Origin of the sequence: Streptomyces sp. NPDC026092 (assembly GCF_040638605.1) — a bacterium.
Lineage (GTDB): Bacteria > Actinomycetota > Actinomycetes > Streptomycetales > Streptomycetaceae > Streptomyces.
This window is the reverse complement of the sequence record NZ_JBEZYN010000003.1, coordinates 111,972-223,806: the sequence shown is the minus strand read 5'-3', so window position 1 is coordinate 223,806 and position 111,835 is coordinate 111,972. Positions and strand designations below refer to the sequence as shown.

The 111,835-nt window shown below is 71.9% G+C and carries 99 protein-coding genes, 1 tRNA gene and 1 pseudogene (2 of these 101 only partly in view); 41 read left to right on the top strand and 60 right to left on the bottom strand.

Annotated elements, in window-relative coordinates; all coding sequences use genetic code 11:
• The 14 genes from AB0F56_RS05980 to AB0F56_RS05915 all read right to left on the bottom strand — a co-directional run.
• Positions 1-642, bottom strand: the 5' portion of a protein-coding gene (locus tag AB0F56_RS05980) for a winged helix DNA-binding domain-containing protein (protein WP_362004506.1). It extends 504 nt beyond the left edge of the window; only the first 642 of its 1,146 coding nucleotides appear in the window; it begins with the start codon at positions 640-642; its stop codon lies beyond the left edge, outside the window.
• A 19-nt stretch (positions 643-661) separates the two neighbouring features.
• Positions 662-2,050, bottom strand: coding sequence for a cytochrome P450 (locus tag AB0F56_RS05975; RefSeq protein ID WP_362004504.1), 1,389 nt, complete (start codon positions 2,048-2,050; stop codon positions 662-664).
• 212 nt (positions 2,051-2,262) lie between these two features.
• Positions 2,263-5,091, bottom strand: coding sequence for a DEAD/DEAH box helicase (locus AB0F56_RS05970; RefSeq protein WP_362004501.1), 2,829 nt, complete (start codon positions 5,089-5,091; stop codon positions 2,263-2,265).
• A gap of 82 nt (positions 5,092-5,173) precedes the next feature.
• Positions 5,174-6,064 (bottom strand): diacylglycerol kinase, encoded by an 891-nt coding sequence (locus tag AB0F56_RS05965; RefSeq protein ID WP_362004498.1) that lies wholly within the window; start codon positions 6,062-6,064, stop codon positions 5,174-5,176.
• 46 nt (positions 6,065-6,110) lie between these two features.
• Positions 6,111-7,070 (bottom strand): twin-arginine translocase subunit TatC, encoded by a 960-nt coding sequence (gene tatC / locus AB0F56_RS05960; protein ID WP_362004495.1) that lies wholly within the window; start codon positions 7,068-7,070, stop codon positions 6,111-6,113.
• A gap of 60 nt (positions 7,071-7,130) precedes the next feature.
• On the bottom strand, positions 7,131-7,412 hold the full coding sequence (gene tatA, locus AB0F56_RS05955) for a Sec-independent protein translocase subunit TatA (RefSeq protein WP_362004492.1): 282 nt from the start codon (positions 7,410-7,412) through the stop codon (positions 7,131-7,133).
• 229 nt (positions 7,413-7,641) lie between these two features.
• Entirely contained in the window at positions 7,642-7,839 is a 198-nt protein-coding gene (locus AB0F56_RS05950) for a hypothetical protein (protein ID WP_362004489.1), read from the bottom strand.
• Positions 7,840-7,874: 35 nt separating this feature from the next.
• Complete coding sequence (locus AB0F56_RS05945; RefSeq protein WP_362004487.1) at positions 7,875-8,138, bottom strand: hypothetical protein; 264 nt, start codon at positions 8,136-8,138, stop codon at positions 7,875-7,877.
• 73 nt (positions 8,139-8,211) lie between these two features.
• Positions 8,212-9,168 carry a WYL domain-containing protein gene (locus AB0F56_RS05940; protein ID WP_362004484.1) on the bottom strand — a complete coding sequence of 319 codons (957 nt, stop codon included), beginning with the start codon at positions 9,166-9,168 and terminating at the stop codon, positions 8,212-8,214.
• 17 nt (positions 9,169-9,185) lie between these two features.
• Positions 9,186-10,142, bottom strand: a complete 957-nt coding sequence (locus tag AB0F56_RS05935) for a WYL domain-containing protein (protein ID WP_362004482.1) — start codon at positions 10,140-10,142, stop codon at positions 9,186-9,188.
• Between the two features lie 176 nt (positions 10,143-10,318).
• On the bottom strand, positions 10,319-10,699 hold the full coding sequence (locus AB0F56_RS05930; RefSeq protein WP_362004480.1) for an FKBP-type peptidyl-prolyl cis-trans isomerase: 381 nt from the start codon (positions 10,697-10,699) through the stop codon (positions 10,319-10,321).
• 60 nt (positions 10,700-10,759) lie between these two features.
• Positions 10,760-11,698: an FKBP-type peptidyl-prolyl cis-trans isomerase gene (locus tag AB0F56_RS05925; RefSeq protein ID WP_362004478.1), complete on the bottom strand. Its 939-nt coding sequence runs from the start codon at positions 11,696-11,698 to the stop codon at positions 10,760-10,762.
• 118 nt (positions 11,699-11,816) lie between these two features.
• Positions 11,817-13,178 (bottom strand): Pup--protein ligase, encoded by a 1,362-nt coding sequence (gene pafA / locus AB0F56_RS05920; RefSeq protein ID WP_137990376.1) that lies wholly within the window; start codon positions 13,176-13,178, stop codon positions 11,817-11,819.
• A 9-nt stretch (positions 13,179-13,187) separates the two neighbouring features.
• Complete coding sequence (locus tag AB0F56_RS05915; protein ID WP_362004475.1) at positions 13,188-14,510, bottom strand: MFS transporter; 1,323 nt, start codon at positions 14,508-14,510, stop codon at positions 13,188-13,190.
• Between the two features lie 126 nt (positions 14,511-14,636).
• On the opposite strand from AB0F56_RS05915, the gene AB0F56_RS05910 reads away from it, so the two are divergent.
• Positions 14,637-15,653, top strand: coding sequence for a LacI family DNA-binding transcriptional regulator (locus AB0F56_RS05910; RefSeq protein ID WP_362004473.1), 1,017 nt, complete (start codon positions 14,637-14,639; stop codon positions 15,651-15,653).
• Positions 15,654-15,731: 78 nt separating this feature from the next.
• On the opposite strand, the gene prcA is transcribed toward AB0F56_RS05910, so the two are convergent.
• The 6 genes and pseudogenes from prcA to arc all read right to left on the bottom strand — a co-directional run bounded on the left by prcA (position 15,732) and on the right by arc (position 21,466).
• On the bottom strand, positions 15,732-16,493 hold the full coding sequence (gene prcA / locus AB0F56_RS05905; protein ID WP_362004470.1) for a proteasome subunit alpha: 762 nt from the start codon (positions 16,491-16,493) through the stop codon (positions 15,732-15,734).
• Between the two features lie 45 nt (positions 16,494-16,538).
• A complete protein-coding gene (gene prcB, locus AB0F56_RS05900; protein ID WP_362004468.1) occupies positions 16,539-17,378 on the bottom strand; it encodes a proteasome subunit beta in 840 nt (279 codons plus the stop codon).
• Positions 17,330-17,525: pseudogene (locus tag AB0F56_RS05895) on the bottom strand (endonuclease domain-containing protein); the annotation flags it as partial. The gene prcB and the pseudogene AB0F56_RS05895, both read right to left, overlap by 49 nt.
• Before the next feature lie 126 nt (positions 17,526-17,651).
• On the bottom strand, positions 17,652-17,864 hold the full coding sequence (locus AB0F56_RS05890) for a ubiquitin-like protein Pup (RefSeq protein WP_175439096.1): 213 nt from the start codon (positions 17,862-17,864) through the stop codon (positions 17,652-17,654).
• 146 nt (positions 17,865-18,010) lie between these two features.
• Complete coding sequence (gene dop, locus AB0F56_RS05885; RefSeq protein WP_362004465.1) at positions 18,011-19,522, bottom strand: depupylase/deamidase Dop; 1,512 nt, start codon at positions 19,520-19,522, stop codon at positions 18,011-18,013.
• A 177-nt stretch (positions 19,523-19,699) separates the two neighbouring features.
• Entirely contained in the window at positions 19,700-21,466 is a 1,767-nt protein-coding gene (arc, locus tag AB0F56_RS05880; protein ID WP_362004462.1) for a proteasome ATPase, read from the bottom strand.
• Positions 21,467-21,722: 256 nt separating this feature from the next.
• Between arc and AB0F56_RS05875 the strand changes: the two genes are divergently transcribed.
• Positions 21,723-22,034: a ferredoxin gene (locus AB0F56_RS05875; protein WP_362004460.1), complete on the top strand. Its 312-nt coding sequence runs from the start codon at positions 21,723-21,725 to the stop codon at positions 22,032-22,034.
• 4 nt (positions 22,035-22,038) lie between these two features.
• Here the strand turns inward: AB0F56_RS05875 and AB0F56_RS05870 are convergent, their stop codons facing one another.
• From AB0F56_RS05870 to AB0F56_RS05860, 3 genes are all read right to left on the bottom strand, one after another.
• Positions 22,039-22,611 carry a hypothetical protein gene (locus AB0F56_RS05870; RefSeq protein ID WP_362004457.1) on the bottom strand — a complete coding sequence of 191 codons (573 nt, stop codon included), beginning with the start codon at positions 22,609-22,611 and terminating at the stop codon, positions 22,039-22,041.
• Positions 22,612-22,793: 182 nt separating this feature from the next.
• On the bottom strand, positions 22,794-23,681 hold the full coding sequence (locus AB0F56_RS05865; protein WP_351792286.1) for a tRNA (adenine-N1)-methyltransferase: 888 nt from the start codon (positions 23,679-23,681) through the stop codon (positions 22,794-22,796).
• 18 nt (positions 23,682-23,699) lie between these two features.
• Positions 23,700-24,950, bottom strand: coding sequence for a site-2 protease family protein (locus AB0F56_RS05860; RefSeq protein WP_362004454.1), 1,251 nt, complete (start codon positions 24,948-24,950; stop codon positions 23,700-23,702).
• Positions 24,951-25,074: 124 nt separating this feature from the next.
• On the opposite strand from AB0F56_RS05860, the gene AB0F56_RS05855 reads away from it, so the two are divergent.
• Positions 25,075-26,061, top strand: coding sequence for a RecB family exonuclease (locus tag AB0F56_RS05855; protein ID WP_362004451.1), 987 nt, complete (start codon positions 25,075-25,077; stop codon positions 26,059-26,061).
• A 10-nt stretch (positions 26,062-26,071) separates the two neighbouring features.
• Entirely contained in the window at positions 26,072-26,743 is a 672-nt protein-coding gene (locus AB0F56_RS05850; protein WP_137990365.1) for a response regulator transcription factor, read from the top strand.
• A gap of 93 nt (positions 26,744-26,836) precedes the next feature.
• Here AB0F56_RS05850 and AB0F56_RS05845 read toward each other — a convergent pair whose 3' ends face one another.
• The 4 genes from AB0F56_RS05845 to metH form a co-directional block, all read right to left on the bottom strand.
• The gene (locus AB0F56_RS05845) at positions 26,837-28,417 is read right to left on the bottom strand and encodes an ABC transporter substrate-binding protein (protein ID WP_362004446.1); all 1,581 of its coding nucleotides are present in this window, start codon (positions 28,415-28,417) and stop codon (positions 26,837-26,839) included.
• 76 nt (positions 28,418-28,493) lie between these two features.
• A complete protein-coding gene (locus AB0F56_RS05840) occupies positions 28,494-30,083 on the bottom strand; it encodes an ABC transporter substrate-binding protein (RefSeq protein WP_362004444.1) in 1,590 nt (529 codons plus the stop codon).
• 433 nt (positions 30,084-30,516) lie between these two features.
• Positions 30,517-31,215: an HAD family phosphatase gene (locus AB0F56_RS05835; protein ID WP_362004441.1), complete on the bottom strand. Its 699-nt coding sequence runs from the start codon at positions 31,213-31,215 to the stop codon at positions 30,517-30,519.
• Positions 31,216-31,347: 132 nt separating this feature from the next.
• Positions 31,348-34,875 (bottom strand): methionine synthase, encoded by a 3,528-nt coding sequence (gene metH / locus AB0F56_RS05830; protein WP_362004438.1) that lies wholly within the window; start codon positions 34,873-34,875, stop codon positions 31,348-31,350.
• A 302-nt stretch (positions 34,876-35,177) separates the two neighbouring features.
• Here metH and AB0F56_RS05825 point away from each other — a divergent pair, with 302 nt between their 5' ends.
• The 5 genes from AB0F56_RS05825 to AB0F56_RS05805 all read left to right on the top strand — a co-directional run bounded on the left by AB0F56_RS05825 (position 35,178) and on the right by AB0F56_RS05805 (position 41,461).
• Positions 35,178-35,945 carry an IclR family transcriptional regulator gene (locus AB0F56_RS05825; protein WP_362005096.1) on the top strand — a complete coding sequence of 256 codons (768 nt, stop codon included), beginning with the start codon at positions 35,178-35,180 and terminating at the stop codon, positions 35,943-35,945.
• Positions 35,946-36,221: 276 nt separating this feature from the next.
• Positions 36,222-37,010: an MIP/aquaporin family protein gene (locus tag AB0F56_RS05820; RefSeq protein WP_362004436.1), complete on the top strand. Its 789-nt coding sequence runs from the start codon at positions 36,222-36,224 to the stop codon at positions 37,008-37,010.
• Positions 37,011-37,048: 38 nt separating this feature from the next.
• Complete coding sequence (gene glpK, locus AB0F56_RS05815; RefSeq protein WP_362004433.1) at positions 37,049-38,575, top strand: glycerol kinase GlpK; 1,527 nt, start codon at positions 37,049-37,051, stop codon at positions 38,573-38,575.
• Positions 38,576-38,581: 6 nt separating this feature from the next.
• Positions 38,582-40,186 (top strand): glycerol-3-phosphate dehydrogenase/oxidase, encoded by a 1,605-nt coding sequence (locus tag AB0F56_RS05810; protein ID WP_362004430.1) that lies wholly within the window; start codon positions 38,582-38,584, stop codon positions 40,184-40,186.
• A 222-nt stretch (positions 40,187-40,408) separates the two neighbouring features.
• Positions 40,409-41,461, top strand: a complete 1,053-nt coding sequence (locus tag AB0F56_RS05805; RefSeq protein WP_362004428.1) for a PAC2 family protein — start codon at positions 40,409-40,411, stop codon at positions 41,459-41,461.
• Positions 41,462-41,524: 63 nt separating this feature from the next.
• Here the strand turns inward: AB0F56_RS05805 and AB0F56_RS05800 are convergent, their stop codons facing one another.
• The 5 genes from AB0F56_RS05800 to AB0F56_RS05780 all read right to left on the bottom strand — a co-directional run bounded on the left by AB0F56_RS05800 (position 41,525) and on the right by AB0F56_RS05780 (position 48,275).
• Positions 41,525-44,596: an NPCBM/NEW2 domain-containing protein gene (locus AB0F56_RS05800; protein ID WP_362004425.1), complete on the bottom strand. Its 3,072-nt coding sequence runs from the start codon at positions 44,594-44,596 to the stop codon at positions 41,525-41,527.
• A 113-nt stretch (positions 44,597-44,709) separates the two neighbouring features.
• The gene (gene mshC, locus AB0F56_RS05795; RefSeq protein WP_362004422.1) at positions 44,710-45,939 is read right to left on the bottom strand and encodes a cysteine--1-D-myo-inosityl 2-amino-2-deoxy-alpha-D-glucopyranoside ligase; all 1,230 of its coding nucleotides are present in this window, start codon (positions 45,937-45,939) and stop codon (positions 44,710-44,712) included.
• A gap of 178 nt (positions 45,940-46,117) precedes the next feature.
• A complete protein-coding gene (locus AB0F56_RS05790) occupies positions 46,118-46,954 on the bottom strand; it encodes an SCO1664 family protein (RefSeq protein WP_362004420.1) in 837 nt (278 codons plus the stop codon).
• Positions 46,918-47,508 carry a DUF3090 domain-containing protein gene (locus AB0F56_RS05785; protein ID WP_362004417.1) on the bottom strand — a complete coding sequence of 197 codons (591 nt, stop codon included), beginning with the start codon at positions 47,506-47,508 and terminating at the stop codon, positions 46,918-46,920. The genes AB0F56_RS05790 and AB0F56_RS05785 overlap by 37 nt, the downstream gene beginning before the upstream one ends.
• Before the next feature lie 77 nt (positions 47,509-47,585).
• Positions 47,586-48,275, bottom strand: a complete 690-nt coding sequence (locus AB0F56_RS05780; protein ID WP_362004414.1) for a histidine phosphatase family protein — start codon at positions 48,273-48,275, stop codon at positions 47,586-47,588.
• Between the two features lie 114 nt (positions 48,276-48,389).
• Here AB0F56_RS05780 and AB0F56_RS05775 point away from each other — a divergent pair, with 114 nt between their 5' ends.
• On the top strand, positions 48,390-49,382 hold the full coding sequence (locus tag AB0F56_RS05775) for a magnesium and cobalt transport protein CorA (protein ID WP_362004411.1): 993 nt from the start codon (positions 48,390-48,392) through the stop codon (positions 49,380-49,382).
• Positions 49,383-49,418: 36 nt separating this feature from the next.
• Here the strand turns inward: AB0F56_RS05775 and AB0F56_RS05770 are convergent, their stop codons facing one another.
• Together AB0F56_RS05770 and AB0F56_RS05765 are read right to left on the bottom strand one after the other, a co-directional pair.
• Positions 49,419-50,204 (bottom strand): ferritin-like domain-containing protein, encoded by a 786-nt coding sequence (locus AB0F56_RS05770; RefSeq protein WP_362004408.1) that lies wholly within the window; start codon positions 50,202-50,204, stop codon positions 49,419-49,421.
• A 223-nt stretch (positions 50,205-50,427) separates the two neighbouring features.
• A complete protein-coding gene (locus AB0F56_RS05765) occupies positions 50,428-51,477 on the bottom strand; it encodes an LLM class F420-dependent oxidoreductase (protein WP_362004405.1) in 1,050 nt (349 codons plus the stop codon).
• Between the two features lie 129 nt (positions 51,478-51,606).
• Between AB0F56_RS05765 and AB0F56_RS05760 the strand changes: the two genes are divergently transcribed.
• The gene (locus AB0F56_RS05760) at positions 51,607-52,593 is read left to right on the top strand and encodes an aldo/keto reductase (protein ID WP_362004404.1); all 987 of its coding nucleotides are present in this window, start codon (positions 51,607-51,609) and stop codon (positions 52,591-52,593) included.
• On the top strand, positions 52,590-54,749 hold the full coding sequence (locus AB0F56_RS05755) for an ATP-dependent RecD-like DNA helicase (protein ID WP_362004401.1): 2,160 nt from the start codon (positions 52,590-52,592) through the stop codon (positions 54,747-54,749). Before AB0F56_RS05760 ends, AB0F56_RS05755 begins: the two co-directional genes overlap by 4 nt.
• Before the next feature lie 60 nt (positions 54,750-54,809).
• On the opposite strand, the gene AB0F56_RS05750 is transcribed toward AB0F56_RS05755, so the two are convergent.
• On the bottom strand, positions 54,810-55,457 hold the full coding sequence (locus AB0F56_RS05750) for a hypothetical protein (protein ID WP_362004398.1): 648 nt from the start codon (positions 55,455-55,457) through the stop codon (positions 54,810-54,812).
• Positions 55,458-55,504: 47 nt separating this feature from the next.
• Here AB0F56_RS05750 and AB0F56_RS05745 point away from each other — a divergent pair, with 47 nt between their 5' ends.
• Entirely contained in the window at positions 55,505-55,693 is a 189-nt protein-coding gene (locus AB0F56_RS05745; protein WP_362004395.1) for a DUF5703 family protein, read from the top strand.
• Between the two features lie 50 nt (positions 55,694-55,743).
• On the opposite strand, the gene AB0F56_RS05740 is transcribed toward AB0F56_RS05745, so the two are convergent.
• The 3 genes from AB0F56_RS05740 to AB0F56_RS05730 form a co-directional block, all read right to left on the bottom strand.
• Positions 55,744-56,577 carry a chaplin gene (locus tag AB0F56_RS05740; protein WP_362004392.1) on the bottom strand — a complete coding sequence of 278 codons (834 nt, stop codon included), beginning with the start codon at positions 56,575-56,577 and terminating at the stop codon, positions 55,744-55,746.
• A 155-nt stretch (positions 56,578-56,732) separates the two neighbouring features.
• Complete coding sequence (gene chpH, locus AB0F56_RS05735; protein ID WP_362004389.1) at positions 56,733-56,966, bottom strand: chaplin ChpH; 234 nt, start codon at positions 56,964-56,966, stop codon at positions 56,733-56,735.
• A 155-nt stretch (positions 56,967-57,121) separates the two neighbouring features.
• The gene (locus AB0F56_RS05730) at positions 57,122-58,447 is read right to left on the bottom strand and encodes a M20/M25/M40 family metallo-hydrolase (protein WP_362004387.1); all 1,326 of its coding nucleotides are present in this window, start codon (positions 58,445-58,447) and stop codon (positions 57,122-57,124) included.
• A gap of 209 nt (positions 58,448-58,656) precedes the next feature.
• Between AB0F56_RS05730 and AB0F56_RS05725 the strand changes: the two genes are divergently transcribed.
• Positions 58,657-58,744, top strand: a tRNA-Leu gene (locus tag AB0F56_RS05725).
• A 47-nt stretch (positions 58,745-58,791) separates the two neighbouring features.
• Positions 58,792-59,730: an RluA family pseudouridine synthase gene (locus AB0F56_RS05720; RefSeq protein ID WP_362004384.1), complete on the top strand. Its 939-nt coding sequence runs from the start codon at positions 58,792-58,794 to the stop codon at positions 59,728-59,730.
• Positions 59,731-59,986: 256 nt separating this feature from the next.
• On the opposite strand, the gene AB0F56_RS05715 is transcribed toward AB0F56_RS05720, so the two are convergent.
• Positions 59,987-61,459, bottom strand: a complete 1,473-nt coding sequence (locus AB0F56_RS05715; protein WP_362004381.1) for an amino acid permease — start codon at positions 61,457-61,459, stop codon at positions 59,987-59,989.
• Between the two features lie 196 nt (positions 61,460-61,655).
• Entirely contained in the window at positions 61,656-62,357 is a 702-nt protein-coding gene (locus tag AB0F56_RS05710) for an FCD domain-containing protein (protein ID WP_362004379.1), read from the bottom strand.
• A gap of 138 nt (positions 62,358-62,495) precedes the next feature.
• On the opposite strand from AB0F56_RS05710, the gene AB0F56_RS05705 reads away from it, so the two are divergent.
• Positions 62,496-63,020, top strand: a complete 525-nt coding sequence (locus AB0F56_RS05705; RefSeq protein WP_362004377.1) for a gluconokinase — start codon at positions 62,496-62,498, stop codon at positions 63,018-63,020.
• 142 nt (positions 63,021-63,162) lie between these two features.
• Positions 63,163-64,614, top strand: a complete 1,452-nt coding sequence (locus AB0F56_RS05700; protein WP_362004374.1) for a gluconate:H+ symporter — start codon at positions 63,163-63,165, stop codon at positions 64,612-64,614.
• A 39-nt stretch (positions 64,615-64,653) separates the two neighbouring features.
• Here AB0F56_RS05700 and AB0F56_RS05695 read toward each other — a convergent pair whose 3' ends face one another.
• Both AB0F56_RS05695 and AB0F56_RS05690 read right to left on the bottom strand, forming a co-directional pair.
• Complete coding sequence (locus tag AB0F56_RS05695) at positions 64,654-65,541, bottom strand: TIGR03619 family F420-dependent LLM class oxidoreductase (protein WP_362004371.1); 888 nt, start codon at positions 65,539-65,541, stop codon at positions 64,654-64,656.
• A 135-nt stretch (positions 65,542-65,676) separates the two neighbouring features.
• Positions 65,677-67,332 carry an FAD-binding dehydrogenase gene (locus tag AB0F56_RS05690; RefSeq protein WP_362004369.1) on the bottom strand — a complete coding sequence of 552 codons (1,656 nt, stop codon included), beginning with the start codon at positions 67,330-67,332 and terminating at the stop codon, positions 65,677-65,679.
• 105 nt (positions 67,333-67,437) lie between these two features.
• On the opposite strand from AB0F56_RS05690, the gene AB0F56_RS05685 reads away from it, so the two are divergent.
• From AB0F56_RS05685 to AB0F56_RS05665, 5 genes are all read left to right on the top strand, one after another.
• The gene (locus tag AB0F56_RS05685) at positions 67,438-68,085 is read left to right on the top strand and encodes a TetR family transcriptional regulator (protein ID WP_362004367.1); all 648 of its coding nucleotides are present in this window, start codon (positions 67,438-67,440) and stop codon (positions 68,083-68,085) included.
• Positions 68,082-68,864 carry a glucose 1-dehydrogenase gene (locus AB0F56_RS05680; RefSeq protein WP_362004364.1) on the top strand — a complete coding sequence of 261 codons (783 nt, stop codon included), beginning with the start codon at positions 68,082-68,084 and terminating at the stop codon, positions 68,862-68,864. Before AB0F56_RS05685 ends, AB0F56_RS05680 begins: the two co-directional genes overlap by 4 nt.
• Positions 68,865-68,933: 69 nt before the next feature.
• Positions 68,934-69,446 (top strand): NUDIX domain-containing protein, encoded by a 513-nt coding sequence (locus tag AB0F56_RS05675; RefSeq protein WP_362004362.1) that lies wholly within the window; start codon positions 68,934-68,936, stop codon positions 69,444-69,446.
• A 9-nt stretch (positions 69,447-69,455) separates the two neighbouring features.
• Positions 69,456-69,851: a DUF202 domain-containing protein gene (locus AB0F56_RS05670; RefSeq protein ID WP_362004361.1), complete on the top strand. Its 396-nt coding sequence runs from the start codon at positions 69,456-69,458 to the stop codon at positions 69,849-69,851.
• On the top strand, positions 69,848-70,168 hold the full coding sequence (locus tag AB0F56_RS05665; RefSeq protein ID WP_362004359.1) for a DUF202 domain-containing protein: 321 nt from the start codon (positions 69,848-69,850) through the stop codon (positions 70,166-70,168). Before AB0F56_RS05670 ends, AB0F56_RS05665 begins: the two co-directional genes overlap by 4 nt.
• 21 nt (positions 70,169-70,189) lie before the next feature.
• On the opposite strand, the gene AB0F56_RS05660 is transcribed toward AB0F56_RS05665, so the two are convergent.
• Together AB0F56_RS05660 and AB0F56_RS05655 are read right to left on the bottom strand one after the other, a co-directional pair.
• Entirely contained in the window at positions 70,190-71,128 is a 939-nt protein-coding gene (locus AB0F56_RS05660) for an NADP-dependent oxidoreductase (protein WP_362004357.1), read from the bottom strand.
• Between the two features lie 71 nt (positions 71,129-71,199).
• Entirely contained in the window at positions 71,200-71,829 is a 630-nt protein-coding gene (locus AB0F56_RS05655; RefSeq protein WP_362004355.1) for an NAD(P)-binding domain-containing protein, read from the bottom strand.
• 87 nt (positions 71,830-71,916) lie between these two features.
• On the opposite strand from AB0F56_RS05655, the gene AB0F56_RS05650 reads away from it, so the two are divergent.
• From AB0F56_RS05650 to AB0F56_RS05635, 4 genes are all read left to right on the top strand, one after another.
• Positions 71,917-72,282, top strand: coding sequence for a helix-turn-helix domain-containing protein (locus AB0F56_RS05650; RefSeq protein ID WP_362004353.1), 366 nt, complete (start codon positions 71,917-71,919; stop codon positions 72,280-72,282).
• 40 nt (positions 72,283-72,322) lie between these two features.
• Positions 72,323-72,619, top strand: coding sequence for a hypothetical protein (locus AB0F56_RS05645; RefSeq protein WP_362004350.1), 297 nt, complete (start codon positions 72,323-72,325; stop codon positions 72,617-72,619).
• Between the two features lie 75 nt (positions 72,620-72,694).
• Complete coding sequence (locus tag AB0F56_RS05640) at positions 72,695-73,648, top strand: MBL fold metallo-hydrolase (RefSeq protein WP_362004347.1); 954 nt, start codon at positions 72,695-72,697, stop codon at positions 73,646-73,648.
• A gap of 159 nt (positions 73,649-73,807) precedes the next feature.
• Positions 73,808-74,008, top strand: coding sequence for a hypothetical protein (locus AB0F56_RS05635; RefSeq protein ID WP_362004344.1), 201 nt, complete (start codon positions 73,808-73,810; stop codon positions 74,006-74,008).
• Here the strand turns inward: AB0F56_RS05635 and AB0F56_RS05630 are convergent.
• Positions 73,989-75,245, bottom strand: coding sequence for a glucarate dehydratase family protein (locus AB0F56_RS05630; protein WP_362004341.1), 1,257 nt, complete (start codon positions 75,243-75,245; stop codon positions 73,989-73,991). The two genes, AB0F56_RS05635 and AB0F56_RS05630, sit on opposite strands and share 20 nt — an antisense overlap.
• A 140-nt stretch (positions 75,246-75,385) precedes the next feature.
• On the opposite strand from AB0F56_RS05630, the gene AB0F56_RS05625 reads away from it, so the two are divergent.
• Both AB0F56_RS05625 and AB0F56_RS05620 read left to right on the top strand, forming a co-directional pair.
• The gene (locus tag AB0F56_RS05625; protein ID WP_362004339.1) at positions 75,386-76,408 is read left to right on the top strand and encodes a phosphotransferase family protein; all 1,023 of its coding nucleotides are present in this window, start codon (positions 75,386-75,388) and stop codon (positions 76,406-76,408) included.
• A gap of 6 nt (positions 76,409-76,414) precedes the next feature.
• On the top strand, positions 76,415-77,629 hold the full coding sequence (locus tag AB0F56_RS05620) for an acyl-CoA dehydrogenase family protein (protein WP_362004338.1): 1,215 nt from the start codon (positions 76,415-76,417) through the stop codon (positions 77,627-77,629).
• Positions 77,630-77,635: 6 nt separating this feature from the next.
• On the opposite strand, the gene AB0F56_RS05615 is transcribed toward AB0F56_RS05620, so the two are convergent.
• From AB0F56_RS05615 to AB0F56_RS05605, 3 genes are read right to left on the bottom strand one after another with little or no spacing between them, the layout of a single operon-like run.
• Entirely contained in the window at positions 77,636-78,229 is a 594-nt protein-coding gene (locus tag AB0F56_RS05615) for a TetR/AcrR family transcriptional regulator (RefSeq protein WP_362004335.1), read from the bottom strand.
• A gap of 53 nt (positions 78,230-78,282) precedes the next feature.
• Positions 78,283-79,977 carry an AMP-binding protein gene (locus tag AB0F56_RS05610; RefSeq protein WP_362004333.1) on the bottom strand — a complete coding sequence of 565 codons (1,695 nt, stop codon included), beginning with the start codon at positions 79,975-79,977 and terminating at the stop codon, positions 78,283-78,285.
• Entirely contained in the window at positions 79,974-80,738 is a 765-nt protein-coding gene (locus AB0F56_RS05605; RefSeq protein ID WP_362004330.1) for an SDR family oxidoreductase, read from the bottom strand. The genes AB0F56_RS05610 and AB0F56_RS05605 overlap by 4 nt, the downstream gene beginning before the upstream one ends.
• 161 nt (positions 80,739-80,899) lie before the next feature.
• Here AB0F56_RS05605 and AB0F56_RS05600 point away from each other — a divergent pair, with 161 nt between their 5' ends.
• From AB0F56_RS05600 to AB0F56_RS05590, 3 genes are all read left to right on the top strand, one after another.
• Positions 80,900-82,165 carry a DUF1343 domain-containing protein gene (locus AB0F56_RS05600; RefSeq protein ID WP_362004328.1) on the top strand — a complete coding sequence of 422 codons (1,266 nt, stop codon included), beginning with the start codon at positions 80,900-80,902 and terminating at the stop codon, positions 82,163-82,165.
• A gap of 124 nt (positions 82,166-82,289) precedes the next feature.
• Positions 82,290-83,624: an erythromycin esterase family protein gene (locus AB0F56_RS05595; RefSeq protein WP_362004325.1), complete on the top strand. Its 1,335-nt coding sequence runs from the start codon at positions 82,290-82,292 to the stop codon at positions 83,622-83,624.
• Between the two features lie 114 nt (positions 83,625-83,738).
• Positions 83,739-84,950 (top strand): serine-threonine protein kinase, encoded by a 1,212-nt coding sequence (locus AB0F56_RS05590; protein ID WP_362004323.1) that lies wholly within the window; start codon positions 83,739-83,741, stop codon positions 84,948-84,950.
• An 81-nt stretch (positions 84,951-85,031) separates the two neighbouring features.
• On the opposite strand, the gene AB0F56_RS05585 is transcribed toward AB0F56_RS05590, so the two are convergent.
• The gene (locus AB0F56_RS05585) at positions 85,032-86,477 is read right to left on the bottom strand and encodes a hypothetical protein (RefSeq protein WP_362004320.1); all 1,446 of its coding nucleotides are present in this window, start codon (positions 86,475-86,477) and stop codon (positions 85,032-85,034) included.
• A gap of 123 nt (positions 86,478-86,600) precedes the next feature.
• Here AB0F56_RS05585 and AB0F56_RS05580 point away from each other — a divergent pair, with 123 nt between their 5' ends.
• The 3 genes from AB0F56_RS05580 to AB0F56_RS05570 all read left to right on the top strand — a co-directional run bounded on the left by AB0F56_RS05580 (position 86,601) and on the right by AB0F56_RS05570 (position 89,182).
• The gene (locus AB0F56_RS05580; protein ID WP_362004317.1) at positions 86,601-87,218 is read left to right on the top strand and encodes a hypothetical protein; all 618 of its coding nucleotides are present in this window, start codon (positions 86,601-86,603) and stop codon (positions 87,216-87,218) included.
• Between the two features lie 78 nt (positions 87,219-87,296).
• Positions 87,297-88,016 carry a 3-keto-5-aminohexanoate cleavage protein gene (locus AB0F56_RS05575; protein WP_362004315.1) on the top strand — a complete coding sequence of 240 codons (720 nt, stop codon included), beginning with the start codon at positions 87,297-87,299 and terminating at the stop codon, positions 88,014-88,016.
• A gap of 95 nt (positions 88,017-88,111) precedes the next feature.
• The gene (locus tag AB0F56_RS05570) at positions 88,112-89,182 is read left to right on the top strand and encodes an RNA ligase (ATP) (RefSeq protein ID WP_362004312.1); all 1,071 of its coding nucleotides are present in this window, start codon (positions 88,112-88,114) and stop codon (positions 89,180-89,182) included.
• 155 nt (positions 89,183-89,337) lie between these two features.
• Here AB0F56_RS05570 and soxR read toward each other — a convergent pair whose 3' ends face one another.
• Complete coding sequence (gene soxR, locus AB0F56_RS05565) at positions 89,338-89,802, bottom strand: redox-sensitive transcriptional activator SoxR (RefSeq protein ID WP_362004310.1); 465 nt, start codon at positions 89,800-89,802, stop codon at positions 89,338-89,340.
• 101 nt (positions 89,803-89,903) lie between these two features.
• Here soxR and AB0F56_RS05560 point away from each other — a divergent pair, with 101 nt between their 5' ends.
• Positions 89,904-90,365: a MaoC family dehydratase gene (locus AB0F56_RS05560; RefSeq protein ID WP_362004307.1), complete on the top strand. Its 462-nt coding sequence runs from the start codon at positions 89,904-89,906 to the stop codon at positions 90,363-90,365.
• On the opposite strand, the gene AB0F56_RS05555 is transcribed toward AB0F56_RS05560, so the two are convergent.
• The 3 genes from AB0F56_RS05555 to AB0F56_RS05545 all read right to left on the bottom strand — a co-directional run bounded on the left by AB0F56_RS05555 (position 90,356) and on the right by AB0F56_RS05545 (position 92,556).
• Positions 90,356-90,982: a TetR/AcrR family transcriptional regulator gene (locus AB0F56_RS05555; RefSeq protein ID WP_362004304.1), complete on the bottom strand. Its 627-nt coding sequence runs from the start codon at positions 90,980-90,982 to the stop codon at positions 90,356-90,358. The two genes, AB0F56_RS05560 and AB0F56_RS05555, sit on opposite strands and share 10 nt — an antisense overlap.
• Positions 90,983-91,046: 64 nt before the next feature.
• The gene (locus AB0F56_RS05550; RefSeq protein WP_362004302.1) at positions 91,047-91,334 is read right to left on the bottom strand and encodes a YiaA/YiaB family inner membrane protein; all 288 of its coding nucleotides are present in this window, start codon (positions 91,332-91,334) and stop codon (positions 91,047-91,049) included.
• Between the two features lie 70 nt (positions 91,335-91,404).
• Positions 91,405-92,556 (bottom strand): acyl-CoA dehydrogenase family protein, encoded by a 1,152-nt coding sequence (locus tag AB0F56_RS05545; RefSeq protein WP_362004300.1) that lies wholly within the window; start codon positions 92,554-92,556, stop codon positions 91,405-91,407.
• A 73-nt stretch (positions 92,557-92,629) separates the two neighbouring features.
• On the opposite strand from AB0F56_RS05545, the gene AB0F56_RS05540 reads away from it, so the two are divergent.
• From AB0F56_RS05540 to AB0F56_RS05530, 3 genes are all read left to right on the top strand, one after another.
• Positions 92,630-93,304: a TetR/AcrR family transcriptional regulator C-terminal domain-containing protein gene (locus AB0F56_RS05540; protein ID WP_362004297.1), complete on the top strand. Its 675-nt coding sequence runs from the start codon at positions 92,630-92,632 to the stop codon at positions 93,302-93,304.
• Between the two features lie 102 nt (positions 93,305-93,406).
• Positions 93,407-94,102, top strand: a complete 696-nt coding sequence (locus tag AB0F56_RS05535) for a winged helix-turn-helix domain-containing protein (RefSeq protein ID WP_362004295.1) — start codon at positions 93,407-93,409, stop codon at positions 94,100-94,102.
• A gap of 32 nt (positions 94,103-94,134) precedes the next feature.
• Complete coding sequence (locus tag AB0F56_RS05530; RefSeq protein ID WP_362004294.1) at positions 94,135-95,091, top strand: DMT family transporter; 957 nt, start codon at positions 94,135-94,137, stop codon at positions 95,089-95,091.
• Between the two features lie 13 nt (positions 95,092-95,104).
• Here the strand turns inward: AB0F56_RS05530 and AB0F56_RS05525 are convergent, their stop codons facing one another.
• The 3 genes from AB0F56_RS05525 to AB0F56_RS05515 form a co-directional block, all read right to left on the bottom strand.
• Entirely contained in the window at positions 95,105-96,190 is a 1,086-nt protein-coding gene (locus AB0F56_RS05525) for a zinc-binding dehydrogenase (protein ID WP_362004291.1), read from the bottom strand.
• A gap of 79 nt (positions 96,191-96,269) precedes the next feature.
• The gene (locus AB0F56_RS05520; RefSeq protein WP_362004290.1) at positions 96,270-97,661 is read right to left on the bottom strand and encodes an aldehyde dehydrogenase family protein; all 1,392 of its coding nucleotides are present in this window, start codon (positions 97,659-97,661) and stop codon (positions 96,270-96,272) included.
• A gap of 117 nt (positions 97,662-97,778) precedes the next feature.
• On the bottom strand, positions 97,779-98,252 hold the full coding sequence (locus AB0F56_RS05515; protein WP_362004287.1) for a DUF3574 domain-containing protein: 474 nt from the start codon (positions 98,250-98,252) through the stop codon (positions 97,779-97,781).
• A gap of 269 nt (positions 98,253-98,521) precedes the next feature.
• On the opposite strand from AB0F56_RS05515, the gene AB0F56_RS05510 reads away from it, so the two are divergent.
• From AB0F56_RS05510 to AB0F56_RS05500, 3 genes are read left to right on the top strand one after another with little or no spacing between them, the layout of a single operon-like run.
• The gene (locus AB0F56_RS05510) at positions 98,522-101,059 is read left to right on the top strand and encodes a S8 family serine peptidase (RefSeq protein WP_362004285.1); all 2,538 of its coding nucleotides are present in this window, start codon (positions 98,522-98,524) and stop codon (positions 101,057-101,059) included.
• Positions 101,056-103,944: a VCBS repeat-containing protein gene (locus AB0F56_RS05505; protein WP_362004283.1), complete on the top strand. Its 2,889-nt coding sequence runs from the start codon at positions 101,056-101,058 to the stop codon at positions 103,942-103,944. Before AB0F56_RS05510 ends, AB0F56_RS05505 begins: the two co-directional genes overlap by 4 nt.
• 54 nt (positions 103,945-103,998) lie before the next feature.
• The gene (locus AB0F56_RS05500; protein ID WP_362004280.1) at positions 103,999-107,403 is read left to right on the top strand and encodes an AAA family ATPase; all 3,405 of its coding nucleotides are present in this window, start codon (positions 103,999-104,001) and stop codon (positions 107,401-107,403) included.
• Here the strand turns inward: AB0F56_RS05500 and AB0F56_RS05495 are convergent.
• From AB0F56_RS05495 to AB0F56_RS05480, 4 genes are all read right to left on the bottom strand, one after another.
• On the bottom strand, positions 107,378-108,169 hold the full coding sequence (locus tag AB0F56_RS05495) for a class F sortase (RefSeq protein ID WP_362004278.1): 792 nt from the start codon (positions 108,167-108,169) through the stop codon (positions 107,378-107,380). The two genes, AB0F56_RS05500 and AB0F56_RS05495, sit on opposite strands and share 26 nt — an antisense overlap.
• Positions 108,156-108,980, bottom strand: coding sequence for a hypothetical protein (locus AB0F56_RS05490; RefSeq protein ID WP_362004275.1), 825 nt, complete (start codon positions 108,978-108,980; stop codon positions 108,156-108,158). The genes AB0F56_RS05495 and AB0F56_RS05490 overlap by 14 nt, the downstream gene beginning before the upstream one ends.
• Positions 108,981-109,148: 168 nt before the next feature.
• Positions 109,149-110,564, bottom strand: coding sequence for a citrate:proton symporter (locus tag AB0F56_RS05485; protein ID WP_362004272.1), 1,416 nt, complete (start codon positions 110,562-110,564; stop codon positions 109,149-109,151).
• Between the two features lie 161 nt (positions 110,565-110,725).
• Positions 110,726-111,835: the 3' portion of a molybdopterin oxidoreductase family protein gene (locus tag AB0F56_RS05480; RefSeq protein ID WP_362004269.1), read on the bottom strand. Its footprint extends 1,098 nt past the window's final position; the window shows 1,110 of its 2,208 coding nt (coding positions 1,099-2,208); the start codon falls outside the window, past its right edge; it ends in the stop codon at positions 110,726-110,728.

The following is a 111,835-nucleotide window of genomic DNA, read 5'->3' as shown; positions in this document are numbered from 1 at the left end:
CGCGGGCCCGAACCCCTCCAGGTAGCGCACGAGCAGCGTCCGCAGGGCGGCGTCGGACGCCTCCTGTGCCGGCAGCTCGGGCGGGTCCGGGGGCGCCATGTACGAGGGGCGTTCGCCGAAGGACCACGGCGGTGCGGTGGGCGCGTGCACCAGGGGCGTGTAGTGCCGCAGCGCCCACCACGCGCCGGACTTCGGCGCGGCCCCCACCCGCTCCTGGATCCAGGCTTCGTACTCCGCGCCCGTCCTGGGCCTGTCGGCGAAGGCCAGCAGCTCCGGGACGAGCAGGTCCGCGTCCTCGGCGGTCAGGCCCGAGGCCGCGAACCGGGGATCGCCGATCCTGGCCCCCCTCAGCAGCGGATGCACGGCCTCCCGGAAGGTGCGGAAGTCGTCGGCGTGGACGGCGTGCAGGGTGACCCGCATCAGTGTCGACTTGACGACCGTCCCCCGGGCGAACGCCGCGTCCAGGTCGGCGGGGTCGAACCCGGCGGTCCGGTTCCACAGCGCGAGGTACGGGGAGGCCGGCTGCTGGGCCTGCAGCGCGACCACCTTCCGTACCGCCTCGGCGGCACCGAGCCGCTCGCGCCGCAGCAGCGACTGCCGGGCCAGAGTGGAACGGTTGAGCCCCCGCGCGCCGATCTTCATACCGGCATCCTCCCGCATCTCACGAGCGGGCGCGGACCGTCGCCAGGACGTCCCGGTCGGGCTGGAGGGTCAGGCTCGGCACGGGGCGTATCTCCCCGGCCCCGAGGTCCAGGTCGAGCCGGAACCGCCGGGCGAGGACGGCGAGGATCAGGACGGCCTCGACCATCGCGAACCGCGTCCCGAGACAGGCCCGGGGCCCGCCGCCGAAGGGGAACCACGCGTACTCCGGTATCTCCTCGGCTGGCTCGCCCTCCACCGCGCCCCAGCGCTCCGGGCGGAACTCCTCCGGGTCCGCGAACCAGCGCCCGTCCCGATGGGTGGCCCACTGGCTGGACCACACGCGCGTCCCCGCAGGGACCGCCCGCCCACCGAGGGTCGCCCCCTCCCGGGCGCGACCGGTGATGAGCCAGATCGTCGGGTAGAGCCGGAGCGTCTCCTTCACCACGGCCTGGGTGTACGGCAGCTGGGCGTAGTCGTCGAACCCCGGTTCACGGTCGCCCAGGACCCGGTCGAGCTCCTCGCCCAGGGCGTCCCGCACCCGCGGGTTGTGGGAGAGCAGCTGCCAGGCCCAGACGAGCGTGGAGCTGGTGGTCTCGTGCCCGCCGATGTACAGCGTGACGGTCTCGTCGCGGATCTCCCGGTCCGAGAGGTGCGCGCCGGTCTCGTCCTGGGCGGCGAGGAGCCGGCTGAGCAGATCGGGCCGCTCCGTGTCGCCGCCGCGATGGCGGGCGACGACGCAGCCGACCTCGGCGTCGATGACGGCGACGGCCCGCTTGATACGAGCCCGCCCCGGGGTGGGCACCCAGTCGGGCAACAGGGCGCCGATCCCGCTGAACTCGGCACCGATCTCCTTCTGCGCCACATCCATGGCCCGGCCGATGGCCTCGGCGTCGGCGGCGGTGTCGACGCCGAAGATGGTGCGCACGGCGATCAGCTGGGTCAGCGCGGCCATCTCCTTCTTGATGTCGACCCGCTCCCCGTCGCCCCACCGGTCGGCCAGGCCGATGGCGCACTCGGCCATCGTGGCGGCGTAGGACCGCACCTGCTTGGGCCGGACGGAGGGCTGCACGAGGGAGCGCTTGCGCCGCCACTCGGCGCCCTTGGCGACGACCACACCGTTGCCCAGCAAGGTGCGGAAGGCGATGCCGAGGTCGGAGTGGTCGAAGGTGCTCTCCACCTCGGTGAGGAGTTCACCGATGGCGTCGGGGTGGGCGATGAAGAGCGAGGGACCCGACCCGAAGCGCCAGCTGACGAAGTCCCCGCGCTCGCGCATCCGCTCGAAGAACGCGAGCGGGTCCCTGCCGAACTCCGGCAGATTCCCCAACAGCGGTACGCCCCGCGGCCCCGGCACGATCTTCTGTCCGTCGGCCGTCTCGTCGACGGCGGCCGAACCGGCTTGCGTGGTCACGTGCGTCCCCTCCCAGCGGTGGTGCCCGGTGTGGTGCGGTGTCGAGATCCATGGAATCGGAGACGTCCGACACTCCGCCACCCCTGTGGACAACACCCTGTGGACAACACCCGCAAGATCCGGACAACCCACCCCCACCGCACAAGCCGAAGGGCCCGCAGCACGCCGATCCGGCGTCAACCACGGGCCCCTACAAGCGACTTGATGATGCGTCAGCCCACCGAGCTGTACGCCACCACACCCCTCAGCAGCGAGTCGACCGCCTTGCGGGCGTTCTTGGCGACCGTGCTGTTCTCCTTCGGCGCGGCGGCCGCGATCTGCCCCAGGACGTCGATGACCTGCTTGCACCAGCGCACGAAGTCACCGGCGGGCATCTCGGCCTCCCGCAGGACCTCGTCGAGCCCCTTGTCGGAGGCCCATTGGTAGGCAGCCCAGGCGAAGCCGAGGTCCGGTTCGCGCTGACCGACACCCTCCGCCTGGTTGATCTTGAACTCTTCCTCCAGGGCGTCGAGCCGCCCCCAGATCCGCACCATCTCACCGAGCGCCGCCTTGGCGTTCCCGGTGGGAAGCTTCGGCGCCACGGCGTCGTCGGACTGCCGGGCCTCGAACACCAACGCCGAGACGCACGCCGCCAGTTCGGGCGGAGTCAGACCCTCCCAGACCCGGTCGCGGAGGCACTCGCTGGCCAGCAGGTCGAGTTCGCCGTAGAGCCGGGCGAGCCGCTTGCCGTTGTCGGTGACGTCGTCGCCCCGCAGATAGTCGAGCTCGGTGAGGAGCGCGACGATCCGGTCGAAGGTACGGGCGATGGTGTTCGTCCGCCCCTCGATGCGCCGCTCCAGCTGCTTGGTGTCGCGCTGCAGCCGGTGGTAGCGCTCCGCCCAACGCGCGTGGTCCTCGCGCTCGTCGCAGCCGTGGCACGGGTGCGCCCGCAGCTCGGTACGGAGCCGGTTGATCTCGCGGTCGTCGGCGGCGGCCGAACGCTGCTTGCGGTGCCGGTCCGGATTCAGGTGCCCGGCCTTGGTCCGCAGCGCGGAGGCGAGGTCCCGACGGGACTGCGGGGAGCGGGGGTTGAAGGACTTCGGGATCCTCAGCCGCTCCATCGCCTCCACCGGGACCGGGAAGTCGATCGAGGCGAGCCGCTTGACCTGACGCTCGGCGGTGAGCACGAGCGGGCGGGGCCCGTCGTGGTGCTCGAAGCCGCGGTGGCCGTTGGTCCGCCCGGCCGGGATCCCCGGGTCGAGGACGAGGGCGAGCCCGGCGAACTTGCCCGTGGGCACGTGGATGACGTCGCCCGGCTTCAGCTTCTCCAGGGACGCGGCGGCCGCGGCACGGCGCTGCGCGGCGCCCTGCTTGGCCAGTTCGGTCTCCCGGTCCTTGAGGTCGCGGCGCAGCCGCGCGTACTCCTCGAAGTCCCCGAGGTGGCAGGTCATGCCCTCGCGGTAGCCCTCGAGGCCCTCCTCGTTCTTCTGGACCTGGCGCGAGATGCCGACGACCGACCGGTCCGCCTGGAACTGCGCGAACGAGGTCTCCAGCAGCTCGCGCGAGCGGTGCCGCCCGAACTGGTCGACCAGGTTGACCGCCATGTTGTACGAGGGCCTGAAGCTGGACCGCAGCGGGTACGTGCGCGTGCCCGCGAGTCCTGCCAGGTGGCCGGGGTCCAGACCCCGCTGCCACAGGACGACGGCGTGCCCCTCGACGTCGATGCCGCGCCGCCCGGCGCGCCCGGTGAGCTGGGTGTACTCGCCGGGGGTGATGTCGGCGTGCTGCTCGCCGTTCCACTTGACGAGCTTCTCCAGGACCACGGACCGTGCGGGCATGTTGATGCCGAGCGCGAGGGTCTCCGTCGCGAAGACCGCCTTCACGAGGCCGCGGACGAACAGCTCCTCGACGACCTCCTTGAAGGTCGGCAGCATGCCGGCGTGGTGGGCGGCGATGCCGCGCTCCAAGGCCTCAAGCCACTCGTAGTACCCGAGGACGTGCAGGTCCTCGGTCGGGATGCTGGCGGTGCGTTCCTCGACGATCTCGCGGACGCGCAGCCGCGCCTCGTCGTTGTTGAGCCGCAGTCCGGCGTACAGGCACTGCTGGACGGCGGCCTCGCAGCCGGCCCGGCTGAAGATGAACGTGATGGCGGGCAGGAGCCCTTCGGCGTCGAGGCGTTCGATGACCTCGGGCCGTCCGGGCGTCCAGATGCGGGAGCGCTGGCGGCGCTCGCGCTCGCGGTCGGCCTCGCGGACCATCTTGCCGCGCCGCCGCTCGCGCGGGTTGTACGTACGGGTGTTCTCGGTGCGGGCCAGGCGCAGCAGGTCGGGGTTGACCTCGCGGCGCGACGCGCCGCGGCCGCCGTGGTCGGTCTCCTCCTCGAACAGGTCGTACATCCGGCGCCCGGCCAGGACGTGCTGCCACAGCGGCACGGGACGGCTCTCGGAGACGATGACCTCGGTGTCGCCGCGCACGGTGTCCAGCCAGTCGCCGAACTCCTCGGCGTTGGAGACGGTCGCGGAGAGTGAGACGAGCGTCACCGACTCGGGGAGATGGATGATCACTTCCTCCCAGACGGCGCCGCGGAAGCGGTCCGAGAGGTAGTGCACTTCGTCCATGACCACGTATCCGAGGCCGCTGAGCGCCTGGGAACCGGCATAGAGCATGTTGCGGAGGACCTCGGTGGTCATGACGATGACCGGGGCGTCTCCGTTGACACTGTTGTCGCCGGTGAGGAGGCCGACCTTGTCGGGGCCGTACCGCTTCACGAGGTCGGCGTACTTCTGGTTCGACAGCGCCTTGATCGGTGTCGTGTAGAAGCACTTGCGCCCCTGGAGCAGGGCGAGGTGGACGGCGAACTCGCCGACGATGGTCTTGCCCGAGCCCGTGGGCGCGGCGACGAGCACGCCCTTGCCCGCTTCGAGGGCCTGGCAGGCCTCGATCTGGAAGGGGTCCAGACCGAACTCGTACATCTCGCGGAAGGGGGCCAGCGCCGTGGCCTGCTCGGCGTTGCGGGCGCGAGCGGCTGCGTACGCTTCGGCTGGTGTGAGGTCCTCTGTCATCTTGTTGTCGAGCCTACCCGCCACCTCTGACAGTGACGCGATCTTTAACGAGCGAGCGAAATCCGGCCCCCACGAAGCCGCGTCACGGCGCCAGCACCCGCAGCGCCCCCGGTACGCACTCGGCGGTCAGCGGCAGCGGTCCGAGCGGCTCGCCGTCCGCGTAGCCGGTGATGCCGGGGGCGTCGAGGGTGACGGACCGGACGCGGTGGACCGTGACGGCCGGGTGGTCGAGGTGGGTGCCCCGGTAGACCTTCGGGAAGACCTTGACCAGCGTCGTACGGCTGCACTCGCCGACGACGGTGACATCGAAGAGGCCGTCGTCCATGCGGGCGTCGGCGCAGATCCGCATCCCGCCGCCGTACGACGTCCCGTTGCCGACGGCCACCAGGGTCGCCTCGACCTCCCTCTCCGTACCGTCGCCGAAGACGAGGCGGTACGGGACGGGCCGGAAGGCGGCGAGCTCGGCGATCATGGCCAGGTCGTACTTGAACCGTCCGACGGGCAGCCGCATCCGGTTGCCGCGGTCGTTGACGCGCGAGTCGAAGCCGGAGGCGAGGACGGTGCCGAACCAGCGGTCGCCGACCCGGCCGAGGTCGATGTCGCGTCCGCCGCCGCCCTTGAGGAGTTCGGCGGTGAGCCGCCCGGCGGCCGACGGTCGGCGGACGGGCAGGCCGAGGGAGCGGGCGAAGTCGTTGCCGGTGCCGACGGCCACCACCCCGAGGGGCGTACGGGAGCCCGCCAGGGCCTGGAGGGCGAGCGAGACCATGCCGTCGCCGCCGACGGCGACCAGTGCGCCGGTGCCGCCCGCGACGGCCTCACGGGCCCGCCGCAGGGCGTCCTCCGCGTCGGCGCCGAGGACGGTACGGACGGAGAATCCGGCGTCCCGGAGCGCGCGAGCGGCCGGCTGCGCGGCGTGCGCGCCCCGGCCGCGTCCCGCGGTGGGATTGACGAAGAGGGTGATCTCGCTGGTCATGGGTGTCCCCCCCCCCGGAGGAGTCTGGGGGGAGGACCCTACAAGATCAGGTGACGTCGTCGTAACTGCCGGGACCGAGCGCCCTGCCGCCGTCGGCCTGCCCGGTGGACTGCTCCGGCAGGGCCCGGGACGCTCCGACGGGCTCGACGGCCCCGACGGCCTCGGGCGTGAGGTCCAGGCTGGAGGCCTCGTCGTCGTCCAGCTCGGCGTCCGGATTGTTGCGGGCCCGGCGTCGGTCGTTGAGGACCGAGACGCCGACCGCGATGAAGTAGAGGACGATCATCGGCCCGGAGAGGGCGATCATGCCGAAGGGGTCGGTCGAAGGGGTGGCGACCGCGCCGAAGACGAAGACGCCCATGATCACACCGCGCCACCAGCCGGCCATGCGCTTGCCGGTCACGACGCCGGCGATGTTGAGCATGATCAGCAGCAGGGGCAGCTCGAAGGCGACACCGAAGACGAGCACCATGCGCGTGGTGAAGTCCAGGATGTCGTCGAGCGAGACGAAGTTCGATGCGACGTCGGGCGTGATGCTGATCAGCACCTTCACGCTGACCGGCATGATCAGGTACGCGACGTAGGCACCGGCGGCGAAGAGGGGCACGGCGACGGCCGCGAAGTAGTACGTGTACCGCTTCTCGCTCTTGTGCAGGCCGGGCGCGACGAACGCCCACAGCTGGTACAGCCAGACCGGGGAGGCGGCGAGCAGACCCGCGAGCATGACCACCTTCACCGTCGAGGTGAAGGGCGACAGCACGGTCTGGTACGCGATGACGACGCAGCGCCCGCCGGTGTTGTCGGCGATCGAGGTGCCGGGCGGGCACTTCGGGACGGGCGAGGAGAGGAAGTCCATCAGCTGCTGGCTGAAGAACGCGGCCACGACCGAGGCCACGACCACCGCGAGCATCGCCTTGGCGACCCGGTTACGGAGCTCGCGCAGGTGTTCCACGAGCGGCATCCGCCCCTCGGGATCCTTCTCCTTCTTCGTGCGGGCAGGCTTGAGCAACCCACGTCCTCATCTCGTGCGGCAGGCCGGCATGCGGCGCGGCCTTGGGGTCGAACGGGGTCAGCGCTGCGTGGTGTCCGAGGGCTCGGTCACGGGGCGGGCGGAGGTGACGTCGCCGGGCGCGGCCTTGATGGTGCGCTGCGCGGCGGGCTGCTCGGCCGGCGGGTCGGCGGGGGCGGGCTGCTGGCCACCCTCGCTCTTCATCGCCTTGGCCTCGCTCTTCAGGATGCGCGCCGACTTGCCGAGGGAACGGGCCATCTCGGGGAGCTTCTTGGCGCCGAAGAGGAGCACGATGACAAGGAGGATCAGGCTGATCTCGAGGGGACCGATCTGACGGAACATAAGCGTGGTCTACCTTCTCATCGAGGCGGCTGGGATGGTGCTGGTGGTCGCCGCCCGGACTGGTGCCCGAACCCCGACCGTCAGCGATCGTAACGCGCACGAGTAAACGCAGGGCAATCCCCGTGCGTACACCCGTTTGCGGCCCGCACCTCTTGATCAGGGCCGCGCTCACGAGCGTACCCCGCGCCGCGCGGCGGGAGGAGAGCACTACCGGCCGCCGGACAGCCCCTCAGCGCAGCGCGCCGCCGGTCCGGGTCAGGTCCTCGGCGGCCCGCTCGAGCTCCTCGGCGGCGCGGTTGATGCGCTCCGTGGTGCGGGTCACCTGGCGGCCGAGCCGCTGGGCTTCGAGGAAGACCTTGATGCCGAGGACTCCGAGGACGGCGATGCCGAGGAATCCGAGGGCGATGGCGAGCATGGGCCAGAACATGGGGCGAGCCTAGACGGTGCGCGGCTGTCGGGACGTCAGACGGTGGAGTGCAGCCGCAGGGTGCGGACGCCGCCTCCGGTGAGGAGTTCGACGATCCGCTCACCGGCGGGCTTGCGGACGGAGCTGCCGCACTCGGGGCAGGTGAACGAGTAGAAGGTCGTACGGCTGCTGGCGCCGATGGCCAGGCGCAGGGAGCCCGCGGCGAGTTCGAAGCGGGCGCGGCAGTCGGGGCAGGCGGCCTTGAAGAAGACCGGCGCGATCGAAGCAGTCATTCCGTGCATCACGGACATATCCCTCATCCCTCTCGCCTGTCTCTCCCGTACCTCACGCCTGGCTCTCCGCCTTGCCTCACGCTCGCGTCTCCCCCGCCCCTCACGCCTGGCTCTCGTACGCCGCGAGCGCCGCGGCCGCCGCCTCCCGGGCGCTGTCGGCGAGGTCCTGCGGAGAGACGATGCGCCCGTCGCTGCCGAGCCGCAGCGCGAGGCGCCGCAGCGAGGCGGGGGCGGGGGTCCGCAGCGTGATCCGCAGCCCGCCGTCGGGCAGCTCGTCGGCCCGGTCGTGCGGGTAGTACTCCGCGACCCAGCGGCCGCCGGGACCCACCTCGACGACGACCTCGGGGTCCTCGGCGGACGGCTGGACCAGCCCCTCCGACAGGTCCCGCAGCTCGATCTCCGGCGGCGCGGACTGCTCGTCCAGGATCCGGATCTCGGCGACCCGGTCGAGCCGGAAGGTGCGGCGGGCCTCCGAGAGCCGGCACCACGCCTCCATGTACGTGTGCCCGACGGCGAACAGCCGGATCGGGTCCACCTCACGCTCGGTGAGCTCGTCGCGGGCGGGCGAGTAGTACCGCACCCACAGCCGCCTGCGTTCCGAGATCGCCCGGTCCACCTCGGCGAAGACACCGCCCTCGGACTCGAAGGTCACCGAGAGCCGCGCGCTCGCCCCGGCGACCTCACCGGCCGCCGTCTCCAGCTTGGCGGTGGCCCGCAGCAGGGCCTCCCGGTCGCTCTCCCGCAGCCCGGGCAGTGTCGCGACGGCCCGGGCGGCGACCAGCAGCGCCGTCGCCTCGTCGGCGGCGAGCCGCAGCGGCTCGGCGACGTCGTCCGGGTTGTGCCACCAGATCCGGTCGCCGTCCGTGTCGATGTCGAGCAGGTCGCCGCCGCGGAAGCTCGTGCCGCACATCGGCAGCACGTCGAGGTCCGAGATCAGCTCGTCCTCGGTGATCCCGAAGGCGCGGGCGACATCGGCGACATGCGCGCCGGGGCGTTCCCGCAGGTACGTGACGAGGGAGAGCATCCGCCTCGTCTGGTCGATCGCGTTCGCAGCCATGCTGTACGTCTCCCCCTTCAGCCCTTGGCCACGGCGCGCAGCCGGTCCACCACGTCGGCCCGCAGATCCGCGGGCTCGAGTACGACGACATCGGGACCGAACTCCACGAGCCAGGCGTCCAGGCCATGCCCGTACGGAATCTCCAGCTCGTCCCAGCCGTCCGCACCCTCCCGTACGGACTGGGCGCGGGCCCGCAGCGGGTAGCCGCTGCCGGCGCGCAGCCGGATCCTGGCGGAACGCGTCGCGGTCTCCCCGGCCCAGCTCTCGACCGTCTCGCGGACGGTGACGACGTCGGGCACGGGCGCGGTGAACGCGCCGGCCCGGGAGCGGACCTTGCCGGTGATCCGGGAGAGCCGGAAGACGCGCTCGGCGCCCCGGTCGCGGTCCCAGCCGGCCAGGTACCAGTGGCCGCGCCAGCACTCCAGGGTCCACGGCTCGACCTGGCGCGTCTCGGGCCGGGCGGCGGTGGCCTTGCGGTAGTCGAAGACGACCGGGCGGCGGTCGCGGCAGGCCAGCATCAGGGGCTCGAACGCGGTCTCGTGGACCGGGATGCGCGGTTCGAGGGCGCTGTGCTGGGCGTCGTACGAGTCCTCGGCCTCGGGCATGCCGGCGGCGCGCAGCTTCTGCAGGGCGCCGCTCGCGGCCCCGGCGAGCCGCGCCTGCTGCCAGACCCGGGCGGCCAGACCGAGCGCCGCGGCCTCCTCGGCGTCCAGGGTGATCGGAGGCAGGCGGTTGGAGTCGCGGCGGGCCAGATAGCCGGTCTCGCCCTCCAGGTTCTCGACGGTCTCGATGACCAGGCCGAGTTCGCGCAGATCATCCTTGTCCCGCTCGAACATCCGGTTGAAGGAGTCGTCCGTACCGGCTTCCATGTAGGCCTCGATGGAGCCGCGCAGCTCACGCTTGCTGAGCGGTCTGCGGGTCCCGAGCAGGCAGAGGGCCAGATTCATCAGCCGCTCGGCCTTGGCAATCGCCATCGACGCCCTGCACCTCTTCTGCCGGATTGACTTCGGGGACATCCGACCGTACCGCCCCGGGGTGTCGTGGCAAAAGCCGAGGGCCCGCGCCTGGACAGGCACGGGCCCTCGTTCGAGCGGATCCGGTCAGCGCGTGGCCGACCGGTGACGGTCAGCGGGTGACCGAGCCGATCCGGTCAGGCCTTCTTGACGCCGACCAGGTCGCAGACGAAGATCAGCGTCTCGCCGGGGGCGATCGCGTTGCCCGCGCCCCGGTCGCCGTAGGCGAGGTGGGCGGGGATGACCAGCTGGCGGCGGCCGCCGACCTTCATGCCCTGCACACCCTGGTCCCAGCCCGCGATGACCTGACCGACACCGAGCCGGAAGTCCAGCGCGCTGCCGCGGTTCCAGGAGGCGTCGAACTCCTCGCCGGTGGAGAAGGCCACACCCACGTAGTGGACCTTGACGGCGTCGCCGGCCTCGGCCACCTCGCCGTCGCCCTCCCAGATGTCCTTGATCTCCAGGTCCTTCGGCGGCTCGCCGCCCGGGAAGTCGATCTCGGGCTTCTCAATGCTCACTGCAGTGTGCTCCTCAAACTCATGAACCGCGCAACGGTGAACTGCGCGACGGGGACAGTCTTACATCTTCGCCAGAATGTCGACGGCGAACACCAGCGTCGAGTTCTTCGGGATGCCCTGCTGCTCCTTGTCGCCGAACGCCTCCGCCGGCGGGGCGACGATCAGGACCCGGCTGCCGACCTTCTTGCCGGTGATGCCGTCCTTGAGACCCTTCAGGGTCAGCTGCTCCAGCGGGAAGTTCGCGGTCTTGCCCGTCTGGTACGTCGAGTCGAAGACCTTGCCGTCCTTCCACAGCGCGGCGACGTAGTTCACCACGACCGTGTCGGTGCCCGCGACGACCTCGCCCTTGGACTCCAGGATGTAGTTGGAGACCAGCTTGGTCGGCGGGTCGACCTTCGGCACCGTCAGCGAGGGGGCCTTGCCGTCGGTGTTCGTACCGACCTTCGGCAGGTCCTTGTTCTCCTGGGCGACCTCGGTGCCCTCGGCGGACTTCGGGATCGTCGTCGACTTGAGGATGTCCACGACGAAGACGAGGGTGGCGTTCGGCTTGATGTCGCCCTGGCCCTGCGCCCCGTAGCCGAGCTCCGGCGGGATGCCGATCTCGATGCGGCTGCCGACCTTCTGGCCCTCGAGACCCTGGTCCCAGCCCTTGATGACCTGACCGGCGCCGAGCGTGAGGTCGAACGGCTGCCCGCGGTCGAAGCTGTTGTCGAAGGGCGTGGTGGAGTCCCAGGCCTGGCCCAGGTAGTTCACCTGGAGCGCGTCGCCCTTCTTCGTGACGGCGCCGTCGCCCTCGCTGATCACGTTGACCTTGAGTTCCTTCGGCGGATCGCCCTCACCCTTGGCAAGGGTGGGCTTCTCCCCGAACTTCTCACCCGCGGTGATGGCGGGCAGTCCGTTCTTCATCGAGGCGTTATCGGAGCCCTTGTCGTCGCTGCCGCACGCCGCTGTCGAGAGCAGCAGTAGTGGGACGACCAGTAGGCCGGCAAGTCGGCGCACGTGTTCCTCAGATCTCAGACGGCACAGTAGTTGTCCGACACTCTAGGGGACCACCCGAGCAGGCCAAGGGCCCCGCACGTCACACGCACGGGGCCCTGGCACTTCGTACAGCGTCGTCCTACATTCCGGCGATCAGCTTTTCCACCCGGTCGTCGACCGACCGGAACGGGTCCTTGCACAGCACCGTGCGCTGGGCCTGATCGTTCAGCTTGAGGTGGACCCAGTCGACGGTGAAGTCCCGTCGCTGCTCCTGCGCACGGCGGATGAAGTCGCCGCGCAACCGCGCCCTGGTGGTCTGCGGGGGCACCGACTTGCCCTCGAAGATCTTCAGGTCGTTGCAGATCCGGGCCGCCTGCCCCTTCCGCTCCAGGAGGTAGTACAGCCCCCGGCGGCGGTGGATGTCGTGGTAGGCGAGGTCTATCTGCGCGACCCGGGGGTGCGACATGGTCATGTTGTTCTTCGCCCGGTACCGCTCGATGAGCTTGTACTTCATGACCCAGTCGATCTCGGTGCCGATCCGGTCCAGGTCCTCGGCCTCGATCGCGTCGAGCGTACGGCCCCACAGCTCCAGGACCTGGGCGACCGTGCCCGTACGGATGCCACGGCGGTCGACGAAGTCGGCGGCCTTCTCGTAGTACTCCCGCTGGACCTCCAGGGCGGAGGCCTCACGGCCGCTGGCGAGCCGGACCTTGCGCTGGCCCGTGATGTCGTGACTGACCTCACGGATCGCCCGGATCGGGTTCTCCAGCGTCAGATCGCGCATCACCGTGCCCGCCTCGATCATGCGCAGCACGAGGTCGGTCGCTCCGACCTTCAGCAGCATGGTCGTCTCGGACATGTTCGAGTCGCCGACGATGACGTGCAGCCTGCGGTAGCGCTCGGCGTCCGCGTGCGGCTCGTCACGGGTGTTGATGATGGGTCGGGAACGGGTCGTCGCCGAGCTGACGCCCTCCCAGATGTGCTCGGCCCGCTGCGAGACGCAGTAGACCGCGCCCCGCGGCGTCTGGAGCACCTTTCCGGCGCCGCAGATGAGCTGTCGGGTGACGAGGAAGGGAATGAGGATGTCCGCGAGCCGCGAGAACTCGCCGTGCCGGGCGACCAGATAGTTCTCGTGGCAGCCGTAGGAGTTTCCGGCCGAGTCGGTGTTGTTCTTGAAGAGATAGACGTCGCCGGCGATTCCCTCCTCGTGCAGGCGGCGTTCGGCGTCGACGAGCAGACCTTCGAGAATGCGCTCGCCGGCCTTGTCGTGCGTGACCAGTTCGGTCACGTTGTCGCATTCGGGTGTTGCGTATTCCGGATGCGAACCCACGTCGAGGTAGAGGCGGGCGCCGTTCCGCAGGAAGACATTGCTGCTGCGGCCCCATGACACGACACGGCGGAAGAGGTAGCGCGCCACTTCGTCAGGTGACAGTCGGCGCTGTCCCCTGAACGTGCACGTGACGCCGTACTCGTTCTCCAGCCCGAAAATGCGGCGGTCCATGTCTGAACATTACGCCTGATGGCCTGAGCTGAAACCGGGTTCGACAGCCCCGTTCCGATCATTTTCCGATGGGCCCTCGTTCCTTTCGGCGTGTCCGACCTCGGCGGGGCCCGCGCTGACGGCGTGTCGCACGCTGCGGCCCGGCACCCGCAGCACCCGGCCGGTCGCGAGGAGCACCAGGAGGGCCACCAGGCCGCCGCCTCCCGCGACGGCGAAGCCCGCGGTCGTTCCGGCGAGTTCGACCGCCGGTCCGGCGACGGCGGAGCCGAGTGCGGCCCCCACGCCGAAGGTGGTGACGAGCCAGGAGAAGGCCTCCGTGACGGTGCCTGCGGGCGCGTGCCGGTCGACCACGATGAAGCCGCACGCGAGGGCCGGGGCCAGGAAGACGCCGGAGAGCGCGGCGAGGGCCGTCATCGGCAGGACACCCGGCGTGAGCATGAGGGGCAGATAGCCGAGGGCGAGCAGGCCGACGATGACCGTCAGACGGCGCTCGGGAGCGCCCGCCCAACGGCGGGCACCATAGGCGACGCCGCCGATCAGCGCGCCGAGGCCGAGAGCGGCCATCAGCCAGCCGTACGCCGCCTCATGGCCCCGCTCGTCGGCGTAGGCGAGGGCCGAGACGGTGATCGAGCCGAGGGCCAGCCCCACGAAGAAGAACGAGCCGAGCAGCGCCAGCAGGCCCGGCGAGCGCAGGGCGCCGAGCCAGTGCGCCTCGCGGGGCGCCGAGCGCCACGCGCGCGAGGGCTCGGAGAGGACCACGGAGAGCGCGCCGAGGACCCCGAGGACGTTGATGACCAGGAGGGCCGCGGCCGGGGACCAGAGGGCGACCAGGAGCGTCACCAGGAGCGGTCCGACGGTGAACATGACCTCCTGGGCCACCGCGTCCAGGGCGTACGCCCGGTGGACCCGGTCCTCGCGGCCGAGGACGCTCGGCCACAGGGCGCGCAGCCCGCCTTCGAGGGGCGGGGTGAAGAGCCCGGCGACGACGACGGCCGCGTAGGCGAGCACGAGGGGGCTGATTCCGGCCACGGCGAGGACGATCATGCCGAGCGCGGAGATCAGCGCGGCGGGCAGCTGGACGCGCGGCTGCCCCTTCAGGTCGACGGCACGGCCGAGGAGTGGCTGGCCGACGGCGGTGGCGATGCCGTACGCGGCGGTGAGACCGCCCGCGAGGCTGAAGCTGCCGCCCTCGGAGCGGACGAAGAGCACGATGGCGATGGGCCCGGTGCCGTTGGGGAGCCGGCCGACGAGGGTGCCGGTGAGCAGTCGCAGGGCGTGCGGGGCCCTGAGTATGTCGAGATAACCGCCGCTCTCCTTGGCCTCGGTGGCCATGTCCGTCTCCTCTCCCCCGGTACCCACCCCCGAGGTTTTACGTATAACTTCAGGGGTCATACGTACCATGGCCGCAACCCGCGGGTCCACCCCCGCGCTCGGCGACCACCTCTCACGGAGGCACCAGTGCAGACCCCAGACTCCCCCGGCGCGGCCAGACCCACCAGCCGGGACGTCGCAGCCGCCGCAGGGGTGTCACAGGCCACCGTCTCCCTCGTCCTCGGCGACAAGTGGCGCGGCAGGGTCTCCGAGCGCACCGCGGACGCCGTCCGCGAAGCCTCCCGCACCCTCGGATACCGGCCGAATCTCGCCGCCCGCAACCTCCGCCTCGGCCGCACGCGGACCGCGCTGCTCGTCGTCCCCGCCCTCACCAACGAGTTCTTCGCCCGCGTCTACACCGGAGCCGCCACCGTCGCCGCCCGCCACGGCTTCGGCGTGGTCCTCTACCCGTCCCCCGACGGCGTCGGGCCCGCCAAGGACCCCTTCGCCTCCGCGCGCGCCGCGCTCGACGGGATCATCGCCTCCTCCATGGCCACCGAAGCCCTCAAGGCCTTCCACGGAACCGACCTGCCCCTGGTCATGCTCGACAGCGACCCCTCCGACACCGGCGCCGCCGCCCATGTGAACCTCGACATCGCCGACGGCATGCGCCAGGTCACCGCCCACCTCCTCGGCCTCGGCCACCGCCGCTTCGTCCACCTCGCCTCGGCCGTACCGTCCTGGACCTTCGACGTGCGCGCGGCAGCGCTCGCCGACGCGCTGAGCGATGCCCACGTCCGTACCGTGCGCGCACCCCTCGACGTGGACGGCGCCCGCGCCGCCGCCGAACAGGCCCTCACCGGGCCTGGCCCCCGCCCCACCGCCCTGATCTGCGACGACGACATCCTCGCCGCCGGCGCCTGCAAGGCCGCGCGCAGGCTCGGCCTGCGCGTCCCCGAGGACGTCTCGGTCACCGGCTTCGACGACCTGGCCCTCGCCACCGCCGTGGAGCCGGAACTCACCACCGTCCGACTCCCCGCCGAGCAGATCGGCGAACGCGGCATGGACGCCCTCCTGGCCGTCCTGGCGGGTCGGAGCCCGGAGCCCGGGGACCTTCCCGTCACCCTCATGCCGCGCGACTCCTCGGGCCCGGCCCCGGCCTGAGCCCACCCCGAACACGACGAAACCCCGGCCGCCGAAGCGGACCGGGGTTTCGCCACACATGCTCGAAGGCTCCGACGGCTACTCCTCCGAGCCCTCCACGATCTCGTCCGACGGGTCGTCCGTCTTCGCGATCGCCGCGTTGTCCGCCTCCAGGAGGCGGTTCAGCTGGCGTCCGACGATCCGCTTGAACTTGCGCTGCTGCGGACGCGTACGGTCCAGGACCGCCACCTCGAGCCGCTCCGCGGGAATCTCCCGCTCGCTGCCGTTGGTGTCCCGCGACAGGGCCTGCACGGCCAGCTTCAGCGCCTCGGCGAGCGACATCCCGTCGCGGTGCCGCTGGTCGAGGAAGCTGCTGATCTGCTCCGCGTTGCCACCGACCGCGACCGAGCCGTGCTCGTCCACGATGGACCCGTCGTGCGGCAGCCGGTAGATCTGGTCACCGTCGGGCTCCGCGCCCACCTCGGCCACGACCAGCTCCACCTCGTACGGCTTCTCCCCCGCGCTGGAGAAGATCGTGCCGAGCGTCTGCGCGTACACGTTCGCAAGCCCACGGGCCGTCACATCGTCACGGTCGTAGGTGTAGCCCCGCAGATCGGCGTAGCGCACACCACCGATCCGGAGGTTCTCGTACTCGTTGTACTTGCCGGCCGCCGCGAACCCGATCCGGTCGTAGATCTCGCTGAACTTGTGCAGCGCCCGGGACGGGTTCTCACCGACGAACACGATGCCGTCGGTGTACTGCAGGACGACCAGACTGCGGCCGCGGGCGATGCCCTTGCGGGCGTACTCCGCCCGGTCGGCCATGGCCTGCTGGGGTGAGACATAGAACGGAGTCGACACCGGCTACCCGTCCCTTTCTTCTGGGGTTCTACGGACGACGAGGGGTCAGAGCAGGGCCGCGCGCGGGCCGTCGGGCTGCTCCAGGCGCCGATCGGTGACCGAGCGGGCGAGCGCCGAGGACTCGTCCTCGTTGAGCCTGCGGAAGCCCTCGTCGGTGATGACGGTGACGATGGGATAGATACGGCGGTACAGGTCCGGGCCACCGGTCGCCGAGTCGTCGTCGGCGGCGTCGTAGAGGGCCTGCACGACGAGCGTCGTCGCCTGCTCCTCCGTCAGATCCGGGCGGTACAGCTTCTTCATGGAACCCCGGGCGAAGACCGAACCCGAACCCGTGGCGGCGAACCCGTGCTCCTCGGAGCGGCCACCGGTCACGTCGTAGGAGAAGATCCGGCCCTTTTCCTTGCCCTCGTCCCAGCCGGCGAAGAGCGGGACGACGGCCAGACCCTGCATCGCCATGCCGAGGTTGCCGCGGATCATCGTGGACAGGCGGTTCGCCTTGCCCTCCAGGGAGAGCGTCGCGCCCTCCACCTTCTCGAAGTGCTCCAGCTCCAGCTGGAACAGCTTGACCATCTCGACGGCGAGACCGGCCGTACCGGCGATGCCCACCGCCGAGTACTCGTCGGCCGGGAACACCTTCTCGATGTCGCGCTGCGCGATCATGTTCCCCATGGTCGCCCGCCGGTCACCGGCGAGCACGACACCGCCCGGGAACGTGACGGCGACGATCGTGGTGCCGTGCGGCGCCTCGACGACCCCCTCCGGCAGCTTCCGGTTCCCCGGGAGCATCTCCGGCGAGTGGTCGGCGAGGAAGTCCATGAACGAGGACGAGCCCGGCGTCAGGAAGGCAGCTGGTAGACGCCCGGTGCTACGAGTGTTGGCTTCCACGCGTGTCCCTCCAAGTATTGAGATGGCCCGACGCGGTCTGCCGGGGTCGTCACCCGGCATGCCATTTGCCTTGGCCGCATTGCAGTTGAAGCACGGTACGTCACGGACCCTACCCGGCTCGTGACGGTGATCCACATCGGCTTCGGGGACAGCGGCCGGCCGTACCGGCGCTCGGTGCGTCGTCCGTGACCGGGCGGTGCGGGCGCTGTGGCCCGCACCGTCCGGTGACTCATTCCGTCACCCGCCCCCACCTTCGATTCGAAGGTCAGAGGATTACTGGCCGCCCTTTTGCACGAAGGACCGCACGAAGTCCTCGGCATTCTCCTCGAGGACGTCGTCGATCTCGTCCAGCACGGAGTCCACGTCGTCGCTCAGCTTCTCCTGGCGTTCCTTGAGGTCGGAGCTCGCCTCCGCGGTCGTCTCCTCGACCTCCTCCGTGGAACGCGTCGCCTTCTGCTGTCCGCCGCCGGTGTCCTTGGTCGCCATATCCCTCACCCCGCTCGAATCGCCCGCTCGGTTGGGTCTCTCAAGATCAGACCCTACAAGCCAGGTCTGACTTCGGCCCCGCAGTTTCGTACAACGTCCGGGCACTAGTCCCATGATTCCCAGTGCCCGGGTATTTCAGGCTCGCCTCAGCCGCCGGAAAGGACGCGGACCAGTTCCTCCGCGGTCCGGCAGCGGTCCAGGAGTTCCTTGACGTGGTTCCTGGTGCCCCGCAGGGGCTCCAGGGTGGGGACGCGCTGGAGGGAGTCGCGGCCCGGGAGGTCGAAGATGACCGAGTCCCAGGACGCGGCCGCCACGTCGTCGGCGTACTGCTCCAGACAGCGGCCCCGGAAGTAGGCCCTGGTGTCCTCCGGGGGCTTCGTCTCGGCCCTCTCGACCTCGGTCTCGTCCAGGAGCCGCTTCATGCGCCCTCGGGCCACCAGGCGGTTGTACAGGCCCTTCTCGGGGCGTACGTCCGCGTACTGGAGGTCCACGAGGTGCAGGCGGGCGGCGTCCCACTCGAGGCCGTCGCGGCGCCGGTATCCCTCCATGAGCTCCCGCTTGGCGATCCAGTCCAGTTCGCCGGCGAGGCTCATCGGGTCGTTCTCGAGCCGGTTGAGGGTGTCCTCCCAGCGGATCAGGACGTCCTTGGTCTGCTCGTCGGCGTCCGCGCCGTAGCGTTCCTCCACGTACTTCCTGGCCAGCTCGAAGTACTCCATCTGGAGCTGGACCGCGGTGAGTGTGCGGCCGCTGCGGAGCGTGACGAGGCGCTGGAGTCCGGGGTCGTGGGAGACCTGGTGGAGGGTGCGGACGGGCTGGTCGACGGCGAGGTCGACGTTGATGAAGGAGTCCTCGATCATGGACAGGACCAGCGCGGTCGTGCCCAGCTTGAGGTAGGTGGAGATCTCGGAGAGGTTGGCGTCGCCGATGATCACGTGGAGCCTGCGGTACTTCTCCGCGTCCGCGTGCGGTTCGTCGCGGGTGTTGATGATGGGGCGCTTCAGGGTCGTCTCCAGACCCACCTCGACCTCGAAGTAGTCGGCGCGCTGGCTGATCTGGAAGCCGTGCTCGCGGCCGTCCTGGCCGATGCCGACGCGCCCCGCGCCGGTGACGACCTGGCGGGAGACGAAGAACGGGGTGAGGTGGCGGACGATGTCCGAGAAGGGCGTCTCCCGCTTCATCAGGTAGTTCTCGTGGGTGCCGTAGGAGGCGCCCTTGTTGTCGGTGTTGTTCTTGTACAGATGGATGGGCTGGGCCCCGGGCAGCTGGGCTGCCCGCTCGGCGGCCTCCGCCATGATCCGCTCGCCGGCCTTGTCCCAGAGGACGGCGTCGCGGGGGTTGGTGACCTCGGGGGCGCTGTACTCGGGGTGGGCGTGGTCGACGTAGAGCCGGGCTCCATTGGTCAGGATCACGTTGGCGAGGCCGATGTCCTCGTCGGTGAGCTGGCTGGAGTCGGCGGCCTCGCGGGCGAGGTCGAAGCCGCGGGCGTCCCGCAGCGGGTTCTCCTCCTCGAAGTCCCAGCGGGCGCGGCGCGCCCGGTGCATCGCCGCCGCGTAGGCGTTGACGATCTGGGACGAGGTGAGCATGGCATTGGCGTTGGGATGGCCCGGAACGGAGATCCCGTACTCCGTCTCGATGCCCATTACTCGCCGTACGGTCATGCGGCCCTCCTTGCCCGGCGGCGCTCCCCATCGGGTGCGGCGCTACAAGTACCGACGAGCCTAGAGCGACTCCGCGCCGGTGGGGAGATCGATTGCGTCATTCCCGCGGGATGTCGCGGGGAAAAGCGTCCGGCTGCGGAGGTCCGAGGGTCCGGACCTCCGCAGCCGGTGTGCGATCTACAGGTACTGACCGGTGTTGGCCACCGTGTCGATGGAGCGTCCGGTGTCCGCGCCCTGCTTTCCGGTGACGAGGGTGCGGATGAAGACGATCCGCTCGCCCTTCTTGCCGGAGATCCGGGCCCAGTCGTCGGGGTTGGTGGTGTTGGGCAGGTCCTCGTTCTCCTTGAACTCGTCCACGCACGCCTGGAGGAGGTGGGAGACGCGGATGCCCTTCTGGTTGTGGTCGAGGAAGGCCTTGATGGCCATCTTCTTGGCCCGGTCGACGATGTTCTGGATCATCGCTCCGGAGTTGAAGTCCTTGAAGTAGAGGACTTCCTTGTCGCCGTTGGCGTACGTGACCTCGAGGAAGCGGTTCTCCTCGGTTTCGGCGTACATCTGCTCGACCACGGACTGGATCATTCCGTGGGCCGCGGCCTCCTTGGACCCGTGGTGCTCGGAGAGGTCGTCGGAGTGCAGCGGGAGCGTGGCGGTGAGGTACTTCGCGAAGATGTCCTTGGCGGCCTCCGCGTCCGGGCGCTCGATCTTGATCTTGACGTCGAGCCGGCCGGGCCGCAGGATCGCGGGGTCGATCATGTCCTCGCGGTTGGAGGCGCCGATGACGATGACGTTCTCCAGGCCTTCCACGCCGTCGATCTCGGCGAGCAGCTGGGGGACGATCGTGTTCTCGACGTCCGAGCTGACTCCGGATCCACGGGTGCGGAAGAGGGATTCCATCTCGTCGAAGAAGACGATGACGGGGGTGCCCTCGCTCGCCTTCTCCCGGGCACGCTGGAAGACGAGGCGGATGTGCCGCTCGGTCTCGCCGACGTACTTGTTGAGGAGCTCGGGGCCCTTGATGTTCAGGAAGTAGGACTTCCCGGCGGGCTGTCCGGTCACCTCGGCGACCTTCTTGGCAAGGGAGTTGGCGACGGCCTTCGCGATCAGCGTCTTGCCGCAGCCGGGCGGGCCGTAGAGCAGGATGCCCTTCGGGGGCCGGAGCTCGTGTTCCTTGAAGAGGTCCGGGTAGAGGTACGGGAGCTCGACGGCGTCGCGGATCATTTCGATCTGGCCGCCGAGGCCGCCGATCTTGTCGTAGTCGACGTCGGGGACCTCTTCGAGGACGAGTTCCTCGACCTCGCTCTTGGGGACCACCTCGTAGACGTAGCCGGAGCGGGGTTCGAGCAGGAGGGCGTCGCCGGGGCGGATGGTGATGTCCAGCAGCGGCTCGGCGAGCCTGACCACCCGTTCCTCGTCGGTGTGCCCGACCACCAGGGCGCGCTCGCCGTCCTCGAGGATCTCCTTGAGGGTGACGATGTCCCCGGCGCGCTCGAATTCCATGGCCTCGACCACGTTGAGCGCTTCGTTGAGCATGACTTCCTGGCCGCGCCGGAGCTCTTCGAGCTCGACGCTGGGGCTGACGTTCACCCGGAGCTTGCGGCCGCCGGTGAAGATGTCGCAGGTGCCGTCCTCGACGGCCTGCAGGAAGACTCCGAAGCCGGCCGGCGGCTGCGCGAGCCGGTCGACTTCCTCCTTGAGAGCCACGATCTGGTCGCGGGCCTCACGGAGTGTGTTGGCGAGCCGCTCGTTCTGTGCGGACACGCCGGCCAGGTTTGTCTGCAGCTCGACGATCCGCTCTTCGAGAATCCTCGTATGACGCGGAGAGTCGGCGAGCTTGCGGCGCAGGACGGCGATTTCCTGCTCGAGATAGGCAACCTGGCCGGCGGGGTCTTCAGACCCCCGCCCCGGCCGGATGCCGCGGTTGATGTCGTCGTCGTGGGCTGCCACGGTCCTCACCTCCTCCAAGGGGAGCTGGACGCTTCCTGACCCTACCTGCGTGGGTGTCGATTGAAACCCCTAGATCAATAAAGACTGTCGGGGTGTGTCCGATCTTCACCCTTGCGCTTCCCCTCACGCCAGGTGAATACCCACCCATCAACATCGGAAAGCGGGCGGTTGTATCGTCATCAGTGGTCAACACCCGTCAGGCTTGGCCGGACTTAGAAGAACGATCTTTTTTCGACGCTCAGGAACGGCAGGGGACATGACGGTGCGGAACGAGGCCCCGACGGAGGGCGCCGGCGAGGCGCTGGAGGTCTGGATCGACCAGGATCTCTGCACCGGGGACGGGATCTGCGCGCAGTACGCTCCCGAGGTCTTCGAGCTGGACATCGACGGGCTCGCGTATGTGAAGAGCGCGGACGACGAGCTGTTGCAGGAGGTGGGGGCGTCGACTCCGGTGCCGCTGCCGCTGCTGCAGGACGTGGTGGACTCCGCGAAGGAGTGCCCGGGCGACTGCATCCACGTACGCCGGGTTTCGGACAGGGTCGAGGTCTACGGCCCTGACGCCGGGTGACCGATCACACACTCCGCGCGTCGGCGCCGGCGGTGCGTACGAAGCTTCCGCCCTGCCAGCGCCAGCTGACGTCCTCGCGCTCGTCGGGGCAGCAACTGGGCACCTCGGGGGACGAGTAGCCGAGCAGGGTGGCGGTGACCGCCCTGTCGCGTACGGCGAGGCCGGTGACGTTCTTCTGCTGGGTGGGCTCGACGAGCGTGGCGACCACGCGCGCGTGCGGGCCCGTCTTGGCGTGGGTGAGGACGTAGACGGCGTGTGGGGGTGTGCCCGAGCCGGCTTCGCAGTGTACGACTGCGACGGTTTCGGGTTGTCCGTCGCCGTCGAGGTCCCCGCTCGCGCGCTGCGCGACTTTGGCGGGGGCTCCCCCGCACTCCAGCGGATAGTCGGCCGACGACGCGTCGGGGGCCGGGCGCGTGGTGGCGGGTTCGCCGCCGGGGGCGGCGGAGGTGGCAGTGGCCGCGCCGGGTTGCAGCAGGCCTGCGGCGGCGACGACGGCGGCCATGGCGGTCGCGGTGGCCAGCCAGTGCACCGGCCGGGCGTGGGTGTGCGCGAGGTCCGGGACGGCGGGGTGCTGCACGCGGGCTGTCTCCTGTGAGGATGGCGCGGAAGGAGTTGCGGGCATCGTGCCACACGTCACAGGCGGGTGGAACAGGTGGGGTGCGGGGTGTACCGCAAAGATGCCGAACGTGAAGGTGCCGCCGTCGAGTTCCCTGCCCTGGGGCCGGAACTCGACGGCGGCACGCGTTCGTTGTCGGGGCGTCAGCCCTTGTTGGGGCCTTCGTAGTCCTCGCCGTAGGCGCCCTTGGCGGGGCGACGGCGGCGCATGGGGGGCTCGACACCGTCGGCGAGGCGCCGGGCGGTGACGAGGAAGCCGGTGTGCCCGATCATGCGGTGGTCGGGTCGGACGGCCAGGCCCTCCACGTGCCAGTTGCGGATCATGGATTCCCAGGGCTGCGGTTCGGCGTAGCAGCCGAACTCGCGGATGGACTCCACGGTGCGCGCGAGCTGGGTGGTGGTCGCCACGTAGCAGCAGAGGATGCCGCCGGGGACGAGGGCCTTGGAGACGGCCTCCAGGCACTCCCAGGGGGCGAGCATGTCCAGGATGACGCGGTCGACCTCGGTGTCGGACAGGTTGTCCTGGAGGTCGCCGACGGTCAGCTGCCACGCGGGGTGCGGACCGCCGAAGTACCGCTCGACGTTGCCCTTGGCGATCTCGGCGAAGTCCTCACGGCGCTCGTAGGAGTGCAGCATGCCGCTGTCTCCGATGGCGCGCAGGAGGAAGCTGCTGAGAGAGCCCGATCCGACGCCGGCTTCCACGACGCGGGCGCCGGGGAAGATGTCGGCGAAGGCCAGGATCTGCCCCGCGTCCTTGGGGTAGACCACGGCGGCGCCGCGGGGCATGGACAGGACGTAGTCGGGGAGCAGGGGGCGCAGCGCGAGGTAGGCGACGTTTCCCGTGGTACGGACAACACTGCCCTCGGGAGCACCGATCAGCTCGTCGTGGGGGAAGGAACCCTTGTGGGTGTGGAAGTTCTTCCCGGCCTCGAGCGTGAACGTGTAGTGGCGTCCCTTGGGGTCGGTGAGCTGGACCTGGTCCCCGACCTTGAAGGGCCCGCGACGGCGGGCGGCACCGGTCGGTTCGGACATGTGACCAGAGTACCGGGGTTATGCGGAGGGTCTTGCCATGGCCTTGACGAAGGCGCGTTCCACGTCGGCGGTGGAGAGGACTCCGTAGATCTCGCCGGTGTCCTCGACGACCAGGTATTCGGTGGCGGGGCTGGCGCGGAGGTGGTCGAGGAGGGGCTGGCCGGTGAGTTCGGCGGGGACCCGCATGCCGTCGGTGAGGTCCTGGGCGAGGGTGCTGATGGCGACCCAGGGGCGGCGGTGCTGGGGGACGCCGGCGATGGCGCTCTCGCGGACGAGGCCGGTGGGGTTGCCCTGGCCGTCGATGACGACGAGGGCGCGGGCTCCTGCTTCGTTGGCGCGGCGCAGGGCCTCGGAGAGGGGGGTGCCGGGTTCGACGGGGATGGCGCGCCGGGTGAGGGTGCGGGCGCGGAGCTCCGGGAGGTGTTCGCGCAGGCGGGCCATGCGGAGGCTGTTGCCCGCGCCGGTCCAGATGATGGCGGCGAGGATCGCGGCGAGGAGGGCGTCGGTGACGGTGTCCATGCCGCTGATGTCGTCGGTGGAGTTGCCGAGGAGACCGGTGCGGGTGAGCAGGGGGAGGCCGATGAGGACGGCGACGGCGAGGGCGCGGCCGACCCAGGCGGCGGCGATGGTGCCGCTCATCGGCTTGCCGGTGATCTTCCAGACGACGGCGCGGAGCATGCGGCCGCCGTCGAGGGGCAGTCCTGGCAGCAGGTTGAAGATCGCGACGATGAGGTTGGAGATCATCAGGCCGGCGAGGAGGACGCCGGGGACGGTGCCGGGCTCGACGGCGTACATCGAGAGGTAGAAGACGCCGGCGAGGACGAGGGAGAGCAGCGGGCCGACGAAGGCGAGGACGAACTCGCGGCCCGGGGTCTCGGTCTCCTTCTCGATCTCGGAGACACCGCCGAAGAACTGGAGCTGGATACGGCGCACGGGGAGCTTGAAGCGGAGCGCGGCGATGGTGTGCGCCAGTTCGTGGACGAGCACGGAGGCGTAGAAGGCGATGGCGAAGAAGAGGGAGACGAGATAGCGGGCGGCGCCCAGGTCGGGCAGGACGCGCTGGATCTGGTCGCCGAAGACCCAGGTGATGAGGGCGGCGACCAGGAACCAGCTGGGGGCGACGTAGACGGGCACGCCGAAGGGGCGGCCCATGAGGATCCCTCCGCCGGGTTCCTCGCCGCGCCGTTTGCCGGAGTCGGCGCCGGGCGGCGGTTCCGCGTCGCCGGACCGCGGCCGCTGGTTCTCGCCGCGCTCGTCGTCCTGGTTCACGGGTTCCTCTCGTTGCCTTCCGCTCGACCCCTGTCGTGCGTCACTCTTCGATCATGCAGCGTGACGGGGTCTGGCGTCGATGGTATTCGGCTCGCTGTCGGTGGCGGGTCGTAGGGTCTGTGTCATGAGTACGAGCGAGCAGCCGGCGGTGGGACCCAGGGCGCCCATGTCGTTGTCGCCTTCCCGGGCGAGCGACTTCATGCAGTGTCCCCTGCTGTACCGGTTCCGGGTGATCGACCGGTTGCCGGAGAAGCCGAGCGAGGCGGCGACGCGGGGCACGCTCGTGCACGCGGTGCTGGAGCGGCTTTTCGATCATCCCGCGGTGGAGCGGACGGCACCGCGGGCGAAGGCGCTGATCCCCGGGCAGTGGGACCGGCTGCTGGAGTCCAAGCCGGAGCTGGCCGAGCTGTTCGAGGAGGACGCGGAGGGGGAGCGTCTGGCGGGCTGGCTGGTCCAGGCCGAGCAGCTGGTGGAGCGTTGGTTCACGCTGGAGGACCCGACGCGCCTGGAGCCGGCGGAGCGTGAGCTCTTCGTGGAGACGGAGCTGGACTCGGGGCTGCGGCTGCGCGGGGTGATCGACCGGGTGGACGTGGCGCCGACGGGCGAGGTGCGGATCGTCGACTACAAGACGGGGAAGGCGCCGCGGCCGGAGTACAGCGAGGGCGCGCTGTTCCAGATGAAGTTCTACGCGCTGGTGGTGTGGCGGCTGAAGCAGGTGGTGCCCCGCCGATTGCAGCTCGTGTACCTCGGCAGTGGGGATGTGCTGACGTACGACCCGGTGGAGGCGGATCTGCTGCGGGTGGAGCGGAAGCTGCTGGCGCTGTGGGAGGCGATCCGGCTGGCGACGGAGACCGGTGAGTGGCGGCCCCGGCCGACGAAGCTGTGCGGCTGGTGCGACCACCAGGCGGTGTGCCCGGAGTTCGGTGGGACTCCCCCGGTGTATCCGCTGGAGATCCGGCGGGCGGACGGCGGGGAGATCCGGACGGACAGCGGCGCGGAGATCCGGACCGAGGGCGGCGCGGAGATCCGGGCGGAGATCGTTTCCGCGCGCCCGCCGGAGTCGGACGATTCGGGGCAGGGCAGAATGGGGCCGGTCCAGCCCGCGCCGTGAAGGAGTTCTCGTGGCTATCCGCGTCCTACTGGTCGATGACCAGCCGCTGCTGCGCACCGGTTTCCGGATGATTCTGGAGGCGGAGCAGGACATCGCGGTCGTCGGCGAGGCCGGGGACGGCCTGCAGGCGCTGGACCAGGTGCGGGCGTTGCAGCCCGATGTGGTGCTGATGGACATCCGGATGCCGCGGATGGACGGGGTCGAGGCCACGCGGCAGATCACGGGTCCGGGACGGGACGGTCCGGCGAAGGTCCTGGTGCTGACGACGTTCGACCTGGACGAGTACGTGGTGGAGGCGCTGCGGGCGGGGGCCAGTGGCTTCCTGCTGAAGGACGCGCCGGCGAACGAACTGGTGCAGGCGATCCGGGTGGTGGCGGCGGGCGAGGCGATGCTGGCGCCGTCGATCACGCGCCGGCTGCTCGACAAGTACTCGGCGCATCTGCCCTCGGGCGACGAGCAGGTCCCGGACACCCTGAACACGCTGACCGAGCGTGAGGTCGAGGTGTTGAAGCTGGTGGCCCGTGGACTGTCGAACGCGGAGATCGCGGCGGATCTGTTCGTCAGCGAGACGACGGTGAAGACGCATGTCGGCCATGTGCTGACGAAGCTGGGGCTGCGCGACCGGGTTCAGGCGGCGGTCTACGCGTACGAGAGCGGTCTGGTGCGCCCCGGGGCGCAGTAGGCGCCGAAACGGAACCCGAAACCGAACCCGAAACCGAAGCAAGGGGCCCGGCGCGCGTGTCGCGCGCCGGGCCCCTTCGCCGTGGGAGCGGAGTCAGCTCTTCTTCAGCTCCCAGAAGCGGAAGACGGTGGAGGCGTCGAGGGTCCAGTCGAGGCCCGTGACGCCGTCCCGGGCGACGGCGTACTGCTTGCCCTGCCAGAGCGGCAGGAGCGGCAGTTCCTCGGCGACCAGGTCCTGGATCTTGCCGAAGTCCAGGTCCGTGCTGGTGCGGTCGGCCGCGGCGGAGGTCTTCGGCAGGAGGCTGCCGGTGATGGTGGCGTTGGTGTAGTTGTTGTCGAGGACGTTGCCCTCGCCGAAGAACGGCGCGGTGAAGTTGTCGGCGTCCGGGTAGTCGGGCACCCAGCCCTTGACGTAGACGCCGTACTTGCCGGCGGCGATGTCCTTCTCGTACTGCTCGAACTCGACGGACTTCACCTCGGCCTCGAACAGGCCGCTGGTGTTGAGCTGCTCGGCTATCGCCTTGAGCTCCTGGTCGGTCGAGGGGCCGTAGCGGCTGGGCGTGGACCAGAGGGTCAGCTTCACCTTGTCGGTGATGCCGGCCTTGCGGAGCGCCTTCTTGGCCTTGGCGGCGTCGGGGCGGTCGCCGTAGGTGTCGATGAAGGCGGTGTTGTGGCCGGCGACGCCCGCGGGGACGATCGAGTACAGCGGCGTGGCGGTCGACTTGTAGACGTTCTGGACGAGCGCCTCGCGGTCCACGAGGTGGGCTATGGCCTGGCGGACGCCGAGCTTGCCGACGACCGGGTCCTTGACGTTGAAGACGAGGTGCTGGACCTCGGCGCTGGTGCCCTGGACGACCTCGACGCCCTTGTCGTCGGTGCTCGCGGAGGCCTCGAGGGCGGCGATGTCGTCGGCGGCGAGGCCTCGGTAGGCGATGTCGATGTCGCCCGCGGAGAGCGCCTTGGAGAGGGCGGCGCGGTCGCCGCCGTACAGCTTGAGGGTGACGCCGCCGTTCTGCGCCTTGGCGCTGCCGGTGTAGCCGCCGTTGACGGAGAAGACGGCCTCGGTCTCGCTGATGGACTCGAGCTTGTACGGGCCGGAGCCGACGGCCTTGCCGTCGGTGCGCAGCGCGTCCTCGGAGTACTCGCGGTGGTCGACGATGGAGCCGGCACCGGAGGCGATCTTGCTGGGGAAGGTCGCGTCGGGGGTCTTGAGCCGGAAGACGACGGTCTTGTCGTCGGGGGCCTCGATGGACTTGATCGAGGAGAGCAGCGGCGCCGGTCCGGCCGGGTCGTCGATCTTCAGCGCCCGGTCGAAGGAGAACTTGACGTCCTTGGAGGTCAGCGGGTTCCCGTTGGAGAACTTCAGGCCCTCGCGCAGGGTGCAGCGGTAGACCGTGCTGCCGCCCTCGAAGCCGCACTTCTCGGCGGCTTCCGGCTGGGGCTCGGTGCCGCCCTTGGGGAAGGCGAGCAGGGACTGGAAGACGTTGTTGAACAGCAGCCAGGAGCCGGGGTCGTAACCGGCGGCCGGGTCGGTGGCCATGACCTCGTCGGACATGCCGACGAGGACGTTGGAGCCGGCGCCGGCGCCGCCACCCTGCTGGGTTCCGCAGCCGCTGAGCAGCGCGGCGGACAGGCCCGCGGCAAGGGGTGCCGTCAGCCACTTGTTGTGCTTCACAGAACGTGCCTCTTGATCTCTTGCCGGACCGTCGCGCGCGGGTGCGCGGCCGGTGGAGCCGAACTGGGTGGAGGGGTCAGGCGTTCCTGCGGGCCAGCTCCCACAGGAGCAGGTCGGAGGAGGTGTTCAGCGCCCATTCGACGCCGGTCACGTCGTCGCGGGCGGCGACGTACTGCTTGCCCTGCCAGAGCGGCAGGACGGGGACGTCCTGGGCGACGATCTTCTGGATCTGTCCGAAGACGGGGCCGGCGGCGGTGCGGTCGGCCGAGCGGCGCGAGCGCGGAATCAGCTGGTCCCGTACCGAGGCGTTGACGTAGGGGGTGTTGAGGAAGTTGTCGGCGTCGAGGAAGGGGGCGACGTAGTTGTCCGGGTCGGGGAAGTCGGGGAACCAGCCGAGGCCGTAGACGGGGAAGTCGCCGCGCTTCTGCGCGGGCCGGAAGGTGGACCACTCGCTGCCCTCGACGGTGACCTTGAAGAGTCCGGTGGCGTTGAGCTGGTCGCGCAGCGCCTCGAACTCCTGCTTGGTGCCGGAGCCGTAGTGGTCGGTGGTGTAGTGCAGGGTGAGCGCGACCGGGTCGGTGATGCCGGCCTTGCCCAGGATGCCGGCGGCCCGGCTCTTGCTGGGCTCGCCGTAGGCGTCGAAGAAGGCCGTGGAGTGACCGGTGACGCTGGAGGGGATCAGCGAGTAGAGCGGCTGGGCGGTGGGGCCGTAGACGGCGTTGACGATCGCGCCGCGGTCGACGACGGCGGCGATGGCCTGCCGGACGGCCTTGTCCTTGACGGACGGGGCGTCGGTGTCGAAGGCGAGGTAGCGGATCTCCAGGCCGGGGACCTCGGTGAGGTCGATGCCGTCCTTGGGCTTCTCGGTGAGCGTCTTGACCTGCTCGAGCGACATGGCGCGCGTCATCATGTCGATGTCGCTCTTCTCCAGGGCCTGGCCCATGGAGTCGGCGTCGGCGAAGGAGCGCAGCTCGACCTTGTCGTTGCGGAGCTTGATGTCGCCCTTGTACGCGGGGTTCTTGGTGAAGACGGCCTTGACGAAGCGGTCGCCGTCGCGCTCGGTCTTCATGGTGTACGGGCCGGAGCCGTCGACGTCGAAGCCGTCGCGGAGCTTCTTGCCGTCGTACTTGTCCTTGCTGAGGATGCCGGCGACCGGGGTGGAGAGCTTGTACGGGAAGGTCGCGTCGGGCGCCTTGAGGTGGAAGACGATGTCGCGCTCGCCGTTGGTCTCGACGGTGTCGATGTTGGCGAGGAGGGCGGCGGTTCCGTTGTCGGACTTGATCGCGAGGACGCGCTCGACGGAGAACTTGACGTCGGCGGCGGTCAGCGGCGTGCCGTCGGCGAAGGTGAGGCCTTCGCGGAGCGTGCAGCGGTAGCTCTCGCTGACCCGGTCGCTGAAGGAGCAGCTCTGGGCGGCCTCGGGGACGGGCTCGCCGCCGCCGCGCGGTACGTGCATCAGGGTCTGCACGGTCTGCCGGAGGATGTTCCAGGTGCCCGTGTCGTAGGCGAAGGCCGGGTCGAGGGGGGCGGGGGCGTCGCTGGTGGCGACGAACTGGTCCGTGGTGCCGACGACGATGGCTCTGGACTCGTCCGCACCGCCGCAGGCGGTGAGCAGGGGGGCGAGCAGGCCGGCTACGGCCGGCAGGGCCAGGGTCTTGCGGCGCATCAGGGGACTTTCTCCTCATCCGGCACTGGGATACAGGCGTGTACGGACACTCCACCGCTTCCGCCCGGTCGGGGCGGGCGATCGGGCCGGGATGGTGAGCGATCGGTCCTGTGTCCGCGGCGACTTGGATGGGCCGCCGGAGCGCGGAAAGCGCGGCGAAGTACTCGCGAAAGATTAGTGCGAGCGGCCGTGGCGGCCGACCGCCGCAGGCCCGCCTCGGATGCGGATAGTGATCATGAATACGGGGGGCTCGATAGTCATGCGCGGGTATGAATGAGCAAGGAAGGCGCGAATCGGGACAGACGTCGATCCGCAATCCCGGCATTACGGATATCGAACGCGAGACGGCCGCCCGGGGTCCGGCACGCTGCGTGACGAAGGTCACGCGCGTGGTCCGTACCGCGGGCGGCCGCCTCTCTGCTCGGGGGGCCGCTCAGGGGCCGGTGATCAGCGTGCGCAGGAAGGGCACGTCCACGTCCTCCAGGGAGCGGACCACGACCCGCCCCGGGGAGGGGGCGATCGGGGCGACGGAGGGCACGGCGACGACCCGGCAGCCCGCCGCCTCGGCGGCCGCGACGCCCGTCGCGGTGTCCTCGATGACGGCGCACAGGGCCGGCTCCGCGCCGACGCCGATCGCCGCCGTGAGGTAGGGCTCGGGGTGCGGCTTGGTGCGCTCCACCTCGTCGCCGGCCACGGTGAGCGCGAAGCGGTCGCGGCCCAGGGAGGCGAGGATCCGGTCGATGATGCGGCGGTGCGAGGCGGAGACCAGGGCGGTCGGGATGTTGTGCCGGGTCAGCTCGGCGAGGAGCCGCTCGGCACCGGGCATCAGCGGGACGCCCCGGCCGATGCGGTGCTCGAACTTCTCGTTGAGCAGGACGGTGAGCTCGGCGAGGGTGATGTCGGCGCCGGTGGCCTCGATGAGGTAACCCGCGCTGCGAGTCATGGGGCCGCCGACGACGATGTCGCGCCAGGACTCGTCCAGCCGGTGTCCGAGGTCGGCGAAGACCTCCACCTCCGCGTCCCACCAGAAGCCCTCGGTGTCGACCAGGGTCCCGTCCATGTCGAGGAAGACCGCTTGCAGCGCGGAGCTTCCGTTGGCGCGGACAAGGGACGCGGGGACCGTACTGGTCATCCGGCACACCTCCATGGAGGGACGAGAAGGCCGGTCACCCTCCCCGGTACGGGGGTGGGACCGGCCTGCACTGGACCGACCAGTGTACGTCCGTAGGACGCGAGGTGCGCTGATTTACTCCCGGGGCGGGGGTTACCGCGCGTTGAAGTACTTCGCCTCGGGGTGGTGGATCACGATGGCGTCCGTGGACTGCTCGGGGTGGAGCTGGAACTCCTCCGAGAGGTGGACGCCGATCCGCTCCGGCTGGAGCAGGTCCGCGATCTTCGCCCGGTCCTCCAGGTCCGGGCACGCTCCGTAGCCGAGGGAGAAGCGCGCGCCCCGGTACTTCAGCGCGAACATGTCCTCGACGTCGGAGGGGTCCTCGCCCGCGAAGCCGAGCTCGGCGCGGACCCGGGCGTGCCAGTACTCGGCCATGGCCTCGGCGAGCTGCACGGACAGGCCGTGGAGCTCCAGGTACTCGCGGTAGGAGTCGGAGGCGAACAGCTTGGCCGTGGCCTCGCCGATCTTCGAGCCGACGGTGACGACCTGGAGGCCGACGACATCGGTCTCGCCGGACTCCTCGGGGCGGAAGAAGTCCGCGAGGCAGAGTCGGCGGCCGCGGCGCTGGCGCGGGAAGGTGAAGCGGGTCCGCTCGTTGCCGGCCTCGTCGAGGATGATCAGGTCGTCGCCCTTGGACACGCACGGGAAGTAGCCGTAGACGACGGCGGCTTCCAGGAGGTTCTCGGTGTGCAGCTTGTCCAGGAGCCCGCGCAGCCGGGGCCGGCCCTCGGTCTCGACCAGTTCCTCGTACGTCGCGCCGCCCGCGCGGGCCTGCTTGAGCCCCCACTGGCCCTTGAACAGGGCGCCCTCGTCCAGCCAGGACGCGTAGTCCTTCAGCGGGATGCCCTTGACGACGCGGGTGCCCCAGAACGGCGGGGTGGGGACCGGGTTGTCGACGGCGACGTCGGAGCGGCCGCCCGGCTCCGGCTCCTCCACCTGCAGGACGGGCGTGTCGCGCTTGGCGACCCGGCGCTGCTTGAGCTCGGGCAGGGCGGCGCCGGGGACGCCGCGCTTGACGGCGATGAGCGCGTCCATGAGCCGCAGGCCCTCGAAGGCGTCCCGGGCGTAGCGGACCTCGCCCTGGTAGATCTCGTGCAGGTCCTGCTCGACGTAGGCGCGGGTGAGCGCGGCGCCGCCGAGGATCACGGGGTACTTGGCGGCCAGCTCGCGCTGGTTGAGCTCCTCCAGGTTCTCCTTCATGATCACCGTGGACTTGACCAGCAGGCCGGACATGCCGATGACGTCGGCGCTGTGCTCCTCGGCGGCCTCCAGGATCGCGGAGACCGGCTGCTTGATGCCGAGGTTGACGACGTTGTAGCCGTTGTTGGACAGGATGATGTCGACGAGGTTCTTGCCGATGTCGTGGACGTCGCCGCGCACGGTGGCGAGGACGATCGTGCCCTTGCCGTCGGCGTCCGTCTTCTCCATGTGCGGTTCGAGGTAGGCGACCGCCGTCTTCATGACCTCGGCGGACTGGAGCACGAAGGGCAGCTGCATCTGGCCCGAGCCGAAGAGCTCGCCGACGACCTTCATGCCGTCGAGCAGGGTCTCGTTGACGATGTCGAGGGCGGGGCGCTCCTGGAGGGCCTCGGCGAGGTCGGCCTCCAGGCCGTTCTTCTCGCCGTCGATGATGCGGCGCTTCAGGCGCTCCTCCAGGGGCAGGGCGAGGAGTTCCTCGGCCTTGCCGGCCTTCAGGGACTTGGTCGTGGCGCCCTCGAAGAGCGCCATCAGCTTCTGCAGCGGGTCGTAGGCCGGTTCGTCCCCCTGCTGGGCGCGTCGCCGGTCGTAGATCAGGTCCAGCGCGGTGGTGACCTGCTCGTCGTCGAAGCGGGCGATCGGCAGGATCTTGGAGGCGTGCACGATCGCCGAGTCGAGGCCCGCCTTGACGCACTCGTCGAGGAAGACGGAGTTCAGCAGGATGCGGGCGGCCGGGTTGAGGCCGAAGGAGATGTTGGACAGGCCGAGCGTGGTCTGGACGTCCGGGTGGCGGCGCTTGAGTTCGCGGATGGCCTCGATCGTGGCGATGCCGTCCTTGCGGGACTCCTCCTGCCCGGTGCAGATGGTGAAGGTGAGGGTGTCGATGAGGATGTCCGACTCGTGGATGCCCCAGTTGCCGGTCAGGTCGTCGATGATCCGCTCGGCGATGGCGACCTTGTTCTCGACGGTGCGGGCCTGGCCCTCCTCGTCGATGGTGAGCGCGATGAGCGCGGCGCCGTGCTCCTGGGCCAGCCGGGTGACCTTCGCGAAGCGCGACTCCGGCCCGTCGCCGTCCTCGTAGTTGACGGAGTTGATGACGGCGCGGCCGCCGAGCTTCTCCAGGCCCGCCTGGAGGACGTCGACCTCGGTGGAGTCGAGGACGATCGGCAGGGTGGAGGCGGTCGCGAAGCGGCCGGCCAGCTCCTCCATGTCGGCGACGCCGTCCCGGCCGACGTAGTCGACGCAGAGGTCGAGCATGTGCGCGCCCTCGCGGATCTGGTCGCGGGCCATCTCGACGCAGTCGTCCCAGCGGCCCTCCAGCATGGCCTCGCGGAACTTCTTCGAGCCGTTGGCGTTGGTGCGCTCGCCGATCGCCATGTACGACGTGTCCTGGCGGAACGGGACCGTCTGGTAGAGCGAGGCGGCGCCGGGCTCGGGGCGCGGGTCGCGGACGGTGGGCGTGAGGTCGCGGACCCGCTCGACGACCTGGCGCAGGTGCTCCGGGGTCGTACCGCAGCAGCCGCCGATGAGGGAGAGTCCGTACTCGCGGACGAAGGTCTCCTGGGCGTCGGCGAGCTCGGTGGCGGTCAGCGGGTAGTGCGCGCCGTTCTTGCCGAGGACGGGCAGGCCGGCGTTGGGCATGCAGGAGAGCGGGATACGGGAGTGGCGGGCGAGGTAGCGCAGGTGCTCGCTCATCTCGGCCGGGCCGGTGGCGCAGTTCAGGCCGATCATGTCGATGCCGAGCGGTTCGAGCGCGGTGAGCGCGGCGCCGATCTCGGAGCCGAGGAGCATGGTGCCGGTGGTCTCGACGGTGACGGAGACGATGAGCGGCACGTCGATGCCGAGGGCGTCCAGGGCGCGGCGGGCGCCGATGACGGAGGCCTTGGTCTGGAGGAGGTCCTGGGTGGTCTCGACGAGCAGCGCGTCGGCGCCGCCGGCGATCATGCCCTCGGCGTTCTGCTGGTAGGCGTCGCGCAGCAGGGTGTACGGGGCGTGGCCGAGGGTCGGCAGCTTGGTGCCGGGGCCCATGGAGCCGAGGACCCAGCGCTGCTGTCCGGTGGAGGCGGTGAACTCGTCGGCGACCTCGCGGGCGATCCGGGCGCCGGATTCGGAGAGCTCGTACACCCGCTCGGGGATGTCGTACTCCCCCAGGGCCGCGTGGTTGGCGCCGAAGGTGTTGGTCTCGACGCAGTCGACGCCGGCGGCGAAGTACTCCTCGTGCACCGAGCGGACGATGTCGGGCCGCGTGATGTTGAGGATCTCGTTGCAGCCTTCGAGGTTCTGGAAGTCCTCGAGGCTGGGGTCCTGGGCCTGGAGCATGGTGCCCATGGCTCCGTCGGCCACCACCACACGGGTCGCGAGTGCCTCGCGGAGTGCTGCGGCGCGGGTGCGGCTGTCAACGGAAGGGGTCGGCGACGAGGCCATGGATGAGCTCCCTGGGATGCGACGGCTGTCGGCTTTGCACCCTCGGCGGAGGGTGCACGGGGCCAGCGTAACCGCGTGGACGCCGGGGTGGACATCGCGTTCCACTGGGCGGACGGCATCCTGTCTCCCGGGGACTCCCGGTCGGACCCGTTCATGACCGACACTGTGTAGGTAACGCTCGGTCGGCATCGACCGATAGTGTTCAGCATTGTCGAACAGCATGATCCACGCGATCCTGTCCTTCAGGATCCACGGGGAGACCCCGGGGTCGTGGACACATGGACAGGGAGAAGGGCCGGGCGATGGCGAAGAACATCCAGTCGCTTGAACGGGCGGCGGCGATGCTGCGACTGCTCGCGGGCGGCGAGCGCCGGCTCGGCCTCTCCGACATCGCCTCGTCCCTGGGCCTCGCCAAGGGCACGGCCCACGGCATCCTGCGCACCCTGCAGGCCGAGGGCTTCGTGGAACAGGAGGCGGCCTCGGGCCGCTACCAGCTGGGCGCGGAGCTGCTGCGCCTGGGCAACAGCTATCTGGACGTGCACGAACTGCGCGCACGAGCGCTGGTCTGGACGGACGACCTGGCCCGCTCCAGCGGCGAGAGCGTCCATCTGGGCGTGCTGCACCAGCAGGGCGTCCTGATCGTCCACCACGTCTTCCGGCCGGACGACAGCCGGCAGGTCCTGGAGGTGGGGGCCATGCAGCCGCTGCACTCCACGGCCCTCGGCAAGGTCCTCTCGGCGTACGACCCGGTGGCGCACAGCGAGGTCCTGGAGGTGCCGCGCGAGGGCTTCACGCCCCGTACGGTCACCGACCTGAAGGAGTTCGAGACGCTGCTCGACACGACGCGGGCCAAGGGCTGGGCCGCGGACGTGGAGGAGACCTGGGAGGGCGTGGCGTCGGTGGCCGCCCCGATCCACGACCGGCGCCGGATGCCGGTGGGCGCGGTGGCGATCACGGGCGCGGTGGAGCGGGTCTGCGGCGACGGCGGCGAGCTGCGCTCCGAACTCGTCGCGGCGGTACGGGACTGCGCCCGCGCCGTCTCCCGCGATCTGGGCGCGGGACGCTTCTGATCCACTGAGCCGGGGCGTCCGCCCAGGCGGGAATACCTGATCAACCCGTCGGTAACGATCCAGTTATCGGCGGGTTTTTCGTTCCCCCAGCCCTTGACGCGCTGTTAACCGGAGGGCAAAACTTCCGTGCATCGGTCGGCATTGTCGAACACCTACCGGCAATACGCGCTAGAGTGTGGCAGTGCCAAGGGCCGGCAACGCCCTCATAGGAGGGCGCGGACCACCGGAGGGACCCGGGGTTCGCCTTCCCCTGGACGAAGGACAAAGGAGTCGCGGGTGTCCAGCTCCGACATCTTCATCGGCGAGATCATTGGTACCGCCGTACTCATTCTGCTCGGCGGCGGCGTCGTCGCCGCCGTGGTGCTCAAGCGCTCGAAGGCTCAGAACGCCGGATGGCTCGCCATCACGTTCGGCTGGGGCTTCGCGGTCATGACCGCCGTGTACATGACGGGTACCCTCTCGGGCGCCCACCTGAACCCGGCCGTCACCGTCGGCATCGCCCTCAAGGACGGGGACTGGAGCAACGTTCCGGTCTACTTCGCGGGCCAGATGCTCGGCGCCATGCTCGGCGCGGTCCTGGTGTGGATCGCCTACTACGGACAGTTCCAGGCCCACCTCACGGACCCGGAGATCATCTCCTCGCCGCCGCACGAGGAGGGCATGGTCGACCAGAAGGCCGCACCGAACGCCGGTCCGGTGCTCGGTGTCTTCTCCACCGGGCCCGAGGTCCGAGTGGTCTGGCAGAACCTGGCCACCGAGATCATCGGCACGGTCGTGCTGGTCCTCGCGGTGCTCACCCAGGGCCTCAACGACAGCGGCAAGGGTCTCGGTGTCATCGGCGCCCTGATCACCGCGTTCGTCGTGGTCGGCATCGGCCTCTCGCTCGGTGGCCCGACCGGTTACGCCATCAACCCGGCCCGTGACCTCGGCCCGCGCATCGTGCACGCCCTGCTGCCGCTGCCGAACAAGGGCGGCTCCGACTGGGGCTACGCATGGATCCCGGTCGTCGGCCCCCTGGTGGGTGGCGCGATCGCCGCGGGTATCTACAACATCGCGTTCGCCTGAGCCGTCCTTCTTCCAGACTTCTCCCCTTGGAGCACACCATGACCGACGCACACACCGCCGGCCCCTTCATCGCGGCGATCGACCAGGGCACCACCTCCAGCCGCTGCATCGTCTTCGACACCGACGGCCGGATCGTCTCCGTCGACCAGAAGGAGCACGAGCAGATCTTCCCGAAGCCGGGCTGGGTCGAGCACGACGCCTCCGAGATCTGGACCAACGTCCAGGAAGTGGTCGCCGGCGCGATCAGCAAGGCCGGCATCACCGCCGCGGACGTCAAGGCCGTCGGCATCACCAACCAGCGCGAGACCACGCTGCTCTGGGACAAGAACACCGGTGAGCCCGTCCACAACGCCCTCGTCTGGCAGGACACCCGCACCGACGCGCTGTGCAAGGAACTCGGCCGCAACGTCGGCCAGGACCGCTTCCGCCGCGAGACCGGCCTCCCCCTCGCCTCGTACTTCTCCGGCCCGAAGGTCCGCTGGCTGCTCGACAACGTCGAGGGGCTGCGCGAGCGCGCCGAGCGCGGCGACATCCTCTTCGGCACGATGGACTCCTGGATCATCTGGAACCTCACCGGCGGTGTCGAGGGCGGCCGTCACGTCACCGACGTCACCAACGCCTCGCGCACCATGCTGATGAACCTGCACGACATGGCGTGGGACGAGCGCATCGTGCAGTCCATGGAGATCCCGGCCGCCGTGCTGCCGGAGATCCGCTCCTCCGCCGAGGTGTACGGCTCGGTCAAGGGCGGCGCCCTCGACGGCGTCCCGGTCGCCTCCGCGCTCGGCGACCAGCAGGCCGCGCTCTTCGGCCAGACGTGCTTCGCCGAGGGCGAGGCCAAGTCCACGTACGGCACCGGAACGTTCATGCTGATGAACACCGGCGACAAGATCATCAACTCCTACAGCGGCCTGCTGACCACCGTCGGCTACCAGATCGGCGACGCCAAGCCGGTCTACGCCCTGGAGGGCTCGATCGCCGTCACCGGTTCGCTGGTGCAGTGGATGCGCGACCAGATGGGCCTGATCAAGTCCGCCGCCGAGATCGAGACCCTCGCGTCCTCGGTCGAGGACAACGGCGGCACCTACTTCGTGCCCGCCTTCTCCGGCCTGTTCGCCCCGTACTGGCGCTCCGACGCCCGCGGTGTGATCGCCGGCCTCACCCGGTACGTCACCAAGGCGCACATCGCCCGTGCCGTCCTGGAGGCCACCGCCTGGCAGACCCGCGAGATCACCGACGCCATGACGAAGGACTCCGGCGTCGAGCTGACCGCGCTCAAGGTCGACGGCGGCATGACCTCCAACAACCTGCTGATGCAGACCCTCTCGGACTTCCTCGACGCGCCGGTCGTGCGCCCGATGGTCGCCGAGACCACCTGCCTCGGTGCCGCCTACGCCGCCGGCCTGGCCGTCGGCTTCTGGCCCGACACCGACGCCCTGCGCGCCAACTGGCGCCGCGCGGCGGAATGGACCCCTCGCATGGACGCCGACAAGCGTGAGAGCGAGTACAAGAGCTGGCTCAAGGCCGTCGAGCGGACCATGGGCTGGATCGAGGACGAGGAGTAGATCGACATGACCACCCTGCAGAGCGTCCCCGCCCTGGGGACGCGACCGGCTGCCGGTTCCCTGCCGAGCCGCGCCGAGACTCGGGAGCAGCTTTCCAAGGCGACGTACGACCTCCTGGTGATCGGCGGCGGCATCCTGGGCATCTCCACCGCCTGGCACGCCGCGCAGTCGGGCCTGCGGGTGGCCCTGGTGGACGCCGGCGACTTCGCCGGCGCCACCTCCTCCGCCTCCTCCAAGCTGCTCCACGGCGGACTGCGCTACCTGCAGACCGGCGCGGTCAAGCTGGTCGCGGAGAACCACTTCGAGCGTCGTGCGGTCTCCCGCCAGGTCGCGCCGCACCTCGCCAACCCGCTCACCTTCTACCTGCCCGTCTACAAGGGCGGCCCGCACGGCGCCGCCAAGCTGGGCGCCGGTGTCTTCGCGTACTCCGCGCTCTCCGCCTTCGGTGACGGCGTCGGGCACCTGCTCAGCCCCGCCAAGGCCGCGCAGGACGTGCCGGAGCTGCGGACGGACAACCTGAAGGCCGTGGCCGTGTACGGCGACGACCAGATGAACGACGCCCGCATGGCGCTGATGACGGTCCGCGCCGCGGTCGAGGCCGGCGCCGTCGTCCTCAACCACGCCGAGGTCACCGGGCTGCGCTTCACCCGCGGCCGGGTCACGGGCGCGGAGCTGAAGGACCGTACGAGCGGTGAGGAGTTCGGCGTCACCGCCCGCCTGGTGCTGAACGCGACCGGCCCCTGGGTCGACCACCTGCGGAAGATGGAGGACCCGAACGCGGCGCCCTCCATCCGGCTCTCCAAGGGCGCGCACCTGGTCCTGAAGCGGACCTCGCCGTGGAAGGCCGCGCTCGCGACCCCGATCGACAAGTACCGGATCACCTTCGCCCTCCCCTGGGAGGACATGCTGCTCCTCGGCACGACCGACGAGGCGTACGAGGGCGACCCGGGCCAGGTCGAGGTGACCGAGAAGGACACCGCGCAGATACTCGACGAGGCCGCGTTCTCCATCCGCGACCAGCAGCTCTCCCGCGATCTGATCACCTACGCCTTCGCGGGTCTGCGGGTGCTGCCGGGCGGTCCCGGCGACACCTCCAAGGCCAAGCGCGAGACGGTCGTGACCGAGGGCCGCGGCGGCATGCTGTCGGTGGCCGGCGGCAAGTGGACGACCTTCCGCCACATCGGCCGTACGGTCATGAAGAAGCTGGAGTCCCTGCCGGGGCACCCGCTCGGCGAGGACTACGAGTCGGTGTCGACGCTGCCGAAGCGGCTCCCGCTGCCCGGCATCGCCAACCCGAACGCGGTCGCGCACCGGCTGCTCGTCGACGGACCGGCCCCCGGCCCGCGGATGGCCGCCGACACCGCCAAGCACCTCGCGACGCACTACGGTTCGCTCGCCTTCGACATCGCGCGGATGGCGAACGAGAACCCGGCGCTCGGCGAGCGCGTCCACCCGGACGCGCCGGAGATCTGGGCGCAGGTCGCCTACGCCCGGGACCACGAGTGGGCCGAGACGGCGGACGACGTGCTGCGCCGCCGTACGACGCTGACGATCCGGGGCCTCGCGACGGACGAGATCCGGGGCAAGGTCGACGAGATGCTGCGCAAGTGACGCGCTGATCTCATGACGTAAGGCTCGGTGTAAGGGGCGGTCTCCCTGGAGGCCGCCCCTTACGCATCCGTGTGCCGAGGCCAGTTCCTGGGTAGTCGATCAAGGCCGCGAACGGCTTTCGGTGGTGCACGAGGGCTGCGGACGGGCCCCCGGAAAGCCGTAAGGTTGGTCCGTACGACTGGAAAGACAGGAACGACAGCAACGTCGAAAAGGAGGCGCTGGGTGATCGAGCTCGAGGGGGTACCCGAGCTGATCGACCCGGTCATGGTGGCCGCGTTCGAGGGCTGGAACGACGCCGGCGACGCCGCCTCCACCGCGGTCGCCCACCTGGACCGGGAATGGAAGGGCGAGGTGTTCGCGGCGCTCGACGCCGAGGACTACTACGACTTCCAGGTCAACCGGCCCACGGTCTGGCTGGACAACGGCACCCGGAAGATCACCTGGCCGACGACCAGACTCTCCGTGGTCCGGGTCGGCGGCGAGAAGCCGCGTGACCTGGTGCTCGTGCGCGGGATCGAGCCGTCGATGCGCTGGCGCTCGTTCTGCAACGAGATCCTGGGCTTCGCCCATGAGCTGGGCGTGGAGATGGTGGTGATCCTGGGCGCGCTGCTCGGCGACACCCCGCACACCCGGCCCGTCCCGGTCAGCGGGGTCACCTCCGACCCGGACCTGGCCCGGACGATGGACCTGGAGGAGACCCGGTACGAAGGGCCCACGGGCATCGTCGGGATTCTCCAGGAGGCCTGCACGCACGCGGGCGTGCCCGCGGTCAGCCTCTGGGCCGCCGTGCCGCACTACGTCTCGCAGCCGCCCAACCCCAAGGCGACCCTGGCGCTCCTGAACCGCCTGGAGGACCTGATCGACCTGCGCATCCCGCTGGGCGAACTGCCCGAGGACGCGCGGGCCTGGCAGCTGGGCGTGGACCAACTCGCCTCCGAGGACAGCGAGGTGGCGGAGTACGTCCAGACGCTGGAGGAGGCGCGGGACACGGCGGAGCTGCCGGAGGCCTCGGGCGAGGCCATCGCCCGGGAGTTCGAGCGCTATCTGCGGCGGCGCGACGGCGGCCCAGGGCAGGGTCCGGGGCCGGCGGGACCGGGCATCGCCACGGAGGGCGGGGACACCTCGTACCTGCGGGACACCGGCGGCGGCCGGACCCGCCCGCCGAAGCCGGAACAGCCGGGACCGGAGGCGCCGCCGGAGGCAGGGCCGGAGTCCGCGCCCGAGACTCCCCAGCCGGAGCCTCCCGAGGACCGCGACGGCGACGACCAGGACTGAGTCGTACGGGAAAGGGGGCCGCACCGAGCACGGTGCGGCCCCCTTCGCGTTCCCGCTCGGCCGTCAGGCGCAGTCGAAGCGGGCGGCCGCCCAGTCTCCGTGGTCACCGCTCTTGGAGCCGTTGGTGTCGGTGATCCGCAGCCGGACGTGCCGGGCTCCGGTGACGTCCACCTGGACGGGCAGCGTCGCCGAGGCGCCGGTCAGCTTCGGTGAGGTCCACAGGACCTTGCCGTCCGCCTCGACCGAGAACGCCACCTCGCCGTAGCCGTTGATCTCGTCGTCGATGCCGACGTCGGCGGTGAAGGCGGTGCAGCGGCCGCCGAGGTAGACCTCGATGTCGGAGTCGGCGTGGGCGCCGATGCCCTTCTCGTAGGTCGTGCCCGCGAGGGTCAGGGTCCTGCCGTCGCTCGCGCCCGACTCGCCGTTGGAGCGGTCGCGTTCGGGCGGTCCCCAGCCGTTGGTGGACCTCAGCCAGGTCAGGTCGCTCGCCCAGACGTCGGCCGAGGGCGGCTCGGGCATCACCCCGACGGCGAACCGCTGGACGGCCGTCCGGTCCTGGTTGGCGGCGCGGTGGCGGACGCTCGCGGTGAGCGTGGCCTCGCCCGGCTTCGCGTCCTTGGCCGGGGTGACGGTGACCTCGACCCGCTTCGTGGTGCCCGCCGGGATGCGGGCGACCGGGGCGGCCGGGGTGACCTGCCAGCCGACGGGGGCCGTGAGCGACACCTCGACGCCGGTGGCGTCCCTGGTGCCCGCCGTCACGTCGACGGCGACGGTGCCGGGCGCGCCCGCGCCCAGCTCCTGTCCGGCCGGTACGGCGGCGGTGGCCGCGGCGCCCGGGACGGCTCCGCCGACGGCGCTGGTGTCCTCCAGTTCGAGGGTGAAGGCGCGGTCGGTGCGCTGGGCGGCGGTCTTGACCTTCACCACTCCCCCGCGGTCGTCGCGGTCGTACCACCAGCCCTGGCCCGCGGCCTCGTAGGCGGCCTTGGAGGTGAGGCGGGGCAGTTCGCGCCCGCCGAGGGAGACCCCGCTCGGGGCGTCGCCGGTGTGGACGGTGAACTGGTAGGGCCGGGCGGTGGACTTGCCCGCGTACGAGCCCTTGCTCGCGCCGATCCTTACGGTCACGTCGCCCGCCCCGCGCTGCGGCGCGCGGACCTCGGCGGTCTGGGTGGCGTACTGGCCGGTGCGGTGGGCGCGGGTGACGCCGTCGTCCTCGTACAGCTCGAAGGACGAGGTGCCCTGCGGGTAGATGTCCCAGGCGAGCGCGGAGCCGGGGGTGCGCTCGGTGTACGAGCGGATGCCGCCGGGCCACATCGGGACGGTGGCGCCGGCCCGGACGAAGAGCGGCAGGGTGTCGAGCGGGGCGCTGTAGTCGTCGACGGTGACCGGGCCCTGATAGGTGCGGCCGCTCCAGTAGTCGATCCAGGTGCCCTCGGGGAGGTAGATGCCGTCGCGTTCGGTGGCGTCCTGGTGGACGGGGGCGACGAGGAAGTCCTCGCCGCTGAGGAACTCGTACTTGGCCGTGTCCGAGGCCGCCCTGGGGTCGTTCGGGTACTCCAGGACCAGCGGCCGGGCGAGGCCGACGCCGGTCTTGGTGGCGCGGTGGGCGTGCGAGTAGATGTAGGGCAGCAGCGACTCGTGGAGCTTCAGGTAGTCGCGGTTGATCGAGGTGTACGGCTCGCCGTAGCGGAAGGGCTGCTTGTCGTCGGCGGCCCAGCCGTCCATGGTCATGGTGACCGGCAGGAACATCTTCCACTGCAGGTCGCGGGTGTACGTCTTGGCGCTGCCGCCGAAGATGCCGTCGACGTCGCCGGTGGTGTAGGCGAGTCCGGACATGGAGGCGCCCGCGTAGGTGGGGATCTGCCAGCGGATGTACTCCCAGGTGCCGGACTGGTCGCCGGACCACTGGACGCCGCAGCGCTGGGCTCCGGACCAGCTCTCGGGGGCCCAGGTGAAGCCGCGGGCGTCGCTGTGCGCCTCGATGCCGGCGTAGGCGTCCTTGCAGCCGTCGAGGGCGAACTTGTAGCCGGGGCCGACCCAGGCGACGTCGAGCTTGGCGACCCGCTGACCGGCCTTGACCTGCTCGCCGAGCTTGTCGAGGCCGTCCTCGGTCCACAGCCCGAGCTGCATGCCGCGGTCCTTGAGGCCGTTGGCGGTCTCGGCGAGGTCCTCGTAGCCGCAGCCGTAGCCGTCGTTGACGAGCATCCAGCCGTTGGGCATGTCGTTCTGGACGTAGCCGTCGGCGACCTTCAGGGCGTCGAGGGTGTGGCGCTCGCCCCGGTTGGCGTTGTGGAGGTAGCAGTCGGCGTCGCCGATCTCCAGGCCGTAGACGGGCGGCAGGAACGGTTTGCCGGTCAGGTTCGTGTACTGGCCGATGACGTCCTTGAGCGCGTCGGAGCCGGAGCCGGTGAAGTAGTAGGCGTCGAAGCGCTGTTCCTTCGCGCTGGTGGTGACGGGCTCGCCGAAGGCGTAGGTGTTGGGGGCGTAGGTGTTGCGGTAGACGCCGTAGCCGGCCGAGGAGAGGTAGAACGGCACGGAGTTGGGGTGGCCGCCGTCGTTCCAGTTGTAGTCGACGCCGACCTCGACGGTCTTGCCGCGGTGCGAGGTGTTGCCGCGTCCGTTCTGCATCCCGGCGCCGTAGAACTGCTCGTCGGCGCCGCGGGCCAGGGACTGGGTGGTGCGCTCCTGGGTCCAGCTGAGACCGGTGGTCTCGGACCAGAGCGGGGTGCCGTCGGCGCGGTACGCGGCGAAGCGGAGCGGCGACTTGTAGGCCCGCAGGGTCACCTTCGCGGAGGTGAGTTCGTAGCGGTCGCCGCGGTCGCGCCAGCGGGTCGGGGGCGGCGCGCCCTGCGACTGGACGATGTCCTGTCCGGTGGGGTCGGTGAACGTGCCGTCGGGGGCCAGTTCGATGCGGAAGGTCTCGTCGGTGACGAAGCTGACGCGGGCCTGGGCGCTGCCGGCGGTCAGCCGGTAGACGGCGCCGTCGGCCTGGAAGCCGGTGACGTCCCCGACGGTGGTCGGTGTGGGCTCGTCGGCGGACGGCTCCGCGGACTGGGCGCTGCCGGGGCCCGCGAACACCGCGAGGAGCCCGAGCACGGCGCCGGCCAATGCAGCCTTCATGCGCAATGTTGATTGCATGGAGGGTATTTAGCGCAGAAACGAGCATCAGGGCCAGGACAAAACGGAACCGCCCCCGGACTTCGTGAGAAGTCCAAGGGCGGTTCACGCCAAGGCAGTTGTACGGGCGGGAGCTACAGGGCCACTCCGAGCAGGGCGTCCACGGTGCGGGAGACGAGACCGGGCGCGGACTCGTCCGTACCGCCCTCGGCGTGCTGCCGCTCGGCCCACCGGTCGACCGCGGCGAGCGCGGCCGGCGCGTCGAGGTCGTCGGCGAGCGCCTCGCGGACCTCCTCGACCAGCGCGTCGGCGGACGGGCCGTCGGGGCGGGAGACGGCGGCGCGCCACCGGTCCAGGCGGTCCACGGCGTCCTGGAGGACCTGGTCGGTCCACTCCCAGTCGGCGCGGTAGTGGTGCGAGAGGAGCGAGAGCCGGATGGCGGCCGGGTCGACGCCCTGGCGGCGGAGCGCCGAGACGAAGACCAGGTTGCCCTTGGACTTGGACATCTTCTCGCCGTCGAGGGCGACCATGCCGGCGTGCACGTACGCCTTGGCCATGGGGAACTCGCCGGTCAGCGCCTGAGCGTGGGAGGCGCCCATCTCGTGGTGCGGGAAGATCAGGTCGGAGCCGCCGCCCTGGACGTCGAAGCTCATGCCCAGGTGGTCGAGGGCGATCGCGACGCACTCGATGTGCCAGCCGGGGCGGCCGGGGCCGAGGCTGCCGCCGTCCCAGCTCGGCTCGCCCTCGCGGGCTGCCATCCAGAGCATCGGGTCGAGCGCGTTCTTCTTGCCCGGACGGTCCGGGTCGCCGCCGCGCTCGGCGGACAGGTGGCGCATCAGCTCGGTGTCGTAGTTCGACACCTGCCCGAAGTGCGGGTCGGCCTCGACGGAGAAGTAGATGTCGCCGTCGAGTTCGTAGGCCGCGCCGGAGTCCCGGAGCCGCTCGACGAGCGGCACGATGCCGGGTATGGCCTCGACCGCGCCGATGTAGTGCTGCGGGGGCAGCATCCGCAGGGCGGTCATGTCCTCGCGGAAGAGGGCGGTCTCGCGCTCGGCGAGGCCGACCCAGTCGACGCCGTCGCGGATCGCGCGCTCCAGGAGCGGATCGTCGACGTCGGTGACGTTCTGGACGTAGTGAACCTGCCGCTTGGTGTCGAGCCACACGCGCTGAACGAGGTCGAACGCGTTGTAGGTCGCCGCGTGACCCATGTGGGTCGCGTCGTACGGCGTGATGCCACAGACGTAGATACGGGCGACGGGACCGGGGGCGAGGGTCACTCGGCCACCGGTCGCGGTGTCGTGGATCCGGAGGTCGCGGCCCTTGCCGGGCAGGGCGGGGACCTCAGAAGCGGGCCAGGCATGCATGACCTGAGCGTAACCGGACACTCGTTCCGGATACGAACCGGATGCGGGATCTTGGCCGAGGAGGCGCTCTTGCAGCTCGCGGCCGTTCATGCATACCCCCTGGGGGGTACGGCCCTCGGAGGGGCTTGGCCGGATTCGATCGGTCGGACGGAGCCCAGGGCGGCGCGGCGCCGGGAGGTCAGACCGGCGGCCAGGGGATCGCCGGCCACTGCCCGGAGGGCTCCGGGTGGCGGCCGGTGGTGCGCAGAGCGGTGACACGGCGGCGCAGGGCGTCCACCTCGGCGGCGGTGAGCAGCTCCGCCAGTCGGGTGGCGAGCGGCGTCCCGGGGGCGAGGAAGCCGTCGAGCCGCTCCAGGACCGCGGTGGCCTCGGCGGGCAGCTCCTCGCCCGCCCAGCCCCACAGCAGCGTCCGCAGCTTGTCGTCCACGTGGAAGGTCACCCCGTGGTCGATGCCGTAGAGGCGGCCGTCCGGCGCGGGCAGCAGGTGCCCGCCCTTGCGGTCACCGTTGTTGATGACGGCGTCCAGGACGGCGAGCCGGCGCAGCTCGGGGCGGTCGGCGTGGACGAGCAGGGCGGTGCGGTCCTCGCCGACCTGGGCGGGCCCGACTGCCTTCCACCCCTCCCCCGCCTCCTCGTCCTCGGTGAGGGCCAGCAGGCTCGCCCCCGGGTCGGCGTCGATCCACAGCTGGACCATGCCCTCGCCGTACGGGCCGTCCCGCAGCACCGTGGGCGGCACGAGGCCCCAGCCGGTGGCCTCGGAGAGCTCGTAGGCCGCGACCTCGCGCTGGGCGAGGGTGCCGTCGGGGAAGTCCCAGAGGGGCTGCTCGCCGGCGACGGGCTTGTAGACGCACTCGGCCTCGGCGCCGTCGAGGGAGACGGCACAGACGAGCACCGCGTTGGAGGCCTCGCGGACCTGGCCGCGCACGGTCAGCTCGCCCTTGGTGAGCAGGTCGACGACCGCCCGGTTGTCGAGGCCGCTCATGCTCCGCGTCGGTATCCGTTCTGGCGGGGGCACACATGGCCCTCGGGGTCGAGGGGCAGGCTGCACAGCGGGCACGGCGGGCGGCCGGCGTTGACCACGTCGAGGGCGCGCTTGGCGAAGGCCCTGGCCTGCGCCCCGGTGAGGCGGACGCGCAGCATCGGCGGCCCGTTCTCCTCGTCCTGGAGCAGCCGTTCCTCGGCGGCGGCGAGGTCCTCCTCGGACTCGGCCTCGAGTTCGACGAGCGCCTGCGCCTCGACGATCATGCGCTGCTCCTCGCCGTCCCAGGCGAGCGCCATGGTGCCGACCCGGAACTCCTCCTCGACGGGCACGTCGAGGGGCGCGGTGTCGGCGATGTCGGTCGGCGCGACGGCCGGGACGGGCGCGTTGCCGCCGGTGCGGCGGACCACCTCGTCGAGGAGTTCGTCGATGCGTTCGGCGAGCGCGGCGACCTGGGTCTTCTCCAGGGCCACGCTGGTGACCCGGCCGGCCGCGGACGCCTGCAGGAAGAACGTACGGCGGCCAGGCAGCCCGACCGTGCCGGCCACGAAACGCTCCGGTGGGTCGTAGAGGAACACCTGACGGGACACGTCCCTGACTCCCTTGGGTCTCGGCAGTGATGGAGGCCCGCGCTACAGCGGCCCGTCCACCCTACTGCGCGGATGGATCACGGTGCGCCCGCACCGCCCCCGACCTCGGCGGCCCCGTTCGGGTCGGCGCTCGCCTTGGGCGCGAGGGCGGCGAAGTCGCCGGTGTCGCCGAGGCGCACGAGGAAGGGGCGCAGCCTGGTGTAGCGGATGACGGTGACGGAGCAGGGGTCGACGTGGATGCGCTGGAAGAGGTCCAGGTGCATGCCGAGGGCGTCGGCGACGATCGACTTGATGATGTCGCCGTGGGAGCACATGGCGTAGACGGCGTCCTCGCCGTGATCGGCCTCCACACGCGCGTTCCAGTCCCGAACGGCGTCGACGGCTCGGGCCTGCATGGCGCGCATCGACTCGCCGCCGGGGAAGGCGGCGGCGGAGGCGTGGGCCTGGACGACCTGCATGAGGGGCTCGTCGGCCAGTTCGGCGAGCTTGCGGCCCGACCAGTCGCCGTAGTCGCACTCGCTGATCCGCTCCTCGGTGTGGAGCGGCAGCCCGGGCCGGGCGTCCAGGAGGGGCTGCAGGGTCTCGCGGCAGCGCTGGAGCGGGCTGGTGACGACGGCCGCGAGCGGCACCCCGTCGAGCCGCCCGGGCAGCGCGGCGGCCTGCGCGAGCCCCCGCTCGTCGAGTGCGACCCCGGGCAGCCGCCCGGCGAGGACCCCGGAGGTGTTGGCGGTGGAGCGTCCGTGCCGGACGAGAAGAAGCGTGGCCATGGCGGCAAGAGTAGGGGGTGTCCTGTGGGCCATGCCGGGCTCCCGACGTCTGGCACGCACGCACGCGCGCGTGCGGGGTGTCCGCGGGTGCGGGCGGGCCTTGTACGGGGGAGAATGCGGCGCGTGATTGTGGACTCTGCCATCTACCGGGACGGGCGCCGCACGGACGGCCCCGCGGACCTGTCCGACGCCCTGGCAGAGGCGCGGGCGACCGGGAACGCCTTCCTCTGGGTCGGGCTCTACGAGCCGACGGAGGCCGAGTTCGACCATGTCTCCGACGAGTTCGCGCTGCATCCGCTGGCCGTCGAGGACGCCCTGAAGGCCCATCAGCGCCCCAAGCTGGAGATCTTCGACGATTCGCTCTTCGTCGTCCTCAAGCCCGTCGTGTACGAACCGGAGAGCGACCGGGTCTCCCTGGACGAGCTGATGCTGTTCGTGGGCGACTCCTTCGTGGTCACCGTCCGGCACGGCGAGGGCGCGCCGCTGGCGGCCGTACGGCGCCGTCTGGAGGCCGAGCCCGACGTCCTCAGGCACGGTCCGACGGCCGTCCTGTACGCGGTCAGTGACGCGGTCGTGGACCACTACATCGACGTCGCCGGTGAACTCCAGGTCGACCTGGAGGAGCTGGAGGCGGACGTGTTCGCCCCGGTGGGCGTGGGCCCGTCGAACACGGCGGAGCGGATCTACACGGCCAAGCGGCAGGTCCTGGAGTTCCGGCGCGGCACCGGGCCGCTCGCGGGCCCGATGGCCCGTCTCGCGGCCGGGGACGTGCCGTTCGTGCACGAGGGCTCGCAGCCCTTCTTCCGCGACGTCAGCGACCACCTGATCCGCGCCAACGAGCAGGTGGAGGGGCTCGACCGGCTGCTCTCGGACGTCCTTGCGGCGCACCTGGCGCAGATGGGCGTGCGGCAGAACGACGACGTGCGGAAGATCTCGGCGTGGGCCGCCATGGCCGCGGTCCCCACGATGGTCGCGGGGATCTACGGCATGAACTTCGAGCACATGCCGGAACTGACGTGGACCTGGTCCTACCCGGCCCTGATCCTCATCCTGATCGGCATCGAACTGGGCCTCTACCGGCTGTTCAAGCGCCGGGGCTGGCTGTAGTCCCCGCGGCCCCGGCGCGCATCCGGTCCGGCCGTTCTAGAACGCGGGGGCCGGGGTCGCGGGGCCGCCCAGGGCGTCACGGCGCTCCGGCATCTTGAGGTCGACCATCTTGTGCCAGCCGGCGAGCCGTTCGTACCCGTACATGCCGTGGATCCCGGTGGCGAGCGCGCTCGCCTTGGCCTTCGGCCACTTCAGGATGCGGCCCATGTGGATCATCACGGCGAGGCTGACGTCGCGGTAGACCTTGATCTCGGCGAGCGCCGACTCGCGCAGGGTGCGCTGGATGAGCCGGCCGTGCCCGGCGTACGCGAGGCGCAGCAGCTCCTCGTGGCAGTACGCGAGGTGGTTCGCCTCGTCGTTGTCGATCATGTGGATGGCCTTGCCGAGCTCGGGATGGTTCCCGAAGTACGTGACCAGCATGTCCATCTGGTCGGCGGCCCGCTGCTCGGTGACCCGGCTGTGCGCGAGGTAGACGATGATGTCCTCCTCGCTCAGCGGCTCGTCCCGGCGGAGCTTGTCGTGGGCGAGGCCGATGCCGCCCTGTTCGAGGAGCATCGTGTAGTCGGTGTCGGGCGGCACCGGTACCGGTTCGAGGCCGCGCTTCTTCAGCAACGCGTTGAAGATCCGGCCGTGTTTGTCCTCGTCGGCGCCGTGCCGGGTGATCTTCGGGGCCAGGTCCCGCATGCCGGGGGCGACGAGGGCCGCGATCCGCGCGTTCTCCCAGCCTCCCTGGGACTCGCCGCTGGCGGCGATGGAGCAGAAGAGCTGGAAGGAGTCGTCGTTGTCGATGATTTCCTGGAACAGGCTCTTGGCCGTGAGCATTGCAGCCACCTCCATGCGGGCGTCCGCACGCCGCACGTCCGCAGAGAACGAGTCAAGTGCGGTACGGCCGGGTGGGCAACAGGAGGGGCGGGCCGTTCGGCTGAAAGAAGGAGCGTTCCGCCAGTAACCGTGCGCCCCGTGGAGCGTTGTGCTGCATGACGGCCGTGGCGGGGAAGACCCCCCGAGCCCCCACCACGGCCGCAGACTTCCGCGGAGCTTCCGGCTAGGCCAGGCCCGCGTGCTCCAGGGCCTCGGTGCCCGCCCGCAGCGCCGCCAGCCTCTCGTCGAGGGTGAAGCCGGCCGGGGCCAGGGTCAGGGTCGTGACACCGGCCTCCGCGTAGGCCTTCATCCGGTCGGCGATCCGGTCCACGGAGCCCAGCAGCGTGGTCTGGTCGATCAGCTGACGCGGGACGGCGGCCGCGGCGCCCGTCTTGTCGCCCGACAGGTACTTGTCCTGGATCTCGGCGGCCTGCTTCTCGTAGCCCATGCGCTGGGCCAGCTGGTTGTAGAAGTTCTGCTTCCGGCTGCCCATGCCGCCGACGTACAGGGCGGTGTACGGGCGGAAGATGTCGGCCAGGGCGTCGATGTCGTCGCCGAGGGCGATCGGGAGGGTGGGGTGGACGTCGAAGCCGTCCATCGTCAGGCCCGCCTTCTCGCGGCCCGCGCGCAGTGGCCGCAGCGCCGTCTCCTCCAGGTGCTCGGCGGAGGGGAAGATCAACAGCGCGCCGTCGGCGATCTCGCCGGTCTGCTCCAGGTTCTTCGGGCCGATCGCCGCGATGTAGAGCGGGATGTGCTCGCGCTGCGGGTGGACGGTGAGCTTGATGGGCTTGCCGGGGCCTTCCGGCAGCGGGAGCGTCCAGTGCTCGCCCTCGTACGTGAGCCGCTCGCGCGACATGGCCTTGCGGACGATCTCGACGTACTCGCGGGTGCGGGCCAGCGGCTTGTCGAACTTGACGCCGTACCAGCCCTCGGAGACCTGCGGGCCCGACACCCCGAGGCCGAGGCGGAACCGGCCGCCGGAGAGCGAGTCGAGGGTGGCGGCGGTCATCGCCGTCATCGCGGGCTGGCGCGCCGGGATCTGCATGATCGCCGAGCCGACGTCGATCCGCTCGGTCTTGGCGGCCACCCAGGAGAGCACCGTGGGCGCGTCGGAGCCATAGGCCTCGGCGGCCCAGCAGACGTCGTAGCCGAGGCGGTCCGCCTCCTGGGCGACGGCAAGATTGTCGCCGTCCATGCCCGCGCCCCAGTAGCCGAGGTTGATGCCGAGCCTCATGACCACACCCTCTTTACCGATCAGTAACGTCCCTTGGGCCGGACTCTAGCGCGCGGGTCACGGATCCGTCAGGGGGAGGTTGTCCACAGGCTCTCTCCGCGTGGGGTCTTGGCCAGTAATCTCGCGCCCATGGAGCAGAGGCATCTCGGACGTACCGGCCTGCGCGTGTCCCGGCTCGGGCTCGGCACCCTCACCTGGGGCCGGGACACCGACGAGCACGACGCCGCCGACCAGTTGAAGGCGTTCTGGGACGCGGGCGGCACGCTCGTGGACACGGCGGACGTGTACGGCGGGGGTGAGGCCGAGTACGTGCTCGGGCAGCTCATGGAGCGGCTGGTTCCGCGGCGGGATCTGGTCATCTCCACCAAGGCTGGCAGCGTGCCCGACCCGTACCGGCGGATGGACGGTTCGCGCGGGCATCTGCTGGCGGCGCTCGACGCGTCCCTGGCCCGGCTCGGCACGGACCATGTGGACCTGTGGCAGCTGCACGCGTTCGATCCGCACACCCCGCTTGAGGAGTCCCTCCAGGCGCTGGACATCGCCGTGAGCAGCGGCCGCGCGCGGTACGTGGGGGTGTCCAACTTCTGCGGGTGGCAGCTCGCGAAGGCCGGCACCTGGCAGCTCGGCGCGGCCGGTGCGGGGCGGACCCGGCTGGCGGCGACCCAGATGGAGTACTCGCTGCTCCAGCGGGGCGTCGAGCGGGAGGTGCTGCCCGCGGCCCTGGACCTGGGCATAGGCCTCCTGCCGTCCTCGCCGCTGGGGCGCGGGGTGCTGACGGGCAAGTACCGCACGGGCACGCCGACGGACTCGCGGGGCGGTTCGGAGACCATGGCCCCGTTCGTGGAGCCGTATCTCGACGAGGCCGCGAGCCGGATCGTGGACGCGGTCGCCACGGCGGCGGACGGCCTGGCGACGACCACGCTCCAGGTGGCGCTCGCCTGGGTCCGCGACCGGCCCGGCGTGACCGCCCCGGTGGTCGGCGCGCGCAACGCGCAGCAGCTCACGGCCGCTCTGTCAGTGGAGAGCCTTAGTCTTCCTGACGAGATCTGCCGGGCGCTCGACGATGTGTCGGCGCCCGTGCACCGCTATCCGGACCAGGACTGGAGCACCTTGTGACCGAGCCTTCGCGGGAGACCCCGCCCGAGGCCACCGAGCCCGAGCCGGGCGAGACCGACGAGGCCGCGGCCGAGCAGGCCCCGGAGACCGCCGAAGGCGGGACGACCGGTGCCGACGGGGGTGCCGACGGGGAGGCGAAGGCCGCCGAGGTGTCCGAGGCGCAGGCGGAGCTGGCCGCGCAGCGGGAGCTGCGGGCCCGGATCGAGCAGCGCAAGGCCGAGAAGGCGGCGCCCGTGGAAGCGGGCGCGAAGCTGAGCGGCACGGCGGCCGATCTGCTCGCGGCGGTACGAGCGGTGGAGAGCGGTACGAAGTCGGGCAGCACGTTCTTCGAGGCACCGCAGCCCGCACCCGCCTCCGCGCCCTCTCCCGAGCCGCGGCGCACCGCGCCCGTCCCGGGGCCCGCCACGCCCGTCCCGGCCGCCCCCGCGGGGCCGGTGCCCGTGGCCGCCCCGGAGACGCTGGCGGCCGTGCGGGAGGTCCTCGCGCGCGGTGGGGCGCCGGAGTCGCTGACCGGCCAGGTCGCCGCCACCCTGGGCGAGGGCGCCGCGGAGGCGTTGCGGGAGGACCCGTGGCAGCTGCTCACCGTGCCCGGAGTGCGGCCCGAGCACGCCGACGGCTTCGCCCGGGCCCTGCTCGGCGCGGAGTGCGGGCCCGACGACCCCCGCCGGGCGGTCGCCCTGGTCGCCTGGCTGCTCGAACGGGCCGCACTGAAGGGCCACACGGCCCTGGAGGACACCGCCGTACGGACCGGGCTCACCGGCCTTTCCGTGTCCGACCCGGACGAGGCGATCCGGACAGCGGCCGCCGAGGGAGCCGTGCTGCTCTTCCAGGAGGAGCAGGCCCCCGAGGAGTACGAGGACGAGGAAGGGGCCGACGCCGAAGGCCCCGAGGGCGGCAAGCGCGCCGAGTCGCCCGAGGCCGAGGAGCCCGACCTGCCGGCCCTCCTGGGGCTCGACCGGTACGCCATGGCCGAGGAGAGCCTCGCCGACGGTCTGGCCCGGCTGGTCAAGACCGTCTCGGCGGAGGTCTGGGAGGGCCCCGAGCTGGTCCGCGCGGCCGGCGCGTACGGCCTGGTCCTGCACACCGGGGGCGAGGCGGCCCGCAGCGAGCCGGTCGCGCTCGCCGAGGCCGCCCGGGAGCGGGGCCTGCGGGTCGCCGTGGCCGCGCACAGCGAGAACGGGGTCGAGCGCCTCGGCGCGGAGGCGGTGACGGTCACCGCCCTGGTGTCCGGCGCCGCCGGTCCCGGCCGGGACGAGGAGGGCTCCCTGGCCCTGGACGTGCTGGTGGTCCTGGACGCGCCCCAGCTGGACGTGGAGAGCGCGACGACGCTCGTCGAGTCCCTGCCCGACGGCTGCCGTCTCGTGCTCAGCGGGGACCCCGGTGTCCTCGGCTCCGCGGGCGCCGGCCGGGTCTTCGGCGATGTGCTGGCGGCCCGGGTCTGCCCGACGGTCGCCTCCCGCCTCCCCGACCCCGGCCCGATCGGCGAGCTCGTCTCGGGCATCGGCATCGGCGAGCTGAACCAGGTGGAGGCGCCCGGCAAGGAGGTCGTGATCGTCCCCGTCCGGGACGCGGGCGAGGCGGTCCACCGCACGGTCCAGCTCGTCGCCGACTCGATCCCCCGCGCCTTCGACGTGCCGGCCGGGGACACCCAGGTGATCACGGTCGGCCACGGTGGCTCGGCGGGCACGCGCGCGCTCAACGCGGCGCTCAAGGAGCGGCTCAACCCCGGACCCGGCCGCTTCGGCGGCTTCGACCCGGGCGACCGGGTGGCCTATGTGCCGGCCCCGGGGCGCACGGTGAGCGGGACGGTCGTGGGCGCCGACGCCGAGGGCCTGCGCCTGGAGTGCGCGGGCGAGCCCCTCGTCGTACCGAAGGAGCGGGTGGAGTCCGCGCTCCGGCACGGTTGGGCGCTCACGGCCCACCAGGCCGCCGGGATGCGCTGGCCCGCCGCGGTCGTGGTGCTGCCGGGCGACGCGGCCCAGGGCCTCGACCGGGCCTGGGTGTACACGGCGTTCGGCCGGGGCGAGCGTCATCTCTCGGTCGTCCACGGCGTGGACCAGGCCCTGCCCCGCGCGGTGGCCGAGGGCGTACCCCCGGAGCGCACGACCCGGCTGAGGGCGCTTCTGGAGGCCCTGTTGGCCGCCTCGGAGGACTGAGACGACGGAGGGCGGGGCACCCCACGGTGCCCCGCCCTCCGTCGTGCTTCGCGGTACGCCTCAGGCGTCCTGCTCCTCCAGGTCGTCGTCCAGCTCGTCGTCGAAGACGGCGCTGACGTCGAAGCGGCAGACGATCCGCTCCGGATCGGCTTGCTCGAAGGGGGCGTTCAGCCACTCCCCCGCTTCGGGCAGCTCCTCCGCGGCCGTGACCCAGAGCGTGGAGTCGCCCTCCTCCAGGCCGAACTCCTTGTGCCGCGAGGCGATTTCGTCCGGTTCGTACTCCCCGAAGAGCACGCCGAGCGCGGCATGCGTGCTGACACCGGCGCCGGCGCCCGCGTCCGACCCGTCCTCGTCGCCCTCCAGATCGGTGATGCGCTGTGCCTGGGCGAGCAGCCGCTGTGGTTCGACGACGGCGTAGTCGCGACGGATCAGTACGCTCAGGGCGTGCGGCTCCTCCGGTCCGGCGTAGGGCGGGAGCGAGTCGTCGGCGCCCGGGATCTCGAACGGGGTGACCTCGTCGTAACGGTCGTAGAGCCGCTCGTCGTAGGCCTCGGCGGCCGCGGCAAGGGCGTTGAAGGCTTCATAGACGGCCGGGTCGTCGTCCCCCGAACGACGTTCGACCGCCTCAAGGTGACGGTCCAGTGCGGTTTTGACCGCCTCGGCGGCGGCACGTACCTCGGCAGCGGTCGGCTGCGCAGCATCAGACATGGGACGCACGCTATCCGTACCGGGCCTGTGCCCGCACAATAGATGCGATGCCGGAATACGAATTTGTCGACGTGTACGTGCCGCGCGGTGTCTCCCGCAAGGAGGCGACGCGGCTTCTGACCGACCATGCCGAGTACGGCCACTGGGAGTTGGACCGCCTGGTCCTGCACCGGGACGGCAGCCGCAGGGTGCGGCTGCGCCGGCGCATCATCCGTCAGGTCCGCGCCACCTGGTGACATGAGAAGGGGCCCCGCCGTGCGGGGCCCCTCTGCGTCACGCGGTGGTCCTAGACTTGCGCGGACCGGCGGGAGCGGCGGTAGAGCACCGATCCGGCGAGGAGCAGCGCGGCGCCGGCCGGGACGGCCACGCCGAGCGGACCGGAACCGGTCTGCGCCAGCTCCTCGGTCGCCTCGGGCTGCGTGATCGTGTGCGTACCGGGCATGTTCGGGCCGTTCGGCGTCACGTTCTCGCCGGAGTCGCCCGGGCCGCCGGGGGTGCCGGGCGTGCCAGGCGTACCGGGGTTGCCGGGCGTGCCCGGGTTGCCGGGCTCACCAGGGTTCCCGGGGTTGCCAGGGTTCCCGGGGTTGCCCGGCTCACCCGGGTTGCCCGGCTCACCAGGGTTCCCGGGGTTCCCCGGGTTGCCCGGGTTCCCGGGGTTCCCCGGCTCGCCCGGGTGGCCCGGGTGCGTGGGCTCGATGCCGTTGCCGCACTCGTTGCCGAACGCCGGGTTGATGGCACCGACGACCGAGACGCTGTTCCCGCAGGCGTTCACGGGGGCGTCGACCGGCACCTGGATGGTGTTCCCGGAGGCGACGCCCGGGGAGTTGCTCGTCCCGCCCTCGGCCGAGGAGCCGCGGTGCTTGCCCGTGCCCGGCTTGGAGACGTTGGCGCACTTGTTGCCGAACGCCGGGTTCATCAGACCGACGACGTTGACGGTGTTTCCGCAGACGTTGACCGGCGCGTGCACCGGAACCTGGACGGTGTTCCCGGACGCGACGCCCGGGGAATTCGAGGCCGCGCCGTTCGCACTCGAATCGGCATTCGCATAACCACCACCGAGGGCGATGACTCCGCCCGCGGCCGCAACGGTGATCAGGCCCTTGCGTGTGACCTGTCGCATAGCTTGTTCCCTGCCTTTTCGGCTTCTGCCTTCTGGCTTCAGAAGAGGGGCCACCGAGCCCGAACGCCCGGGGCGGAATGCCCGCCGGCCCCGGAGTGCATGGCACGCACTCCGGGGCCGGCCTGGCTCAGACCCTCACGGGTCGAGGCACAACGTCAGGCGTTGACGCAGGTGTTGCCGAAGGTGGGGTTCAGCAGCCCGATCACGGAGACCGTGTTGCCGCACACGTTCACCGGGACGTGGACCGGCACCTGGACGACGTTGCCCGAGAGCACGCCGGGGGAACCGATGGCGGCACCCTGGGCACCCGAGTCGGCAACGGCCATGCCCGCACCCGCGAGAACGAGACCGCCGGTGGCAGCCGCAGCAGCGACGACCTTCTTGATCATTATTCCTCCTTGTTGGCAATGCGATCCCAGCCGCGGACCGCACCACCTGTAACGAGGGGGAAGTAATGGGGCTACGAGCCTATGAGTGCATTCACTCTTTCCGGTCTAAGGCGTACGTGCGGCCGATTATCGGAGACAGGTGAACGAGATGCGGTTCAGGAGGCGTCGATGAACCGGTCGAGCACACGGACGCCGAACTTCAGCCCGTCGACCGGCACTCGCTCGTCCACGCCGTGGAACATCCCGGCGAAGTCCAGCTCCGGCGGCAGCTGGAGCGGCGCGAAGCCGAAGCAGCGGATGCCGAGGTCGTCGAAGGACTTGGCGTCGGTGCCGCCGGAGAGCATGTACGGCACCGCCCGGGCGATGGGGTCCTCGGCGCGCAGGGCCAGCTGCATGGCGTCCACGAGGGCGCCGTCGAAGCTGGTCTCCAGGGCCTTGTCCCCGTGCACGTCCTCGCGCTTGACCCGGGGGCCGAGGATCCGGTCGAGGTCGGCCAGGAACTCCTGCTCGTAGCCCGGCAGGAACCTTCCGTCGACGTGGGCCGTGGCCTGGCCGGGGATGACGTTGACCTTGTACCCGGCGCCGAGCATGGTCGGGGCGGCGGAGTTGCGCAGGGTCGCGCCGACCATCTTGGCGATGCCGCCCAGCTTGGCGAGCGTCGCCTCCATGTCCTCGGGGTCGAGCGGGGTGCCCAGCGCGTCCGAGAGCTCGTCCAGGAAGGACCGTACGGTCTTGGTGACCCTCACCGGCCACTGGTGGCGGCCGAGGCGGCCCACGGCCTCGCAGAGCTCCGTGATGGCGTTGTCGTTGTTGGTCATCGAGCCGTGCCCGGCCGTGCCCTCGACGGTCAGCCGCATCCAGTGCATGCCCTTCTGGGCCGTCTCGACCAGATAGAGCCGCAGGTTCTCGTTGACGGTGAAGGAGAAGCCGCCGACCTCGCCGATCGCCTCCGTCACCCCGTCGAAGAGGTCCCGGTGGTGGTCGACCAGGTGCCGGGCGCCGTAGGTGCCGCCCGCCTCCTCGTCGGCGAGGAAGGCCAGGACGATGTCGCGCGGGGGTTTACGGCCGCTGCGCATCCGGTCGCGGACGACCGCGAGGGTCATCGCGTCCATGTCCTTCATGTCGACCGCGCCCCGGCCCCAGACGCAGCCGTCGGCGACCTCGCCGGAGAAGGGGTGGTGGGTCCAGTCCTCGGCGTTGGCCGGCACGACGTCGGTGTGGCCGTGGATGAGCAGGGCCGGCCGCGACGGGTCCTCGCCCTCGATCCGGGCGACGGTGGAAGCCCGCCCCTTGTGCGACTCGATGATCTTCGGCTCGAGACCGACCTCCGCGAGCTTCTCGGCGACGTACTCCGCCGCCGCACGCTCGCCCGGGCCGGAGTGGTCGCCGTAGTTGCTGGTGTCGATGCGGATGAGGTCACGACAGAGGTCGACGACCTCGTCCTCGCCGGTGACGCTCCGGCCCGTGTTCGACTCGCTCACGCTGCTTCCTCCCACTACGTGCCCCACGTGCTTGCTGGTGGACGCCCCCATCCTCGCGCGCCCGACCCCCGGGACCCAAGGGCGGCCGCCGGCCGACATCCGCCCGTCACACGGTTTCGGCCCGAACGGGGGTGGTGATCGACCACCTCCAATGTTTGCTATGGTTTTCCACGTCGGAACGGCCGAGCGGCCGGAAAGACAGACACCTTGTCCGGGTGGCGGAATGGCAGACGCGCTAGCTTGAGGTGCTAGTGCCCTTTATCGGGCGTGGGGGTTCAAGTCCCCCCTCGGACACCAGCGAAGGACCCCACGTCATGTGGGGTCCTTCTCGCGTTGGAGAGGCGATGGGACGGAGAACGAAGCGGCCGGTCGCGCCGCTCGCGCAGCGGGACGGGATCGACCCCGTGCGGCTGCGGCTGCCCGAGGCCTCCGAGGAGGGCCGGGCGACCGTCGGGGCGTACCTCCGGGAGCGGTACGGCGGGGCCGTCGGGGACGCGCGGGTCCGGGAGATGGTGCGGGACGGGCGGTTCGTGGGCGCCGACGGGCGGCCCGTCCGGGAGGACGAGCCGTACGCGGAGGGCACGTACCTCTGGTTCCACCGGGACTTCCCCGCCGAGGAGCGGGTGCCGTTCGAGATCGGGGTCGTGCACCGGGACGAGCGGATCGTCGTCGTCGACAAGCCGCACTTCCTGGCGACGATGCCGCGCGGCCGGCATGTGACCGAGACCGCGCTCGCACGGCTGCGGCGGGAGCTGGGCGTGCCAGAGCTGCAGCCCGCGCACCGGCTGGACCGGCTGACGGCCGGGCTCGTGCTCTTCGTGGTGCGGCCGGGGGACCGGGGCGCGTACCAGACGCTGTTCCGGGACCGGCTGGTCGGCAAGGAGTACGAGGCGGTGGCGGCGTACGACCCCGGGGTCGTGCTGCCGGTGACCGTACGGAGCCGGATCGTCAAGGAGCGCGGGGTGATCGCCGCGCGGGAGGAGCCGGGCGAGCCGAACAGCGAGAGCCGGATCGAGCTGGTCGAGCGGCGGGGCGGGCTCGGGCGGTACCGGCTGCTGCCGATGACCGGGCGGACCCATCAGCTGCGGGTGCACATGAACAGCCTGGGGCTGCCGATCCTGCACGACCCGGTCTATCCGGTGGTCCGGGAGGACGGCCCCGAGGACTACACGCGGCCGCTGCAACTGCTCGCGCGGGTCCTCGAGTTCACCGACCCGGTGACGGGGGTGGAGCTGCGCTTCGAGAGCGGGCTGCGGCTCGACGGGATGGACACGGACGCGTAGGGCCTGTCCGGCGGATCAGGGTCGGAGAGGCCGCGGCGTCTGGTGCATGGGGCCTCCCCAGGCCCTCTGGGCCTGGGGGACGCATCGCAAGGCGCCGGAGCGTCTCGATAGCGGAGCTATCGGGGCGCTTCGGCAACGCGGCGAGGCGCCGTGCCAGACTCCGGCGGCCCCGGCCATGATCCGCCGGACAGGCCCTGGACGCGGGAGACCCCCGCAGGCCGCCGCCTGCGGGGGTCTCGTCGCCCCGTGGGGGGTCTCAGTCCTGGCGCGTCGCCGCGGTCGCGCGGACCCGCTTGCGGACCAGGAACCAGCCGCCGACCAGCGCGGCCGCGATCAGCGGGAGGCAGTTGACGGTGGTGCGGCTGATGCCGCCGTCCATCCACATCAGGACCAGCACCGAGCCGAGGAAGACCAGCGTGACGATCTGGGTGTACGGGGCCCAGGGCAGCTGGTAGCCGGGGCGGGTGACCCGGCCTTCCTTGGAGCGGTTCACGAAGAGCAGCGAGCAGACCATGATCATGGCCCAGGTGCCGATGATGCCGATGGAGGCGAAGTTCAGCACGAGCTCGAAGGCCTCGCCGGGCATGACGTAGTTCAGGCCGACTCCGAGGACACCGAAGGCGGCGGTCAGCAGGATGCCGCCGTAGGGGACGCCGCCCTTGTTCATGACGCCGGTGAACTTGGGCGCGGAGCCCGACAGCGACATGGAGCGCAGGATCCGGCCGGTGGAGTACAGGCCCGAGTTGAGGCTGGAGAGCGCGGCCGTCAGGACGACCAGGTTCATGACGCCCGCGGCGCCGGGGATGCCCAGCTTGTCGAAGACGGTGACGAAGGGGCTCTGGTCGCCGGAGTACGCGGTGTACGGCAGGAGCAGCGCGAGCAGGACGACGGAGCCGACGTAGAAGAGGCCCACGCGCCACATGATCGAGTTGATCGCCTTCGGCATGATCTTCTCGGGGTTCTCGGTCTCGCCGGCGGCGACGCCGCACAGCTCGACGGAGGCGTACGCGAAGACGACGCCCTGGATCAGCAGCAGCATCGGCATGACACCGCTGGGGAAGATGCCGCCGTTGTCGGTGATGGTGGAGAAGCCCGGGGTGTGGCCGCCGACCTCGTGCGAGGTCACGATCAGGAAGATGCCGATCAGCATGAAGGCGACGAGCGCGCCGACCTTGATGATCGCGAACCAGAACTCCATCTCGCCGAAGTACTTCACGGAGATGAGGTTGGCGGCGAGGACGACCGCGAGGGCGATCAGGGCGAGGATCCACTGCGGGACGTCGCTGAACATGGCCCAGAAGTGGGCGTAGGTCGCGGCCGCGGTGATGTCGGCGATGGCGGTGGTCGACCAGTTGAGGAAGTAGAGCCAGCCGGCCGTGTAGGCACCCTTCTCGCCCATGAACTCACGGGCGTAGGAGACGAAGGCGCCGGAGGAGGGGCGGTAGAGGACCAGCTCGCCGAGGGCCCGCACCACGAAGAAGGCGAAGACGCCGCAGACGGCGTAGGCGATGAAGAGGGACGGTCCCGCGTTGGCCATGCGGCCACCGGCGCCGAGGAAGAGGCCGGTGCCGATCGCGCCGCCGATGGCGATCATGTTGATGTGCCGGGACTTGAGGTCCTTGCGGTATCCGGCGTCACCGGCGTCGACGTGGGGGGACGCTCCGGTGGCCGCCGCCGGTGGCGGCGTGGCGGACAGCGTGTCGGCCGCAGAGGGGGTGCGGTCACTCATGGAGTTGTTCGCCTTCGTGAGGGGGAGGGTCTGTGCGGTACCCGGCCGCGCGCGCGTGGAGGTCGTCCACGGCTCTTACGGCCAGCGCACATCGTCACGGCACGGCGGGAATTCGGCAGTGGCCAATGTCACTGAACGCCCTTATTTGAGCTACTTCTGAGGTTGCTCGGGTGAGAATGGCCGGGGTACGCCGGGCCTACGGAGCGAGAACGTCCAGTTCCTTGAGCGCGCCGACGGCGATCTGACGGGTCAGCTCCTCGGCACGGACCGCGTCCCTCTCGCGTACCGCCTCGGCGACCTGGACGTGCAGGGTGACGGCGGCCGGGTCGGGGTCCTCGAACATCACCTGGTGGTGCGTGCGGCCGGTGAGGACCTCGGCGACGACGTCGCCGAGCCGGGCGAACATCTCGTTGCCCGAGGCGTTGAGGACGACCCGATGGAAGGCGATGTCGTGGACGAGGTACGCCTCCAGCTGCCTGCCGCGCGAGGTGGCGACCATGCCGAGGGCCTGCTCGGTCAGTTCGCGGCACTGCTCGGGGGTGGCGTGGGTGGCGGCGAGGCCCGCGGCGACGGGTTCGACGGCGGAGCGGAGCACGGTGAGCGAGCGGAGCTGGCGGGGGCGGTCGGCGCCGGCCAGGCGCCAGCGGATGACCTGGGGGTCGTACACGTTCCACTGGGCGGTCGGCAGGACGATCACGCCGACGCGGCGGCGGGACTCGACGAGGTGCATGGACTCCAGGACGCGGACGACCTCGCGGACGACGGTGCGCGAGACGTCGAAGCGCTGGGCGAGTTCGTCGGTGCGCAGCACGCTGCCGGGCGGGTACTCCCCCGCGGTGATCGCGAGACCCAGGGTGGCGAGGACGTGCGGATGAAGCCCCTGGGCCGGTGTCGTCATGGGGGTCAGCCTACGCGGCGACCAAGATCGGGAACAAAAAGTATGACTTAAATGTCACAGACCCTTGAATACGTCGTACCCAATGGGTTTCATGAGCGCGACGGATCGATGTCGAAGAAGACAGCGAGGCACCACCCCATGAGCACCACCTCCCCGACGGTCCCCCGGGTCGTCGTCGTGATGGGCGTCGCCGGCACCGGCAAGACGACCATCGGCCCCCTGGTCGCGGACGCGCTCGGCGTCCCCTATGCCGAGGGCGACGACTTCCACCCGGCGGCGAACGTCGCCAAGATGTCGGCCGGCGTCCCGCTGGACGACGCCGACCGCGGCCCCTGGCTCGACGCGATCGGGCGCTGGGCGCACGGCCGGGAAGGGCTCGGCGGGGTGGTGAGCAGCTCCGCCCTCAAGCGGATCTACCGGGACCGGCTGCGCGCGGCCGCCCCGGGCGTGGTCTTCCTCCATCTGACCGGCGACCGCGAGCTGATCGAGGGACGGATGGCCGAGCGCAAGGGTCACTTCATGCCGACGGCCCTGCTCGACTCGCAGTTCGCCACGCTCCAGCCGCTGGCCGAGGACGAGGACGGTGTCGCCGTCGACGTCTCCGGCTCACCGGAGGAGATCGCGGCGCGCGCGGTCGCGGCCCTCGGCCGCCTCGTCGACTGACCGCGCGTCCGGTACGTCCCGGCCGGCCGCGCGTGCCGTAGGCCGGCTTGTTCGGCGTCGGCCGCGAACCCCGACTCCCTCGCACAACCCCCGTACGCCCGCATCCCCCTGCCCCTCACCCCCGTCCCCGTAAGGAACCACCGTGACCAGTCTCAGCGTCGAGATGCTGGCAGCGGACGCCGTCGAGCCGATCACCTCGGCCGGCAACGCCCAGCTGGGCTTCGCCGTGCTCGCGGGTATCGCCCTCATCGTCCTGCTCATCACCAAGTTCAAGCTGCACGCCTTCCTGGCCCTGACCATCGGCTCGCTGGCGCTCGGCGCCTTCGCCGGTGCGCCGCTCGGCGCGACCATCGACGCGTTCACCACCGGTCTCGGCAAGACCGTCGCGGGTGTGGGCGTGCTGATCGCGCTCGGCGCGATCCTCGGCAAGCTGCTCGCCGACTCCGGCGGCGCGGACCAGATCGTCGACACGATCCTCGCCAAATTCGGAGGTGCAGGGCCGCAGGCCCTTCCGCAGAAGGGTGGCGGCGGGCGACGGGCGGGCGGGCGGGCGATGCCCTGGGCGATGGTGCTGATCGCCTCCGTGATCGGGCTGCCGCTCTTCTTCGAGGTCGGCATCGTCCTGCTGATCCCGGTGGTACTGCTCGTCGCCAAGCGCGGCAACTACTCGCTGATGCGGATCGGCATCCCCGCCCTCGCCGGTCTCTCGGTCATGCACGGGCTCATACCCCCGCACCCCGGCCCGCTGGTCGCCATCGAGGCGCTCGGCGCCAACCTCGGTGTCACGCTCGCCCTGGGCGTCCTGGTCGCGATACCGACCGTGATCATCGCCGGTCCGCTGTTCTCGCGTTACGCGGCCCGCTGGGTCGACATCCCGGCCCCCGAGAACATGATCCCGACGCGTCCCTCGGAGGACCTGGAGAAGCGTCCCGGCTTCGGCGCCACCGTCGCGACCGTCCTGCTGCCCGTCGTCCTGATGCTGGTCAAGGCGCTCGTCGACATCGTCGTGGACAACCCCGACAACGGGCTGCAGAAGGTCACCGACGTCATCGGTTCGCCGCTCATCGCGCTGCTCGCGGCCGTGCTCGTCGGCCTGTTCACGCTGGGCCGCGCGGCCGGGTTCACCAAGCAGCGGCTCTCCACCACCGTCGAGAAGTCCCTCGCCCCGATCGCGGGCGTGCTGATGATCGTCGGCGCGGGCGGTGGCTTCAAGCAGACCCTGATCGACGTGGGCGTCGGCCAGATGATCCTGGACTTCTCCAAGAACTGGTCGATACCGGCGCTGCTCCTCGCCTGGCTGATCGCCGTGGCGATCCGGCTCGCGACCGGCTCCGCCACCGTGGCGACGATCTCGGCGGCCGGGCTCGTGGCCCCGCTCGCCGAGGGCATGGGCACGAGCGAGACGGCGCTGCTCGTCCTCGCGATCGGCGCCGGCTCGCTCTTCTTCAGCCATGTGAACGACGCCGGTTTCTGGCTGGTGAAGGAGTACTTCGGCATGAACGTCGGCCAGACGATCAAGACCTGGTCGGTGATGGAGACGATCATCTCGGTCGTCGGCATCGTCTTCGTCCTGCTGCTGTCGCTGGTGTTGTAGCCGCACTCCCCCTCCGTACGGACCGGGTTCGGGCGCCGCTCAGGCGTTCCGGACCCGGTCCAGTACGTTCCGGCCCAGTTCCAGCGCCTCGTCGGGTTCGCGGACCGCCTGCTGGAGGTCGACGAAGCAGGAGTCCGCTCCGCCGGCCCGGACGCCCGCCAGGACGGCCGCGACGGCGTCGGCCGTCATGTCCGGGGTGGCGTTGAACCGGATGTGGCGGCGCAGCGCGTCGGGGTCCCGGCCGGCCTCGTCCGCGGCGCGGCGCGCGATCTCCCAGAGGCCGGCGGCGGCCTCCGGCGGCAGGACCGCGCCGACCCAGCCGGCCGCGCGCCGGCCGACCCGGCGCAGCGCGGCCGGGCTGAAGCCGCCGAGGTAGACCGGGGGCCCGGCGGGCTGGGCGGGGCGGAGGCCGACGTACGCGCGGGGGATCGTCCAGTGCGGGCCCTTGTGGCCGAACTCCTCCTCGGCCCAGATGCCCCCGAGGATGTCGAGGATCTCGTCGAGGTGGGCGCCGCGCCGCCCGAAGTCGGCGTTGACCGCGGTGTACTCGTCGCGGAGCCAGCCGATGCCCAGGCCGACGTCGAGCCGGCCGCCGCTCAGCCCGTCGAGCGAGGTGAGGCTGCGGGCGAGCAACAGGGGCGGATACCAGGGGGCGTTGAGGGTCGACATGCCGAGCCGGGCGTGCCGGGTGGCGGTGGCGGCGACCGTCAGGACGGTGAGCGGGTCGAGGAACGTCCGGTACTCCTGGGGGTACGGGTTCTCGGGGGTGTGGCCCGGGTAGATGTCGCTCGGCGCGACCGGGGTGAGCGAACGGTCCCCCACCCAGAAGGAGTCGAACCCCGCCTCCTCGGCGTCGCGGGCGAAGCCGGCGATCGTCTCGGGGCGGGCGTGCGTTCCGTACTGGGGCAGTGCGATGCCTATCTCCATGCCCCTCATGGTGAGTTGGGGGCGGCCGGCGCCACGAAGGGGTGGGCGCGTGAGCCGCGCCACACGGACGGGCCTGGAAGAGACGTTCGACGACCGCGCCTCCGCCGTCGCCTACCTCAGAGCCTGGGCCGCCGCCTACCCCACCGCCCGGGCCGCCGCCCGGCCCGCCGCTCGGCCCGAGAAGATGCAGCCGCCGAGGAAGGTGCCCTCCAGGGAGCGGTAGCCGTGGACGCCTCCGCCGCCGAAGCCCGCCGCCTCGCCGGCCGCGTACACGCCCTCCAGTACCTCGCCGCCCTCCCTCAGCACGCGCGACGACAGGTCGGTCTCCAGGCCGCCGAGCGACTTGCGGGTGAGGATGTTCAGGCGTACGGCGATCAGCGGACCGGCCTTGGGGTCCAGGATCCGGTGCGGGGACGCCGTACGGATCAGCTTGTCGCCCAGGTACTTGCGCGCGCCCCGGATCGCCGTGACCTGGAGGTCCTTGGTGAAGGGGTTGGCGATCTCGCGGTCCCTGGCCGTGATCTCGCGGCGCAGCTCCGCCTCGTCGATCAGCGGCTCGTCCGTGAGGGCGTTCATGCCCCGGACGAGGGCGGACAGGTCGTTCTCGACGACGAAGTCGACGCCGTGGTCCATGAACGCCTGCACCGGGCCCGGTACGTCGGCGCGGGCGCGGCCGATGACGTCCCGGATCGACTTGCCGGTGAGGTCCGGGTTCTGTTCGGAGCCCGAGAGGGCGAACTCCTTGCCGATGATGCGCCGGTCGAGCACGAACCAGGTGTGGTCGTGGCCGGTCCGCATGATGTGTTCGAGCGTGCCGAGGGTGTCGAAGCCGGGGAAGAGCGGGACGGGCAGCCGGCGGCCGCGCGCGTCCAGCCAGAGCGAGGACGGGCCGGGCAGGATGCGGATGCCGTGCTTGGCCCAGATCGGGTTCCAGTTCTCGATGCCCTCGGTGTAGTGCCACATCCGGTCGCGGTTGATGTGGCGCGCCCCGGCCTCCTCGGTGATGCCGAGCATCAGTCCGTCGACATGGGCGGGGACCCCGGAGAGCATCTTCGCGGGCGGGGTGCCGAGGCGGTCGGGCCACTGCTTGCGTACGAGGTCGTGGTTGCCGCCGATGCCGCCCGAGGTGACGATCACCGCCTGCGCCCGGAGCGCGAAGGAGCCGGTCACCTCGCGGCTGCTCGCGGTGCCGCGCTCGGCGGTGGACGGCTCCAGGATCTCGCCGCTGACGGTGTCCACGGCGCCGGCCGTGGATCCGAGGGCGGTCACCCGGTGCCGGAAGCGGAACTGGACGAGGCTGCGGGCCACGCCCTCGCGCACGCGCTGCGCGAAGGGGGCGACGAGGCCGGGTCCCGTACCCCAGGTGATGTGGAAGCGGGGCACCGAGTTGCCGTGCCCGGTCGCGTCGTACCCGCCGCGCTCGGCCCAGCCCACCACGGGGAAGAACCGCACCCCGCGCGCGTGCAGCCAGGACCGCTTCTCGCCGGCCGCGAAGTCGACGTACGCCTCGGCCCACTTCCGCGGCCAGTGGTCCTCGGGACGGTCGAAGCCGGCCGTGCCGAACCAGTCCTGGAGGGCGAGCTCGTGGCTGTCCTTGATCCGCAGCCGGCGCTGCTCGGGCGAGTCGACGAGGAAGAGGCCGCCGAAGGACCAGTGGGCCTGGCCGCCCAGGGACTGTTCGGGCTCCTGGTCGAGCAGGATGACGCTCCGCCCGGCGTCCACGAGCTCGGCGGTGGCCACCAGGCCGGCGAGGCCGGCCCCGATCACGATCACATCAGCGTCGTACGACATGGACCGAATCTTGGATACACGAATGTATCGAGTCAACCGTCCGGACCGTCCCGACCGCGTGCACACCCCTCCCGTTTTCTAATGTCGAACATTAATATGGTCGGCATGGCGAGGACGTCAGGGCCCGAGACCCGGGACAAACTGATCCGCGCGGCGGAGGAACTCTTCGCGGCGCAGGGCGTCGACGGCGCCCAACTGCGGGACATCGTGGCCCTCGCGGGCCAGAGCAATCCGTCGGCCGTGCAGTACCACTTCGGCTCGCGCGCGGGCCTGCTCGACGCGGTGATGGCCGGCCGCCAGAGACGTACGGAGCAGGTCCTGGAACCGCTCCTCGCCGAGGCGCCCGACGAGCCGCACGCGCTGCTCAGGGCCCTGGTCGGCGCCGAGGCGAGCGAGCTGCGCACCGAGCGCGGCCGCCGCTGTCTGCGGATCTCCGCCCAGCTCAGCCACGAGAGCGGGGTACGCACCCGCACGCCGCACCCCACGCTCGACGGCACGGTGTACTGGCGGCTGATCGAGCGGGTCGAGGCCTGTCTGACCGGTCTTCCCGAGCCGCTGCGGCTGGAGCGGCTCGACCTGGCGCTCACCGTCGTCGGCGCCGCCATGGCCGACCGGGCCCGGCAGTACCTCGACGGCACCGTCCCGCTGACGGACGAGCAGCTCTTCCTCGCCGACCTCGTCCAGACCACGACGGCCCTGCTGCAAGCTCCGCCGCCGCCCTCGATGCCCTCGATCCGAAAGGACCCCTCATGACCGAGAACCTCCGCCTCCACGACCTCACCGGCAAGACCGTCCTCATCACCGGAGGCGCCCGCGGCCTGGGCGCCGAGGCCGCGCGGCAGGCCCTCGCCGCCGGGGCGAACGTCGTGATCACCGACGTGCTCGACGACGAGGGCAAGGCGACCGCGGCCGAGCTGGGCGAGCGGGCGCGCTTCCTCCACCACGACGTGACCTCCGAGGAGGCGTGGGCGGCGGCCGTCGCGTACGCGGTCGCCGAGTTCGGCGGGCTGCACGGTCTGGTGAACAACGCCGGGATATCCAGCGGGGCCTTCCTGGAGACCGAGTCCGTGGAGAACTTCCGCCGGGTGCTCGACATCAACCTGACCGGTGTCTTCATCGGCATGAGGGCCGCGATCCCGGCGATGAAGGAGGCCGGCGGCGGCTCGATCGTCAACATCTCCTCGGCCGCCGGTCTGATGGGCCTCGCGCTCACCGCCGGCTACGGCGCCTCGAAGTGGGGCGTGCGCGGGCTAACGAAGATCGGCGCGGTGGAGCTGGGCGCGGCGCGGATCCGCGTCAACTCGGTCCACCCGGGGATGACGTACACCCCGATGACCGCAGGGGTCGGCATCGAGAAGGGTGAGGGGAAGTACCCCAACACCCCGATGGGGCGGGTCGGGGAGCCCGACGAGATCGCCGGCGCGGTGGTCTTCCTGCTCTCGGACGCGGCCTCCTACGTGACGGGCGCGGAGCTGGCCGTGGACGGCGGCTGGACGACCGGGCCGACGGTGAAGTACGTCATGGGTCAGTGATCCGGTCGCGGATCGGTGATCCGGGAAGGGATCAGTGATCTCGTCATAGGTCAGTGATCTGATGGGGGTATGAATCCCGCCGAAGAGGTCCTGGACGTCGTCGACGAGCGCGACGAGGTCGTCGGGCAGGCCCCGCGCGCCGAGGTGTACGCGCGGGGCCTGATCCATCGCTGCACGTTCATCCAGGTACGGGACGCCGAGGGCCGGATCTTCGTGCACCGGCGCACGCCCGGGAAGCTGGTCTACCCGTCGATGTACGACATGTTCGTCGGCGGGGTCGTCGGCGCCGGTGAGTCGTACGACGACGCGGCGCTGCGCGAGGCCGAGGAGGAGCTCGGCGTCTCCGGTCTGCCGCGCCCCGAGCCGCTGTTCCGGTTCCTGTACGACTCCGGGGGCGTCGCTGGGAAGTGGTGGTCGGCTGTGTACCAGGTGCGGTGCGAGCTGCCGGTGGACCCGCAGGTGGAGGAGGTCGCCTGGCACGCCTTCCTGCCCGAGGCGGAGGTGGTCGCGCGGCTCGGGGAGTGGGCGTGGGTTCCGGACGGCCTGGCCGCGTACGAACGGCTGCGCGCGCACCGCGGTTAAGGTGCCCGGGTGAGTGACTTCGTGCAGAGTCTGCGGCTGTGGTTCGCGCCGCAGCGGATCCGTGACGAGGGCGAGACCCCGGACTACCGGTTCTCGCTCGCCAACGAGCGCACCTTCCTCGCCTGGATCCGGACCGCGCTCGCGCTCGTGGGTGGCGGCTTCGCCGTCGACCAGTTCCTGCCGGACCTGCGCTGGGGCGTACGCGTCGGGCTCGCCCTCGCCCTGCTGGCGGCGGGCGTGCTGTGCGCGCTGCGCGCGGTGAACCACTGGGTGCGGTGCGAACGGGCGATGCGGCGCGGGGAGGACCTGCCGGTGTCGCGGTTCCCGACGGTGCTGAGCCTCGCGGTGGCCCTGGTGGCCGTGGTGATGGTGGTGGTCATCCTCTTCGGCTGGGCCGGCCGGTGACCGAGGGGGCGGCGCCCGCCCGGGATCCGGGGCTGCAGCCGGAACGGACCCGGCTCGCATGGCGCCGTACGACGCTGACCTGCACGATCGTTGCGGTGCTCGGCGCGAAGTCGGCGATCAGGGACGAGATCACGGCGACCGGGGTGGCGGGCGCGGCGGGGGTGGCGCTGGTCTGGGTCGGTTTCCTCGCGGTCGCCCACCGGCGGATCCGCTCCCTGGACGCCGTCCGGCCGAACCCGCTCTCGCGCCGGGGCGCGCTGCTCGCGACGGCGTGCACGGTGGCGCTCGCGGCGTTCGCGGTGGCGGTGGTTCTGTAGGAGATCCTGTGGTGAGGGGCTTCAGTCCGGCCAGGCCACCGTGACGACGACCTTGCCCTGGAGGCCGCCCTCCTGGTTGGCGCGCTGGGCGTCGGCGGCCTGTTCCAGGGGGAAGGACCGGGCGACCCGTACGGAGAGCACGCCCTCGTCGACCAGACGGGCGAGCGCGGCGAGGTCCTCGGAGTTCGGGCGGACCCAGAAGTACCGGCCGCCCAGGCCGATCACCTCACCGTCCGCGATGGAGGCGAGGCGGCCCTCGGGGGTCAGGACGTCGGCGGTCTTCTTGAGGAAGGTACCGCCGATGGTGTCGAACGCCGCGTCCACGCCGTCGGGCGCGAGGGAGCGGACCTGCTGGACGAAGGTGTGCTCGTCGTAGACGACGGGCTCGCCGCCCAGCTCCTCGACCGGCTCCTGGCCTCCCTCGCGCACCGCGCCGATGACCCGGCAGCCGACGTGGCGGGCGATCTGGACGGCCATGGAGCCGACGCCGCCGGCCGCCGCGTGCACCAGGAGCGTGTCGCCCTCGCGGACGGTGAGGGCCTGGTGGAGCACCTGGTAGGCGGTGAGCCCGGCCAGCGGGAGGGCGGCGGACTCCTCGAAGCCCACGGTGCGGGGTTTGCGGGCGAGCGTACGGACGGGGGCGGCGACGTACTCCGCGAAGGTGCCGCGGGAGAGGAAGTCCTCGCGGACGTAGCCCATGACCTCGTCACCGACCGTGAACTCGGTGACGGAGACGCCGGGCTGGACGACGACGCCGGAGACGTCCCAGCCGGGGATCACCGGGAAGACGGCGTCGATCATGCCGTCCAGGTAGCCGGCCTGGGCCTTCCAGTCGACGGGGTTCACGGCCGCCGCCCGTACCTTCACGAGGACGTCGTCCGGGCCGACCTTCGGGTCGGGCCGTTCGCCGTACTCGAGCACCTCGGGGCCGCCGTACCGGCTGTAGCTGATCGCCTTCATACCCCGAACGATCACGGCGGCCCCCGTCCCCCGCAAGCCGGATACCCCCGGCAGAGCGGTAGCGCGCCTGGTCAGCCGCCCAGCGCCGCCGGCGGAGGGAGCAGGGTGCGCGGGTCCTGGCCGGCGTGCCAGAGGCCGATCAGGAAGGCGGTGGCGGCCTCCAGGAGGTCGGCGCGGCCGAGCGGGCCCGCGACGAGCGGGACGCAGCCCAGGTCCTTCACGAGCGTGGCGACGAGGGCCAGGGCCTTCTCGTCGTCGCCGCAGAGGGGGACGGCGAGCGGCCCGTCGGCGAAGACCGGTGGCGTACGGGCCCAGACGGCGGGCGTGACGTGGTTGAAGGCCTTCACCACGCGGGCGCCGGTCGCGGCCGCGATGGTCCGGGCGGCGCCGGGGCCCTCGCCGGTGGTGAGCACGAGGCCGGGTCCGATCGCGTTGGTGCAGTCGATGAGGACCGGGTCGTCCGGCAGCGCGCCGACGCCCGCGAGGACGTCGAGCACGGCGTCGTACGGAAGGGCGAGGAGGACCGCGTCGCCGAACCGGGCCGCGTCGCCGAGGCTGCCCGCGCGGGCGCCGATCCGGGCGGCGAGCGCGTCCGCCGCGGCCGCCGTCCGGCCGCCGACGAGGATCTCGTGGCCGGCCCGGGCCCACTGTCCGCCGAGTGCCTCGGCCATGTTCCCCGTACCGAGAATTCCGATGCGCATGTCCGCCTCCCTGTGGTCGTCTTGAGCGATGCGAACGACGCTAGAGGGGCCCTCGGTTACCGAACGGTGCGTGGGGCGGAGGCCGAGGTGACCGACCGGTTGCTCGCCGACTGCCGGGCCCGGCTCGGGTTCGATCTGCTCGCGAACACCTGGAACGCGGTGGTCCTCTACGCCCTGGCCGACGGGCCGCGGCGCCCGCGTGAGCTGCGGGCCGGGATCGGCGGGATCAGCGCCAAGGTGCTCACCGAGACGCTGCGTCGGCTGGAGGGGTACGCCCTGGTGGAGCGGCGGGCCTACGACGAGTCGCCACCCCGTGTGGAGTACGCGCTGACCGGCCTCGGGCGGACGCTCCTCGGGCCGATCGAGGCGTTGGGGCGGTGGGCGGCGGAGTACGGCGAGGCGTTCGCCGACGCACAGGGGTGGAACCAGGACGAGTCCGACATTCAGGGCTAACCTGAACCACGTCACATCACACCCCCACAGAGGCGATGTCATGACCCTTCTCCACCAAGAGCACCCCACCCACGAGCACGACCACGGCCCGGCCTGCGGCCATCCGGCCGTCGAGCACGAGGGGCACGTGGACTACGCCCACGACGGGCATCTCCACCGGGAGCACGACGGCCACTGGGACGAGTGCGAGCGGACGCAGCACCAGTCGCACGACGGGCACACGCACCAGCACGGGCCCGCGTGCGGGCACGAGGCGGTGTCCCACGGCGACCACGTCGACTACGTGCACGACGGGCACCGCCACGCGGCGCACGACGGGCACTGGGACGACCACTGAGTTTTCCCCGGACCGGGCCCGACTGGCAGGCTGCCACCTGTCAGTCGGGCCCGTTCTCGTCGTCCGGGGGTCTTCTTGTCCGCCAACGCCAACGCCAACACCCACGCCAACACCGGCGCCGCACCCTCCCAGCCGTACGTCGTCGCGCTCGCGCCGGACGTGTTCGCCTTCGTCCAGCCCGACGGCGGCTGGTGCCTGAACAACGCCGGGTTCCTGGGCGACGCCCGCGAGACCCTGCTCGTGGACACGGCCGCGACCGAGCGCCGGGCCCGCCTGCTGCGCGCGGCGGTGCTCGCGGAGGGGCTGCCGCTCCCCCGGACGATCGTCTCGACCCACCATCACGGCGACCACACCTACGGCAACGGGGTGTTCGCGCCCGAGGCGCGGGTCGTCGGCCACGACAGCTGCCGGGCCGAGCAGATCGCCGCCGGGCGCCAGCTCCATCTGCTGTGGCCGCAGACGGACTTCGGCGCGGTGGAGGTGACCCCGCCCTCCCTCACGTACAGCGAACGGCTGACCCTGTACGTCGGTGAGCTGGAGGTGCGGGTGCTGCACCCGGGTCCCGCGCACACCACCGGCGACTCGATCGTCCATGTCCCGGAGCGGGGCGTGGTGTTCACCGGGGACCTGGTCTTCGAGGGCGGGACGCCGTTCCTGCCGATGGGTTCGCTGGCGGGCTCGCTGCGCGCCCTCGACCTGCTGCGCTCGCTGGACGCGCCGACAGCGGTGCCGGGGCACGGGCCGGTGACGGACCCGTCGGCGTACGACGCGACGGAGCGGTATCTGCGCTGGGTGGCCGAACTGGCCCGCGAGGGGTACGCGAAGGGCGCGACGCCCCTGGAGACGGCGCGCGGGGCGCAGCTCGGGGAGTTCGCCGCCTGGCGGGAGAGCGAGCGCCTGGTGGCCAACCTGCACCGCGCGTACGCGGAGTTGAGCGGCCTGCCGGAGGGCTCGCCGCTGAATCCGGTGACGGTCTTCGGGGACATGGCGGCGATGAACGGCGGCGTGCCGGTGGCCTGTCACGCGTAACCCCGGACCGGCGGCCGGGCGCGCGCTCCCGGAGGGCCTTTCGGGCCGCGGTGGCGGTCCCCAGGGGCCGGCCGGACACTCTGCCCCGCCGTACCTGGCGGGGCGTCACCGCGCGCGGCTATACCGGGAAGCAGACGTCCGGCGCCCGAAGGGACCTTCATGTACGACCGAGCGAGCAGCCGAGCGAAGCAGCGGCGGGACGCCTCGGCGATCCTCCAGCTCATCGAGTCCGGCTACCAGTTCTTCGGCCGGGAGAGCACCTACGCGCAGGGCAACGCCCGGTTGGTCGCCGTCCATCCCGCCCGGCCGGCGCCCGCGCCCGGGGACACGACGCAGCCGCTCACGCTTCCCAGCCCCTAGGCCGCAGCCTGCGCAGCGCCGCCGCGTCGTCGCGGTCGCGGTGGGTGCCGTCGTCGTCGAGCCAGCGGCGGTGCAGGGCGGCGAGTGCGGCGCGGTCCAGTTCGACGCCGAGGCCCGGCGCGTCGGAGACCGCGAGGTGCCCGTCCCGGAACGTGGGGCGGGTGGTGACGACGTCCTCGGTCTGCCACGGGTAGTGGGTGTCGCAGGCGTGGTCGAGGTGGGGCAGCGTCGCGGCCACCTGGGTCATGGCCGCGAGGCTGATGCCGAGGTGGGTGTTGGAGTGCATGGAGAGCCCGACGCCGTACGTGCGGCAGAGCGCGGCCAGTTCGCGGGTGCGGTGCAGCCCGCCCCAGTAGTGGTGGTCGCAGAGGACGATCCGTACCGCGTCCCGGGCGAAGGCCTCGGGGACCTCCTCGAAGGTCGTCACGCACATGTTGGTCGCGAGCGGCACGTCCGTACGGGCCGCGATGTGGGCCATCGCGTCCGTGCCGGTCGCCGGGTCCTCCAGGTACTCCAGGACGTCCTTCAGTTCGCGCGCCACGTCGAGCGAGGTCTCCGTGGACCAGGCGCCGTTGGGGTCGAGCCGGAGCGGCCGGCCGGGGAACTCCTCGGCGAGGGCCCGGATCGCGGCGATCTCCCGGTCGGGTGGGAAGACCCCGCCCTTGAGCTTGAAGGACCGGAAGCCGTACGCGCGGTCGAAGCGGCGGGCCTGCGCCACGATGCCGGCCGGGTCGAGCGCCGGGCCCCAGTCGTCGGTCCCGGCGTACTTGTAGAAGAGGTACGCGCTGTACTCGACGGAGTCGCGGACCTTGCCGCCGAGCAGCGCGTGCACGGGCAGGCCGAGGCTCTTGCCGAGCGCGTCCAGACAGGCGACCTCGAAGGCCGAGACGACGGAGAGGCGGAGCTTGTCCGCGGTCTGGACCCCGCGCAGGCCGCCCGCGTCGACCCGCTCGTCCACGGCCCCCGAGTCCCCGCACACCCGCTCGGCAAGGGCGAACAGGCCGTTCACGTGCGTGACCGCCTGCCCGGGGAGCGCCTCGGCCAGCGGCCGGGCGAGCTCCAGGTACTTCCCGTCACCGTACGTCTCCCCAAGGCCGACCACTCCGCCCCGCGTCACCACCTCGACGATCAGGCGGGGCGTGAAGGGCTGATGCACGCCCTGGGTGTTGAGCAGCGGCGGGTCGGCGATCAGGATCGGGGTCAGCCGGACGTCCTCGACAAGCAGCTCTGGATTCATATGTGAACCATATTCATGTTTCCGATCCGCCACCAGACCGCGCGCGCCGCTTTCCCTCGCGAACCCTGGACGACATACCGACTGGTCGGTCATCATGAACGCCGACCGGTCCACCACCCCCGTCCCCGGAGGTACGCACGATGAGTTCAGCCCCGCCACCAGGTCTCGACCCCGAGCAGCTGCGCGGATTCCTCGACCGGGAACGGCCGGGACTCGTGCGCGGCCCCCTCGACGCCCGGCTGATCGAGGGCGGCCGGTCGAACCTGACGTACGTCGTCTCCGACGGCACCGACCGCTGGGTGGTCCGCCGGCCTCCGCTCGGCCATGTCCTCGCCACCGCGCACGACATGAAGCGCGAGCACCGGGTGATCAGCGCCCTGCACACGACGGCCGTGCCCGTCCCGGAGACCGTGCTCCTCTGCGAGGACGAGTCCGTCCTCGGGGCGCCGTTCTACGTCATGGAGTTCGTCGACGGCACCCCGTACCGCTCCGCCGAGCAGCTCGCCCCGCTCGGCCCCGAGCGCACCCGCGAGGCCGTCCTCGGCCTGGTCGACACGCTCGTCGAGCTGCACGCCGTGGACCCGGCCGCGGTGGGGCTCGGCGACTTCGGGCGGCCCGAGGGCTTCCTCGACCGGCAGCTGCGCCGCTGGGGCAAGCAGCTCGACGCCTCCCGCAACCGGGAGCTCGCGGGCATCGACGAGCTGCACGCGGCGCTCGGCCGCGCCCTCCCGGCCTCCGCGGCCCCGGCCGTCGTCCACGGCGACTACCGCCTGGACAACGTCCTCATCGGCGCGGACGACCGGATCAAGGCCGTCCTGGACTGGGAGATGTCCACGCTCGGGGACCCGCTGACGGACCTCGGCCTGCTCGCCATGTACAGCGCGAAGCTCGACCTCCCGCACTCCCCCGTCTCCACGACCGCGGGGGCCGCCGGGCACCCGGACCCCGCCGAGCTGATCGAGCGGTACGCCGTCCGTTCCGGCCGCGACACCTCCGCGATCTCCTGGTACACGGCCTTCGCCTGGTTCAAGCTCGCCGTGATCCTGGAGGGCATCCACTACCGCTACACCCTCGGCCAGACCGTCGGCGCGGGCTTCGACCGCATCGGCGACCTCGTCCCCGTCTTCATCGAGCACGGCCTCACCACCCTCCAGGAAGGCTGATCCGCCATGGACTTCGCATTCGACGCGCGCACCGAGGAGCTGCGGGAGAAGCTGCTCGCCTTCATGGACGAGCACGTCTACCCGGCGGAAGCCACCGCCCACGAGCAGCGGGCGCTGCTCGCCTCGCCCTGGGACACCCCGGCCGTCGTGGAGGAGCTGAAGGCCGAGGCCCGCCGCCAGGGCCTGTGGAACCTCTTCCTGCCCGACGCCGAGCACGGGGCCGGCCTCACCAACCTCCAGTACGCGCCGCTCGCCGAGATCACCGGCCGCAGCCCGCAGTTGGCCCCGACCGCCCTCAACTGCGCGGCGCCCGACACCGGGAACATGGAGGTGCTCGCCCAGTTCGGCGACGAGGGGCAGAAGAAGCAGTGGCTGGAGCCGCTGCTCGCCGGGGAGATCCGCTCGGCGTTCGCGATGACGGAGCCCGAGGTGGCCTCCTCGGACGCGACCAACATCGAGACGCGGATCCTGCGCGACGGCGAGGACTACGTCGTCAACGGGCGCAAGTGGTACATCTCCGGGGCGATGAACCCGGACTGCAAGATCTTCATCGTCATGGGCAAGACCGACCCCGACGGCACGGACATCCGCCGCCAGCAGTCGATGATCCTCGTGCCCCGCGACACCCCGGGCGTCGAGGTGCGGCGGGCGATGCAGGTGTACGGCTACGAGGACCACTCGCACGGCGGGCACGCCGAGGTCCTCTTCCACGACGTCCGCGTGCCGGCGACGAACCTGATCGGCGAGGAGGGCGGCGGCTTCGCCATCGCCCAGGCCCGGCTCGGCCCCGGCCGGATCCACCACTGCATGCGGCTGATCGGCATGGCCGAGCGGGCGATCGAGCTGATGTGCCGCCGGGCCGTCTCCCGTACCGCCTTCGGCAAGCCCGTCGCCCAGCAGGGTGTGGTGCAGAACTGGATCGCGGACGCCCGGGTGACGGTCGAGCAGCTGCGTCTGCTCGTCCTCAAGACCGCCTGGCTGATGGACACCGTGGGCAACCGGGGTGCGCACACGGAGATCCAGGCCATCAAGATCGCGACCCCGCGCGCGGTGGTCGACATCCTCGACAGGGCCGTCCAGGTGCACGGCGCGGGCGGGGTGTCGCAGGACTTCCCGCTCGCCGAGCTCTGGGCCGGCGCGCGGACGCTGATGATCGCGGACGGGCCGGACGAGGTGCACCAGCGGTCGCTGGCGCGGCGGGAGCTGAAGAAGTACCTGTAGGGCGCGTTACGGCCGCAGGGCGCGCAGCAGCAGGTCGGCGAGCTGGTCGGCGACCTGCTGGGGCGTCATCGGGCCGTCCGGGCGGTACCACGTGGACAGGTGGTGGACGGAGCCGAAGTGGTAGTCCACCACCAGGTCCGCCGGGGTCGCCGACGAGAAGACCCCGGACCGCTGGCCCTCCTCGATGAGGGCGCGGAAGCGCTCGTGGTACCGCCGCCGCTCGGCGCGGACCTGCTTGTTCTTCTCCGGGCTGAGGTGGTGCATCGAGCGGAAGAAGATCGAGGCGTCGTCGAGGTTGTCGATGGTGGTCACCACGACGTCGGCGGCCGCGTCCCGCAGCCGCTGCTCCACCGGCGCGTCGGCGTCCGCGAAGGCGTCGAGCCGCTCCTGCTGGAGCCGCAGCACGCGCGCGTAGACCTCCTGGAGGAGGTCCTCCTTGGAGCCGAAGTAGTGGTAGAGCGCGCCCTTGGTGACGCCCGCCGCCTCCACGATCTCCTGGACGGAGGTGCGGTCGTAGCCCTGCTCCGCGAAGAGCCGGGTGGCGGCGGCCAGCAGCCTCTGGGGGACGGGGGTACCGCTCCCGTCCGTCGTCCTGGCCATGCGCCGCCGCCTTTCCCTGGTGATCACCGTGGGTGTCGTGAGGTGTGTCGTGTCTACCGGTGGGAACGGAGTTCCCTCCGGAGGATCTTCCCACTTGTCGTCTTGGGCAGCTCCGCCAGGATCTCGACCTCGCGCGGGTACTTGTACGCGGCGAGCCGCTGCTCGCAGTACGCGGACAGCTCCGCAGGCTCGACGGCGGAGCCCGGGCGCAGGCTCACGTACGCCTTGACCGTCTCGCCCCGGTAGGCGTCCGGGACGCCGACGACGGCGGCCTCGCGGACGGCCGGGTGGGTGTAGAGGACGTCCTCCACCTCCCTGGGCCAGACCTTGAACCCGGAGGCGTTGATCATGTCCTTCTTGCGGTCGACGACGTAGAGCCAGCCGTCCGCGTCCATGAAGCCGATGTCCCCGGTCCGCAGTTCCCCTTCGGGGAACGTGGTGGCCGTGGCCTCGGGGAGCCGCCAGTAGCCGGGGACGACCTGCGGGCCGCGCACGGCGATCTCGCCGTGCGCGCCGAAGGGCACCTCGGCGCCGGTCTCGTCGAGGATCCGGACGAGCGTGTCGGGTCCGGGGACGCCGACGGAGAGGGTGCCGGAGGCGGGGTCGACCGGGGCCTCCTTCTCGGGCGGCACGGCGGCGCAGGGGGCGGTGCACTCGGTGAGCCCGTAGCCGTTGCGGATGTACGGGCCGAAGCCCGCGCGGAACTTCTCCACCAGGGCCGGCGGGACGGGGGCGCCGCCCGAGGAGACGACCAGGAAGGAGGCGAAGTGGTCGCGGGTCGCGCCGGGGTGCGCCGCGAGGGCCATGAAGGCGGTGGAGGGGCCGACCGTGTAGGCGGGGCGGTGCTCCAGGAAGGCGTCGAGGACGACGCCGGCGTCGAAGCGGTAGGCGAGGACGAGGGTGCCGGCGTTGCCGAAGCAGGCGGCCAGTTCGCAGACGAGGCCGGTGATGTGGAAGAGCGGGGCGAGCGCGAAGTACCCCGCGCCTTCCGGTACGGGGTGGCCGGTGCGCTGGCGTTCGGCGTTGTGGGCGATGCCCCGGTGGAGGTTGAGGGCGCCCTTGGGGGTGCCGCTGGTGCCCGAGGTGTAGCTGATCAGGGCCACGTCCTCGGCGGTGAGCTCACGGCCCCCGGGGGCGGGGTGTCCGGCGCGGGCGACGGCGAGGAGGTCCTCGGCCTCCGTCTCCACCCGGTCGAAAGCGAGGACGCGCGGGTCGTCACGGGTCTGGAGGTCGCGTTCGCAGGCCGTGAGGGAGATCCGTACGCCGGCGTCGGCGGCGGTCTCCCGCAGGAAGCTCGCCCAGGCGCGGTCGGAGCAGACCAGGGCGGTGGCCCCGGAGTCCCGCAGGGCGTGCCCGACCTCGCCCGCCTTGTACATGGGGTTGAGCGGGACGACGGTCGCGCCCGCCTTCCAGGCGCCGAGCAGGGCGAGGACGAAGTGCGGGCTGTTCTGGAGCATGATCGCGACCCGGTCGCCCTTGGCGAGACCGCGCGCGGCGAGATGCCCGGCGACGGAGTCGGAGAGCGCGTCGGTCTCGCGGTAGGTCAGCCGGCCGTCGAAGTAGGCGAGAGCCGGGTGTTCGGGGGCCCGGGCGGCGGCGGCGCGGAAGGCGTGCAGCGGGGTGGCGGGCGGGGCTATCGGCGCGCGCTGGGCCTCGGAGAGCTGGGAGAGCCAGGGCATGGCGGCGTAGAGGGACTCGGTCGGGTGGGCGGGCTGCTCGGCCGGGGAGCCGGACTCGGTCGCCGTCATGCGCGGGCACCTTCCCACTTCCGCTGGATGTGGTTCATGTTCCCGAGCCAGCGCTCGGGGTCGGCGGCGCGGGCCTGATAGAAGTCGGCGACCTCGGGGTGCGGGAGGACCAGGAAGCGGTCGGCCTCGATGGCGTCGAGGAGGGAGTCGGCGACGTCCTCGGGCTCGATCGCGGTCGGGGCGAGGACGAGGTCGCCGGCCGATCCGGCGGCGGTGAGCATGTCCGTACGTACACCCTGCGGGCAGATCGCGTGGACCTTGAGGCCCCGGTGGCGGTAGGTGAGGGAGAGCCATTCGGCGAAGGCGTACGCGCCGTGCTTGGAGACGCTGTACGGGGCCGCGCCGACCATGGTGAGCAGCCCGGCGGCGGAGACGGTCGAGACGAAGCGGCCGCTGCCGCGCTCGAGCCAGTCGGGCAGCAGGGCGCGGGCCGCGCGGACATGGGCCATGACGTTGACGTCCCAGGCGGCGGCCCAGACGGCCTCGTCGGCGAAGGCGTCGCCGCCCGAGGCGAGTCCGGCGTTGGCGCACCACACGTCCACGGTGCCGCCGAGGGCCTCGCGGGCCTCCTCGACGATCTGCGAGGCGTCCCCCGGGACGGCGGTGGCGCCGATCTCCTCGGCGACGGCCTTGGTGCGGTCGGGGTCGAGGTCGTTGACGACGACCCGGGCGCCCTCGGCGGCGAACCGGCGGGCGAGCGCGGCTCCGATCCCGCCGCCCGCACCCGTGACGACCACTCCAGAACCCTGCACCGTACTCATCGGGACCCGCCTCTCCGTTGCGACAGTACGAGCAGACTAACCAGTCGGTATGTCGTGGCGAAAGTCCCCTGCGGTCCCCTGTGCACGCCTCGTTCCCAGGGGCGGTCAGGAGCGCTAGCGTGCGTGGCCATGTCGGGGAAGGCGATCAAGGAGGATTCCGCATGAGCCTGTCGAGCCCGTCCAGCCTGTCGAGACGCGGTCTGCTGGCCGCCGGCGGCGCCCTCGGGATCGGTGCGGTGGCCGCCCCCGCGGCCGAGGCGCACGACGGGGGCGGCGGCCGGCGGGTCCGTACCGGATTCGAGCGGCTTGCCGCCGACGGGTACCGGGCGCTCGCCGGGGAGCGCGTCGGCGTCGTCACCAACCCGACGGGGATCACCGCCGACGTCCGCCACATCGTCGACGTCATGCATGCCGACGACCGGGTGGACCTGGTGGCGGTCTTCGGCCCCGAGCACGGTTTCCGGGGCACGGCGCAGGCCGGCGGCTCCGAGGGCCGGTACGACGACCCGGCGACCGGGCTGCCCGTCTACGACACGTATCTGAAGAGCGGGCAGCCGCTCGCGGACGTCTTCACGGCCTCGGGCGTGGACACCGTCGTCTTCGACATCCAGGACGTCGGCGCCCGTTTCTACACGTACATCTGGACGCTCTACGACTGCATGGTGGCGGCCGAGCTGGCGGGGAAACGGTTCGTCGTGCTCGACCGGCCGAACCCGGTGACCGGGCGGGCCGCGCTCGGCCCGGTCCTCGACCGCGCGTTCGCGACCTTCGTGGGGCGCGAGCCGATCGCTCAGGCGCACGGGATGACGGTCGCGGAGCTGGCGCTGCTGTTCAACGCGGAGTTCCTGGCCCGGCCGGTGGAGCTGGAGACCGTACGGATGTCGGGGTGGCGGCGCTCGGACTTCTTCGACGCGACCGGGCTGCCGTGGGTGCCGCCGAGCCCGAACATGCCGACGGCCGACACCGCGCTCGTCTACTCCGGCACCTGCCTCTTCGAGGGCACCAACCTCTCCGAGGGGCGCGGCACCACCCGCCCCTTCGAGCTGCTCGGCGCGGAGGGGATCGACCGGCGGTGGGCGGAGGCCGCGAACGGACTCGGGCTCGCCGGGGTGCGGTTCCGGGAGGCGTACTTCGCCCCGACGTTCTCCAAGTTCCAGGGGAAGACGGTCGGCGGGGTGCAGGTCCAGGTGCACGACCGGGCCGCCTTCGACCCCGTACGGACCGGGATCGGGCTCCTCGTGAGCGCCACGCGCGCGTGGAGCGGTTTCGCCTGGCGCCCCGACAACTGGATCGACAAGCTGACGGGCTCGACGCGGGTGCGGACCCTGATCGACGCGGGCGCGGACGTGGACGAGGTGGTGGGCGCGTGGGACGCGGACCTGGCAGCGTTCCGGGCGGTACGGAGGGAGTACCTGCTGTACCGGTGACGGGGGCTCCGACGGGGCCGGTGACGGGGGCCGGTGACGAGCCTGGCGAGGGGGGATATCCCCCGGTTCGGTCGGGGTGTGGGCAGGTTGGCGGCGGGCGGTGCACCGCCGCCAGGCTTGCCCCATGAAAACGATCACTCGACACCGCTTACCGCTGGTGGGCGCGGCCGTCGCCCTCTGCCTCGCCGCGCTCGCCCCGGCCGGAGCCGCGCGGGCGGACGCCCCGGCGGCCACGCCCGACCCCGCCCGTGAACTCGCCCACAGCGCCCGCCCCTTGACCGACCTGCGCCCGCTGGACCGGATGATCGGCTCGGCCAAGGTCGTCGGGATCGGCGAGGCGACGCACAGCTCGGCCGAGTTCTTCGAGACCAAGCACCGGATCTTCGAGCACCTGGTGGAGCGGCAGGGCTTCACGACCTTCGCCCTGGAGGCCAACTGGTCCGCCGGGCTGCGCATCGACGACTACGTACGGTTCGGCAAGGGCGACCCGAAGCGGATCCTGGACGAGGAGTTCCAGAACGCGTACCGCTTCTGGAACACCGAGGAGTACCTCGACCTGATCGTCTGGATGCGGCAGCACAACCTGCGCCACCCGGACCACCCGGTGCGGTTCATGGGCAACGACCTGGGCTACGCGGGGCCGGAGCTCTTCGACGAGGTCACCGGCTATGTGGAGGCCGCGTATCCCCGGCTGCTGCCGCGCTTCCAGGAGCTGTACCGGACCTCGCGGCCGGTCGGTTCGGTCGACTCCTGGATGAACGCGTACATGGCCAGGCCGCTGGAGGAGCGGCGCCGGATGGCGGCGGACGTGAACCGCGCACTGGCCCTGCTCGAGCGTCAGAAGCCGGGCCGGGACCGCGAGAAGCACACCTGGATGGTGCAGAACGCCCGGGCGATCGCCCAGGTCGGCACCGAGATGGCGCACGACGCCTCCAGTCCCGAAGGGGTCGCGGAGGCGATGCTGTACCGCGACCGGATCATGGCCGAGAACACGGTGTGGTGGCAGCGGGCTACCGGCGACCGGATGGTGCTCTCCGCACACAACGGGCACGTCGGCTACGAGACGACGAAGCCGGACCAGTACCCGCGTCTTCAGGGCGCCTTCCTGCGCGACGCGCTGGGCCGGGACTATGTGAGCGTGGGCGCTTCGTTCGGGAAGGGCTCGTTCAACGCGCACGACACGGGAGCGCCGGGCGAACCGATCAAGCGCTTCACCGTCGGGCTGCCTGGTGACGGGGACAGCAGCGCCGAGACCCTGGACCGGGTCTCCCCGCGCCCCTTCTACCTGGACCTGCGGACGACGACGCCCGCCGCCCGGAGCTGGCTGAACGTGCACCGGCCGGCCTGGCTGATCGGCACCGCGTACCCGTGGCCGGGCAACCAGGGTGCGGTGCGGCTCGCCACCGCTTACGACGTGCTCGTCCACTTCCCCGAAGTCTCGGCGGCGCGCCTGCGCTGAAAACCTGGCCGTCCCTCCGTGCGCGCAGGATGCTGACGCGGGAGAAGTCACCCCAGGGGCTTCCTGGGAGTGCTTCCTCAGAGTGCTTCCTCGACGCGGAGGGACGGGCAGACGATGGCCGGGATGAGTGTGGAGCCGTACCGCGAGATCACCTTCGACAAGGACGGCGACGGTCGGGCGGGCGGGCGCGAGGCGCTCGCCGGCCTGGCCGCCCAAGGGGTCACGGATCTGGTGGTGTTCGCCCACGGGTGGAACAACACCCCTTCCGTGGCGAACGGGTTGTACTCCCGGTTCTTCGCCCCGTTCCCGGACGCCGTGGGACGGGGCGCGCGCGTCGGGTACGCGGGGGTGGTGTGGCCGTCGATGATGTTCTCGGACGAGCCGATCCCCGACTTCGAGTCCGTGGCGGCCGTGCACCCGGGCAAGGAGGCGGTGGTGGGGCGGATCGCGACGCTGCTGGCCGAACAGCCGGACGACGAGGCGGCGTTCGCCGAGTTCGGGACGCTGCTCCGGGCACTGACCGACACCACCGGCGCGCAGGGCTTCCTCGACAGCGGTCGGACCGTGCCCGACTTCCTGCTCGCGGACACGGTGGCGGTCTGCGCGATGTTCACCGACGCGCTGGAGGAGGCGGCGGGTCCTGGCTCCGTACCGACCCCGCGCGAGGCGTTCGGCGGGAGACTGGCGCGGTACTGGAAGGGCGCGAAGGAGGCGCTGCGCCAGGCCACGTACTACACGATGAAGCGACGGGCCGGCGTGGTCGGCGAGCGTGGCCTCGGCCCGCTCCTCGGCGAGGTCGCCCGCTCCTCCCCCGGTCTACGGTTCCACCTCGTCGGCCACAGCTTCGGCGCCCGCCTCGTCGCGTACGCCCTGCGGGGCCTGCCCTCCGGGGCCCGGAACGTGGCGTCGATGACGCTCCTCCAAGGCGCCTTCTCCCACTACGCGTTCGCGGCGCGCCTGCCGCACGACCCGGGGCGGGGCGGCTCCCTGCGCGACCTCCAGCAGCGGGTCCGGGGCCCGGTGGTGGCCTGCTACTCCCGGCACGACACCGCGCTGCGGGTCTTCTACCCCCTGGCCTCCCGCCTGGCCAGGGACGCCGACTCCCTGCTCGGCACCGACAAGCGCTGGATGGCCGTCGGCCACGACGGCATCCAGGCCGTCCCGAACACCCCCGCCCTCCCTCTGCCCCGCGCCCTGCGCGACAGCCTCCCGGCCTCGGGCTGCGTGAGCGTGGACGCGGCGGACGTGGTCGGCGAGCACAGTGACATCTGCCACCCGGAGCTGGCCCGGCTCGTGGTGTCGGCGGGGCGGATCGGGGGGCGGTAGGTCGGGTCCTCGCGTAGGTCAGCTCTCGTGTGAGTCGGCTCTCGCGTCGGTCGGCGCTCGCGTGGCCGGCTCTCGCCTGGCTCAGCTCCCGGGCGCGCGGGCGAGCAGCCGCTCCATCGTCGCCACGGGCAGCGCGGGGTGCGCCGCGGCCGATCGGACGACCCTCGGGTCCGGGTGCGTGAGCAGGTCCTCGACGACGTCCGGCGGCAGGGCGGGGTGCGCCGCGATCGGGCGGACGGCCTTGCGCGCGGGGCCCGCGACCCCGGCCATCCGGCGCAGAGCCGCGCCGGGGCAGCCGGGGTTCTCCGCGACGGCCGCGTACACGGGCGGCCCGTGGCGTTCGACCAGGTCCGTGAGCCGGTCCTCGGTGAGCCCGGGGTGTGGCGCGATGCGCTGGACGACCCCGAGGTCGGCGTCGGAGGCGAGCCGGTCGACGAGGGCGGGCGGAAGGTCGGGGCGGGCGGCGACGAGCGCCCGGACCTGGGCCACCCGGCTCGCCGCCAACTTCGTGAGCTCGGCGTCGGTGGCGGCGAGGATCCGCGGCAGCGGCTCGCGCGGGAGCCGCCGGCGGCCCGCGTCCGCGGTGAGCAGGGCGAGCGGGACGGCCGGGTTCTCCGCGACCGCCAGGCGGACGATGAGATCGGGGTCGTCGGCGAGCCGGAGGAGCAGGGGCGCACCGATGCTCGGGTTGCGGGCGAGGGCCTGCCGTACGTACGCGTCCGGATGGGCCGCCAGGCGCGCGTGGAGGGAGACCGGGAGGTCGGTCCGCTCCGCGATCTCGGCGTGCAGCCAGGCGATCTCGACGTCCTCGGCTTTCCCGGCGTCCTCGACGTCCTCGGCCGCCTTCGCGTCGAGGAAGGCCTCCAGGGCGGCGGGCGGTACGGAGGGGTTGGCGGCCGCCTTGAGCCTGATGCGGCGGACGCCCGGCGTGTGGTCGGCGCAGCCCTCGGCCCGCCGCCGGCAGGCCCCGCAGCTGGTGGGCGCGGGCCGGCCGCCGTCGGCGAGGAGGCCCGCGAGGAGGGAGGGCGGTACGCGGTCGTTGGCCGCGAGGGCCACGCGCACGGGCACGAGGGGGTGGCGGGCGAGTTCCGCGGCGAGGTCGGCGGGCAGCTCGGGAGCCTCCGCGGCCCGCTCGACGACGGTCGGGTCGGGGTCCCGGGCGAGGGCGACCAGGACCTCGGGCGGGAGGCCGGCGTCGAAGGAGGCGAGTTCCCAGCGGACCTCGGGATCCGGGTGACGGGCGAGCTCCCGTATCGCCGCCTCCGGTGCCGTCCCGGCCCTGGCGGCGGCAAGCAGCAGGGTGGGGTCGTCGCGTGGCACCTCGGCCCAGGGGACCTTGCCGTGCGCGACGAGGGTCCAGAGGTCCACGTCGTCGTACGCGCGGAGGGTGCGGGCCTGGGCCTCGGTCAGGTCGTCGCGCCAGGTCAGGGTGGTCCGCACGTCCTCGTCGCCGGCCGCGGCGAGGCGTTCGAACAGGTGCTCAGGCAGCGCCGGATTGGCCGCCAGGCCCTCCCGTACGTTCTGCATCAGACTCCCCCCGCGCGCCTCTGATGGGCCCCATCGAATTTTCGATGGAACACGAAGGGCCGGTCGTTCGTCCATTCCATAACGTCCTTGACGCCGAAGTACGAGCGACGGAGGTGCGGAGCGATGGCGGGTTTCCGGAGTCTTGCGAGACAGGTGCGCGATACCGGGAGTGACACGGCGCTGCGGAGGTATTCGCTGCGCAAGTGCCTGGAGCGGTTCGCGCCGTACGGGCACCGCGCGACCTGGGACCACCTGTGCCACCGGCACAGGTTCGGACCCGAGGACCGGGAGCTCGATCCGGGGCGGCTGGTGGCCGCGCTGGAGGAGCTGGAGGAGGCGCGGGCGGTGTGGCTCGCGTACGAGAAGGAGTTCGCGGCGCGACGGCGGCGCGAGAAGCACGAGGGGCTGCGCCGGCCGGGCGCGCTCGACGACTGGCACCGGCGGACGTGGGGTGGCAACGGGGTCGCGCGCTGCGACGACCCGGCGGTGCATCCCTCGGAGCCGCTGGCCGAGGTGTTGAAACGGCTGATCGCCGCCCTGGAGTCCGCGCCCGGGGACCACTGCCCGGTGTGCGCGGGGGACCGTATCGAGTGGCGGCCGGATCTGGTCGACGAGCCGTGGTTCGGCCCCGTGTGCGGGGCGTGCGGCGTGGTCGTGCCGCGGGCGGTCCTGACGACCGGGGCGCTGGCACGCGCCCGGGGCGGGAGCGGGGCCGAGTCCCGGCTGGCTTCGGTGGCCTGAGGAACGGCGCGTGACGCTTGGTGACGAGCGACCGTGAGGGACGAGCTACGGGGCAACGGGGGACACGGGGGGAACATCGTGATCCAGGTCTGCCTGAACGGGACCCGGGGGCCCGGGGATTCGGCCGCGGTGCCGATGTCGCCCGGTGCGCTGGCGGAGGAGGCCGTGCGGGCGGTCGCGGCGGGGGCGCGGGACGTCCATGTGCACCCCAGGACGCCGTGCGGGAGCGACACGCTGTCGCCCCGGGTCCTCGCGGAGACCCTGACGGCGATCCGGGGAGCCGTCGACGTGCCGGTGGGCGTGACGACGGGCGCCTGGGCCGAGCCCGATCCCGTACGGCGGGTGGAGCGCGTCCGCGCCTGGACGGTCCTGCCCGACCACGCGTCGGTCAACTGGCACGAGCCGGGCGCCGAGGAGCTCGCGGCCGCGCTCCTGGAGCGGGGCGTGGGCGTCGAGGCGGGCCTGTGGTCCGGTACGGAAGGCCCCGCGCGGTTCCTCGGCTCACCGCTGGCGCCCCGGGTGCTGCGGATCCTGGCGGAGGTGACCGACCCGGACGCCGCGACCGCCGAGTCCACGGCCCTCGCGCTCCTGGCGACCCTGGCCGACTCCGCTCACGGAAGGCCGGTCCTCCTCCACGGCGAGGACGCCGGCGCCTGGCCCGTCCTGCGGCTGGCCCGCCGCCTCGGCCTGGACACCCGGATCGGTCTCGAGGACACGCTGCTGCTGCCCGACGGCAGCCGCGCGAGCTCCAACGCCGAGCTCGTCGCGGCCGCGGTCGCGGTCGGCTCGGCCGGCTGAAGGGGCCACGGAGCGCAAATCATTGGCCCGGGACCGTTCCGTTCCCGCAGAGTGTCCTGCGACGAGAACGCCAACCGAGTCTCCGGAGCACTGCCATGTCGACGCTGCGCGTCACCGCCGAAACCCTGGCCGTCCACGCCCATCCGAACGCCGATGCGCTGGAGCTCGCCCAAGTGGGCCTCTACCGCGCCGTCGTGGCGAAGGGCGCGTACCGCAGTGGCGATGTCGCCGTCTACATTCCGGAACAGGCCGTGCTGCCCGCCGAGCTCGTCGACGAACTCGGCCTGACCGGGCGGCTCGCCGGGAAGGCCTCGGACCGCGTCAAGGCGGTGCGGCTTCGCGGTGAGGTGTCGCAGGGCATCGTGTGCCGCCCGAAGGCGCTGGCGGACGTGGACCTGGTCGCGGCGGCCGCCGAAGGGACCGACTTCGCCGAACTGCTCGGGATCACGAAGTGGGTGCCGCCGATCCCGCCGACGATGAGCGGGGACGTGGAGGTCGCGCCCGACCTGCTGCCGTGGGTCGACATCGAGAACCTCCAGCGGTATCCGGGCATCTTCGAGCCCGGTGAGCCGGTGGTCCTGACGGAGAAGCTGCACGGTTCGGCCTGCCTCGCCACGTACTTCGCGGAGGACGGGCGCGTCCAGGTCTCCTCGAAGGGCTTCGGCTCCAAGGGCCTGGCGCTCCAGGAGGACCCGCGGAACCTGTACTGGCGGGCCGTCCTCGGCCACGGCGTCCCCGAGGTCGCGGCGCGGCTCGCCGAGCGCCTGGGCGCCCGCCGGGTCGGGCTGTTCGGCGAGGTCTACGGAGCGGGGGTGCAGGACCTCGGCTACGGCGCCAACGCCCGTGGCGAGGACCTCGGTTACGCGGTCTTCGACGTGTCGGCCGAGATCGACGGCCAGGTGCGGTGGCTGGACCCGGCCGAGGTCCTGGAGGCCGGCGAACTGCCCCTCGTACCGCGGCTCTACACCGGTCCGTACGACCCGGCGACCGTGCTCGAGCTGGCGAGCGGGCGGGAGACCGTGTCCGGGCGCGAGCTGCACCTGCGCGAGGGGGTCGTGATCCGCCCCGTCACGGAGCGGTACAGCCCCGTCCTCGGCGGCCGCGCCATCGCCAAGGCGGTCAGCCCGGCGTACCTGACCCGCAAGGGCGGCACCGAGTACGAGTGACCGGCAGGGAGCCGACGAGACCGAGGGGCCCGTCCACGGGGGTGGCGGGCCCCTCTTCGTCGTCTCCGAACGAGACACCCCCCAGGGAGTGTCCGGAAAGTATGGTCGTCCGCCCGAAGGGCGTCGCGAGCCAGACCAGACTTTCCGGACACGACCTAGGCCTTGCGGCGCTCGCCCATCAGGCGCGAGCCGGTGAGCTGTTCGCCGATCACGTCGTCGGGGTTGGACAGGACGCACTTCCGCAGGGAGAGGCACCCGCAGCCGATGCAGTCGCTCAGATGGTCCCTCAGCCGGCCGAGCTGCTTGATCCGCTCGTCCAGTTCCGTGCGCCACGCCGCCGAGAGCCGTGCCCAGTCCTCGTTGGTGGGCGTGCGCTCCTCGGGGAGTTCGGCGAGCGCGGTACGGATGGTCGCCAGCGGGATGCCGACGCGCTGCGCGGCCCGGATGAAGGCGACCCGGCGGAGGGTGTCACGGTGGTAGCGGCGCTGATTGCCGCTCGTCCGGCGGCTGCAGATCAGACCCTTGGTCTCGTAGAAGTGCAGGGCGGACACCGCGGCTCCGCTACGGGCGGACAGCTGGCCGACGGTGAGTTCGTGAATCTTCTCGGGAATCTGGGGCACCCTTCGCACCCTACTGTCCGTTGACAGCGGGCCCCCCGCCCCACATGCTGAGCAAGCGCTTAGAAACAGGAGTCACAGGTTCACGAAGGGACGAGGGAAACATGGCTGAGCCGAGGATCTTCACCTCCGCCGAGGAGCTGCGTGCCGCCGTCGGCGAGCAACTGGGGCACAGCGACTGGCTGGAGATCGAGCAGAAGCGGATCGACCTGTTCGCCGACGCGACCGGTGACCACCAGTGGATCCACGTGGACCCGGAGCGGGCGGCCGGCGGGCCGTTCGGGAAGACCATCGCGCACGGCTATCTGACGCTCTCGCTGCTGCCCACCCTGGTCCCGCAGATCATGCGCGTCGAGGGCATGAAGATGGGCCTCAACTACGGCACCAACAAGGTCCGTTTCCCCGCCCCCGTACCCGTCGGCTCGCGGCTGCGCGCCGGGGCCGTCCTGACCGAGGTGACGGAGGCCGGCGGCGGCGTCCAGGTGACCGCGACCGTGACGGTGGAGCGCGAGGGCGGCGACAAGCCGGTCTGCGTCGCCGAGTCGGTCTCGCGCTACTACTTCTGAGCGCCGACCATCCGCAGCACGAGGTCGGCGTAGAGCGCGCCGACCTCGTCCGGCGTCCGGCGGCCCTGGGTGTTGAACCAGCGCGAGACGTCGATGCAGAGCGACAGCACCGCGACGGTGGTGCCCGCAACGTCCGGTACGTCGAACTCCCCCGCCGCCACGCCCTCGTTGATGATCCGGCGCACGGTGGCGTCGGACTCCCGGCGCAGCGCCACGATCTCGGTGCGGTGCTCGGGCCCGAGGGCGTCGAGCTCGTACTGGACGACCCGCGCCGTGGTGTGCCGCTCGGCGTGCCAGCGCACGAAGGACCGTACGGCGTCGGCGAGCCGCTCGCCCGCCGTGCCCTCGCCGTCGGCGGCGGCCGTGAGGATCTCCAGGGCCTTGTCGTGGCCGATGCGGCTGATCCGGTGGAGCAGCTCTTCCTTGGTCTTGTAGTGGATGTAGAGCGCGGCCGGGCTCATGCCGGCGCGGCCGGCGATGTCCCGGGTCGTGGTGGCGTGGTAGCCGCGCTCGGCGAACGCCTCGACGGCCGCGACGAGCAGCCGCCGGGCCGCCTCGGGCGTGACCTCGCCCCACGGCGCGTCCTCGCCGCCGGGCGTCTCCTCAGCGACGCTCATGGTTCGCCCCTTCTCCAGCCGTCAGGACGAACACCATACAACGAAGCTGAGCAAGCGCTTAGACTCAGAGCTTCTGGAACGGGTCGTGCTCGGCGAGGAGCTTCTCCAGCCGGGCCTGGTCGACCCGGCTCACGATCTGCCCCGCCTCCTGCCGGTCGCGGACGACCTTGGCGAGGGTGAAGGCGGAGGTCGTGAGATAGAGGACCGCGATGGCGAGGAAGGACCGCACCCAGGCGTCCGCCTCCAGGTTGAAGATGCCGATGCCCACGGCCGCGAGCGCGAGCCCGAAGGAGATGACGGCCTGCATGTAGTAGGCGGCCGTGTTCTGCTGCTTGACCGGTGTGTCGCTCATGGCCCAAGCATCCGGCGGATGTGGCGCGGGCCACATCCGTCCGGATACTCAGCCGCGCTCCGCGAGGTACTCAGAACGCGGACACGCCCGTCAGCGCCCGCCCGATGATCAGCTTCTGGATCTGGCTCGTGCCCTCGTACAGCGTCATCACACGCGCGTCGCGCAGCAGCTTGCCGACCGGGTACTCGTCGATGTAGCCGTAACCGCCGAAGACCTGGAGGGCGTTGTTCGCCGCGCGCACGGCGGCCTCGGAGGCGTACAGCTTGGCCTTGGAGGCGGCGGTGGCGAAGTCCTGGCCCCGGTCGATCAGGTCGGCGACCCGCCAGGTCAGCAGCCGAGCGGCGTCCACGTCGACGGCGATGTCGCTGATCAGCTCCTGCACCAGCTGGTACGAGGCGATGGGCTTGCCGAACTGCTCGCGCTCCCCGGCGTATCGCACGGCGGCGTCGAGGGCGGCCTGCGCGATGCCGACGCAGCCGGCGGCGACCGACATCCGCCCCTTGGCGAGGGCGGACATGGCGACGGAGAAGCCCTTGCCCTCGGGGCCGAGCATCGCGGAGGCGGGGACGCGTACGTCCTCCAGGACCAGTTCGGCGGTCGCCTGGCCGCGCAGCCCGAGCTTGCCGTGGATGGTGCGGCGGGTGAGGCCGGGGGTGTCGGTGGGGACGAGGAAGGCGGAGACGCCCTTGTGGCCGGGGGCGTCCCCCGTACGGGCGAAGAGCAGGACCACGTCCGCCCAGGTGCCGTTGGTGATGAACATCTTCGAGCCGTTGACGACGTACGCGTCCCCGTGGCGTACGGCCCGGGTGGCGAGGTTGCCGGCGTCCGAGCCGGTACCGGGCTCGGTCAGACCGAAGCAGCCGAGGGCCTCGCCGGAGGCGAGCAGGGGCAGCCAGCTCCGCTTCTGCTCCTCGTCACCCCAGGAGGCGATGGTCTTGGCGACGAGGCCGAGGGAGACGGAGACGATGCCGCGCACGGAGGAGTCGCCGCGGCCGAGCTCCTCGGTGACGAGGCAGTAGGAGAGGTGGTCGCCGCCCGAACCGCCGTACTCCTCCGGGATCGTCAGGCCGAGGAAGCCGACGGATCCCAGCTTCTTCACGATCGACCGGTCGACGTTCTCGGCCCGGTCCCACGCGACCACGTGCGGGGCGACCTCGCGGGCGACGAAGTCCTCGGCGAGCTGCCGCACGGCTTCCTGTTCCTCGCTGAGCTCCAGGTTCACGACGCCACCGACCTTCGGGGAAGACTTTAATTAGCACTGCTAGTTTCTGCTGCGCAGGCCTACTATGTGCGCCATGGCCCGACCGCGCAAGCCCCTCCTGAGCAGAGAACGCATCGTCGAGACGGCGAGCGCGCTCGTGGACGCCGAGGGCCTCGCGGCGCTCTCGACCCGGCGGCTCGCGGCCGAACTCGGAGTGAGCGGACCGTCCCTGTACAACCACTTCCGCACCAAGGACGAGATCCTGGACGCGGTCGCCGACGCGGTCAGCGCGAAAGTCGACCTGTCGATGTTCGAGGAGGGCGACGACCGCGACTGGCGTACGGCCCTGCACGACTGGGCGGCCTCCTACCGCGCCGCCCTCGCCGACCACCCGAACATCGTCCCCGTCCTCGCCCAGGGCCCGGGCCGCCGACCGGCGGGCCTGCGGGTCGCCGACGCGGTCTTCGGCGCGATGGTCCGGGCCGGCTGGCCCCCGGCGCAGGCGACGTACATCGGCGCGCTGATGCGCTACTTCGTGACCGGTTCGGCCCTGGGCTCCTTCGCCCGCGGCTTCGTCGACGACGAGACGGCCTACGACCCGGCCGACTATCCCCACCTCGGCCAGGCGCACCTGCTCGCGGAACACCGTCAGAAGGTCGACGAGGGCGCCTTCGACACGGGCCTGCGGGCGCTCCTCGACGGGCTGACGATGCAGTACGAGGCGGGAGTGGCCCGGGGAGAAGCGGGAGTGGCCCGGGGGAAGCGGTAGCGGCCCGGGAGGAAACGGGAACGGCCCCGGGGGAAAGCGGTAGCGGCCCGGGGGAAGGACGGTTCGGCCGTCGCCGAACCGTAGTCGCGCGATCCTGGACGCATGGCATCCAAAGACCTGGCCGCGCTCGCGGCGCTCTTCGCCGACGAGACCCGTGCCGCCTTCGTGCTCGCGCTGCTCGACGGGCGGGCCTGGACCGCCGGGGAGTTGGCGCGCCACGCGCGCGTGGCGCCGTCGACCGCCAGTGAGCACCTCGGGAAGCTCGTCGCGGGCGGGGTGCTCGCGGAGGAGCGGCAGGGGCGGCACCGGTACGTCCGGCTCGCCGACCCGGGGGTCGCCCATCTCGTGGAGGACCTCGCCGCCCGCTCCGAGCCGGCAAGCACAGCACCGCCGCCGACACTCGGCGCTGCGGGGGCCGGGCGGGCGATGGCCCGGGGGCGTACCTGCTACGACCATCTCGCGGGGCGGCTCGGGATCACGATCACCGAGGCCATGACCGCGCGCGGACTGCTGCGCCAGGACACCGGGTTCGCGCTCACCGACCGGGGCGTGGAGTGGTTCGGGGAGCACGGCATCCCGCTGGCGCCCCGGGGCCGGCGGCCGCTCGCCCGCGGCTGTCTCGACTGGACCGAACGCAAGCCGCATCTCGCGGGCATCGCGGGCGCGACGCTCTGCGCCCATGCCCTGGACAGCGGCTGGTGCGTACGGATCGGCTCGCAGCGCGCGGTGAAGGTGACCCCCGTCGGGGAGCGCGCGCTCCAGGAGGCGCTGGGCATCGACCCGGCGATATTGCGGTGAGCGCCGAAGGGTCCGGGGCCTACGGTCACCCCATGACCGACTCCCCCGCCACGTCCGCCGCGTCCCCCGCGTCCCACGCCGGCTCACGCCTGGCGCTCGCCGCCGCCGGTGTCACCGTCGTCCTGTGGGCCTCCGCCTTCGTCTCGATCCGCAGCGCCGGGGAGGCCTACTCCCCCGGCGCGCTCGCCCTCGGCCGGCTCCTCTCCGGGGCCCTGGTCCTCGGCGTGGTCCTGCTGGTCCGCCGGGAGGGCCTGCCGCCCCGGGCGGCGTGGCCGGGGATCGCGGTCTCCGGGGTCCTGTGGTTCGGCGCGTACATGGTGGCGCTCAACTGGGGCGAGCAGGAGGTCGACGCGGGCACGGCCGCGATGGTCGTGAACATCGGGCCGATCCTGATCGCCCTGCTCGGCGCCCGGTTCCTCGGCGAGAAGCTGCCGCCCCGGCTGGTCGCGGGCATGGCGGTGTCCTTCGCGGGCGCGGTGGCGGTCGGGCTCTCCATGTCGGGCGAGGGGCACGCCTCCGTGCTCGGCGTCGTGCTCTGCCTGGTCGCGGCGATCGCGTACGCGGGTGGTGTCGTCGCCCAGAAGCCCGCCCTCGCGCACGGCAGCGCCCTGCAGGTCACGACCTTCGGGTGCCTCGTCGGCGCGGTCGCGTGTCTGCCCTTCGCCGGGCAGCTGGTCGACGAGGCGGCCCGGGCGCCGCTCTCGGCGACCCTGAACATGGTGTACCTCGGGGTGTTCCCGACCGCGCTCGCCTTCACGACCTGGGCCTACGCCCTGGCCCGTACGACCGCGGGCCGGATGGGCGCGACCACGTACGCCGTACCGGCGCTCGTGGTCCTCATGGCGTGGGTGTTCCTCGGGGAGCTGCCCGGGCTGCTGACGCTCGCGGGCGGTGCGCTGTGCCTGGCGGGTGTGGCGGTCTCGCGCTCCCGGCCGAAGCCTGCACAGAAGGCCGCGGTCGGGAGCGCGGAGCTCGGCGGGCGCCGCTAGAACACGAAGGCCGCTAGAAGACCACCAGCGCCCGGCCGCCCTTGCCCGCGAGCATGTTGTCGAAGGCGCCCGGGATGCCGTCCAGGGTGATGCGTTCGGTGACCAGCGCGCCCAGGTCGAGGCGGCCGGCCCGGATGTGCTCGGCGAGCACGGGCAGGTCCTTGGCCGGGTCGGAGTTCCCGTACACGCAGCCGGACAGCGTCCGGCCCCAGTGGAAGAGCTCCAGGGCGTGGAAGGTGACCTCCTGGTCCTTGCCGCCGATACCGACGACCGTGGTGCGGCCGCCGCGCCGGGTGGAGTCCCAGGCGGTACGGATGGTGGTGGCGCGGCCCACGCACTCGACGGCCACGTCGGCGCCCTGGCCGCCCGTCAGCTTCCGGACCTCCTTGGCGGTGGTCGCGGAGGCGACGACGTACTCGGTCGCCCCGGCCGCCCGGGCCAGGGCCTCCTTCTCGGGCGAGACGTCCACGGCGATGATCGTCGAGGCGCCCGCGATCCGGGCGGCCTGGATCGTGGCGAGGCCGACGCCGCCGACGCCGTACACGACGACGGTCTCGCCCTGCCGGACCCGCGCCGAGTGGTGGATCGCGCCCCAGCCGGTGAGGACGGCGCAGCCGAGGAGGGCCGCGTCGGTGAGCGGGACGCCGTCCGGGACGGGCAGGACGCACTTCGCCGCGACGACGGTCTCCTCGGCGAAGGCGGCCACGTTGAGCCCGGGGTGGAGGTCGGTGCCGTCCTCGGTGGTGGCGTGGATGTTCCCGGCGCCGGTCAGCGCGTCGGCGCAGAGCCAGACCTCGCCGAGCGAGCACGGGTGGCAGGCGCCGCAGGACGGCGCCCAGTTGAGGACCACGCCGTCGCCGACGGCGACGTGCGTGACGCCCTCGCCGACGGCGACGACCGTCCCGGCGCCCTCGTGGCCGAGGACGGCGGGGACGGGCACACGCATGGTGCCGTTGGAGAGGGAGAGGTCGGAGTGGCAGACCCCGGCGGCGGCGAGGCGGACCCTGACCTGGCCGGGGCCGGGCTCGGGCAGCCGTATCCCGGCGATCTCCAGGGGAGAGCCGACGGCGGGCAGGAAGGCGGCGCGGACCACGCTCATGACGCGTCTTGCTCCTCAGGTCCAGGGGAGAGTCGGAAAGGGGTCGGAACTGTCAGTACTGGCAGAACGGTCGGAACTGTCAGAACTGGAGGGACTTGGTCTGGAGGTACTCGGAGAGGCCGTGCGCCCCGAGTTCGCGCCCCACGCCCGACTGCTTGTAGCCGCCGAACGGGGCCAGCGGGTTGAAGCGGCCGCCGTTGATGTCGACCTGGCCGGTGTCCATGCGGCGGGCGAAGGCGACGGCCGCCTCCGGCTCGCCCCAGACGGCGCCCCCGAGTCCGTACACCGTCCCGTTGGCGATGGCGAGGGCGTCGTCCTCGTCCTCGTACCGCAGGATCGAGACGACCGGGCCGAAGATCTCCTCCTGGGCGATGGTCATGTCCGGGGTGACGTCGGCGAAGACCGTCGGGGAGACGTAGTAGCCGGTCTCGCGCGGGGCCTCGGGGCCGCCCGCGACGATCCGGGCGCCCTCCTCGACGCCCTTCTCGATGTAGCCGCGCACGCGCTGCTGCTGCTTGGCGTTGACGAGCGGGCCGACGCGCTCGCCGGGGACGTACTTCGCGACGGCCTCGGCGGCCAGCGCCACCGCCTCGTCGTACTGGTCGCGGTGGACCAGCATCCGGGTCCAGGCGCTGCACGTCTGGCCCGAGTTGGCCATGACGTTGGCGATGCCGACGGCGACGGCCTTGCCGAGGTCGGCGCTCGGCAGGATGACGTTGGCGGACTTGCCGCCGAGCTCCAGGGCGACCCGCTTGACCGCGCCGCCCGCGAGGGCGCCGATCCGGCGGCCGACGGCGGTCGAGCCGGTGAAGGAGACGAGGTCGACGTCCGGGTGCTCGGCGAGCGCCTGCCCGGCGACCGGGCCGAGCCCGGTGACCAGGTTGAAGACCCCGGCCGGGAGGCCCGCGCCGTGGACCGCCTCGGCGAAGAGCTGGGCGGTCAGCGGGGTGTCCTCGGCGGGCTTCAGGACGACGGTGCAGCCGGCCGCGAGTGCGGGGGCGACCTTGGCGACGATCTGGTGGAGCGGGTAGTTCCACGGGGTGATCGCGGCGACGACGCCGACCGGCTCGGAGTAGACGGTCGAGTTGCCGACCTTCTCCTCGAAGGAGTGGGCGGCGGCGAGTTCGGCGTACGTACCCGCCACGGCGATCGGCAGGCCCGCGTGGACGGCGGACGCGAGCTGCGGTGGCGCGCCGAGCTCGGCCGTGACCGTGGCGGCGATCTCCTCGGCGCGGGCGGCGAGGCCGTCGCGGAGGGCGCCGATCAGCTTGGCGCGCTCGGCGGGCGGGGTGGCGGCCCAGCCGGGGAAGGCCGCGCGGGCGGCCCGTACGGCCGTGTCGACGTCCTCGGCGTTACCGGCCGGCACATGGGCGATGACCTGCTCGTCCGCCGGGTTGACGACCGGGAGGGTGTCCTGGGACGCGGCGGGCCGCCACTCCCCGCCGATGTACATCGCGTCGTGGCTCTTCATCCGCTGCTCCTTCGGTTCCTGGGTTCTTCCGTCTTCGTCAGCGGCCGGTACGGCACGCGCCATCCGGCACCAAACTAGCGCTGTTAGTTTTTCAGCGCCAGAGCCGCCCTCCCCCGCTCAGAAGTCGGCCATGGTCGGCTCGTCGAGCCGGGCCACCGACTCCTGCCCGAAGGCCTTCCGGTACGCGTCCCTGACCTCCTCGATCCGCGGGTCGTGCACCCGCGCCTCCGACGCCGGGTAGAGCAGGATCAGCTCGTACGAGCGCTCCCGCTCGATGGTCCCGTTCTTGTCGCGCCACTGTCCACGCCCGTTCTGGACAGTAAGACCGGCCGGAAAGCCAGGGGTCACCTCGGCGTCGACGAAGGCCATGAACTGCTCGTCGGTGACGGCCGGGCCGCCGTCGGGCCGCTCGGTCCCGAAGAAGAGCCGGGTCTCGACGTACGCCTTGCCCCGCGCCTGCGCGGTGACGGCGGCCCGCGCGGGGGTCTCCGCGCCGAGGGTGGCGTACGCGGTGGGGGCGCCGGCGGCGATCAGGAGTCCGGCGGTGGCGAAGGCGACACGCGTACGGGTGGTCAGCGGGCGCAGCGGCATGGACACGTCCTTCGTGAGGCGGGTTCGGATTCGGGGGTCGGGTTCGGGCTCGGGGGTCGGCGGTCGGCGGTCGGCGGTCGGCGGTCGGGTGCAGGTTCGCGGACTCCGGTTCGGCCCCGGGCGGTGCGGGGCTCAGTAATTCCCCAGTAACGGACCAGTTCTAGCGTCCCGGCCGAGCCCGCCCCGCCACCTCCGTGCTCCCACCCCCGGGAACGACGGGGAGGCGGGGCGTCGGCTTCCCCCGTACCAGCGATGGAGGAGCCACCCACATGCATCGCAGATCCACCGCCTGGGCCGCGGTCGCCGTCACGGCGGCGGCCCTGCTCGGCGCGCCGTCCGCGGCGGCCGCCCCAGGGAAGACCACCGCATCCCCCGGGTCGACGGCCGTCGCGCAGGTCGATCCGGGCGTGACAGCCACCGTCGACTCCGGCCGGGACGCCACGTTCTTCGTCGTCCTCGCCGACCGGGCCGACCTCTCGGGCGCGCGGAAGCAGCGCGGGCACGAGAAGAAGGCCGCCGCCGCGTTCGCGTCGCTGCGCGCCGGGGCCGCCCGCAGTCAGTCCTCCCTGACCCGCTATCTGGACCGGGCGAAGGTCGGGTACGAGGCGTACTGGATCGCCAACGCCGTGAAGGTGACGGGCGGCAAGGACCTCGTCGAGAAGCTCGCCGCCCGCCCCGACGTGGCGTCCATCCGCCAGGAGCGGCACTACGCGCTCGACACCGTCGCCCAGGGCGCGGTCACCGCCGAGGCGGCCGTCACCGCGGAGTGGGGCGTCAAGGACATCAAGGCCGACCAGGTCTGGGAGCGGTACGACAACCGCGGCGAGGGCATCGTCGTCGCGAACATCGACTCGGGCGTGCAGTACGACCACCCGGACCTGAAGGGCAATTACCGGGGCAACCTCGGGGACGGCACCTTCAGCCACGACTACAACTGGTACGACCCGACCGGCCAGTGCACGGGCGGCGCGCCCTGCGACAACAACGGCCACGGCACCCACACCATGGGCACGATCGCGGGAGCGGGCGGCGTCGGCGTCGCCCCGGGCGCGACGTGGATCGCCGCCAAGGGCTGCGAGGCCCGCAGCTGTTCGGACTCCTCGCTGCTGAAGTCCGGGCAGTGGATCCTCGCGCCGACGGACCGCAACGGCGAGAACCCGCGCCCCGATCTCGCCCCGGACATCGTCAACAACTCCTGGGGCGGCGGGAACACCACCTTCTACCAGGACATCATCGAGTCCTGGAACGCCGCCGGCATCTTCGAGGCCTTCGCCGCGGGCAACGCGGGCAACGGCACCACCTGTTCGACCACGGAGGCCCCCGGCGCCCAGGCCCCGGCCTACGGCGTCGGCGCCTACGACGTGAACGGGAAGATCGCGGCCTTCTCCGGCTTCGGCCCCTCCCGGGTCGACGGCTCGATGAAGCCGAACATCTCCGCCCCCGGTGTCGACGTCCGCTCCACCTGGCCGGGCAGCGGCTATCGCGCCATCTCGGGTACGTCGATGGCCACCCCGCACGTCGCGGGCGCCGTCGCGCTGCTCTGGTCCTCGGCCCCGTCCCTCATCGGGAACATCGACGCCACCCGTGCCGCCCTGAACACCACCGCGCGGGACGTCGACGACACCCACTGCGGCGGCACCGCCGGCGCCAACAACGTCTGGGGCGAGGGCAAGCTGGACATCCTCGCCGCCGTCGACCGGGCCCCGCACAGCGCGGCCACCGTCACCGGCACGGTCACCGACCGCGCGACCGGCGCCCCGCTCGCCGGCGTGACCCTGACCGCCCGCGCCGGGGACGGCCGACGTTCGGTGACCACCGACGCGTCGGGCGCCTACCGGCTCACCCTGGCCGCGGGGACGTACAGCCTCTCCGCCACCGGATACGGCTACCGGCCCGCCACCGAGGAGAACCTGACCGTCACCACCGGCCAGAGCCTGGGCCGCGACCTCGCCCTGGACGCCGTACCGGCGCACGCCGTCTCCGGCACGGTCCTCGACGTCACGGGCAAGCCGCTGAAGGGCGCCACCGTCCGCTTCACCGACGCCCCGCTCGCGCCGGTCGTGACCGACGCCGCCGGAGCGTTCCGCTTCCCGGCGGTCGCCGAGGGCGCCTTCACCCTCACCGCGACCCCGGCCGCGCCCGTCCTCTGCAACGGCACGCACACGGCAGCCCTGACCGTGGACGGCGCCGAGAACGTGACCGCCGCGCTGCCCGCCCGCAGCGACGCCTTCGGCAACAGCTGCCGGCCGACCGCGTACGCCTGGGTCGACGGGAAGACCGAGGTCGCCCTCTCCGGTGACGAGAACGCGAAGGCGCTCGCCCTGCCCTTCCCGGTCTCGTTCTACGGCGTCCCGTACAGCCAGGCGAGCGTGACCACCAACGGTCTGGTCAACTTCCTCGCCCCGCGCCTCGGCGACTACGCCAACACCGCGCTGCCCTCGCCGGGCCGGCCCGACGGCATCCTGGCCGCGTACTGGGACGACCTGACGGTCGACGCCAAGTCCGCGGTCAAGACGACGACCACGGGCGCGACCGGACAGCGGCGGTTCGCGATCGTCTGGGAGAACGCGGCCTTCGCCGCCGACACCGGTCGGCGCGTCACCTTCGAGGCCGTCTTCGAGGAGGCGACCGGCGCGATCGTCCTCCAGTACCAGTCGATCGGCGCCGGATCCGCCCTGGAGGCGGGCGGCAGGGCGACCGTCGGCATCGAGAACCAGGCCGGCACCGACGCCCTCCCGTTCTCCTTCAACGAGCCCGTGATCGCCGACAGGTCCGCGATCCGCATCACCCCGAAGGCGGTCCGATGACTTCCCCGACGCACCCGGCTTCCCCCTCCCGCTCCCGGCGGGCGGTGCGCCTCGCCTCCGCCCTGGTCGCGGCCGGTCTCGCGCTCACCGCGCTGCCCGCCACCACCGCGTACGCCGAGGCCGAACCGTCCCCGCGGGTCCTGACCGACGCCCAGGCCGACGCCCTGGAGCAGCGCGCCCTCGAAGCCGCCGAGCCGGAGCAGGTCACGCCGGAGGCGGCCGCTCCGGAAGGCGGTGGCCGGGCGGCCCTCACCGCGGCCCCGGCGGCCGGAGGCGTCACCCTCACCCAGGCCTCCGCCCTGGAGACCTACCGCGGTCAGGTCGAGACCGCCCAACTCGGCGGCGGACGCGGCGACTTCCTCGCCGTGCACAGCCTCGGCACGGTCACCCGGCTCACCACCTCCGGTCGTACCGTGTGGAAGCGGGACAACGACTCCCTCTACGCCGACTGGCAGGTCAAGAACATCCGCCCCTGGCAGGGCGAGGCGGTCCCGGCGCGGATCACGCTCGGGTACCACGCGAACAGCCCGTTCGCGGACTTCGCCGACCGGGGCTGGTCGCAGGGCGACCTGACGGGCGACGGGGTCGCGGACATCGTCTTCACGGCGGACGTGGGCACCAGCCCGTACCGGCCGTTCACCTCGCCTGGTTCGCCGCTGTCCACCGGTACGTTCGTGACCGTCCTCGACGGCCGGACCGGGGTCACGCTCTGGAGCCGGCTCTTCGCCGACGCCCAGCAGGTGGTCCTCTCGGGCGACACCCTGCTCGTCGCCGACCAGCCCTCGACCAACCTGAACGCGGACAAGGCGGCCACGACAGCCCTGCACGCCTTCCGCTTCGGATACGCGGAGGGGAAGCTGACCCCGACGGCGACCTGGACGTACGAGACGGGGCAGCGCGACGGCCGGTGGTCCTCGGTCACGCCGCTGACCGGTGGGGCGGCGGCCGTGTCCTGGCACGTCCGCAAGACGCCGACGGCGCCCGCCGAGAGCCACACGCTCGTGCTGAACACGTCCGACGGCTCGGTGCGTTGGCGGACGGACGGGAGCCTGTACGGCCGTGAGACTCTGCACGACTCCTCCCGTGGCCGCCTGGTGGCCCTGGAGCAGTCCGACTACCGCGACGGGCTGCGGTACGAGATCGCCTCGTACGACCTCGCCGACGGCACCCGGACCGTCCTGGACGAGCGGATCAACGCCGTCGGCACCGAGCTGGCCGTCGGCGAGCTCCGGGACGGCGGCGGCGTCGAGTACGCGGTCGCCGAGGCCACCCTCGACGAGTACCTCTTCGTCAACGCGGCCACCGTGCGCGCCCTGCGGGGCACGGATGCGACCGAGCTGTGGTCGCAGACGGTCAAGCGCGCCGAGGACTACGCCAAGGACGGCGATTCGGCGCTCGGCCTGGAGATCGCGGACGGCACGGTGCTCGCCTCGTACGTGACGACCGAGGGTGCCGAGAGGTCCGCCAACCCGGGCGCCTCCCGCTACGGCACGCTGACCGCGCTGAACGGCCGTGACGGTGGCGTCCGTTGGTCGAGGACGGGCGTGGCGGCGTCGCCGCTGTACTCCCAGCCGTACCGCTCGGGCGGCGACTGGCTGGTGCGGACGGTCGACAACGAGCAGAACATCCGCTCGTACCGGCTCGGCAACGGGCGTGAGAGCGCGCTCACTCCGCTCCCGGCCGATCTGTCCACGGGTATCGCGGTGGACGTGAACGGCGACGGCCGCAAGGACGTGGTGGCGGCCGGTCAGTCGCAAGGCATGTGGGCGTTCGACGGGCCCTCGCTCGCGGCCGGGAAGCCTCGGGTGTTGTGGCAGGCCACGCTGCCGGGATCGGTGACCGGGGACATCGTGCTCGGTGACACGGACGGCGACGGGCGCGAGGACGATCTGGTGGTCGCGGCCGACGCGGCGGCGGTGATCGTGGACGCCCGGACGGGCGCGGTGCGCGAGGAGATCGACGGGCACGGGCGGTTCGTCCGCTCGGTGGCGGTCGCCGACCTCGACGGGGACCGGGACGACGAGGTGCTGGTGCCGACGGACGCCGTACGGGCGTACAGCGGCGGTGGGCGGCTCCTGTGGTCGTACGCCCCCGCGGGCGCCGGCCCGGTCGTCTTCTCGGACCTCGCGGTGGCCGACGGCCGGGTGATGGGCTCGTACCAGACCCCGGGCTCCCTCGACACCGGCGGGATCGTCAACGGCATGGCGCTGGAGGCCCGGACGGGCCGGCTCGCCTGGACCGCCGACCCGACCTGGACGGGCGACGCCGACACCCGGATCCACGCGGCCCAGCTCCACCACGGGGTCTACGCCTCGCCCCGCATCCCGTACGCCGACGGGCACGCGGTGGTCCACTCCTGGCTCGTGACGGAGGGCGAGTCCCTGACCACGTTCTTCGAGTTCCGGGACGTACGGACGGGCAAGGTCGTGGGGACGGCCACGGGTGGCGGTGCGTGGACCGTCGGGAACTGGTTCACCGGCGACGAGGGACTGGTCCTCGCCGGCACGGCCTCCTTCCGTACCTACGCGGCGGACGGCGGCGAGCACCTGACGCTGACCCTGCCGACGGTGCACCGGGGCGCGTTCGCGACCGGGCCCGGCGGGCGCCGGCTGCTGGTCGGCGGGACGGAGGGCGCGACCTACATCTGGGACCCCGCCGTGCTCACGGGCGGCCGGAACTACCCGAACCAGCTGACGAGTCTGGCGCGGTACGCCTCGCAGAACCTGATCGTGGCGGACCTGACCGGTGACGGGGTGGACGAGATCGTCGGCCTGGACAAGGACGACACCGGTTTCGACCGGACGATCGAGCTGTCCGGCGGCCGCTACCTGCTGTCGGACAACAACCTGCATGGGATGGTGACGGGTGTTCTGACCGCTCCCTGACGAGCGGAAGCACTCGCTCCGGCCCTGGGGGCGCCCATTAGAGTGGGCGCCCTCATGGGCGATGACATATCAGCGGACGCGCCCCCGTCGCTGCGGGTGCGCCTCCTCGGCGGGTTCGGTGTCGACCGGGACGGCGGGCCGCCGCTGGCCGAGCGGTGGCCGCGCCCGAGCGCCCGGACGCTGGTGAAGCTGCTCGCCGTCTCGCCGGGCCATCGGCTCCACCGTGAGCAGGCCATGGAGATCTGCTGGCCGGACGCGGATCCGCAGGCGGCGCTCGGCAGTCTGCGGGTCGCGCTGCACACGGCCCGTCGGGCGCTCGAACCCGAACTGCCGCCCCGCGCGGCCTCCTCCTATCTGACCGGCGAGGGTTCCCTGCTGTGGCTCGATCCGCGGACGGTACGGATCGACGCCGACGAGGCCGAGGCGCTGGCGGAGGCCGCCCTCGCCGACGGCGGCCGCGCCGCACTGGCCTCGGCCCTCGACGCGTTCACGGGCGAACTGCTCCCGGAGGACCGCTACGCCCCCTGGGCCGAGGCACGCAGGGCCCGCCTCTCCGCCCTGCGCGAGCGCACACTCCTGGCGCTCGCGGAGGCCCATCTGACCGCCGGGGCACCGGAGGAGGCGGTGCCGGCGGCCGAGCGGGTCCTGGCCTCGGCCCCGGCGGAGGAGGGCGCGCACCGGATCCTCATCGCGGCGTATCTCCGGCAGGGGCTGCGGCGGCGGGCGGTGGCTCAGTACCACCTGTGCCGGGAGGCACTGGACGCGGAGTTCGGCGTGCGGCCCGGTGGAGACACGGAGCGGCTGCACCGACAGGCCCTCGCCGCGCCCGCGCCGTCCTCCCGGAAGGTGCGCCCCACGCTGCCCGCCGTGGTGCGCCGCCCGCCCGCCTCTCCCCTGCGCGGCCGCGACGAGGTGCTTGCCGGGCTGCTCGCCCCCGCCGCGCCGCCCGTGCTCCTGGTCACCGGTGAGGCGGGCCTGGGCAAGACCCGCCTCGTCGGCGACGCGGCCCGCAGGGCGGCCGAGGAGGGGACGGCCGTCCTGTGGGGGGCGGGCCACGACGCGGAGGGGCACACTCCGTACGGTCCGTTCGCCGAGGCCCTGGACGGCTGGCTGGCGGACCGGCCGGCGTCGGAGCGGGCCCGTGCGGGCGCCGAGTATCCCGAACTGGCCGCGCTCCTGCCCTCCTTGGGCCGGGTGCGACCGGTGTCGGGACGCAGTCCCGAGGAGGAGCGGGACCGGCTGTTCCGGGCGGCTGCCGGGCTGCTCGGGGAACTGGCGGCCGAGCGGCCCGTGATGCTGGTGCTGGACGACCTCCACGCGGCGGACGCGGGCTCGTTCCAGCTCCTCAGCCATCTTGCGCGCCGGGCCCGCGAGGCCGGAAGGGGTTGGCGATTCCTCGCCACCGTCCGCCCCGAGGAGCTCCCGGCCTCCGATCCCCGCCGCCACACGCTCGACGCGCTGGCCCGCCAGTCGCTCGCGGTCACGGTGGAGCTGCCCCGGCTGAGCCGCGAGGCCTGTCTCGCCCTGACGGCGGACGTGCTCGCGGACCCGGCGCGGGATTCCGGGGCGGACGATGCCGGTGCCGCACCTGGCGCCGGGACCGTACCGGAGCGGGTGTGGGCGCTGTCGCTCGGCAACCCGCTCTTCGCCTGCGAACTGGCCCGCGCGGTACGGGAGGGCGGCGACGGCCGGGCCGGCGCCCCCGAGACCGTACGGCAGTTGGTCGCGGAACGCCTCGGGCGGCTCGGCGGCGCGGCCCGCCGCGTGGTCGAGGTGGTCGCCGTGGCCGGCCAGGACGCGGCGCTCGCCGAGGTCCTCGACGTGGCCCGGCGGGGCGGCCACCCCCGCCTTTCGGCCGCCGAGGCCACCGAGGCGGTGGACGCAGCCGTCGCCGCGTCCGTGGTCGAGGAACGGGTCGTCGTCGCCGAGGGCAGGCCGGCGGCCGGGCTCGCCTTCCGCCATCCCCTGGTCCGGCTGACCTGCTACGAAGGCCTGTCCACGGCCCGGCGCAGGCTGCTGCACTCGGCGTACGCGGAGGCGGTGCTGCGCCGCAGGCCGGAGGCGGTCGACACGCTCGCCGCCCATCTGACCCGCGCCGACGACCCGCGCGCCACCGGCTATCTGCGCCAGGCCGCCGAACGAGCGGCCGCCCTGTACGCCAACGACACGGCCGACCGTTACTACGCCGAACTCACCGAGCGCCTCGACGCCCTGGCCGCGGAGTCGGCGCGGGCGCGGATCGACCGCAGCGCCGTCCTGCGCCGGATGGGCCGCTTCGAGGAGGCGGCCCGGCTCCTCACCGAGGCGCGCGCGGAGCTGCGGCGGCGGGGCGACCGGGACGGCGAGGTCCTGGCGACCGCCAGGCTGGCCGAGTTGATGACGAAGACCCGGAGCACCGACGAGGGGCTGCGGCTGCTCGACTCCTGCCCGCCCGGGCCCGGCACCCCGGCGGCGACGGCGAGCGCGCACCATCTGGCGCGCGGGGTGCTGTGTTTCGTCGCGGGGCGGTACGAGGACGGGGTGGCGGCCGCACGGGCCGCCGAGGAATCGGCGCAGGAGGTGGACGCCCCGGAGCGGCGCGCTCTGCTGGCCCGCGCGCTGGCGGCGCGGGCGACCTCGCTCGGTCTCGCGGGCCGGTTCGGGGAGGCGGGGCCGGTCGCCGACGACGCGCTGCCGCACGCCGAGGCGTACGGCGACGCCCAGTTGCTCGCCTCGGTCCTCTCGGTGCTGCGGGAGACCGCCCGCCGGGCCGGGCGGCTGCGGGAGGCGATCGCGACGGGCCTGCGTGCCCTGGACCTCGCCGAACGCTCGGGCGACCCGACGGCGTCGGTCTTCGAGCGGGCCAACCTCGCCGAGCTGCACCTTCTGGTGGAGGAGACCGCCGAGGCGCGGGAGCTGGCGGAGACGGCGGTACGGGACGCGGAGCCGGGCAGCGTGTGGTGCGCCCCGTACGCGCGCGTGGCGCTGGCGCGCGTACGGATGCGGATGGCGGAGCCGGGGGCTGTCGCGCTCCTGGACGCCGCCGAGCGGACGGCGCGGGCGCAGGGCGACCACCAGGCGCGGCAGGAGGTGCGCTCGGCGCGCGCCGAGTGGGCGATCCGGGAGGACCGGCCGCGTGAGGCCCTCGCGCTCCTGGCGGAGAGCCGGGAGCCCGGCACCGCGCATCTGACGGCCTGGGCCCACCTGGCGTGCGGGCGCGCCGGGGAGGCGGCCGCGGTGGCCGGCGCGGAGGTGGCGCGGGCGGAGCGGGCCGGGGAGCGGCTCTCGGAGACGGAGGCTCGCGCCGCGCACGCCGCCGCCCTGGCTGCCCTCGGCCGCGCGGCCGAGGCGGCGGAGGGGTTCGACAGGGCGGCGGCGTTGGCGGCGGAACTGCCGTATCCGGCGGGTGCGCTCCGGGTGGCGCGGGCGCGCGGGAAGGCGGGCGGCGCGTCGCTCAGATCGTCCGGGCGACGTCCGTGAGATGCGCGAAGACGACGATGTTCGACGCGTAGCCCTTCTTGGCGTCGAAGGAACCACCGCAGGTGAGCAGCCGCAGTTCGGGGCGGCCCGTGGAGCCGTATACCTCCTGGTCGGGGAACTCCTCCTTCGTGTAGGTCTGCACCTTGTCGACCTTGAAGACGGCGACCTTGCCGTCCGCACGGGCGATCCGGACGGTGTTGCCGGGGGCGAGCGAGTCGAGGTTGAGGAAGATCGCGGGCCCCGTGCGCGTGTCGCGGTGGCCCACGACGACCGCGGTGCCGAGCTCGCCGGGGGCCGGACCGCGCGCGTACCAGCCGACGATCCGCGGGTTCTCGATCGGGGGTGAGCCGAGCTGCCCGGCCCCGTCGAGGCCCAGGTCCATGACCGGGGCCTCGATGGTGATCGCCGGGATGGCGAGGTTGGTGGCGCGCGAGCGGGTCAGGGGCGCGGGCGACGGCGCGGGCCTGGCCGGGACCGGCTTGGGCCGTGCCTCGGCCGACGCGCGCGTGTCCCGGTCCTTCGCCGGACCGTCGGACCTCGTCTCGGCCTTCGGCTTCTGGTCGCGCGCGCGCCCGGCTTCGCCGCCGGGCGCGCCCTGGTCCACCGCGCGCGTGGCCGCGGCGGCGGCCGCCGACGGGTCGGACGGTTCGTCGTCCGAGGCCCACCAGATGCCGCCGCCGACCAGTGACAGGGTCACCACCACGGTTCGCGCGAGCCGGAGGAGGCGCCGCTGCCTGCGCGTGGTGCGGGACCTACGACTCGCCATGCGTACGGCGTCGGTTCCGACGTACGAGGATCAGGCCCGCCGTGCCCGCGAGGCCCGCGGCGAGGGCCGCTCCGACTCCGAAGGCGGAGCCGTCGTCGGAGGGCGTCGCGTCCGCCGCGCCGCCGCCGCCGGCGCCGACCGGACCCTGCGGGGGCTTGTGCCAGGGCTTCTGGGTGGTGCCGTTGCCGCCGGTCTCGGTGCCGCTGTTGCCGTTGCCGCCGTTCCAGCCGCTGCCGCCGCTGCCGCCGTTCCCTCCGTTACCGCCGTTTCCGCCTCCGTTGCTTCCGTTGTTGTTCGGTGGGGGCGCGGTGGCGCTGGGGCTGGCGGTGCTGCCGTTTCCGTTGCCGCCGTTGCCGTTCCCGCCGTTCTCACCGCCGCCGTTCGGTGGCGGGTTGGTGACGTCGCCGAGGCAGTTGACGGTGAAGTTCTTGCTCTTCTTGGCGCCGAGCTGGCCCACCCAGCTCCATTCGAGCCGGTACCTGCCGTCGGGCAGCTCCATGTCCGCGGTGAAGCCGTCGCCTTCGGCGTTGATGGCGATGTCGCCTTCCTTGACCGGGCTGACCTTGTTCTCGGGGACGATCTCCCAGTGGACCGAGAGCAGGTCGTCGAAGTTGAAGGCCGCGAAGTGGAACCGGCAGACTCTGGGGTGGTTGCTCTGATTGGGTTCGGCCGTGCCCTCACGGTGGACCTTGATGTCGCCGTTGTCGCCGGGTGCCGCGTAGGCGGCGGGTGCGCCGGCCAGAGCGACGGCTCCGAGGGCGATCGACGCGGCGGCGACGGACAGCAGGGGACGTACTGTCAGAGCGGTCATGCGGGGGTTCCTCCAGTCATGAAGACACAGACGATCAACCGATAATCGGACTATGTGTCATAACGGGAATACGGAGAGTGGCAACAACGCCGTGCCACCCTCCGTTTTTCACTCCCCCAGCGGAGGCCGGGTCACCCTGCGTGCCCCTCACCCCAGGGCCATCGCGGGCTAGATGATCCCGAAGAGGATCCCCGCCGCCAGGACCACCAGCGAGGTGAGCGCCGCCCACTTCACGGTGAACCGGGTGTGGTCGCCGAACTCGACCTTCGCCATGCCGACCAGCACGTACACCGCCGGGACCAGCGGGCTGGACATGTGCAGCGCCTGACCGACGATCGAGGCCCGGGCGATCTCCAGCGGCGACACGCCGTGCGCCGCGCCTGCCTCGGCGAGGACCGGCAGCACCCCGAAGTAGAAGCCGTCGTTCGACATGAAGTACGTGAGCGGGAGGCTCAGCACGCCGGTGACCAGCGCCATGTGCGGGCCCATGCCCTCCGGGATCGCGCCCACGAGCCAGTCGGCCATGTGCTTGACCATGCCCGTGCCGGTGAGGACTCCGGTGAAGACGGCGGCGGCGAAGACCATGCCGGCCACGTTGAGCACGTTCTCGGCGTGGGCCGCGATCCGGGCCTTCTGGTCGGCCATCTTCGGGTAGTTGACCGAGAGCGCGAGGGCGGCGCCGAGGAGGAAGAGGACCGGGATCGGCAGCAGTTCGAGGATCATCGCGGTCAGCAGCGCGACGGTGAGGCCGGCGTTGAACCAGTACAGCTTGGGCCGGAGCGTCGGCCGGTCCGGGTCGAGCCCCTGGAAGCCTCCGCCGGCCGCCTCGGAGCCGGGCGCCTCGGAGCCGGGCGCACCGGAGCCGGAAGCGGAACCGGACGACTCCACCGCACCCGCGCCCGTACCGCCGCCGCCCGCCTTGACCAGCACGGTCTCCGTCTGCGGTTCGAGGACCTCGTCCAGGGTGAGGTAGCCGATGCGCTTGCGCTCGCGCAGGCCGAGGACGTACGCGAGGCCGAAGACGAAGAGCAGGCCCACGCCGAGCGCCGGGATCATCGGGACGAAGATGTCGGCGGCGTCCACCTTGAGGGCGGTCGCGGCGCGAGCCGTCGGGCCGCCCCAGGGCAGGGTGTTCATGACGCCGTTGGCGGTGGCCGCGACGCCGGTCATGACGACCAGGCTCATCCCGAGCCGCTTGTAGAGCGGGTACATCGCCGAGACGGTGATCATGAAGGTGGTGGAGCCGTCGCCGTCGAGCGAGACGATCGCGGCGAGCACCGCCGTACCGACCACCACACGTACCGGGTCGGCCTTGCAGAAGCGCAGGATCCCCCGGACGATCGGGTCGAAGAGGCCGACGTCGATCATCACGCCGAAGTAGACGATGGCGAACATGAGCATCGCGGCGGTGGGCGCGAGCTTCTCCACCCCGTCGATGACGTAGTCGCCGAGTTGGGCGCCCTGCCCGACGGCCACGCAGAACAGCGCGGGGATCAGCACGAGCGCCGCGATCGGCGACATCTTCTTCGTCATGATCAGGACCAGGAAGGTCGCGATCATGGCGAAGCCGAGGACGGTCAGCATGGGAGGACACCTCACGTTCACCCTTGAACTCACACCGGGGCGGCTCGCTCCGGTGCGGCGGTCCGGATGACGTTAGGTGGCCTCTTCTGCCGTTAACAAGACGTTGACGCGTGAGCAATACGAGCAAAAGACCAGGTCAACGCCGGGCTATGAACGCCGGGCTATGACAGTGGCGCCAGCTCCACGGGGAAACCGTTGAGCACGGCGGTGCCGGAGAGCGGGTCGAGCCGGGAGCCGTCGAGGAGCTGGTTGACGTTGACGCCGGGGCGGGCGGCGGCGACCGCCAGCCGGGTGCCGGACCGGTCGTGGCCCCAGCCGTGCGGCAGGCTCACCACCCCGCTCCGTACGGCGTCGGTGATCTCCACCTCGACCTCCAGGGCGCCGCCCTCCGCCGCGATCCGGGCGGGCTTGCCGTCGGCGAGGCCGAGCCGGTCGGCGTCGGCCGGGTGGACCTGGAGGGTGCACCGGTTCGAACCGCTGTTGAGGGACGGCGCGTTGTGCAGCCAGCTGTTGTTGGAGCGCAGGTGACGGCGGCCGACCAGGACGAGGCCGCCCGGCTCGGCGTCGAGGGCCGCGCGCAGCCGGGGCAGGTCGGCCGCGATCGGGGCGGGGAGCAGCTCCACGCGCCCGCTGCGGGTCTTGAGGAGCCCGGGGAGCCGGGGCCGCAGGGGGCCGAGGTCGATGCCGTGCGGCGCCGCGCGCAGGTCGTCGAGGGTGAGGTCGTACGGGCCGAGGCGGAGCATCAGGTCGAGGCGCCGTTCGGGCCCCGTCGCGCCGCTCAGCCCGGCGGCGACGGCCTTGGGGTCGGCGCCGTGGACGGGCGAGTGCGGTTGGGTGACGGCCTTGGCGAGGGTGCTGTCGATGGCGAGGTCGTCGACGGCGGAGGGCGGGGCACCGTTCATCCCCGAGACGGCGAGGATCAACCGGGCGTGGATCTCGCACTCGTCCATGCGTCCCTCTTCCAGAGGGACGGCGGCCGGGGTGAAACGAGCCTGGTTGCGGACGGCGAATCCGTTGAAGGCGAAGTCGAAGTGGGCGCTCCGCGAGGGGGGCGGCGGGGGGAGGACGACGTCGGCGTGACGGGTGGTCTCGTTGAGGTACGGGTCGACGGCGACCATGAAGTCGAGGGTGCCGAGCGCCCGGTCGAGGCGGAGCCCGTCGGGGGCGGACAGGACGGGGTTGGCGGCGAGCGTGATGACCGCGCGGATGCGCCCGGCGTCCTCCGTGGCGCCCTCCGTCTCGATCTCCTCGGCGAGCGCCGCCATGGGGAG

Excerpts from the sequence above, each read along its gene's own strand:
- tatA (WP_362004492.1), bottom strand. The coding sequence starts at position 7,412 with ATGTTCCGTCAGATCGGTCCCCTCGAGATCAGCCTGATCCTCCTTGTC.
- AB0F56_RS05695 (WP_362004371.1), bottom strand. The coding sequence starts at position 65,541 with ATGGAGATAGGCATCGCACTGCCCCAGTACGGAACGCACGCCCGCCCC.
- AB0F56_RS05940 (WP_362004484.1), bottom strand. The coding sequence starts at position 9,168 with ATGGCTGCGAACGCGATCGACCAGACGAGGCGGATGCTCTCCCTCGTC.
- AB0F56_RS05690 (WP_362004369.1), bottom strand. The coding sequence starts at position 67,332 with ATGTCGTACGACGCTGATGTGATCGTGATCGGGGCCGGCCTCGCCGGC.
- AB0F56_RS05585 (WP_362004320.1), bottom strand. The coding sequence starts at position 86,477 with ATGCAGAACGTACGGGAGGGCCTGGCGGCCAATCCGGCGCTGCCTGAG.
- AB0F56_RS05780 (WP_362004414.1), bottom strand. The coding sequence starts at position 48,275 with ATGGCCACGCTTCTTCTCGTCCGGCACGGACGCTCCACCGCCAACACC.
- AB0F56_RS05520 (WP_362004290.1), bottom strand. The coding sequence starts at position 97,661 with ATGAAGAGCCACGACGCGATGTACATCGGCGGGGAGTGGCGGCCCGCC.
- AB0F56_RS05655 (WP_362004355.1), bottom strand. The coding sequence starts at position 71,829 with ATGCGCATCGGAATTCTCGGTACGGGGAACATGGCCGAGGCACTCGGC.
- AB0F56_RS05495 (WP_362004278.1), bottom strand. The coding sequence starts at position 108,169 with ATGGCGAGTCGTAGGTCCCGCACCACGCGCAGGCAGCGGCGCCTCCTC.
- AB0F56_RS05775 (WP_362004411.1), top strand. The coding sequence starts at position 48,390 with ATGCGGCGCGTGATTGTGGACTCTGCCATCTACCGGGACGGGCGCCGC.
- glpK (WP_362004433.1), top strand. The coding sequence starts at position 37,049 with ATGACCGACGCACACACCGCCGGCCCCTTCATCGCGGCGATCGACCAG.
- AB0F56_RS05600 (WP_362004328.1), top strand. The coding sequence starts at position 80,900 with ATGAGCCTGTCGAGCCCGTCCAGCCTGTCGAGACGCGGTCTGCTGGCC.
- AB0F56_RS05750 (WP_362004398.1), bottom strand. The coding sequence starts at position 55,457 with ATGTCTGATGCTGCGCAGCCGACCGCTGCCGAGGTACGTGCCGCCGCC.
- AB0F56_RS05825 (WP_362005096.1), top strand. The coding sequence starts at position 35,178 with ATGGCGAAGAACATCCAGTCGCTTGAACGGGCGGCGGCGATGCTGCGA.
- AB0F56_RS05705 (WP_362004377.1), top strand. The coding sequence starts at position 62,496 with ATGAGCACCACCTCCCCGACGGTCCCCCGGGTCGTCGTCGTGATGGGC.
- AB0F56_RS05590 (WP_362004323.1), top strand. The coding sequence starts at position 83,739 with ATGGCCGGGATGAGTGTGGAGCCGTACCGCGAGATCACCTTCGACAAG.
- AB0F56_RS05630 (WP_362004341.1), bottom strand. The coding sequence starts at position 75,245 with ATGAATCCAGAGCTGCTTGTCGAGGACGTCCGGCTGACCCCGATCCTG.
- AB0F56_RS05540 (WP_362004297.1), top strand. The coding sequence starts at position 92,630 with ATGGCCCGACCGCGCAAGCCCCTCCTGAGCAGAGAACGCATCGTCGAG.
- AB0F56_RS05835 (WP_362004441.1), bottom strand. The coding sequence starts at position 31,215 with ATGACCAGTACGGTCCCCGCGTCCCTTGTCCGCGCCAACGGAAGCTCC.
- AB0F56_RS05615 (WP_362004335.1), bottom strand. The coding sequence starts at position 78,229 with ATGGCCAGGACGACGGACGGGAGCGGTACCCCCGTCCCCCAGAGGCTG.
- AB0F56_RS05570 (WP_362004312.1), top strand. The coding sequence starts at position 88,112 with ATGTCGACGCTGCGCGTCACCGCCGAAACCCTGGCCGTCCACGCCCAT.
- chpH (WP_362004389.1), bottom strand. The coding sequence starts at position 56,966 with ATGATCAAGAAGGTCGTCGCTGCTGCGGCTGCCACCGGCGGTCTCGTT.
- AB0F56_RS05745 (WP_362004395.1), top strand. The coding sequence starts at position 55,505 with ATGCCGGAATACGAATTTGTCGACGTGTACGTGCCGCGCGGTGTCTCC.
- AB0F56_RS05620 (WP_362004338.1), top strand. The coding sequence starts at position 76,415 with ATGGACTTCGCATTCGACGCGCGCACCGAGGAGCTGCGGGAGAAGCTG.
- AB0F56_RS05710 (WP_362004379.1), bottom strand. The coding sequence starts at position 62,357 with ATGACGACACCGGCCCAGGGGCTTCATCCGCACGTCCTCGCCACCCTG.
- AB0F56_RS05675 (WP_362004362.1), top strand. The coding sequence starts at position 68,934 with ATGAATCCCGCCGAAGAGGTCCTGGACGTCGTCGACGAGCGCGACGAG.
- AB0F56_RS05890 (WP_175439096.1), bottom strand. The coding sequence starts at position 17,864 with ATGGCGACCAAGGACACCGGCGGCGGACAGCAGAAGGCGACGCGTTCC.
- AB0F56_RS05715 (WP_362004381.1), bottom strand. The coding sequence starts at position 61,459 with ATGAGTGACCGCACCCCCTCTGCGGCCGACACGCTGTCCGCCACGCCG.
- AB0F56_RS05770 (WP_362004408.1), bottom strand. The coding sequence starts at position 50,204 with ATGCTCACGGCCAAGAGCCTGTTCCAGGAAATCATCGACAACGACGAC.
- AB0F56_RS05500 (WP_362004280.1), top strand. The coding sequence starts at position 103,999 with ATGGGCGATGACATATCAGCGGACGCGCCCCCGTCGCTGCGGGTGCGC.
- metH (WP_362004438.1), bottom strand. The coding sequence starts at position 34,875 with ATGGCCTCGTCGCCGACCCCTTCCGTTGACAGCCGCACCCGCGCCGCA.
- AB0F56_RS05510 (WP_362004285.1), top strand. The coding sequence starts at position 98,522 with ATGCATCGCAGATCCACCGCCTGGGCCGCGGTCGCCGTCACGGCGGCG.
- AB0F56_RS05965 (WP_362004498.1), bottom strand. The coding sequence starts at position 6,064 with ATGACCAGCGAGATCACCCTCTTCGTCAATCCCACCGCGGGACGCGGC.
- AB0F56_RS05505 (WP_362004283.1), top strand. The coding sequence starts at position 101,056 with ATGACTTCCCCGACGCACCCGGCTTCCCCCTCCCGCTCCCGGCGGGCG.
- AB0F56_RS05595 (WP_362004325.1), top strand. The coding sequence starts at position 82,290 with ATGAAAACGATCACTCGACACCGCTTACCGCTGGTGGGCGCGGCCGTC.
- AB0F56_RS05550 (WP_362004302.1), bottom strand. The coding sequence starts at position 91,334 with ATGAGCGACACACCGGTCAAGCAGCAGAACACGGCCGCCTACTACATG.
- AB0F56_RS05560 (WP_362004307.1), top strand. The coding sequence starts at position 89,904 with ATGGCTGAGCCGAGGATCTTCACCTCCGCCGAGGAGCTGCGTGCCGCC.
- AB0F56_RS05950 (WP_362004489.1), bottom strand. The coding sequence starts at position 7,839 with ATGTTCTGGCCCATGCTCGCCATCGCCCTCGGATTCCTCGGCATCGCC.
- AB0F56_RS05970 (WP_362004501.1), bottom strand. The coding sequence starts at position 5,091 with ATGACAGAGGACCTCACACCAGCCGAAGCGTACGCAGCCGCTCGCGCC.
- AB0F56_RS05810 (WP_362004430.1), top strand. The coding sequence starts at position 38,582 with ATGACCACCCTGCAGAGCGTCCCCGCCCTGGGGACGCGACCGGCTGCC.
- AB0F56_RS05935 (WP_362004482.1), bottom strand. The coding sequence starts at position 10,142 with ATGGCGATTGCCAAGGCCGAGCGGCTGATGAATCTGGCCCTCTGCCTG.
- AB0F56_RS05765 (WP_362004405.1), bottom strand. The coding sequence starts at position 51,477 with ATGAGGCTCGGCATCAACCTCGGCTACTGGGGCGCGGGCATGGACGGC.
- AB0F56_RS05605 (WP_362004330.1), bottom strand. The coding sequence starts at position 80,738 with ATGAGTACGGTGCAGGGTTCTGGAGTGGTCGTCACGGGTGCGGGCGGC.
- AB0F56_RS05875 (WP_362004460.1), top strand. The coding sequence starts at position 21,723 with ATGACGGTGCGGAACGAGGCCCCGACGGAGGGCGCCGGCGAGGCGCTG.
- AB0F56_RS05535 (WP_362004295.1), top strand. The coding sequence starts at position 93,407 with ATGGCATCCAAAGACCTGGCCGCGCTCGCGGCGCTCTTCGCCGACGAG.
- AB0F56_RS05685 (WP_362004367.1), top strand. The coding sequence starts at position 67,438 with ATGGCGAGGACGTCAGGGCCCGAGACCCGGGACAAACTGATCCGCGCG.
- AB0F56_RS05610 (WP_362004333.1), bottom strand. The coding sequence starts at position 79,977 with ATGACGGCGACCGAGTCCGGCTCCCCGGCCGAGCAGCCCGCCCACCCG.
- AB0F56_RS05720 (WP_362004384.1), top strand. The coding sequence starts at position 58,792 with ATGGGACGGAGAACGAAGCGGCCGGTCGCGCCGCTCGCGCAGCGGGAC.
- AB0F56_RS05580 (WP_362004317.1), top strand. The coding sequence starts at position 86,601 with ATGGCGGGTTTCCGGAGTCTTGCGAGACAGGTGCGCGATACCGGGAGT.
- AB0F56_RS05660 (WP_362004357.1), bottom strand. The coding sequence starts at position 71,128 with ATGAAGGCGATCAGCTACAGCCGGTACGGCGGCCCCGAGGTGCTCGAG.
- mshC (WP_362004422.1), bottom strand. The coding sequence starts at position 45,939 with ATGCATGCCTGGCCCGCTTCTGAGGTCCCCGCCCTGCCCGGCAAGGGC.
- AB0F56_RS05865 (WP_351792286.1), bottom strand. The coding sequence starts at position 23,681 with ATGTCCGAACCGACCGGTGCCGCCCGCCGTCGCGGGCCCTTCAAGGTC.
- AB0F56_RS05740 (WP_362004392.1), bottom strand. The coding sequence starts at position 56,577 with ATGCGACAGGTCACACGCAAGGGCCTGATCACCGTTGCGGCCGCGGGC.
- AB0F56_RS05915 (WP_362004475.1), bottom strand. The coding sequence starts at position 14,510 with ATGGCCACCGAGGCCAAGGAGAGCGGCGGTTATCTCGACATACTCAGG.
- AB0F56_RS05855 (WP_362004451.1), top strand. The coding sequence starts at position 25,075 with ATGAGTACGAGCGAGCAGCCGGCGGTGGGACCCAGGGCGCCCATGTCG.
- dop (WP_362004465.1), bottom strand. The coding sequence starts at position 19,522 with ATGACCGTACGGCGAGTAATGGGCATCGAGACGGAGTACGGGATCTCC.
- AB0F56_RS05515 (WP_362004287.1), bottom strand. The coding sequence starts at position 98,252 with ATGCCGCTGCGCCCGCTGACCACCCGTACGCGTGTCGCCTTCGCCACC.
- AB0F56_RS05945 (WP_362004487.1), bottom strand. The coding sequence starts at position 8,138 with ATGAGGGATATGTCCGTGATGCACGGAATGACTGCTTCGATCGCGCCG.
- AB0F56_RS05680 (WP_362004364.1), top strand. The coding sequence starts at position 68,082 with ATGACCGAGAACCTCCGCCTCCACGACCTCACCGGCAAGACCGTCCTC.
- AB0F56_RS05635 (WP_362004344.1), top strand. The coding sequence starts at position 73,808 with ATGTACGACCGAGCGAGCAGCCGAGCGAAGCAGCGGCGGGACGCCTCG.
- AB0F56_RS05760 (WP_362004404.1), top strand. The coding sequence starts at position 51,607 with ATGGAGCAGAGGCATCTCGGACGTACCGGCCTGCGCGTGTCCCGGCTC.
- AB0F56_RS05840 (WP_362004444.1), bottom strand. The coding sequence starts at position 30,083 with ATGCGCCGCAAGACCCTGGCCCTGCCGGCCGTAGCCGGCCTGCTCGCC.
- AB0F56_RS05645 (WP_362004350.1), top strand. The coding sequence starts at position 72,323 with ATGACCCTTCTCCACCAAGAGCACCCCACCCACGAGCACGACCACGGC.
- AB0F56_RS05525 (WP_362004291.1), bottom strand. The coding sequence starts at position 96,190 with ATGAGCGTGGTCCGCGCCGCCTTCCTGCCCGCCGTCGGCTCTCCCCTG.
- AB0F56_RS05625 (WP_362004339.1), top strand. The coding sequence starts at position 75,386 with ATGAGTTCAGCCCCGCCACCAGGTCTCGACCCCGAGCAGCTGCGCGGA.
- AB0F56_RS05485 (WP_362004272.1), bottom strand. The coding sequence starts at position 110,564 with ATGCTGACCGTCCTCGGCTTCGCCATGATCGCGACCTTCCTGGTCCTG.
- AB0F56_RS05490 (WP_362004275.1), bottom strand. The coding sequence starts at position 108,980 with ATGACCGCTCTGACAGTACGTCCCCTGCTGTCCGTCGCCGCCGCGTCG.
- pafA (WP_137990376.1), bottom strand. The coding sequence starts at position 13,178 with ATGGACCGCCGCATTTTCGGGCTGGAGAACGAGTACGGCGTCACGTGC.
- AB0F56_RS05800 (WP_362004425.1), bottom strand. The coding sequence starts at position 44,596 with ATGCAATCAACATTGCGCATGAAGGCTGCATTGGCCGGCGCCGTGCTC.
- AB0F56_RS05555 (WP_362004304.1), bottom strand. The coding sequence starts at position 90,982 with ATGAGCGTCGCTGAGGAGACGCCCGGCGGCGAGGACGCGCCGTGGGGC.
- AB0F56_RS05530 (WP_362004294.1), top strand. The coding sequence starts at position 94,135 with ATGACCGACTCCCCCGCCACGTCCGCCGCGTCCCCCGCGTCCCACGCC.